Source organism: Bradyrhizobium sp. Leo78, from assembly GCF_059512425.1.
Genome location: NZ_JCAMOT010000003.1, coordinates 57517 through 169579 on the forward strand (window position 1 = coordinate 57517; position 112063 = coordinate 169579).

Consider the following 112063-nt stretch of genomic DNA (forward strand, 5'->3'; position numbering starts at 1 on the left):
GACGTGATCGGCCAGCACGTCGACACCCCGACGCCGCAGATCGTCGCGCAAGAGCGCGGCATCTACGGCACCGGCCATCACCGCGATCTCCGCGAGTTCGCGCCGAAGGCAACGCTGTGCTCCTCGGCCTGGACCTGGGAAAAATTCCTCGGGCCCGAACTGAAGAAGATCGCGGCGGGCAATTGGGAGCCCAATCCCTACGGCGCCTTCCCCGGCATCAAGGATGGCGGCACCGACATCGCCTGCTGCAACAGCGTGGTGCCGAAGGAGGTCGTCGATAAGGTGATGGCCGAGCGCGACGCCATCATCGCCGGCAAGCAGATCTTCGCCGGTCCGATCAAGGACACGGCCGGCACCGTCCGCGTCGCCGAGGGCAAGTCGCTCGACGATGCCGGCTTCTGGAAGATGGACTGGTTCGTCCCTGGTGTCATCACTCAGAAATAGGCGAGCATAGCTTCTGATGAATGCGGCCCTGCAACTTGCCGGGATCAGGAAATCCTTTGACGGGGCTCTGGCTCTCGATGGTGCGTCCTTCGAGAGCCGCTCCGGCGAGGTCCATGCCCTGCTCGGCGAAAACGGCGCCGGCAAATCGTCGCTGATGAACGTCGCCGCCGGTCTCTACGCGCCGGATGCCGGATCGATCTCCATCAATGGTGCACCGATCTCGCTGAGCGGACCCGCTTCGGCCCGCTCTCACGGGATCGGCATGGTGCACCAACACTTCAAGCTGGTCAGACCTTTCACCGTGGCCGAGAACGTGCTGCTCGCCAATCCGAAGGCCCATTTTGCTTCCGGCCTGCGCGACATCCGCGACGCCATCAAGAAGCAGGTCGATGCGCTCAAATTCTCCATCGATCCCGATCGCCGCATCGACACCATGACGGTGGCCGAGCAGCAGCAGGCCGAGATCGTCAAGGTGCTGGTCGGCGGCGCCAGGATCCTGATCCTCGACGAGCCGACCGCGGTGCTGACCGACGCCGAAGCTATCGGCCTGCTCGAGATCGTGCAGCGGCTGGCGCGATCCGGCACCGCGGTCGTGCTGGTGACGCACAAGCTGCAGGACGTGAAGCGCTACGCCGATGTCGTGACCATCATGCGCGGCGGCAAGACAGTCGCGACCCTCGATCCGCGCCATTCGACCGCGGAAGAATTGACCGAACTCACGGTGGGCCAGACCTCGGCGCTCCCGGAGCGAACGCCGCACCAGGGTGGTCCGACCCGGCTCAATGTCGGCGCCCTCACCTATACGCGCGCCGACGGCCGCACCATGCTGAACAACACGAGCTTCTATGTCCGCGCCGGCGAGATCTACGGCATCGCCGGCGTCAGCGGCAACGGCCAGGCCGAGCTTGCGGAAGCGCTGATCGGCGCGATCGAGCCCTCCTTGGGCGAGATCTGGGTCGATGGCGCCGGCGACATCAGCCGTGCCGGCCAGGCCAAGCGGCGCGAAGCTGCGATCGCCGCGATCCCCGCCGACCGCTATGCCTATGCGCTCGCCGGCAGCCTGCCGATCCAGGACAATCTCGCGGTGGCGCAGATCCGCTCCGGGCGCTACGGCAGCGTTGTCAGGCTCGATCGTGCCGCGATGCGCCGCGACGCCATCGCGGCGGTGAAGGACTACGATGTGCAGGGCGTGCGCAGCGTCAAGCAGAAGGCCTCGCTGCTGTCCGGCGGAAATGCGCAGAAGCTCGTTATCGCCCGCGAATTCAGCCGCGAGCCTGATGTCGTGGTCGCGCACAGCCCGAGCCGCGGGCTCGATGCGCGCGCCTGTGCCGCTGTGCACCAGCGCCTGATCGCGGCGCGCGAACGCGGCGCCGCCATCGTGCTGATCAGTGAGGACCTCGACGAGATATTAAGCCTCTCCGACCGCATCGGAGTGATGACCCGCGGCGCGATCGTCGCCGAATTCGAACGCCCTGCGGACCGCCAGGCGATTGGCCGGGCCATGGTCGACCATGCATGACATCTTGCGCCGAGCCGAACCATTGACCCCCGCACCCCCGCGCGGCCTCGGCCGCCTCACGCTCGACGTGCGCCAGAACCTGCCGGCATGGAAACAGGCGGTGTTCGTGGGATCATCGCTGATCCTCGGCCTTGCGATCTCGGTCGCGATCCTCGCGGTGGCCGGCATCCCGCCGCTGACGCTCGCGAGCGAACTTGCCGGCGTGCTCACGGCGGAGAACCTGCGCGGCGTCCTGATCCAGGCTGCGCCGCTGATCCTGGTCGGCTTAGGGGCCAGCCTCGCCTTCCGCATCGGCTTCTGGAATCTCGGCATTGAAGGCCAGATGATCTTCGGCGGCATCTTTGCCGCCGCGATCTCGATCTATGACATCGGCCCGCCCGCCACGCGACTGCTCCTGATGGGAATGGCTGCAGCGCTCGGCGGCGCGCTCTGGGTGCTGCTGGTCGTGTTCCTCAAGCTGCGCTTCCGGGTCAACGAGATCATCGCGACGCTGCTGCTCAATTACGTGGCGATGTACTTCCTGTTCCACCTGCTCTACGGCGCCTGGCAGGACTCCAAAACCGCGTTTCCACAATCGACCCCGTTCCGTCCCTTCGAGCGGCTGACCGATATCGGTTATGGCGTCAACAGCGGATTATTGATCGCGATCGCGGGCGTGCTCGCGGCCGGCTGGATGATCCATCTCAGCCGCATCGGCTTCTACACCCGCTTCATCAGCGCCAATCCGAAAATGGCGAAAGTCGTCGGCGTTCCCGTACAGACGGCGACGATCTGGATCATCGCGATCTCCGGCGCCTGCTCAGGTCTTGCCGGCTTCGTCAATGTCGCCAGCCAGGAAGGCCGGCTCACGCAATCCTTCGCCAACGGCTACGTGTTCTCCGGCGTGCTGATCGCGTTCCTCTCGCGCAACGATCCGATCGTGGTCGCTGTCGTTGGCTTCCTGATCGCGGTGCTCTTCATCACCGGCCAGACGCTGCAGGTATTCTACCAGATCCCCTTCACCATGGTGCAGATGATCGAGGCGATCATCGTCATGGCGGTCGCGTCGTCGGAATTCCTGATCCGCCACCGCATCCGCTGGATACGTTGAGAGGACCACTGTGATTGATTTCCTCATCAACTGGCTGGCCAACGCTCCCGTCACGGCGGTCCCCTACGCGCTTGCGGCGCTCGGCCTGATCATCGCCGAGCGTTCCGGCGTATTGAACCTCACCGCGGAGGGCTTGATGCTGGTCGGCGCGCTCGCCGGCGCCGGCACCTGCCTCATGCTCGGCGGCTATCCGGCGGTGGCGCTGGTTGCCGCGATGGTGGCGGCGAGCGTGGTCTCGCTGCTGTTCGCGGTGCTGGTGGTGGTGCTGCGCATCAACCAGGTGATCGCGGGCCTGTCAGTCGTGTTCTTCTGCCAGGGCTTTACAGGCCTCGTCGGCACGCTGGCGAAATGGCAGAACAAGCAACTGACGGGGCTGGCTCCGCTGAAGATCTGGCCGCTCTCGGAAATCCCCGGCATCGGGCGGATATTGTTCCAGCAGGATCCGATCGTCTATCTCACCATCCTCATCTTCTTCGCCGTCAACTTCCTCTTGTTCCGTACCATGCTGGGCTTGCGGATTCGTTCCGTCGGCGAGAACCCGGGCGCTGCGGACGCTGCCGGCGTCAACGTCACGCTGCATCGGATCTTTGCGATCGTCGCCGGCTCCTCACTGATTGGCCTCGCCGGCGGCTACATCTCGGTCGTCAGCGTCAAGCTGTGGGTGACCGGGATGACCGGCGGCCGCGGCTGGATCGCGGTGGCGCTGGTCGTGTTCGCGCGCTGGGCGCCGTGGCCCGCACTCGCCGGCGCGCTCCTGTTCGGCTGCATCGAGGCACTGATCCCGCAGATCGCAGCGGCCGGCATCCGCGTTCCGCAGTATCTGATGCTGATGACGCCGTATCTAGCGACCATCGCCGTCATGATCTGGGTCGGCACCAAGGATTCCGGCATCACGCAGGAGCCCGGCGCGCTGGGCCAGCCACACGTGCGCGAGGAGCGGCGGTGACGTGTGGCGCTGTCCGGGGCTTCATCCTTCGAGACGGTCGCTGCGCGACATCCTCAGGATGAGGTCTGAGACCCTCATGGTGAGGAGGCGCGCAAGCGCCGTCTCGAACCATGAGGCCACAGGCCGAGCCGCTACTTAGTGCCCCGCCTGCTCCAGGGCGTATGAGATCATGTTCGGCGACAGCGGCACCTGGTGGAATTTCAGCGCGCCGAACGGCCGCAGCGCATCTTCGACGCCTGATGCGACGACAGCGCCGACCGCGATGCAGCCGGCCTCGCCGACGCCCTTGACGCCGAGCGGATTCAGCGGCGTCGGCGTCTCCAGGTGCAGGATCGAGACATTGGGAATCTCGGTCGCGTAAGGCACCAGGAAATCCATCAGGCTGGCATTGGCGAGATTGCCGTCGGCCTGGTAGTCGAGATGTTCATAGAGCGCACCGCCGATCCCCTGCGCGATGCCGCCGAGCACCTGCCCCTCCACGATCATCGGATTGATCATGTTGCCGCAATCGTGGATGCAGACGTACTTCCTGATCTTCACGGTGCACAGGCCCGGGTCGACCTCGATGATCGCGCCGTGCACGCCATAGGCCCAGGTGGATTGGGATGGACTGTAATAGTCGGTGGCCTCCAGTCCCGGCGCCTGGCCGTCCGCGAGCGGCGGCCCGTCATGCTTGCTCGCCGGCGCGAACTGCGTTGCCGCCTGCGCCGCCTTGTTGAAGGCGTAACGCAGCGGATTGCTCGCGGTCGCGATCGCCGCCAGCGGCGCAAAGCGGTTCGAGCCTTTCACCCAGGCCGCAGAATCGCGCAGCTCGATCTGGTCGGGGTCGACGTCGAGCATGTTGGCAGCGGCTTCGATCACCTTCTTGCGCACGGTGAGCGCGGTCTTGTGGATCGCGTTGCCGCTGACAACGGCGGCGCGGCTGGCAAAGGTCGCCACGCCCCAGTCGAACGCCTTGGTGTCGCCCTCGACCACGATAACGTCCTGCGGACTGACGCCGAGCTGATCGGCGACGATCTGCGCGAACACCGTGTCGTGCCCCTGCCCCTGCGTGCTGAGGCCGGTGTTGACGTAGACCTTGCCGGTGATCGGGTGGATCTTGACGTGGCCTCCCTCGTAAGGACCGAGCCCCGTGCCCTCGACGTAGCAGGCGAGCCCGAGCCCGAGATAACGTCCCTCGGCGCGCGCCTTCGCCTGCTCGGCGGCGAAACTTTCCGTGCCAAGCTCGGCTGCGGCCATCGCCAGCGCCTTGCCATACTGGCCGCTGTCGAGCGTCACCTTGAGCCCGTCGGCGAACAGCAGCCCCTCGCGCTCATAGGGAAATTCCTTCTCGGCGATCAAGTTGCGGCGGCGGATCTCGAAACGGTCGAGCCCGAGTTCCTCGGCGAGCTGATCCATCGCGCGCTCGATCGCAAAGCACGCCTGCGGCCGGCCGCAGCCGCGATAGGGCGTCACCTGCACCGTCGGCGTATAGACCGCCTTGAACTCCACGAAGATGTTGGGGATGCGGTACGGCCCCGCGATCGAGGTGGAGGCGACCTGCGCCACCGCGATGCCATAGGGAATGAAGGCGCCGGTGTCGTGCAGGAAGAAATCGCGCAGGCCGATCACTTCACCGGTCCTGAGCGCGGCGAGCTCGATCGTGTGGATCTGCGTCCGCTCCTGCGAGGAACCCAGGAAGTTCTCGCGGCGATCCTCGATATATTTCACGGGGCGCCCGAGCCGCATCGCCGCCATCGGCACCAGGAGTTCGTCCGGATAGAACAGCAGCACCTTCTGCCCGAAGCCGCCGCCGACGTCAGGCGCGATGACGCGGACCTTGTCCTCATCGAGCTCGAACACGGATGCAAGCCCGCCGCGCACCGAGATCGGCGCCTGTGTGCCGTCCCACACTGTGAGTTCACCGGATACCGCATCCCAGCGCGCCGCGACCGCGCGGCACTCCATCGGGGCCGCCGTCGAGCGATCGACTTGCACGGTGATCTTGGTAGTGTGCTCGGCACGGGCAAAGGCGTCGTCCGGATTGCCGCTGATCTGGATGAAATGCGCCGCCAGATTGTTCGGCACGTCGGCATGCACAAGCGGCGTGTCGTCGGTCAGCGCCTTCGCCAGGTCCATCTCGACTGGCAGTGGTTCGTACTCGACCTCGATCAGTGCTGCAGCATCTTCGGCGGTATAGCGATCGACGGCGACCACCATTGCCACGGTCTGCCCGACATAGTGGACATCGCCGCGCGCTAGCGGACGCTGGGTCTTCGGATTCTTCATCGAAGGATGCGGAATCAATAGCGGCATCTCGACATCGAGAGTGCCGATATCGTCGCTGGTATAGATAGCCGCGACGCCCGGATGGCACTTCGCTGCCGATGCGTCGATGGAGACGATCCGCGCCCGCGCATGCGGGCTGCGCAGGAAAGCGACGTGCAGCGCGTCCGGCAGCGGAATGTCGTCGACGAAGGCCCCCTCGCCCCGCAGCAGCTTGGGATCGATGTTGCGCTCGACGCGCGCTCCGAACTGGCGTGTCGACATCAGGCCCGTCCGAGCAGCTCAGCGGCACGGCGCACCGCGGCGATGATGTTGAGATAGCCAGTGCAACGGCAGAGATTGCCCGAGAGCAAATCCCTGATGCCTTCGTCGGTGAGATCAAGCTTTCCCGGCTCCTCGAAGCGGGCGACGATGTTCATCACCATGCCGGGCGTGCAATAGCCGCATTGCAGGCCATGGCACTCCTTGAACGCCTGCTGCACCGGATGCAGCGTGCCGTCAGCCGATGCGACCGACTCGATGGTGCGGATATCGTAACCATTCGCCTGCACCGCCAACGTCAGGCAGGAGCGGCCGGCCCTGCCGTTAAGGAGCACCGTGCAGCAGCCGCAGACGCCGTGCTCACAGCCGACATGGGTGCCGGTCAGCCTCAGCTCGTGCCGCAGGAAGTCGCTCAGCAGCAAGCGGACGCTGACGCTGCGGCTGACGGCCTCGCCGTTGACCGTCATCGACACGTCGACCTTGGCATCGGCGGAGCGGTCCGGAATCGCGGCCTTCATCGTTCGCGCCATCAGGCGGTCTCCATCTGCGTGGCACGTTGCGCTGCCGTCGTCACGATCCTGCGGATCAGCGTGCCGAGCGCCCTGCGGCGATAGGTTTGGGACACATGTATCTCGTCGGGCTGTGTCACGGCCGCACCGGAGGCCGCCACCGCGGCGTCGAGATCGGACGCACCGAGCGCGGTGCCTGTGAGGATATTCTCCGCCTCCTTCAAGCGCACTGGCGTATCCGCGATGCCGCACGCCGCAAGCTGCACGCGCGACGCATGGCCGCGATCGTCAAGCGACAGAACGCAGCCGACGCCGGCAATTGCGTAGTCGCCGTGACGCCGGGTCACCTCGTCGAAGGCCCATCCGGCGCCTTTCGGCAGCACCGGAAAGCGCGCCTCGGTGATGATCTCGTCCCGCTCTCGCGCAGTGGTGAGGAACGACTGAAAGAAATCCTCGGCCGCAATCTTGCGCCACCCCGACGGCCCCTGCGCGATCACGGAGCCGCCGAGCAGCACCAGCAGCATCGGCATTTCGGCGGAGGGATCGGCGTGGCAAAGACTGCCAACCACCGTGCCGCGGTTGCGGATCGGCACATGGGCAACATGCTGCATGACCTCAGCGACCAGCGGATTGACGCGCGCGACGCCCGCATCGAGTTCGAATTCGCGGTGACGGGTCATCGCCTTCACGACGATGATGTCGGTGCCGACTTCGATGCCGCGCAGATCAGCCACATGCTGGATGTCCACCAGCGTGGACGGATTGGCAGCGCGAAAGTTCATCGCGGGCAACAATGTCTGCCCGCCGGCGAGCACGACCGCATCGGGATCGCCGGCCAGAATGCTGATTACCTCTTCGATTGATGCTGGCGCCTGATAGCCAAAGATGGAGGGCTTCATCTGATCTCTTCAGCTCGCCAAAACCGCAGTCAGGATAGGTGGCGCGAGAATGCTGTCAACGAAGTGAAATGAGCACCATTTGCCCACAAATGAAGCATCGATCTGCCCGCCGCGATTGAAGCGCGGTCGCAACGTCCGTCATAGCGTGCGGGCGTGCGCGGCGACCGCCTTCATAAATAGTGCAACGAGCTCATCCGGCTGCGAGAGCTGCGGCGCGTGGTCGCTGTCGAGGCCGTAGACTTCGAGGCATGGCGACAATTCCTGCATCTTCCGCTGCAGCGGCAGGTGCACTGAGCGATCCTCGCGCGCCTCGATATAGACGCGCGGCACAGTGCCGAAGCGATCGGCCGACAGCTTCAGTTGCGAGCGGCGGCCGCCTTCAGGCTGCGGCGTCAGGCGACGCGCCGCAGCCTCGGCCAACGCGCGATCCGCCTTCTGGTAGAACACCTCGACTGCGGAGGCCGGATCGATACGTGACAGCAGGCCCGCCTCGTCGTAGGTGACACGCGCATGCGCGCCGCGCATCCACGGCTCCAGATAGCGCTCGTAGAACTGCAGCACGGACATCCCGTCAGGCAGCATGAATGCGCAGAGGAAGATCGCGAGCGCGATCCGTTCGGGGCGCAGCTCGCAGGCCTGCGCGGCCGCTGTGCCGCCCATGCTGTGGCCGACCATGATGATCGGACCTTTGGTCCTGTCGATGATGTCGACAACATGCGCGGCGTAGCGCTCGAGATTGACCTGTTCGGGCGGCAGCGGATTGTGGCCGTTGCCCGGCAGGTCAACGGCAATAGCCTCGTGACCGAGCGCCTTCAGGCGCGGAACGATGGTCTCCCAGGCCCAGGCGCCCTGCCAGGCGCCGTGGATCAGGATGAAGGTGTAGCGCGGGGATGGAGCGGTCATGGCGGCGACGGACTACTTGTAGGTCCGCTTGTACATCGCGCGCATATGCTCCTCGACCGTGATCGGCGGGTATTTCGGCTGCTCGCCGGGTGCAAGGCAGGTCGGAATGCATTCGACCTTGTGCGCGTAGTTGCCGGTGTAGAAGAACGGCACCGAATAGCGCTCCCGGCCAGACACGTTGACGACACGATGCAGCGTCGAGCGGTATTTGTCGTTGGTCCAGCGCGCGATCATGTCGCCGAGATTGACGACATAGGTGCCGGGCACCGGGTCGGCGTGGATCCAGCCGCCGGTGGCCTGGTCCCAGACCTGCAGGCCGCCGATATCGCCCTGGCGCAACAGCGTCAGCCCGCCGAAATCGGTGTGCGCGCCGGCGCCCTTCTGATCCGGATTGCCGCCAGCAGGCTGCGGCGGATAGTGCAACAGCCGCACAGTCGCCATCGCGTCAGTGCAATAGCCTTTGAAATAATTCTCAGGAAGATTGAGCGACAGCGCGATGCCACCCATCATCCGGGCCGACAGATCCAGCATCACGTTGAGATAGGCTTCCATCACCGGCTTGAAGTTCGGCCGCGACGATGGCCACTGGTTGGCGCCATGATTGAACATGCCGGCGAGCACGCGCGGATCATCAGGCGCATGCTCAGGCCCGACATAATAGCCCTCCTTCAGATCGGGCGGCGCACCGGGCTCCAACGTCTGGCCCTGCAGCGGCTCGTAACCGCGATTGGCCTTCGAGCGTGACTTGTCAACCTCGGCCTTTGTCTCGGGCGATAGATCGAAGAACGCAGCAGCCTCGGCGAAGACATCGGCGACGAGCTTTTCGTCGACGCCATGGTTCGAGATGTAGAAAAAGCCGTTGTACAGACAGGCGGCGCGCAGCTTGGCGGCAACCGCTTTGCGATCCGACAGGTTTGGCGACGATAAGCCGGAGATATCGATCACCGGCAGACTGGACTGCGAAACCCGTGCCGCTTCGAGCATGTTGGTTACCCTCCTTCGCGCGGCCGCCTCACGACCATGAAGCGCTTCCCTCGTCCGCTTCTAGGTAGCGCGGCGAGCGCGATCATGCGCGCTGAAAGTTTCGGCAAAAATTGGCGTTTTCGGCTCAAAAAAGCATCCGAAGGCGAATCGGATCACACGGCAGAGATGCAACGGAGCCCTTCATATTCGCACGTGAGGGCCGACTGATCTTGTGATGACCGCAGGGGCGGAATCTTGTAGTGGGAGTTAACGCTTCGCTGGCTCTCTGTCGTCGCGAGCGGGAAGTCCCCGGGAACCGTTCGGCAGCACGGCCGTTGTGTTTCCAACCAAACAAGAAAAGGAGCAAGCCGTGAACATGCGTAGGATTTTCTTGATGGCCGCCGCCACAGCGCTGACGATATCGGCATCCCTACCTGTTCGAGCCGCGCCCATGACGCCGTCCCCCGTGGCACAAGAGTCTTCGGTACAGCAGGTGCAATACCGTCGCTACCATGGTGGTCCCGGATACCGCCACTACGGTTACCGCGGCGGGTATGGACATGGACATGGACGTGGATACGGAACCGGCGCCGCAGTGCTTGGCGGACTCGCCGCCGGCGCCATCATCGGCGGTGCCATTGCATCCAGCCAGGCACAAGCGGCAAATGCACAAGCTTACTGCGCGCAGCGCTTCCGCTCCTATGATCCCGCCTCAGGCACCTATCTCGGCACCGACGGCTACCGTCATCCCTGCCCGTAACGAGTCCTAGCCGAGCGCAAGCGTCATTCCGGGATGCGTGCGCAGCACGCAGCCCGGTATCTCCCTGCCTATGACGGAAAGTCGGCCGGCTTCACCTCCAGCCGATCGGCGTGCAGGGTCCAGTCACGAACCCGGTGTATCTCGCAGAATTTCTGCTTGGCGACGTCTACTGCTTGCGCGTCGTCGGGCACGTCGAGATCCACCGTGCATTGGCAGACATCGCCGACCTGGCCGTTCTCGCCAAGCACATTTTTGTAGAATCGGGCAATGAAGCGCGCCATCCGCGTAGCTCCTCTTTTCCTCTGCTAGCTGAGCCAGCCCGCGAGGCCCCGCGTTGATCTCGCGCAAGCCGAATAGGCGATGAGCCGATTTGAAATTGCAACGCAGATCCCCAGCTTAGCGCGGAACCATCGGACGCGGTCTTCCATGCCCAAACTTTCTGCAACAGCGCCAAAGCGCGATGTGATTTTCGGAAAATTGCGTTGGATCAGGACGGTTTCCGATCCGCTCGGGTGGAACGCAGCAGCCCCTCCTTCGCTTCCTCATCCGCCAACAGCTTGAGAACGACGTCGCGCTCCGCCTCGCTGATGTGCGGATCGTTCAGCTTCTTCTTGAACAGCGCGAGATTCTGATTGTGAATGAATTTCTCCACGGGACCAACCTCCATCCGCGGAATTCGAGCATCACAACAATTGTTGCGTCTTACCGCATGGAGGTCTGAGAGACCAGACGATTTCGAGCGACGCTTAGCCACACTGCATCACATGCACATCACTCCTCGAATGCTGGCGAGGCCGGCGCATCAGGGGAATCGCGTTCGACCGGCTCATTCTCGCCGAGCGGCTCATCGCGCTCGACATCAACCTGATCCTGATCGATCAAGCCGGGCGCTTCATCGGCCTGATCAGCCGGTTCGGCGCCCCGCTTCCGAGGAACAGCGGACATCATTGTCTCCCGCAGAGACGCGTGAGAACACGTTATGCATCAAGATCAGCGGGCATCGCCCGCGGATCATCCAACCAGATGCCTTTCGATTTCGCCGACAGGATGCTTGGTGAGATCCTTGTCAAACTCGGCCAGGATATGCCGTTTCACGTCAGCATGAAAGGCAACTCGAAGCTCTGCCAGGGTTCGCGGCGGGGCCACGACGACGAGGGCCTTTGCCTTGCCGCTGCGGATGACCTGCTCGACGGCGGCCGCCACCTGTCGCGCGAACCGATGCTCTTCGAGATCATGCCAGTCTACCGGCTCGACCGTACTTCGCTGCCCCGAACCGGGCTTCCTCGTGCGTCCGGGCCGCTCGCTGCCCTGATCATGGGTCGAGGAATTTTGCCGCTCAAAGACCTGCTCGGTCTTCAGATTGGGGAATTTCTCATCGCCTTCGTTGCGGAGGAACAGCGCTTTCCGCCCGTCGCCCACGAATACGATGGCGTCATGCGGAATCTTGAGTTTAGCCATGATGAACCTCCGGTACCTGTCTTCAATCTGCCGAACGGCGCGGAACGAGGCCGTAGCCGCGCACAATTCAACAACGACGACAGGCTATCTCGGAGCTTTTCTCCGCCGTTTGTTCTGGATCAAACCATCCGGATAGATCGCGCGCCATAGGACGGTGCCGGCCGTGGAGGCATTGCGCTTCCGGGGGGCCAAAACCTTGCGCTAGATCAAATCGTCCGATTCCAGATCTTCGACAAAGAGCGGATGAGACATTTCATCTTCGTCTGCCCCAATACCCATCTCAACGTTCAGCACAGCCTGGACGAGGATGATAATACCGATCAGAACGAATTCACGGCGGTAAGCTGCCCTGCCTGCACGCGACTGCATTTTCTCAGCCGCAAGTCCGGCCAACTGCTGGGCGCGGATTCAACCCCGAAAAGCTAGCCCTCATTCTAAGGATGCGAGCGCCGCACGGAATTGTTCAGGCTGCGGGCAGATGTGTTAGATACTCATAGACAGCGCGAAGGTCTTCATCTTCCATCCTGCCGATCGGCTGCCACGGCATCCGATTGCCGAGGGTATGTCCGTTCGGATCGACACCAGTGCGCATGGTGGCGACGAATTCCTGGAATTTCCACCCCTTGACGACATTGAGATCGGGCCCTAGCGGGGCGAGCTGGCCGGGTTTGCCACCGGTCAGATCTTTGCCATGGCATTCGCGGCAGTCCTGATACGAAATGAGATATTCGCCGTATCGAGACGTGGGGCCTTTTGGTGGCGCGGTCACATGGTCTGTTGAGACGGGCTTGCCTGCTGGCAGCATGCCAGCGCCCAACATCGCGATGCCCAGCATCGTGAGACGATCGGCCGGATTTCTCGTCTTTTCTCCTGCAGCAGGCAGACTGCGGAGATAGGCAATCACCGCTTTGGTGTCCTCGTCGCTCAGCTTTCCGGCGTTGGTGTAGGACATGATGACCAGCCAATACCCTTCGGGATCGACCCCGTTGCGAATGGCGCGGAAAATATCGCCGTCCGACCACCGGCTTAATTGCCCGACCGGCGTGAGGTTGGCGGCTATAAACGAACCGATCGGCAACGAGATATCCTTACCGAGATCCGCGCCGCCGGTGAGCGTGTCGGTCCTTGTATGGCAGCCGCTGCAAAAGCTGTCCGCGATCGTCTGGCCGCGCCGGATTTGCTCCGCGGTCCCTGCAACCTTCACGTCCACGCTTGGCGCGCTGCGCGCGTGCAGCTTGAATAGCCCGATGGTCAGCAGCACGCTGATCGAGAAAGCAATGACGGAAGCCAAAGCCGCCAAACCTGCTCCGCCCCATTTGACAATTGGTTTCTTCGATCGCCAGTTACGAATACCTGAGCATGCCAGCAATCCCGCTATGACGATCAACGCCGCGGGCTCGAGCCATTCGAACATTCTGTATTGCCCCCAAATCAATGCGTTCGACGATGAAATGTCGACCGCTGCAGACGCTATGGGGCGCGCGATACGAAATAATTTCGAGACCGGCCTATCGTGTTACAGGCGTAACGTGCACGGCATCGCTGCTGAGCCAGCGCCTCCCGTTGCGTCGCACCTATGCCGCGATCAAAGCTTGCGCGATATCCGCGATCAGATCGGAAGGGTGCTCGATGCCAACAGACAACCGGATCGTGGAGTCGAGCACGCCTATCCTTTGACGGATGTCGGACGGGACGCCCGAGTGCGTCATGGTAGCGGGATGGCTGGCAAGCGACTCGGTGCCGCCCAGGCTCACTGCCAGTTTCAGGATTTTTAGCGCATTCAGGAATTTGAAAGCAGCCGTCTGGCCGCCGACAATATCGAATGAGAACGTGGAGCCTGCTCCGCTGCATTGCCTCGCGAACAGACGGCCGGCCGCGGAATCCTCGGCGTGGTGGGCAAGATAATGGACGCGCTCCACTTTGGGATGATCGCGCAGATAATCCGCCACAAGGTGCGCATTTCTGTCAGCCTTTTCCATCCGCAGGCTCAGGGTTTCGAGCGACCGGCTGATCATCCAGCAGGAATGGGGATCCAGTTGGGTGCCGATGGCGCCTCGCAACGCCCTGATGTCCTTCATCAGGGCCTTTGAGCCGAGCGCAGCACCGGCGATCAGGTCGGAATGGCCTCCGACATATTTGGTCAGCGAGTACAGGGAGAGATCAGCACCATGCTCGATCGGCCGCTGAAACAACGGCCCGAGCAGCGTATTGTCGCATGCGACGATCGGCGTGTGGCCCTGGACCTCGCCGATCAGCTCGGCGATACGGCGGATCATCGCGATATCGACCAGGCCATTGGTGGGATTTGCCGGGGTTTCGATGAAGATCATCGTCACTCGGCCCCTGCGCATGGCGTCCTCCGTCGCGTGCCTGACCGCGGCCTCATCGAGGCCATCGGCGAAGCCCACGGCACCGATGGAGAGCTTCGCAAGCGTGTTCGCAAACAGCGTTTCCGTCCCGCCATACAGCGGTTGGGAATGCAGGATCACATCGCCAGGGCGTGCGAAGGCCAGGATCGTCGTCGAAATCGCCGCCATGCCGGACGAGAACAGCGCGCAGTTCTCGGTGCGCTCGTAGACAGCGAGCCTGTCCTCCACGATCTCGCTGTTGGGATGGTTGAACCGCGAGTAGACCAGGCCCGCGCCCATCCCCTCCGGCGGTTCGCGCCGGCCCGCGACGAAATCGAAGAAGTCCTTGCCGTCTTCCGCCGTCTTGAAGACGAAGGTCGAGGTCAGGAAGACCGGGGGTTTGACGGCTCCCTCCGACAATTGCGGATCATAGCCGTAGTTCAGCATCAGCGTTTCCGGGTGCAGGGTGTGGTTGCCAATGCGCGTCTTCGTCGGTTTCACCATGGCTCGCTCCTTTGGGGGAACACCTTACCCGGCGCCTGTCTACGGCGGTATGAAAGTCTCCTATGGCTATAACGCCAGAATGGCCAGATCGAGCCCGTCGATGCGGGCATAATTCGGCGGATGGCACAATCGCAAGCCATCCGCCCTCGTTCTGATCGTCAGAACTCAGCGAGCCGTGAATCCGCCATCGATCGGAAGCGCAACGCCGGTCACGAACGAAGCTTCATCAGATGCCAGCCAAAGCGCCGCATGCGCGACTTCCTCCGCCTTGCAGAGCCGTCCCATCGGCACGGACGCGAGCAGGCGCGCCTGATTGGCGGCGGCCTCGGCAGGATCACCCGAACGCCCCGTGAATCCAGTCTTCATGGGCGTATCTGCAAGCCCGGGGCAAACGACGTTGACGCGCACATTGTCCGCGGCAAAGCGTTGCGCCAACGACTTGGTCAGCCCGACCACCGCGAATTTCGCCGCTGAATAGACCGGGCTGAACATCGAGCCGACCAGTCCCGAGACGGATGCCGTGAAGATCAGCGATCCACCGCCCCGCTTGCGCATATGCCCGATCACTTCGCCCGCCGCCAAGGTGGCGGACGTGACGTTGAGCGCCATCGCGGCTTCATAGGCTGCTAGATCGAGATTCTCCACGCCGGCCGGGCCGGGAATTCCGGCATGAGCCCACATCACGTCGATGCCGCCCAATAGCGCCGCCGCATCGTTCACCGACCGTCGCGTTTCTTCCGGCCGTGACAGATCCGCCTGAAGCGTTTCGATGGTGTAGCCCTTGGCACGCATGTCCGCGGAGAGCTGTGCCAGCGCATCGCGGTTGATATCGACGGCGACGACCTTGGCCCCTTCCCTCAGGAAGACCTCGACACCGGCACGTCCCATCCCGGATGCGGCGGCCGTTACCACCGCGAGCTTGTTTGCCAAACGCATGATCGTCTTCTCTTCTTGTTGGATTTAACGAGAGGTGCTGTGCTTGATTTTAGTTGGCATAGGCGTTCGGAAAACGCCCGGTCGTGCTGACCACCGTGGTGCGGGTTTCGAGATAGGAATCGAGCGCTTCGATACCGTTCTCTCGGCCCCACCCGCTGCCCTTGAAACCGCCATAAGGCGTCGACCAGCGAATGAAGCGATAGGTGTTCACCCACACCATGCCGGCGCGAATCCGGCTGGAGACGCGATGGCCGCGTCCGATGTCCTGGGTCCAGAGGCCGGCCGTCAGTCCGTATGCCGTGTCGTTCGCGATCGCGATCGCCTGCTCCTCATCGTCGAACGGAATCAGCGCGGCCACGGGGCCAAAAATCTCCTCGCGCGCGATACGCATCGCGTTGGAGACGTTGGCAAAGACGGTAGGCTGGACGAAGTAGCCGTCGCCATGCACGCCGCCGCTCAGCCGACCTCCGCCGGTCACCAGTTCAGCGCCGTCGGCCCGTCCGATATCGATATAGGACAGTGTCTTGGCGAGTTGCTCCTCGTGCGCCTGGGGGCCCATATGCGTGGCTTCATCCAGCGGAGGACCGACCCGCACCTGAGCCGCGCGGCGCGCAAATTCTGCGACGACCTGATCGTAGATCGGCCTCTGAACCAGGACCCGTGAGCCGAGCGCACAGCTCTGTCCGCACAGCGTCCATGCGGAATTGGTGGCCGCGTTCAGCGCCTGTTCGAGATCGGCGTCGGCGAAAATGATATGGGGCGACTTGCCGCCAAGCTCGAAGGTGAAGCGCTTCATCGTGTCCGCGCCGGCGCGCAGGATAACCTTCGCCGTCGCCCCCTCGCCGGTGAATGCGATCTTGTCGACGCCCGGATGGGTGACGAGCCGCTCACCAGCGCCATCCTTCCCATATCCGGGAACGATGTTGACTACCCCAGGCGGAAACCCGGCTTCGTCAAACAATTTTCCGAGTTCAAGCGAGGTGACCGGCGTCTGCTCTGCCGGCTTCAACACGACAGTGCAACCTGCCGCGAGTGCCGGACCGAGCTTCCATGCCGCAGCCATGAGCGGCACGTTCCATGGCGTAATCGCGCCGACCATGCCGACCGGCACGCGGGTCGTAAATGCTTGCACGCTGTCGTCGAATGGAATGGTGCGGCCGGCATGCTTGTCCGCCAATGATGCCCACCAGTGATAGCCATAGGTGTGGCCGCCAATATCGGCACGTGACTCCCGCAGCGCGCGGCCGGAATCCGTTGTTTCCAGAACCGCAAGATCAGCGGCGCGCTTCGCATAGAGGTCAGCGAACTTGCGCAGCAGTGCGGCGCGCTCGTGCCCGGGCATGCGCCCCCAAGGACCGTTCAGTGCTTGTCGCGCCGCCGCGACGGCGCGGTCGATATCACCGGGGCCGCCGAAGGCGACGCGAGCCCAGGGGCGTCCCGTAGATGGATCGATGCTTTCGAGAAAACCGCCGTCTTCAGGCGCGCCCCACGAGCCGCCAATATAGAGATGATCGTAGCGGGTGAGACGATCGGATTTCAGCACGGATTGATCCTCCACAGGTCAACGCAAAATCTCGGAGCAGCCCCGCCATGCGGCTCGCCGCAAGGCAGGCGCGGCTCTCTCTTGAATTTCCGGCTCGCTCGCGTTCGACCGAGCCGGACACTCACTTCACAAGGGGGCAACCGCCGTCCTTGAGCGGACGGAATGCCGCTTCGGCAGGAATGGTCGACACGATCTTGTAGTAGTCGTAGGGCTTCTTCGATTCGCCGGGCGTCTTGACCTGGATCAGCATCATGTCGTGAAGAACGCGACCGTCCTCGCGCAACGACGTCTTTCCGAACAGAGGATCGTCAAACGTGCCCAGCTCGCGCATCGCCTTGACGACGGCGGCGCCATCACGCGGCGATCCCACCTTTGCGACGGCGGTCAGATAGGCCAGCGTCGCGGAATATGCTCCAGCCTGGTTCATCGACGGATAGCGCCCGTTGTTCCGAGCCGCGAAGCGCTCGCCAAAGCTCCTCGTCTTGTCGTTCAGGTCCCAATAGAACGCGGTGGTCAGTTGGAGGCCTTGCGCCGTCTTCAGGCCAAGCGAGTGAATGTCCGAGATGAACAGCAGCATCCCTGCGAGCTTCTGCCCGCCCTCAATGATGCCGAATTCGGAGGCCTGCTTGATCGCCTTGATCGTATCGCCACCGGCATTGGCGAGCGCGATGATCTCGGCGCGCGACGCCTGCGCCTGAAGCAGGAAGGACGCGAAGTCGTTCGAATCAGTCGGGTGCTTGACGCTGCCGACGACCTTGCCACCGTTCGCGTTGACGACGGCGCTCGCATCGCGCTCCAGCGAATGCCCGAGGGCAAAGTCGGCCGTGACGAAGAACCAGGTCTTGCCGCCGGCCTTGGTGATGGCATCGGCGGTACCGTGCGACAACGCCCAGGTATCGTAGGTCCAGTGCACCGAATTCGGCGTGCAGGACTTGCCAGTCAGATCCGACGTGCCCGATGCGGTGAACAGCGCGACTTTGTTCAACTCCTGAACGAGGGGTGCGACGGCCAGCGAGATCGCGCTCGTCGGCAGGTCAACGACCGCATCGACATTCTCCGTGTCGAACCATTTGCGGGCGATGCCGCGCGCCACGTCCGGCTTGTTCAGTGCGTCGCCGCTGACAACCTCGATCTTGAACTTCTCCGAACCCGGCAGCTTGTTGAAATCCTCGACCGCCATCTTGGTCGCTTCGGCGGCCCCCATGCCCCCGATGTCCGAGAAGATGCCGGACATGTCGGCGAGCACGCCGAGCTTGACACTGGTCTGAGCTAAGGCGGCCGAGGCGGTCACCATGCAAACCGACGCCACCGCCGATGAAAGCAAATTCCTGAATGCAGCCATGAAAGGTCCTCCCCCGTGGGCTTTCGCTGATGGTGGCAGCCCCCAGCCTTCAACGAAATTCTTGATTGTGAATTCACAAGACACGTATATGAATTTCAAGTCAAGGCGTTTCGATCCGACCTCTGAGCCGAAGTCCACAGGACGCGCTGGCTCAAATTCCGGGACGAGCTTCCGGCTGAGCGGATGATGCTATGACCGTGGAGTCGCCAATCAGCGGCTGAGTAAGCGGGAGTTGTTGTTCGACGTGACGGAGCAACCAACCTTCGCGGAGAAAGATGCGGGTTTCGTATGTTGGTCAGGCAGGCTGCTAACGTTCTCGAGCTGCTGGAGTACTTTGCGCGCCGCAAACGACCGGCGACGCTGGCCGAGATCTCGGACGATCTGGGCTGGCCGCGCTCCAGCACCTTCAATCTTGTCGGCACGATTGTCGACAAGGGATGGCTCTACGAGACGCGAGCGCGAAGCGGCTACTATCCAAGCCCGCGCTGGCTGACGCTGGCGCGCGCCGTTGCGGACGCGGCGCCGCTTCCAGAAGTCGCCTATGCACTCGTGGCAGAAATTGCCAAGGAGACCGGAGAGACCACGGCGATCGCGGCCCTAGCGGGCACCTCTGCGATCTTCCTGCATGTCGAGGAATCCGGGCATTCGGTGCGCTACTTCGCTCAAGTGGGCGACCGGGTGCCGGTGTATGCAAGCTCGGTGGGAAGGGCCATCCTGGCGCAGCATTCTCCCGAAGAACGGCGGGCCATCTATCGCAAGATCAAGTTCGAGCCGTTTTCCGAAACCACGCCCGTGAGCGCCGACGCGGTGGAGGCTGAACTCGAGATCGCGGCCAAGCGCGGGTACCACCAGAGTTCGTCGGAGTACATTCCCGATCTGGCAGGCGTCGCGCTTTCCCTTCGGCTCAGTTCACGACAGCTCTCGATCGTCGTTGCCGGACCGACGTCTCGGTGCCTGGAACGAAGAGCACTGACGGCGGCAACGATGCAGCAAGCATTGCGCCGCTTCGCGTCCGAGCTGGAAAGCAATTGAGATTTACGGCCAAGGCTCAGTTCGTCCTGGCTTCGAGCGCCTCGCGTTCTCGCTTCACCTGGTCCTCGCTGACCGGCGCGGCCTTGCCCCAGTGGTTGCGGACATAGCTGGCGACAGCCGCGACCTGCACGTCGTTAAGCTGCCAGCCGAATGCCGGCATTACAGGGCCGGTCGGTTCGCGATCCGTCGCCACGCTCTGCGCGCCCTGCAGAATCACCCGCAACACTGTCGTGGGATCGCCCGTGTTGACGGTTGCGGCTTGCGAGAGATTCGGGATCAGGTTCGGAACTCCGGTGCCATCCGACTTATGGCATGCTGAACAGAGATCCTGATAGATCGCGCCGCCGGCCGCGAGCACTTTCTGGTCAGCAGACGAGTTGTCCGCCACGGGCTTTGGCCCGGTCACGTCCTTCAGGTAGGTCGCCATGGCCTTGACGTCCTCGTCGCTCAGCCTCGACGTCGAGAGGTCTACGACCTCGCCCATCAATCCCGCAGCCGCCGCAAAACGGTTATGGCCGGTCTTCAGATATTGCGCGAGATCTTCGACGGACCAGGTTGCAAGCGGCCCCTCCCCGCTGGTGATATCCGGCGCGACCCAGCCCTGCAGCGTGTAGCCCTGCAATAGCGCCGTTGTCTTGTCACCACCCAACCAGGTCTTGGGCGTGTGGCAGGCGCCGCAATGCCCTGGTCCCTGCACGAGATAGGCGCCTCGATTCCGTTCCTTAGATTTCGAGGCATCCTCGCGAAACTCTCCCGGCGTGAAGTAGAGCTTGTCCCAGGCCATCATCGCCGTCCGGATATTCAAGGGGAATGGCAGCTTGTTGGAGACAACTGCGTTGTGAACGGGAGCGACGGTCGAGAGATAAGCGCGGATGTCCTTGACGTCCTCGCGCGACATCCGCGTGAAATACGGAAACGGCATGGCCGGATAGAGCCGCTTGCCGTCCCGGCGTATCCCTCGGCGTACCGCCGCGTCGAACTCCTCGTCGCTCCACGCGCCGATCCCGGTGTCCCGATCAGGCGTGATGTTTGGGGAAACCAGCACGCCGAACGGCGTCTCGATCGCTCGCCCACCGCTGAAGGGACGATCGCTTCCCGGGACCGTGTGGCAGCTTCCGCAGTCGGCGGCATTGAGGAGGTAGCGGCCGCGCTCCACCGCTGCGAAATCCTGCAAGCTCGCGCTTGTGGCCGCGGACCCGCCAACGACGAGCGCGATGCTCGCAAGCGCGAACTGCAGCTCTCTAGCCATCGATCAACTGTCCCGGTTTCTTGAGATATTTTCCGCGGATCGCATCTGCTGCCCAGTAAGTCAGCGCCGCGACCGTGTCCGTCGGATTGTAGCCGGCGTTTTGCGGAAAGGCGCTCGCGCCCAGCACGAACAGGTTCGGCACGTCCCAGCTCTGCAAATAGCGGTTCAGCGCGCTGGTGCCGGGATCGGTGCCCATAATCGCACCGCCACACAGATGCGTCGTCTGGTACTTGGTGATGTCATAGGGTGCCTTACGATATTCCTTCTGGACCTGCCGCGCGCCCATTGCCTGGAAGATTTCGGCGAACTTGTCGGTCAAGAACTTGTTCTGCTTGATCTCGTTGTCGTGGAAATCCATGGTGATCCGCGCCAGCGGTCGGCCGAAGCGATCCTTGTAGGTCGGATCGAGATCGACATAAACGTCGCGATAGCTGTACATGCTGCCATGCACGCCGGTTCCAGGCTTGAGCGCGCTGAGATAGTTCTCCTTCACTGCCTTCTTCCATTGCGCGCCCCATCGCGGCGTTCCCGGCGGCACCGGAGTGGTCTCGATCGGCCGACCGTTGGTCTGCACCTGCCCCATATAGCCGCCGCCGACGAAGCCATGCGGCCCGTGATCGAAATTGTCGCCGTTGAACTCGTCGATGCACATTCCGATCGCGCCGGAGGCGATGAAAGGACTGAAGATGAATTTGGCAGGGTCGAAGAAGCTGACGACGTCGGAGATCGTCTGGTGCGTGAAGTTGCGGCCGATCACGCCGGTGTTGGCTGCCGGATCGTAAGGCTTGCCGATCCCGGACAAGAGAAGCAGCTGCACGTTGAAGATGGTGTAGGCCGATAGCACCACAAGATCGGCCGGCTGCTCCCATTCATTGCCGGTGGTATCGACAAAGGTGACGCCGGTTGCGCGTTTGCCCGAACCGTCAAGGCTTATCCGCGTCACCTCGCTGTTGTCGCGCGCCGAAAAATTCGGCTTACGCATCAGCGCGGGCAGGATCGTGGTCTGCGGGGAGGCTTTCGAATAGTTGCCGCAGCCGAACCATTCGCAGAAACCGCAATACGTGCAGGGACCAAGCCGCACGCCGAGCGGGTTCTGATAGGGGCGCGACATGTTACCCGATGGCTGTGGGAATGGCTTGTAACCGAGGTCGCGGGCGGCCTTGGCAAACAGCGTGTAGCTGAACGGTTGGTCTTGCGGCGGATTTGGATAGGGCCTCGAGCGCGGCCCTTCGAAAGGATTGCCGCCGTCGATGATCTTGCCTTTGATGTTGCCGGCCTGGCCTGACGTGCCGCAGAGATACTCGAACCGGTCGTAATACGGCTCGAGCTCGTCATAGGTCACACCCCAGTCCTGGATCGTCATGTCTTCGGGCAGGAAGCTCGCGCCATAGCGTTCCGTCAGATGCGTGCGCAATACGAAATCCGACGGAAGGAAACGCCAGGTCTCCGCGTTCCAGTGCACGCCTCCGCCGCCGACCCCGTTGGGCGGCATGAACGCACCCCAGCTGCGGATCGGCAGCGCCGTTTGATTCATCTTGTTGCGGAAAGTGAACGTGGTCTGGTCGGGACGAAGAAAGAGCTCGTGTCGAATCCGGAACCGCAGTTCATCCGCTGCATAGCCCGGCGGAAAGTCGGTGGCGGTGTTGCGCCAGGGTCCGCGCTCGATCGCGACCACATCGAGGCCGGCATCGGCAAGCTCGTAGGCCATGATCGACCCGGTCCAACCGAGGCCTACGATCACGACATCCTTTGGCGGCAGTTTGCGGGCCATTGTTCGGCGCTCACGATTTTGCAGGGGTCCAGTCGGCGCGGCCAGCGATACTCACGGGCGGGTACGGATAACGCTCGTTGTGCCGCATCACCCAGTCGCGATAGTCGTAACGGATGCCCGGAAAGCCGATCATCTTCCATCCGACCATGTCGCGGTTGCCGCCGTGGATCGGATCGGCGAAAAAACCTTCCGGTACGTCCTTCAATAGCGCATCGAAGAATCCCTGCGCGTCGACGCCGTCGAATTTTGCAACGCCCGCCTCGATCTTCTTCAGCAGTTCATCCTGCTCGTTGGTGTTCAATTCGGCAAAAGCCCTGCCGCCGTGGTTCGATCGGCAGAAGGCGTCGAGCCCGGCCAGCCCCTTGCGATAGAGCTGCGCGTGCGAAAGCTCCGATTGCTGGCCCTGCTCCTTGATGCCCTTCACATGCGGGCCGAGCGTGTACAATCCCTCGTTCGATCCATAGGGCCCCTTGAGTTGCCGATCGATGAAGACGGCACAGCCGGCATCCTTTCCGCCTGGCGTTTCCGGATCTGGCGGAATGATCCGATCGACGATTGCTTCCATCGCGCGGGCCTCGTCGGCGGTGAAGAATTGCCAGGGTCCTGGCCGCTCGATCTCCGGCGCCGAGTTCGGAAATGGCGCCCAAGGCACATGATCGCGGATGACGGTCGCGCGTGTCAGCGATGTGGTGCCGACAAGCCAGGCTGCGAGTGAAAATAAAAACGATCGGCGTCGCATGGGAGGTCCCATCGAGCTACCTCGGCCAACGTCGGCGCCGTTCGCCGGTTCCTATTACGGGCTCATTCTTTGGTAGGAACGTCGCTCCCGCCGCGGCGTTACGCCGGAAAACACCGAAAGGAGCACGCGGTGACACGCACGCTATGTCTTGCCATCACGATCGCGATCCTTGGTGCCGCTCCGGCGATGAGCCAGACCAAGGAGCAGCAGGCTCGGGAATCGACCGGTATGGCAAACTCCCAAAAGCAGCTCGGCGGGCTGAAGAAGGACCGAGAGATCAGCCATCAGATCTTCCGTGCGCAGACGCGGCATCATTATCATGCGATGGCCCGGCATACCTGATGTTTACCTGAGGTGACCATCCACGAGCAATACGCTGAAAATGCGACTTGCTCAGCGTCACCAAGGATAGGCTGTGACATGCCGGAGCGTTCGTTCGCCGTGAGCGCATCGAGTGAAGCTGGTTATCACCGCGATCCATTGAACTTCGTCAGCCGCCAGCGCACGAGATCGTCGGCGCCCGGGCCGGCCTGCGGCCGTACATCCCGCAGGCGGACAACTTCACCTGATTTTTCGTCGACAAGAGCAAGCTTGACCGCCCGCCCGCTGCTCTGATTGATGAATTTCAGCGGCGGACCTTTGTCGCCAGCGATCTGCCATTTGTCGCCGACCTGCGCGAGTGCCTGGATCACGAGAATAATGTCCGCTCCCTTTCGCGTCAGAACGTACTCATAGCGGTCGGGCCCGGTCTGATACAGCCGCCGCTCAATCAGCTCATTCTCCTCGAGATGCTTGAGACGATCGGACAGTGTGGCGTGGGTGACGCCGGTCGACTTGCGCAGGTCATCGTAGCGGCGCAGCCCAAGACCGAGGTCCCGCAGGATCAGCATTGCCCAGCGGTCGCCGACGGCGTCCAGAACGCCGGCAATCGAGCACACCATTCCCTCGAAACTCTTCGAGCGCATTCGTCATACCCCCTCGCAAATCGCTCTAATAATTAGAGTAATTTCGACGTGCGCACAACCCTTGCAAATCTCTTGCTTTCTAATCACTCTTATTATTAGAGTTGTCCATCTCGTTAGAATTCTTGGATCGGAAGGAAACAGCATGGCAGATCTCCGCGATCTCGTCCTCGATGCCCATGGCGCGGCGCAATGGAAACGGTTTCGCGGCATTGAGGGCGACATGTCGATCGTTGGTTCGCTCTGGGCCGGAAAAGGCTGGCCTGAAGTGCTGAAAGACGTTCGCGTCACGGTCGATATCCCCGGCCAGAAGCTCAGCTACGAGCCATTCACCGCCGACGGCCTGCGCAGCTTCTATCGGCCCGATCTGGTTGCAATCGATACTGTCGAGGGCAAACGCCTGAGAGAGCGGAGCAGTCCGCGCGCTTCTTTTGCCGACCACACCCCAGCCACCCCATGGGACGATCTGCACCTCGCCTATTTCAGCGGCTATGCGATGTGGAACTATCTCAACACGCCCTTCATGTTCGCATTGCCGGGCTTTTCGACCGAGGAGATCGAGCCTTGGAACGAGAGCGGAGAGACGTGGCGCCGGCTCAAAGTGACCTTCCCCAGCTCAGTTGCGACACACTGTCCCGAACAAGTCTTCTATGTCCGCGCCGATGGGCTCATTTCGAGGCTCGATTATTTCGCTGATGTGATCGGCGGCGTTCCGACCGCCCACTACGTGTCCGACTATCGCGACTTCGACGGCATCAAGATCCCGGCCAAGCGTCGAGCCTATCGCCGCAATGCAGACGGCACTCCCATGACAAACGGGATCGGCGTCGCCATCGACATCGCCGCCGTCAGGTTCTTCTAACGAGATACGCGGTCGCCGGACCGCAACGGGAGGATATATGGCCGAAGCGGAAAAACGTCACACGGTGACGATCGAGATCAACGGCATCCGCCGTACGCTCGAGGTCGAAAGCCGCAAGCTGCTGGTCCACTTGATCAGGGACGATCTCGGCCTGACTGGCACGCATATCGGCTGCGACACCTCGCAATGCGGCGCCTGCACCGTCGAGATCGATGGACAGGCGACAAAATCATGCACCGTGCTCGCCGTGATGGCCGACGGCGCCTCGATCACGACGATCGAGGGCGTGTCGCCAGCGGGATCGACCCTCGATCCGGTGCAGACGGCCTTCCATGAGCATCACGCGCTGCAGTGCGGCTTCTGCACGCCCGGAATGATCATGAGCGTGCGCCAGTTGCTGCGCGCTCATCCCGATCCAAGTGAAGATGACATCCGCCACGGCATAGCCGGCAACATCTGCCGCTGCACCGGCTATCACAACATCGTCCGCGCCGTTGAGTCCCTCGTTGCAAAAGGCTGATCGCCATGAACGCAACCGTGCTCCCCTACATCGGCCAGCCGCTGAAGCGCCGCGAGGATTTCAAATTCCTCACCGGCAAGGGCCGCTATGTCGACGATATCAGGCTGCCCGGCATGCTCCATATGGCGATCGCGCGATCGCCGTATGCGCATGCCATCATCAAGAACGTCGACCTTGGCGCGGCCAAGGCAGCGCCGGGCGTTCGCCTTGCCCTCTCCGGTCAGGATCTTCCGGGCAAGATCGGTCCGATTGTTCCGAACTGGGTCATGCCCGGGACCAAGGTGCCGTTTCGCCCGGTTGTCGCCGTCGATCGCGTGCGTTTCGTCGGTGAATGCGTCGCGCTGGTGGTGGCGGAGACGCAAGCGCAAGCCTATGACGCCGTCGGCCTGATCGACGTCGATTATCAGGTGCTGCCTGCGGTCATCGACGAAGAAGCCGCGATCGCCGCCGACGCGCCGCAGCTTCATGACAACGTGCCCGGCAACATCACGACCGTGTACAAGGTGCGCGGCGGGGACTATGCCACGGCCGTCCGCGGAGCCGATCAGGTTCTCAAGCTGCGCCTCGTCAACAACCGCCTGATTCCGACCTGCATGGAAACGCGCAGCGTGGTCGCCGCGCCCGAGCCCGACGGCACATTGACGGTGTACATGCCAAGCCAGGTCCCGCACATGCATCGGCGCTGGATCGCCGAGACCGTCGGCATTCCGGAACACCTATTGCGCGTCGTCGCGCCAGATATCGGCGGCGGCTTTGGTGCCAAGATGCATCTTTATCCGGAGGAGCTGCTCTGTCCGCATCTCGCGCGCGAACTCGGCGTACCAGTGAAATGGTGGGAAAGCCGTTCCGAGAGCCATCAATCGACCAACCACGGCCGCGCCCACACCGAAAATATCGAGGTGGCGATCAAGAATGACGGCATCATTCTCGGACTGAAGGTCGAAACGCTCGGGAATGTCGGAGCCTATCTCTCCAGCATGGCGAGCGGTGGGCCGACTGTTAACACCGTCAATTTCGGCACCGGCAATTATAGAATCGCGAACTACGAGGCGACCTCGCGCGTCGTCGTCACCAACACAGTGCCCGTCGATGCCTATCGTGGCTATGGCCGGCCGGAAGGCGCCTATATCGCCGAGCGCGCCATCGACGCCGTGGCGCGTCATCTGAACCTGGATCAGGTCGAGATCAGGCGGAAGAATTTCATTCAGCTCGCCGATTTTCCCTACCGGCCCTATGGAGGCATGGCCGTGATCTACGATAGCGGCAATTATCAGGGCCTTCTCGACAAGGCACTCGCCGCTTTCAACTACGACGCTCGCCGGAACGAACGCGACACCTTGCGCCGCAACGGCATCTACCGCGGCATCGGCGTTGCCGCGTACACGCATATGTGTGGCATGGCGCCGTCGCGGCGTCTTGCGCTGATCGGATTCGATCGCGGCGGCTGGGAGAGCGCGCGGGTTGCGATCGATTCCAGCGGCCGCGCCACGGTGTATTCGGGTTCGATGAGCCAGGGCCATGGCCATGTCACCTCGCTGTCGCAGATCGCCGCCGACGTGCTGCAAATTCCGATCGAGAGCATCGACGTGATCCAGGGCGATACGCGCCAGGTGCAGGCTGGCCACGGCACCTTCAACTCCCGTTCGATGGCGGTCGGCGGATCGAGCCTGCATGTCTGCTCGCAGCGCATCGTTGCAAAAGCAAAGAAGATCGCGGCGGGCATGCTGGAGGTCGACGAGAAGGACATCGCCTATGCCGCGGGCCAGTTCAGCGTGCCCGGCACCGACATCGCACCTCTGGCCTTCGGCAAGGTCGCGCGCATGGCCTATGTCGGGCACAAGCTCCCCGATGGGGTCACACCTGGCCTCGACGAAACCGTCTTCTACGATCCGACCGGAATGAGCGCGCCGTCCGGCGTCCATCTGGCCTATGTCGAGGTCGATCCCGAGACCGGGATCGTTGACATCATCGACTATGTCGCGGTCGATGACGTCGGCACGTTGATCAATCCGCTGCTGGCGGCGGGCCAGATCCACGGTGGCGTCGTGCAGGGCATTGCCCAGGCACTCTATGAAGAGGTCAGCTACGATCCTGACAGCGGACAGCTCCTGACCGGCTCGCTGCTCGACTACGCCGTGCCGCGTGCCGAGCATGTGCCCAGCATCACCTCGCTGTTCCAGGAGACCCCCTCCCCGACCAATCCGATCGGCGTCAAGGGCATCGGCGAAAGCGGCTCGATTGCGGCGCCGCCCTGCATGGTTCACGCCGTGCTCGACGCGTTGTCGCCCTTCGGCATCAGCCACCTCGATATGCCGCTGACGCCGCCGCGCATCTGGGCGGCGGTCCAGAGCGCGCGCAACGGAGCGAGCCAATGATCCCTGCGCCCTTCGACTATGTTCGCGCGGGCTCGCTCGCCGAGGCGATCGATCTCCTGCGCCGTGATCCAGACGGCACGAAGCTGGTCGCCGGAGGCCACACACTGATCCCGACGCTGAAGCTTCGGCTGGCCTCGCCAGCGCTGCTCGTCGATATCCGCGGCGTCGCGGAAATGAAAGGAATCCTGGTCGGCGAGGACACCATCAGCATTGGCGCGCTGACGACACATGCCGAACTGCTTGCATCCAACGCGCTACACCAGGTGCTTCCGATCTTCCGTCAGGCGGCCAATTTGATTGCCGATCCGCAGGTGCGCAACCGCGGCACTATTGGTGGATCACTCGCCAATGCCGATCCCGCAGCCGATTGGCCGGCCATCGTGATCGCGCTGAAGGCGGAACTGGAGGTCGCAAGCGCCAGCGGATCAAGACGCGTAGCGGCGAATGACTTTTTTGTCGATATCTTCTCCACGGCGCTGGAGCCCGACGAGGTGCTGGTCGCCATCCATATTCCGCGCCCGGCGGCGGATACGCGCTTCAGCTATCGGAAAATCCGGCATCCTGCGAGCGGCTATGCCGTCGTCGGTGCGGCTGCCGGCGTGCGCGTCAACGTCGGCGTCGCCGCAGACGTCTCGATCGGCGTCACCGGCGCGGCGGGGCACGCATTTGCGGGAGATGTCGCGGCAAAATTCCTGGCTGGCAAGGCATTGTCCCAAGGAAATATCGAAGAGGCCGCGAGGCTCCAGAGCGCAGCGACCGAGTGCCTGTCGGACCGCTACGCGTCGGCCGAGTATCGCGCCAGCCTGGTCAGAACGGAAATAACGCGCGCGCTACTTGCTCTTGCTGCGTGAGGCGCGTTGGGGCGATTCGGTCGTCTTCCCGGCCGAGGCCGCGCCGCCGAACCGCTTGCGGTTGAACGGCACGGCGCCGGCTCCCGGGACCACCTCGATGTCTTCGAGACGCAGCGGCTTGCCGCCGGCCGTCCGCAGTTCCGGATACTCGATCGGATGTCCGGCGCGGCGCTCACGAAAAACCACCTGCGGCCCCTCCGGCTCTGCGAGCCAGCTGTCCCCCCATTTCTTGAGTGCAAGATAGGCGGGGAAAAAGTCGCGCCCTTTGTCGGTCAAAACATATTCGTATCGGCCGGCGTGCTCGGGCAACGGCACACGGGCCATCACGCCTGCCTCGACAAGTTTCTTCAGCCGACTGCTCAGGATATTGGGCGCCACTCCGACATAGTACTCGAATTCGTCGAACCGCTTCACGCCATAATAGGCCTCTCGCAGGATCAGGATCGTCCAGCGGTCGCCGACGATTTCCATGGCTCGCGCCATGGAACATTCCTTGTTTGCAAGACGGCTTTGCTTGACGCCGGACATAGCTCTCTTCAGCTCCGAACTCGAGCCCGTACCATATTGGGGCGAGTTCGCGGATGTCCAGCCTCAGCGTAGCTTGCCTGTTTCCGGTGGATCAGGCCGCCTGACCGGGCTCGGTCTGCGGCTTGACGGCGGTCTCAGGCTCAAGTGCGCGCCGATGTGTCACCAGTACGCCGGCTTCGCTCAAGCGCTTCAATTCAGCTTCGCTGACGCCGAGTTCGCCGAACACCGCGGCATTATGCTCACCCTGAAAGGCCGGAGTGCCGATCGGCGTCAGCTCTTCAGCCGAAAAGCGCCAGGGACGTCCTGGCAGGCGATACTGGCCACCGCTGCGGTCGGAGACGTATTGCACGGCTCCCCAATAGTCGCTCCATTCCGATGCCGTCAGTTCCTTGATCGAGCGGATCTCGCCCATCGCGATCTTGGCTTCATCGAACTGGGCGTCCAGGGTCGCCATATCCGGGAAGGTCAGTATCCACGACTGGATGATCTGGTGGAGCGCGCCGAAATTCAGCCGGCGCGCGGCCGCGCTGGAGAATCGCGGATCGTCCATCAGGTCCGCTCGGCGCATCGCGCGCAACCACGACGGAAAGGTCCGGCTGCCGACAATGCTGGTCGCAACCGTGAAGTGCTCACCTTGCGGCCCGGTAAAGAACGAGCAGTCGGTGGCACCAAGCACGGCGGGTTCGGCGCCGATATCATCGTCGGAAAGATCGACATGCGCCCGTTCGTTGACCGCGAGCAGCGTCGCCGCCATCGCGACATCGATGTACTGGCCGCGCCCGGACTTCTGGCGGCTGTTGAGCGCTGCCAGGATAGCGATGACAGCCTGCAGTCCGGCATAAACATCCGCGTGCGACAGGCTGTCGGTACGTGGCTCACTCAGCGCACTCCCATAATGACGAACGCTGTTCTCGGTGAAACCTGCCTCGGCCTGCACCGTCGGCGCGTATGCCATCCGACTCCGCCACGGTCCTCCCTGGCCATAGCCGGTGATCGAGGCATAGATCAATCGCGGATTTCGTTTTGAGAGGGTCTCATAGTCGAGACCGAAGAAACCCAGCGTGCCCGCACGGAAATTCTCGACAACGACATCGGCCGTGTCGCAGAGCTTCAGCGCCAGCTCATAGGCACCGGGCACATTGAGATTGATGCTGACATTGCGCTTGCCGGCATTCTGCTGTGCGTAGTAGCCCGACATGCCGTCGGTCGACGGAAACGCGAAGCGCGAGACATCCGGGCTTGGCGGCTCGATCTTGATGACCTCGGCGCCAAGATCCTGCAACGTCCGTGCGCATAACGGGCCGGCGAGCACACGGGAGAAGTCGACAACACGGATTCCGCTTAAAGGGCCGCTCATGTCAGCGCCCCGCGAATTTTGCGAGGCCCGGGCCATTCTTGCGGAATGACGCGAGACCGGTCTTCAAGTCTTCCGAGGTCCAGATCGGCGCCTGCACCCTCGCCATCGCCTCATCGGCAGCAGCGACACCTTCATTGACCGCGATGTACGCGAGTTGCTTGGTGGCCGCATGCGCCACGGTCGGACCCTGCGCGAATTCTTCCGCAAGCGTCATCGTGGTCTGCTCCAGCGACTCCTCCGGAACCGTCAGATTGATCAGCCCCCACTTCTCCAGCGTCGGCGCGTCGTAGCGCCGCGCCAGCATCGACATCTCCTTGGCGCGCTGAGCTCCGATACGCTGCACCTGCCGCTGGATTCCACCGAGCAAGGGATGCAGCCCGAGCGTCGCCTCGACCGATCCGATCTTTGCCGAAGAGGCGGCGATGATGTAGTCGCAGGAGAGCGCAAGCTCGAGTCCGCCGCCAAGGCAGACGCCGTGAACGCTGGCGATCAGCGGAATTGGCAACAACTCCATGAAACGCAGGAATTCGACGCCGTTGAGCCGCCTGTTTTCGCTGGCCTGATCAGCGGTACCCGCGGCGACCCGCTTGTCGAAGATATCCAGATCCGCGCCGGCAGAGAAATGGCGCAGTCCGCTGCGGATCACGATAGCGCGGCTGCCGACCTTCTGGGCCGCCTCCACCTGCTCGACAAGCGCATTGATGAGCTTTGGGCCGAGCAGGTTGTACGGCCGATAAACCATGGTCAAAACGGAGATGTTGCCGCGCTCTTCGCGCGTCACGAGCACGTCCTCGGACAAAATTGCCTCCTGTGTGTCGGCGCTGCTTCGCAATGGCCGTATTCTCGTTTCGGAGAACACTACATCATGACTTGCATTTTGCAAGTCACGAGTCGTTGTCCGATGACGGCCTTGGCGCGCGGGCAAGGCGGGCCGCGCTGGTCTGACCCGTGATGCCAGCCAGCTATTTCGCCGCCAGCCTGCCCGGCACCTGCTCCGCCGCCACGCCGAGGCGCCAGAGTTACGGGCTCCGTCTGCACGACATGCCGCGGAACAATATCGCCTCCCCTGCGGACGCAGCACGTTCTCCGCGAACGGATGGAGAAGAAAGTCGCCATTACGGATGGCAAGCGTCAATGGGACGCCGCCTAGTTTGGCATTGAATTCAATAGCGCCGCTATTCCAAATCCCAAACAGATCAGCACCAGACGCGCATCGAGCGACTGCGCGAAGTTGCGGCGATCGTGTCGACGTTCATTGCCGTAGGTCGCCCCTGCGACATAGACGAGCGCCACAAGGAACACCAAAACGGCGAGCGCAACGGTTGCGATCATGATATTTTTGCTCGACCTCTATGACATTTCGCTAGAGGCCGTTTAAGAACATTCCAACTCGCCGTCTTGTCAGGAAAGCCCTGACGTGTCAGCGGGCCACGCTGCGGATACGCGTCCAAAATCCTTCGCCAACGCATCAAGTTTCCGTGCAGAATTCAAATGGCCGGCGTGCGCGGCGGCCGATTTCACTTGTTGCAACTATTCTTCCCCGGCTTGTGACAGGCTTTTCCTGACATTCCTGAGACGGTCGTCACTCTATTATGACCCACGCAAATGCTGGACGTCGCTCCGCATCGAAACTGCCAAGGGTCTTTCCGAGTAACTTCGGTCCCACAACGCAATTGTCACGAACTCTGGTCGGCCTGTTAATCGCAATAGGTACGGTGCCTTCCATAAAGTTCGCACCATTCGCCGCCGAGCTGGCGCGAACGTAGTTGCCAACCTGGTACGCTAGGCCCGTGCCGACGCCATTGAACGTCTTGGAGCCCGTGCCGATCGCCAGTGACGTCGTCGACGAGCCGCCGTAGCCGGCGCCTTGCGGGCCGGTGCTGCCGGTGTCACCCTTCGCCGCGAGCACCTGCCAATAGGTCGCGTTCGGCGGTGTCTGGTTAGTACTCGGCGCGAGCGCGACGTAGGACGAGCCCGCCAGCGAAACGACGTCGCCAATCTGATAGGCGGTCGCCGCGCTCCATGGACCAGTGACGCGAAACCCCTTGTATACCCCCTGAAACACCCAAACGCCGCCGGTCTTCAGCCAGAATTTATAGGCGCCGGGCTGGATTGCGTACTGGTTCTCCTCGCCGAGCGACGGATCGGGTCCGGTCTCGGTCGGCGGCACAATGACCGGAATTCCATTCGTGTTAAGTGCTGCGACGAGCTTGTTGACGTTGGCCATCGCCTGCCCGCCGGCGAAGCGCAGCGGCGAGCGCTGGATGATCTTGTAAGCCGTCCCGGCCGGCACATCGTCATAGGGCCAAGGGTCGATTGCGATCTGGCTAAGATCAAGCACGTCCTGGACGATCACGGTGTGACCCGCCACCACGATATCATCGCCTGGCCGCGCATTGGCACTCGACAAGATCCCACCGCTAACGACCATGACGGTATCGCCGTTCGCGACGGAGACGGTGCCGGTGGAATAGCTCGGAAAGGCGATCATGCGGGTTTTCCATTGATGGCGTGGAGCTCGGCCGGTGTCGCCGCGGCATCGATCTGGATCATGATCTTCTGCCGCTCTAGCTCGCGCGCGGCGAACGTATCGGGCTTAGCCAGGATGATCGCGGCGAGGTCAGCCACGGTGATCCCGCGGAGGTCCGCTTCCGGCTTCAGTCGCGCATCCAGCGTCCGCGCCCATAGGCGCTTTTGCGCGTGCGCCTGCTCGATGTGGGATTGAGCGGTCGCGTTGAAATTGGCGTTCACGGCCGCTTTCTTCGCCTCGCGGAGGCGGGCCATGGGGTCTATGTTGACGATGGTCGGCATCAGAATTGCGCCCGGATATCGAGCTTGAAGGTCTGGAACGGCCACCGGTCGAAACAGACCGTGTAGGTCATCTCGACCGGAATCGCGACACTCATCTCGGTGCCGTCCATGACGTCCTGGTGCAGCAGCTCGTTCGCGCCGAAGATGCGATACTGCGCATCCGCTGGAATGCCGGAGATGAGTGCATAGTCATCGCCATTCGACGGCTTGATCACGGTTCTATCGACGGTGATCGGCATGATCGGACGTTGCCTCAATCGCTTCCGGCGCACGTACCAAAGATCGGGAGGAACGAGCCCGGGACGATTGAGCTTGACAAAGTTCTGTTTCAGCTCATCGCGCGCGACCACTTCCCATTGCGCCAGCTCTTCCGGGCTTCCGTAGAACTTGTTGGCTTGCGTGATCTTCCCGGTCTCTGGATCGTGGGTGACGTAAAGCATGTGCCCCTAATTCACGTTCTTGAAGATGCAGAAGTTCACATAGATCGGACTGCCCGCGACGTCCGATTGTCCCGGCGGGACAACCAAGCCCGCATAGAAATTTGCGGGGCAGAAATACGATCCGCACACGCCGCCGCCGCCGCCCGTTCCGATACCGCCTGATGTACTTGTCCCAAACCAAGGCGTTCGCACGCTGGCAGTGCTGTCGTTGATGTTGCGGATGGCGAGGATGAAGATTGGCGATTTCCCGGCGGGCGGCGTGAACAGAAACGTTGGGGGCCCTTCGTTGATGTTCTTTCCGCCAGAGTATTCGCTGAACCAGATACCCGGAACCAGCGTGTAAGCTGCCAGGAACAGCCGCAACGGAGGCTGATTGCCATTGAAGATGCAATTGTTGAACTGCGCAGCCTCAGCATTGACGCCAGCAACCGAGACCATCAGCGGCGAAGATGCAGTGCTGTCGATGACGACGCGTCGTGCCATTTCAGGTAATCGCCTGGTTGTAGACCTGATAAACGGTCGGCAAGCTGCACTGCACCGTGATCGAAGCGCCGTTGCCGTTGATGATGCAGTTGGACGATGAAGCACCCGGTCCAGGCGATGGTCTGAATGGCCCGGGACCAAGCGTGTGACTTCCGGGGATCCCGACAGCCTCAGCGAAGGACGGGGCGCCCCCGAAGGCGTCGATGACCGAAGAAAAGCTCTGCATGCCAAATCGCTACATGGAGTAGCGATTACTGTCAACACAGCATGTAGCGAATTCGACGCTACGCTGTGTAGCATGGGCAGGGAAGAGAAATTACGCCAGGAGCAAGGGGCTCGGCTGAAAGCGGCGCGCCGCGCGGCCGGCTATCGATCAGCTGCGGCCGCCGCGAGCGAAAATGGTTGGCCGGAGAGCACTTACCGCGCCCACGAAGGCGGTTCGCGGACAATCGGGCAGGACGATGCTGAGCGCTATGCCGCCCGGTTCCGGGCTCTTGGCGCGAGCGTTACAGGCCAGCAGATCCTTTACGGCGCTGGCGAGATGCCACCACAGCCAGCCGCGGAAGCTGAGCGGGATCGGAGGGCAGCGCGCCCACTGCCCGTCGATCCAATCCGGCAGCTCGGCGCTTATACCCTTCCCGTCCTTGGCGTCAGCCTTGGCGGGCGGGACGACGATCGCGGACCAGACTTCTGGATGAACGGCGAGACCGTCGCGCACGTCGCGCGGCCGCGGAAGCTTGAGGGGCGTGGGAACGCATTCGGCCTTTACGTCGACGGCTCGAGCATGGAGCCGCGGTATTTTGCTGGGGATCTTATCGTGGTGGAGAAAGTGCCGCCGGCGCCGGGAGACGACGTGATCATAGAACTGAAGCCGCCAAGGGGCGATGACGATTCCGATAATCCTAGCTTTTTGAAGCGCCTTGTGGCGCGGCGCGGGTCGTTCATCACCGTCGAACAGTTCAACCCACCAAAGCAACTCGATTTCGACGTCAAGGAGATCAAGAACTTATTTCGGGTGATTCCGCTTAAGGAATTGATGGGTTAAGGCACCTGCAGATGAGCGGCGATGGGCTTCTCGAATTTTTTAAGACGATCGGCTCTATCGCTGGAATCTTGACTGCCAGCTTTTTAGTCTGGGATAGGCTCATCAAGCATTTCCCTGTTGCGGTCATTGTCGCGCAACCGCTCATCGAGCGTGGCCAGAGCATTGGCCACTTTCTCCTGCTTAAGAATGTCAGCGATCGACCAATTCTCGTTTCGTGGAGCAATGGCGACAAAACACGGCTTCGAATCGCAAAAGACGACTCAATCCACGGGATTGTTGTAAGTTTAGTCCGCGGCGAGACAGTCATCTGCCTCGACCCCAATAGCGGTGTGCGATTGCCCGTGTTGAAGCCCAGCAACTACGACGAGATTGCGCCTGACAACACGCTGGAACTCAAATTGAAATGGAAGTTTGCTCAGCCCCGCATTTGGAAAGCCGAGCGCCGGCTGCCAATTTACATCCGCAAACAAGATTTCGATGACCTAGTTGAGGGATATATCGCGCCCAGCTCGTGAGCACGCGAGATTCGAAGGCGCTGGCACTTTCCAGCGCATCCGAACGGCGATTGTCGACCGAGAGTTCTCACTGAAACTCCGCCGGCACTTCCCCGTACCGCGCCAGCACCATCGGCGGCTCGAACTCGCCGAATTCCGACTCTCCGGTGACGGAGAAGACCACAACGCCGTCAGCTTGCCCAGCGGCCCGCTCTCCCCTCGCCCGCGCCTGGTCGGGCCCCTTGCAGCGCTCTGGCTGCTTCGCAATCAGCCGCCTGCCCTGCCGCTTGAACGTCTGAACGAAATGCTCCGTGACGGACATAGACGCGCTCCACCGTGATGTTTCGGCCGGTCCCACCACGGGCCCGGCAGACCGAACAGAACAGCCGGGGCCAGTGTTCAGAGGCTAGATCAGAACGGCGCGAACGACCGCAGTCGACACAACAGATCCGAACCAGCCCCATTCCGAACGCCCCGAGTGTTCTTGTTATGTTCTAACAATGCAATCTCGGCGTTAGCGAGTCGAGTCGAATCAGAATGTAGCGCCCAAAAATAATCGCTACATGGTGTATTGAGCAATATCGCTACATGGTGTAGCGTACCTCCATCAGATTTTGGAGGGCGTCATGTCCGACCTCGTTGAAGCTTTCATTGATTTCGTTTCGATCAGCGCTTTTTGCATTGCCGTGTTCATTTTCGCTGCGCTGTCGCTGGGTGGCCTCTGATGACCAGCCTCACCCACTCCGAAAAGTTCGACATCGCGCTCGGGATGGTTCAGGTCGAGCTGCGCGCCGCGGCGACCGAGTTCAAGTCGGCCAAGCGGGACACGCGATCGGCTATCACCTATCGGTCTTGGCATGCAGCGAGCCTCGTCTGCGTGCTTCTGGTGAAGCACCAGGACAAGCCGGCCTCGATCGAGTGTTCGCGGGACGGCGCCGAGCGGCCGCGCATCTACGTCCCGATAAAGCAGAGCACCATCTTACCGGAGAGCGCCGGTGAATTCGTCCTGATGCTGCTTCCGAAATGGCTCGCTGTGCGCGCCGAACTTATGGGCATCACGCCGGACCTGAGCCCGGATCGGGCCTGGACCTCAGCCGACATCGACCAATGGGACACCCTTCGCCGGCTGCGATTGCGGATCAACACGAAGATTTACTTCGCGCGCCGCCGCCCGACGTCAAACATCAGCCGGAGCGACGCAGCATGAATAAGCACGTCACTACGGTGGTCCCGTTCCGCCGTCCGCTGGAATCCATTAGCCGCGCCGAGATCGTTAATTGCATGGCGGCTCATCTGGTCGCGGCGATCCTTCACGACGGGCTGGACACGTCTTCCGACGTCGACGTGATCGAATGCCTACTCAACACGCCGGAGCGGTTTCAATCCCGCGTCGTTCTCAATCACTTCGACGACGCGCTGGCCGAGGCGAAGCAAATCCTGATCGCGAAAGAAATGGGGGACGCGTGATGGATCAGTCCGTCGTGGCAATCTTATCGGTATGCGCGTTCGCGATCTTTGCTGCCGGTTACTTGATCGGCTTCACGGAATGGAAGAGCCGTCGGCGCGAACCCGTCGACCTCCATTCCTATGGGAATGACATCGAGCAGCGTGCGCGGAGATTCCAGTAATGCGCGCACGTCGCAGAATACTCGTCGCCGACCTGTTGTGCGGTGCTGGAGGCTCGTCGACCGGATGCGCGCGAGCGCTCGCCGAGCTCGGCGTCGAGATGGATCTCGTCTGCGTCAACCACTGGCCGACTGCGATCGAGACGCACCAGAAAAACCATCCAGAGGCACGGCACTACGTGCAGGACATCGCGACCGTGCGCCCGCACATCATCGTGCCGGAAGGATATCTCGATCTGCTGATGGCCTCGCCGACGTGCACGCATCATTCCGTCGCGCGCGGCGGAAAACCGACCTCCGACCAGCAGCGCTCGGATCCGTGGCACATCATTACCTGGCTGACCGAGCTACGCGTCAAGCGGATCATCATCGAGAACGTCTGGGAGTTCATCTCCTGGGGGCCGGTCGACCATCGCACGGGCCGGCCGGTGCGCTCACGAAAGGGCGAATATTTCCGCGCCTGGATCGATACCATCAAGCGGCTCGGCTTCCAGCCGGAATGGCGCAAACTCAATTCGGCCAACTATGGCGACGCAACGACACGCCAGCGCTTCATCCTAAAGGCGAGGAACGACCGCAAGATCGTCGGTTGGGCGCCGCTGACGCACACCAGGCGCGCCGACAACTTGCTCCTATTCGCCGGCATGAAGCCATGGCGCCCGGCGCGCGAGATCATCGACTGGTCGATTAAGGGCAAATCGATCTTCAACCGAAAGAAGCCGCTCGCCAAGAAAACGCTGGCGCGCATCTATGCCGGTGCCGAGAAGTTCGGTTGGCCCGAACCGTTCCTTGTCGTCCTGCGCAACCACATGGCTGGGCAGACCGTCGATCAGCCGCTGCCGACGATCGCGGCGAACGGGACCCATATTGGGCTGGCCGAACCGATCATCCTCTCGGCACAGAACAGCGGCAATCCTCGCTCCGCCGGAGAGCCGCTCCCGACGATCACCACGGGCGGCGCAGGCGTTGAGGCGCGCCCTGGCTGCGCACGGCCGATCCTCGTCGAGCCATTTATCCTCAATCGCCATGGTGACGGATACGCCGAAACCCGGGCGCACTCGATCGAGGAGCCGGCACCAACTGCCAACTGTGATGGGGGCGGCTACTTGGTCGCGCCTTTCGTGCTCTCCCGTCACGCTGGCGGCGCGCCGCGGTCGGTGGACGAGCCAACGCCGACGCAGGTGGCGAAGCAAAGCCACGTGCTGATCTCTCCGTATTATGGCTCCGGCTCCGGAGAGACATGCCAGAGCGCGGAGGAGCCGCTGCCGACTGTGACGTCAAAGGGGCGGTTCGGCATGGTGGTGCCTGTCACCCACACGCAGGGCGGCAACAGTGCGCGCGATATCGCCGAACCGCTCCCGACCCTGACGACTGCAAAGGGCGGCGAGTTCGCCATGGTCGTTCCCGTGACGCATGACGGCGGGATCGACAGGTCGTTGGACCCATCTACCGAGCCACTACCGACAGTGACCGGAGCCAACCGCGGAGAACTGGCCTTCATCACCGCGCAATTCGGTGAGCGAGAGGGCCAGTCGCCGCGCGCGCATGGCATCGACCAGCCGGTTCCGGCTATCTGTGCGACCGGCCACATGAACCTGGTCGAGGCCACGCCGCAATACGACATCCTCTTCCGGATGCTCGAGCCGCACGAGCTGGCCGCAGCCATGGGATTCGACGGCGACGATCAGCAATATGAATTCGTCGGCACCAAGACCGAGAAAATCAAGCAGATCGGCAACGCCGTCTCCGTCTCAATGATGAAGGCGGAGGTCAAAGCGATCATGGCGGATGCGGCCCAGATGGTGCAGCCCGTCGTCGAAACACGCGCGCGAGGCGCTCAATGAGCGATCTCCGCCAGCGCCACCCCAGGCAGCGAGACGAGGCGCACCTGCGCTACGTGCGCGCGCAGCCGTGCTGCATTGGATACTGCAACCGACCTGCCGAAGCCGCACATATCCGCATGGCTTGCCTCGCGATCGGCAAGCCGAGCACGGGAATGGGCGAGAAGCCAGACGACAAATGGACGGTGCCACTCTGCCACTATCATCATCAGTCCGGTGCGCTGGCGCAGCACAAGATCGGCGAGGAACGCTTCTGGCGCGAGGTTCATGGGATCAATCCCTTTGCGCTCGCCGCGAAGCTCTGGGCCGAATCCGGCGGCGCCGCTCGCGAGCTGATGCCGGCGCGACCTCCGCGCGCGAAGTCGACCAAGCCGCGAAAGCCAAAAGAGAAGCGACGCAAGATCGTGGCCGCGCGCCGGACGATCGCGGGAAAGCGCTTCAACGGCGATCCGATCCCGAGCCGGTTGGTGGCGCCATGAAGGATTGGCTTCTCGGCGCTGTGCTCGGCTGCGCGATCTTCTACGGGGCGCTTCACGTTCTCGCCTGGTTCGCGCCGCCTCCGATTTGCGTGCCAGTTTCTGGCGGCTGTTCGACCAGCAAGGGGAATTAATATGATGAAGGAAGAAGCAGCGTCCTCGCCGGGTCGCCGTCCTCCGCTCGATGTTCGAATCCATGACAGCAGCATCGACATTTGGCAGGACGATGCCAACGACCCGACCTTTCGTGATGAGATCTACGCGCCCCTCTTGAAGTCCATGAGGAGGAAAGGCTGGGAAGTAAAGGCTGACCCTGAAACGCTCAAACGCTATCGGTCTCTGAGCCCGAATTATCGACTGGCAAAGCGCGGAAATCTTCGAGCCTCGATCAGGCTTTCCGGCCGCGTCGTCGAGGTCAATTTCTGGGCGGAGACGTGGCCGCTCGATAACCCAAACGGCCGGCGTTATGACTTCGACAAGATGGCGCGCATGCATCACCTCGACCGCCTTCGCGTCGAGCTCGAATTCAAGCGCATCATCCGTTGGCTTGAGACGCTGGCGCCGATCAAGGTGTCGCGGTCGGACGATCGCGATATGCCCGCGATGCAGCGCATCGAAAAGCGCTATGCCGAAAGCTGGCATACCGACAAGGCTCTCGGCCGGCCGCACTGGCATTACGACTACAACCGAAAGGCCAAGGGCGGTGCCCTCCTGGACCACGGTCAGACCGTCTGGCTCGCTGACGACAAGGGTCGGATCATCCGCGGCACCGCCTACTACAACATCAACAACATGTGGTGGGTTATTGCCGGAGGGAAGCTGCTCAATGAAAGCAGCCATTCGCTCTATGTCGCGCCGCCTGCCGATCTCCGTAGCAGGCAGAACGAGCGCGTGCGCCGGAGCCGGCTTGAGCGGGAACTGTCCATCGCCGTTGAGCGCATGGACTTCCAGCGCGCTCAGTTGCTCAAGCACATCTTGTTCGGCGCCGAGCAAACATTCCTGATCTGGGCGCGCAACAAGCAAGCTTATTACCGCTCGCAATACTCCGGCTATACGACCGACCGCATCAACGCGGGAAAATACACCCGCGGCGAAGCCGAAGCCGAATGCCGGCGAGTCCCCCATGAACTTGAGATGGTTTGCCCAGATGGGAGCCACGTCTCCTTTAAGCGGAGGGTGGCATGAGCGCGCTGCTCATCGCTCTGGCTCTCCTCTGGGTCTACCTCACGGCTAGCTTAGCGGCCTCTGCATTCATCTTCCTCGCATACCGCGGCACCAAGGATCAAATCGCGTTCTCGATCATCGCGTTCGTGGCCTGGCCTGGATACGTGATCGAATGCATTCGTAATCCGGTGCGGTCATGAAGAAGGATCATCTCAAGGAAATGGCGCACGCGCACACAAATCTGACCGTGTTCGCCGGCGTCGTTTCGCTGCTCGAAGGCGGCCATCTTTACGGCTCTACTAGCGACCGTACCGCGCAACGCATCATTGATCTCTGCAAAGCAGAGCAGCAGCGGTGCCTCGAGCGATACGACCAAGCTTTGGCGGCATACCGTTCAAAGGTGCAGCCATGAGCGTTTGGCCCACCGGAAACCGACGCAGCACGCTACTCGGACCGTCGAGCGGAAAGAAGTCGCGATGGTTCGATTATGCGCTGATCCCGGTAATTTTCCTGTTTGGGTTCGTTGCAGTGGTGGCGATGGATTTGGGCGGACTATGGGAGCGGGTGTTGGCGTTCCTTGGATACAAAATGACGAAGGGGCTCGGAAAGTGATTGATTATCAGGATTTGGCCAATCGTATTGAGCGCGGCGATATCAAGGCTCTTTCGATCAAGCAGCCCTACCACCGCTGGTTACGCGCGCATGAAGCTCTCGCCAACTGTCGCTGATTACCCCCGCGAACCGCGCCCACACCACATCTACGAAGGCTAACCGGCAATGAAGATCTTGAATCACATCTTCGGAAAGAAGATGCCCAACTCCACCGCGATTGCGTCTGAGATCGCTCGCGCCGAAAGCGAGATCACCGAACACCGCGCGAAAATCGAAAGCGCGCTTTCCAGTATTGCCACGCTTGACGACGCTTCACACGTCAAGATGGAAGAAAGTGTCGCCGCGCTGCGCCGGGCCGTTGCACGTCTCGACGCGCGTATCACTGCCCTACATGTGGAACACGCCACGGCGTTCGCGTCCGAAGCGGAAGCCGAAAAGCAGGCTGAGGCCGAACATTTCCGGCAGCGTGCGGAAGCGGCCCGCAACGCGGTCGAGATCGAGGCGGCCGAACTTCTCAGCGCGTACAACAAACACGCCGCTGCGATTGGTGACATCATCGCACGGCTGAACGAAATCAACGCCGAGGCGCAAAGCTGCAATGAAACTGGACGTCACATTCCGGGCTTCGAGCCGGTGCGCAGCACCGATGCTGCACATCGGAAGCACCCCGACCGGCAGGCAAGTGAACGGCGAGAGAAGCGGCTGTGCTGGGTCTTTAGGTACCCTGCTAGCCCGTCCGACACGGAACGGGTGAAGTATCAAGTGGAGGCCGCACGCGAAACGGTAATCGAAGCGACTATCAATCCTGACACGGGCAAAGCAATCGCCGTTACGCCGGAGCGCTATAACTATTTTGGCCGCGAGCTTATCATCAAGCCGGGGCTCGAAGAGCGCGAGATTGTTGTCGAGCGGACTAGCTTTAGACCGGGCCGTGTTGAAGCCAGCCTTAGCAATTGCGTCCTCCCGCCCGGATTTGTCGGCGGTGACGATCATTGGCCGCGTGAGTGATACTCGCAGGGCGCTCGGCACCGCTCTCCCGAAAGAGTTCGAGTTGGGTCAATTCTGGATGTCGGCTCCGAGCGCCGCAACGTCTGCTAAGGAGGCTGTGTCAAAACGCAAAAAGTCGAAGCGTGACGAAAATGTTCTTCCCATATCGACCTGAGATTCTGCTTGCGAATTTGTGCGCACGTAGATCGACGAAATGCTTGTTCTATCGCAGTTGAACGTCTTCGCGTTTTCGCACAGCCAAGACCAGAAGTGGACATTCAATCAATAAACCAGAATGCTTTAGCGCCAGACACCTCCATACGCTGGGTATGAACGCTTAGCATTTCGATAATGCTCGCATTGCAACATCTCCGGATACGTTAGCTTACTGCAAAAGCTGGCGGAGTTCTTGATCGATCAACGTCCACGGCGCATTCAAGTTGACTGTCCGGACGGAGATGGTCTTCCCAAGTATGATGTAATCCTCACGAAGGTCGCGATCGACGCGCGGATATATCAATATTCCGTGGGGTTGCAGCCCGTCGGCCTTTGCATTCATGAGATAACTCAGAATCTGATACAGGTTGGCATTGTGGAGCTTTTCGACATCGTAGTGGCTGCTTAGGGTATTGGTGTAAAATTTTGCGTCGATAATCTTGTATTCTCCGCCGCGTCGTGCAGAGATATCCGTGCGCATCCGCGGCAGATAGCGCAATTCAGGATCTGTCGCGCTACGCGCATCCCACTTGATATCTTCCCGCACCACTGACCATTGCGGGCATTCGCGGGTAATGAAATTGAATAGAAACGATTCAAACAATCTTGCCATTGCCGCATCGTCGCGCGCGAAGTCGCGGAACTTACGATCACCATTTGCCTCATCGACCAACCACGAATTGTGAACAAACTCGCAGACATCGAGCAAGAACCCATAATATGCCCGGTTGGAAGAAACCTGCACCTTTCGAAACAACGCGCTGGTTAAGTCAATCTCTTTGATATCTCTTAGTGACCTTACCACTGCACGCATATGGGACCGGAGCTCGCGATCGAGCTCTCCAAACCTCAATAACTGCTTCACCGTTGTATTTAAGATGCGATTGGCTGTCGTATTCAGACTTACCTCGTCGAACACACAGACGGCTTGCCCCTGAACAAACGAGTTCTTTCGCAGACTACCGCCAAAATCGATACGGCCGCGAATGCCCGAAACCGTCTCATGCTGGACGTCGAAACATTTCTCAAGCCCGCGTCGCGCTAAATGATCGATACCCTTGTAAAGAACGGCGGCGAACAAATCTGCGAGCTTTGTCGTCGGAAGACTGCTCATATCCGCGATGGCCGCTTGCTCGAGCCGGTTCCAAGCGTAGCACAGTAGGTAATAGACGTTTTGAATGGGGATGCTGTTGGCCATGAGCTATTTTTTTAGCAAACGTTGATGCCACTCCTCCGCATTCGTGCCTTCGAACCAGTACTCGCGAAGTAGCGGCACAATCTTGTGCTCGATGCGGTGATTGTAAGCGTCTTCGGCCGCGTCCTCGCCCGGCAGATCACAAAAATCGCTATGGCCGATCATGCAGCCGCGCCCCAGATCGCGATCATCCGCAATTGCCTTGTTGAGGGCACCGAACACTTCCCGCATGTGGTCAACTAAAGCCTCCGGGATTTTGCTAGCTATCATGAAGTCGTAGAATTGCTTAGTGTCGAACCCGGGTTCGATATCAAAAAACTCGAAACGACGGCGCAAAGCGTAGTCAACTAGCGCCAACGAGCGATCGGCGGTGTTCATAAGCCCTAAGATGTGGATATTGCTGGGAATGAAAAAGCGCTCATCGTCATCGGTTGAGTAAGCAAGCTCGACGGCGAACTCTTTTTTACGTTTGTCACGCTCGATGAGCATAAACAGCTCGCCGAACACCTTGCTCAAGTTGGCTCGGTTGATTTCATCGATAATAAAGACGTAAGGCCGGCTGATATCCGCCGCCGCACGGCGACAAAAGCGCAGGAAAACGCCATCCTTTCGTAGGAACCCACCTTTACCGTCTGGCCTATAACCTTGGACAAAATCTTCGTATGCGTATGATGCATGAAATTGGACAAACTGGACTCGTTCTGGATCAACGACGCCCAAGAATGCGTCAGCTAACCGCCGAGCGATGAATGTCTTGCCTACTCCCGGCGGGCCTTGAAGAACCACATTCTTGTTAAGCCTTAGACTTGCTAGAAAATTCTCAAAGTCCTCCTGTTCGACAAAAATGTCTCTGAGGGCCGCTTCAACGGAAACGCTCTCCTTCGGTGCGTCAGCAGCTAAGTTTGAACTCGGGGCGATCGCATCAATGTAGAGCTGTATCATCGCATCCAAGTGAGCGGTCAGAGTCTCGACATCAAGTTCGTCCGGCACCGTAAACGCCACATCGACGAACGAGTCGCCATAGCGGTCGGCTTCTCGACTGTGTTTCTCCTTCAAGAATGAACCTACGGTCTGCTTCTGAACAACTTTCGCCCAACGTTGCTGCGGCGAATGCGTCTCACTCACCCCATATGCCAAAATTAGGACCTTGGCTTCGCGATAGTAAAGAAGGACCGGGTAGATTCCTTCGCTAACTTTCTGGCCGGCGCCTAGAAACGCGATCCACGGCACTCTCGAGAACACCCCTTGACCGAAGCTGACCTTGATTTGCAGCCCGCGATATTCCTTCGGATAGTCACTCGTTCGAAGGCTTTCGCCGGCGTCTGCTTGCACTAAGAATTTTTCAATGAGAGTGCCGACCAGGTCCTTCTGAACGATCGAGAAGCCAAGCTCGCGAAGTATTGCGAAAGCAGCAGTGTCCTCGCCACCAGCGAAATCAGATCGCGGTACTACCGATCCGGTAAGCTTTTCGAGCGCGTACGATAGGACCAGCTTGGGCGGATAACGCTTCTCGCCGATAACAAGGTCATAGGTCGATGACCTGGCTCCCGAAGGAACCCCTTCGGTATCAATCCTTGAGATGGCTTCGAGGACGTGCTCCGGGGTGAGTCCCGCCGCTAAAGATATTACATCTTTCTGCCAACGCTCTTTAAGCGGGCTGCAATAATAGTCGAGATCGGCTGTGTTTAGCTCTTTTTCAAGAGCTGTTCGGATAGCACGCAAGTGTCGATCGAGTTCATTGGCCGGCATTTTCGCCACTTGCGCGCGTGGAATGTTTCCAAACCGGTCGGCAATTGTTGTGCGATCACCAGCCGAAAAGATCCTCTCAAAGTCGTCAGGAAACAACAAAAAGACAAGCATATGACGAAACTGCCGCGCCTGCGCGTCAGCGACGTTCTGTAGCCACGATACGAACTTCCAAGGGTCTTGCAGCAGTTGTGTCTGCTCGTCCGATGAAAGCGATCGAAACTGCAAAAGAAAATTGATGCAGAAGGTCAGTTCGCGCGGCCGATGATTATTGAACCCGGGGCCGGCACTGCCAATCCCCGACAAAACTTCGTCAGAAACCAGCGGGCTACTTTCCGGCCACGCTACCCCTGACCAATCCCAAATCTGCTGGATGCGCGAGCGCTTGGTGCGCGCCGAAAGGTTGCTCGGGCTCAACAACAGCAGCCACATGACTTCCGCGGCTAGCATTTTGACCTGAGGGCTGCTGCTGGCCAACTGATCCTTCAACTTGTTGAGGAACGATCGATCCGTTTCGTCCGGGTTGAGGGTGAAAACCTCGTTCAAGGTTTCGATATTTTGCGTCGCCCACACCTTCTCGGAGGAGAACATTGACTCCTGGCTCAGCAGGGCATGGTCGCGCCACTGTGCAGCGGCGCGAAGCACAGCGCTGATGTCCTTTTCACAAGCAAACCGGCTCACATCGCCCTCATTCGAAAGTTAAAACTGCTGTTACTGACGCAATCTGAGGTATAAACATAAACCGGTCTCCGTCGAGCCGCAAAATTAACGACATCCCGAAACGCGACGTTCGTTCCGCGCCAATCACTGACTGCTGCACCTTCACAATTGCGCGCCCTGGTCTAGACCTCGCGCCGAAACCACTCCAACTCACGCTCGAAGAACGAGATATGCGCGTCTACAGTCCGCTTTCGATCGGAGTCGGCGGGCTGCCATGATCGCGATAGCGTGAGGGGCGACCGCTGCCAGCCCCAACAAGGCGCTACTAATCAGCAGCGATCCATGCGGAATTGCGGTCACCAATCACGGTCCCTTTGAGCTCGATCTGACATCCGCGCGAACTCGTGCAGCGCCCGATGGTCTGCTCTCTGGTTTCCCTGGACGCCTGCCCGAGCAAAACTCCGACAGGGTTGTAATCCTGCTGGTTCTGCAGCAGCGCCGCGGTATTGTTGTCGACGAGGATCATTAGACCGCTGACAGCGACTTTCTGACCGTGAAGAGCACGCGCGTCAATTTTCAGTTCTCGGATTGAGATGGGCTTGTAGCCGGCGCTGGCCAACGAGGCTACGTGCTGCGCTTCCCTCTGACTTCTTAGCTTGGCATCTTCAACCATGAGACGCGCCTCGACAAAGCCTGCGGTTTCCCTCCTTCGATCAGCGCCGTAAGTCCCTAATACAGACGAAGACGCACTCCACATCGCGAAGGATGCCGGCAAATCGGGCTGCTTGGTCATACCACAGAACCCAGCGATACGAAGGATCGTGGCGAGATCCTCATCGCTGAGATCGATCGCCTTTTTCGAACGGTAGACCTGTTGCCTGCCCGTGTCGGACAGAATTGAATTGGAGGTATCGCACGAAGAAAACTGACTCTTGAGCTTTTCGAAGAATGGCTGGTTTGTCTTCTCGTGAGTTTGAATAACCGCAAGTGTACAAAGACGCTTCGCAGCACGCGCTTCTGCTCCATTTGCGCCTTCGCTTTGAATCACATTTGAGCTGCAGAGCTCATAGACATTCTTTGCGACTTCGTCCTCGAGGCCCACGAGACTCGGCCGCTTTCCGATCCTGAGAGACACATTAATGTCGCGTGCGTCTCTCACCACAGTAAGCATTAGCTCGGAGCCGATTGCCTTCGACGTCACGATGCCTACAACGTCAGCTGGCGAAGAGACCTGCTTTCCGTCAACTTCTATGATCACGTCCCCACGCTGAAGCTGAGCGGCAGACGCCGGGCTGCCGCCATCGATACTGACGATCCATGGCCCTCGGGTTAGAGCGGGGACATTGAAAGACACGAATTGGCGAGGGTCGTAAAGTCCTGCCCCAATGTATGGGGAAGGCTTTTCGCCTTGCTTCAGCGCTGCAATCTCGCGCTCTTGCTTTTCACCGAGGAACGTTTGGTATTTAGCGTTTTCGTCGGCTTTCGCCTTGGGATTCACTCGACCGTAACCGCCCATGGGTGGCAGAGGCTGTCCCGGTCGCGATTGAAGAAGCTCGAGCGACTGCGCCACCGCATCTGCATTCGACGAGAAAACAAGGAGCACCGCAAACGCGGCAGAACCAACGAAACGGCGTCGCATTATACTTTCCTGCTTTTTTGCACGTTATGCGCGAGTCTTTGCAGGAAGCAAAGATAGAAGCGAACGTATCGCTACCACTTTAGTCTCTACTCCAATTCCACCGCGCGACATGACGCTGCGCGGCGAGCGGCGCCATCAATTGTTTTCATAGAAGATCATTTTTTTAGTTTACACTTCTCGACGAGAGCCGCGCTCGGTGAAGCGGTATTGGGCCCGCAGCGATTCGCGGGATGGCCGCAAGAGGCACTCCAGAAGAAACTGCGCTCGTTCTCGGCGGGTTTGTCGATTCATGGATAGACCGTCTTGCGAGCCCGTGAGCGAGGCGGTATTTACGTAGTGACGCGGGGGTTGTACTCGACTATTTATCTACCGCCGGTTCTCGATTTCATCTAGACGCGATAAGCCGTCGCGATGTAGCTCATTACTGCTTTACGCATTGGGGAACGTGATGAAAAATCATAAGAACATTCTGTCGCTCGGCGCTGCTCTTGCTTCTCTCACCACCGTTGCTATGCCGACCGCCGAAGCGGCACCGGCAGCTAGGTCTGATGCAGAAACCTTGGGTCAAAACGACCATAGCGCGACGGCAAAGCTCACGCCCAATGCTTTTGTGCGAGCGGGCGAAGAGCTGCTTGGCTTTGTGACAACCACGCAGTCGGATGGAACGATCGTTGTGGCCGGACACTCGTCGCACGCCTCCCATGCGTCTCATGCGTCCCATGCCTCTAGCCGGTACTAACGCAAGCGCACCTACCGTAAGCGTAACAGTCGATTTCGACTCGAGCGTCCAAACTTTGGGGGCGCTCGAGGCGGCTATTTATCGCTTAGTTGGGATAGCGACGTGTCAAATTGAACGAGATGCGGATCGATTTGTCTGCCATCTCGCGTCAAAATCGACTTCGCGCTTACCGTTGACCGGCCTCGAACTCAAAGAGCGTTTTCTTGAAATCGTCTCCGATGAGAATTTGAGATTGCGCGTTGCGGAGAGGACCGATGGCATGCGGAACGTGATTCTCGCCCTCGCCTTCGGCTCCCTCGCCTCATCTCAAGGCAGCTAATCTACGGATTCGATATGGCCAAGTTTCTACCGCCTGAGGCGTTCAGTGCCCCAGGCGACGCGTTGTCGTTGCTGCCATTCAATTTCGAACGAATGGGCTCCAATGAATACCTAGTCGCGAACTTGGTCGGAGACTTTGTTCGATTGACTCAGACTGAGCTCAACAAGCTAGTTGATTTGCAGCTCCAACCTGGAGATGGACTTTATGAGCGTGCTTATGCCGCTCATTTGGTCACTCGCGAAGGCCAGCAATCTCAACGGCAGCTACTAGCTCTACGACTTCGCAGTCGAATGTCATTCTTACGTCAAGTCACGCCCCTGCATATCTTCGTGGTCACCCTTCGCTGCGAACACTCTTGCCCCTATTGCCAAGTCTCTCGGCAAAGCACAGATCGCTCCCGGTTCGACATGACCGAGGAGATCGCCCAGCGCGCCCTCGATGTTGCTTTTCAAAGCCATTCTCCACGCATAAAGATCGAGTTCCAAGGCGGTGAACCGCTTCTAAATTTTCCGCTGATCAAAACGATCGTTTCGGCGGCGAGGGACCGATCCATCGCAGCAAAAAAAGCCGTGGATTTTGTCATCGCCTCGAACCTTGCACTCCTAAACGACGAGATTCTTGCTTTTTGCAAACAGAACGACGTGCTCATTTCGACCTCACTGGATGGTCCTGCAGACTTGCACAACAGAAATCGTCCAAGACCGGGCGGTAATAGCCACGACCTTGCCGTCAACGGACTAAGGCGCGCCAAAGAGGTGCTTGGTTCCGACCGGGTCGGAGCGTTAATGACCACGACCGAAGCGAGCTTGGATCGTGTCGACGAGATAATCGATGAGTACCTGCAACTCGACTTGGACGGCATCTTCCTCAGGCCGCTCTCGCCTTTCGGCTTCGCCATCAAAACGAAGCAGTATGATCGATATGATATAGAGAAATGGCTCGCGTTCTACGAGCGGGGCCTACGTCGAATTATCGAAATCAATCGCTCCGGCAGACCGTTTAGAGAGTTCTATGCCGCACTCATCCTCTCCAGGATGATGTCAGATCGACCAATCGGCTATGTCGACCTTCGCAGTCCCGCAGGGATCGGTATCGGCGCACTCGTCTACAATTATGACGGCAGCGTTTTTGCTTCAGACGAAGGCCGTATGCTCGCTGAAACAGGTGACAATACATTTCGTCTCGGTCATGTCGACAACGACGACTATAGCTCCTTAATCATGTCGGATCGACTCATTGAGGCAATTTCTTCGTCGCTAACTCAATGTGCTCCGGAATGCTCAAGCTGTGTATTCGAGCCCCATTGTGGCGCTGATCCGGTTTATCACCACGCCACGCAGGGTGATGCGCTCGGCATCAAGCCCCTTTCCGCATTTTGCGCGAGACAAAAGGGCGTTATGCGCCTGCTTCTTGAGATATTAGAGACACCGTCGGATGCAGCAATTCTGCGGAGTTGGGCTACGTGATCAAGCTACAATTATCCGGTATGGCCCTTGATTGTCATGGTCTAGATCCATGCCGCGAACGCTCCGTGGTAAGGCTCAACCGACCAGACCAATCAGGTACGGAAAACCCCTTCGATTTCGCGCTCATTCGAACGATCGAAGAGTTCTATCGCGCGAGGTCACTCAATTGGCGATCGATGCTTGGAGTTGGCGATGGATTAGCGCCGATCCTTGCAGAAGGATCGGAACGATCGATAGTCCTGCCAAGTCAATTCGATTACCTGGCCGACGGGGATGTTATCGGCTTTCAGCACGCTTCCAAGCGCGTTCGTTCGCTTTACCGACATGGTTCGAAGCATAACTCGTTCTTGGTCACAGAGAGATGCAACAACTACTGCCTAATGTGTTCACAGCCACCAAAGGACGTGGACGACAATTGGATCTTGGACGAAATATCGGAAAGTTTGCCGCTCCTCGACAAGGGTCTGCCGTCCCTTACATTTACGGGCGGCGAACCGTTGACCAACTGGCGCAGATTTGTAGAGATCATCGCCGAATGCCGCAACCAGTTGCCGAACACCGCGATTCAAGTGCTGACAAACGGCAGAGCATTCTCAGAATCTCAGATCGTCGGTGCTTGGAGTGCAGCTCAGCACCCAAACTTGATTGCGGCAATACCGGTCTATTCGGCCGTCGATCACATTCACGATCATGTCGTACAAGCAAGAGGAGCCTTTGACGAGACGATCCTCGGCATTCTTAAGCTGAAGGATCGTCGTCAACGCGTTGAAATCAGGATCGTCCTGCATGCGCTAACCGCCCCTACTATCGCACAGACTTGCCGTTGGTTGTCTCGCAATTTTCCGTTCGTTGACCACGTGGCAATAATGGGGATGGAGAATACCGGTTTTGCGCTCGCAAATGATGCGTTGTTGTGGATTGACCCCGAGGATTACAGGACCGAGCTGACTGAAGCGGTCGAGCTTCTCAGCGCCGCGCGTGTCAACGTGTCGATATACAATCTGCCGCGTTGCACTCTCGATCCAGCCGTATGGCCCTTCGCGGTCCAGTCCATTTCCGACTGGAAGAACGGATACGTCGAAGAATGCAAATCGTGCTCGGAGCGTGCGCGATGCAGCGGCTTTTTCACATCGGGACGTACGCGCTTCAGTCGCGGCGTCCGCCCCATCGCCTGACCCTGCGCCTCCAATGAAATTGGGTAAATCGGTCGTCTGGGCTTACGAGCAGACTTTGCAATCACCACAAAATCTTGTCATAAAAGGGGGAAACTACCCAATCACTCATCCTGAGGGTGATTCTACGAGATATACGATGTCCAGCGTCCCGGCCTACCAAGTAGCGATCTCATTTGCCGGGGAACAGCGGAGCTACGCTTCTCAATTGACTAGGCATCTGCAAGCTCGCGGAGTTCAGGTTTTTTACGACGAACTCTATCTCGCCGACCTTTGGGGGAAGGATCTATCTGAGGAACTCCACCGCATCTACTCGAAAGATGCCAGCTATGTAATCATGCTTGTGTCCGAGGCGTATTGCGCCAAGCAATGGACACGCCACGAACGGCGAGCTGCGCTTGAAAAGGCGATATCGATTCGCTCTGAATATATTCTGCCGATCAGGTTTGACGACGCGTGGCCCGAGGGGATGTCAAAGAACATCCATTATCTACCGGCGGCAAACTTCAACGAGGCGCAGGTAGCGAACCTCTTATGCAAGAAATTACTGATTCCAGAGCCAGGAAAGGCATCAAAAGTACCTCCCCCGCAACTGACTTCTGTTATTGGAACCGTCGAGTTTGATCATTCAAGTCATGACGGCCACTACGTGATCGGGCGTGGAGACAGCGCATTCGAGATTAAGTGGCAAGGTGGCATAAGAAACGGCATCCGTGCCTACAATGATCCCCCTACCATCAACGGCATCGCCGTCGCATATGGCGCAAAATCAATAGACGAGATCAAAGACGCATCTAGCTACGATTTTACATCGCGAACCCGAGATGTTCAGATCGGAGAGTATCTCATCGCCAGAAACACTTCGGGCTTGTACGTCGTCATAAAGATCGAAGCAGCAAAGCATCGCTATTTCGGAGACGACCAGGACTATCTAAAGTTTTTCTATGTCATCGCGGATGACGGGTCGACGGATTTCAGCGACTACGCTGTGTTCGAATGATGCCGGTGCTTCCGGCCGAGCGACCGGGCCGAGTAGTCGGAACATGATCCATGCATACCGGACGGCAGATGGAAATCAACGAGAAGAAACGACAGCGGCACTCTTGATCGCCGTCGGCGCGCTCATCGGGGGCGATACGAACATGGGCTTCCGGCAAGCGCACGCCAACCACGGCCAGAGCTTCTTCAGCTCGGACGCCCAATCACCAAGTTGACTAAGCTGGTCGTTTTGTACAACCAGCGCGGCCCTATACCGTCTTTTTGCCGGATTGTCCGCCAACCACTTACAGACCACGTCCCTCGCCTCCCGACTACCGGTTGAACAGGCATTTTGGCCGACCTACCCTGTCCTCTCTCCCCCGCTGAGCTACCTTGATTCGAATGAGGCCGTTCTATGCCGGATTACCTGTTTTCGACCCACAGCCTGAGCGACTACGTTCACCAGAAGGGTCGCGATGCCAGCAACTCCGTGGCCAGCATGGACCCGGAGGACATTCTTCAGAAGCCCGCCGAAGATCTTGCCGACATCGTCGAAGCGCATCATCGCGTTGATATCCCTGTCCTTCGCCGGGACCAAGAGGTTCTGAGCGAGCCTCAGGAAATCATGCAGCAAGTCAACGACTACGGCCGCAGCATCAACGTGCCTGCGCTGCAAATTTACCTAACCGTGCCCTTCGAGGGTAACGGCATGTTCTTCGAGTATCAGCCAAATTCATATATTTCTATGCCGCCGAGCGCGCGGGTAAACGCTGGCAACAAACTGGTGCTGACAGTCACCGGTAGGAACCTGGACGGGCCCCAAGTCCGCAGTATGCTTGAGCAGACACTGGCAGACATCGAGCGCTATCTTGGCTGGCAACGCGACCTCGCAAAGCCGCATAATGACAATCTTAGGAAGAACATCCTCCGGGATATTGAAGCTCGAAAGAAGAGGCTCCTCGACGCAAGGAACATGGCAGCCTCGATCGGGCTAAATATGAAACCCGTGCTCCCCGTTCCAACGAGCCACAAAGCACCGCAGATCCAGCGCAAGCCCGTGCCAGCCTCCCTGTCAAACGGCAGGCGGAAAGCGTTCGTTTCCGAGCCGGAGCTGATTGAGGATGATTATCAGCATATCCTTCAGATCATTGAGTCCATGGCCAAGGTCATGGAGCGCAGCCCTGATGCTTTCGTGAACCTGGACGAAGAAAGCCTTCGCCAGCACTTCCTGGTGCCGCTTAACGGCCACTACCGCGGCGACGGGACAGCAGAGGCTTTCAACAGTGAGGGTAAGACGGATATTCTCATTCGCGTGGAAGACCGAAACGTCTTCATTGCGGAGTGCAAATTCTGGGGCGGCACGAAAGTCGCCCATGACGCCATCGACCAGCTTCTCGGCTATCTCACTTGGAGGGACACGAAGGCTTGCCTGATGATGTTTAGCAAGCTGAAGGACTTCACCTACATGCTAGGAGAACTCTGGAAGAGCATCGAGAGCCACCCGAACTTCATGAGGGAAGACCGCAAGGAAGGTGAGACGCGGCGACGTTACATCTTTCGGAGCAAAAACGACCCGGATCGCCTGCTAGTCTTGACCGTGCTTGCATTCAACATTCCCAAGGCTTGAGCAGGGATGCAGCGCGGCGCGCGCCTCGAAGAACGCCCAAGCTCAATTCTGGCGCGAGCAGCGCGCACCAAATCACGCGGTTGATGAGTTACTGATCATCTATGTATTTCATTTGCTCGCTTTCCGTTTTTTTCAGCAAGCCTGCCACCCGGATGACATGGTCGCGGTCATACATGATGGCGCCGTACATCATCTGCTGCTTACACTGCCGCAGATGAAACTTCTGCGCTCTCGGCGTCGAAATAGCCAATGAGACGCATTGCTTTTGCGAGGAGCATCTGACCAGACGCAATAGCCTTGAGCTTCGTGTTCGCCGCGCGATCATCCTGACGCTTTGCCATGCTCAGAGCGCGCTTCGACAGCTTCGCTTGAAGATCATGTCCAACTTGGCGCCCTCGCGGCCTGCACACCCCCGCACGACAGACTGATACAGCGCTGGCTGTCGTGTGGTGCACCCTTGAACACTAGCCTTGCCCCCTTCGCCTCGAATCGAAGCAGTGTGGGCTCTTAATAACGGGGGCGCCAACTTGGCAATCGGAGCCAGCGGCAACCTCGCCTTTCGTCGGGTGATCTAGCACCGGCATAAGTGGGGCTTGGAGTGGGGCTCAGGAGCATTCGAAAAATCTCGTGCGCGGGCGGCATCTGATTTTCTTACCTAAGCCATTGAAATTATTGGTGGGGGAGGCAGGACTCGAACCTGCGAAGCCATGAGGCGGCTGATTTACAGTCAGCTCCCTTTGCCACTCGGGACACTCCCCCGTCCCAACAGCGTCGGACGCCACCCGCCCAACGTGGCGGCGGACAGGTCAATCGGTGACGCTGGTGACCGCGGGACCCGTCGGGGTGCGCGGCCGGCGCGTTTATGAGCGAAGGGAGGTAGCAAAGTCAACCAAGGCAAGCCGTTAATCGGCATCCTTTTGCCGGCAAAATTGCCATTGTCCGGAACCCGTGACACAACGCCCCTGATGAGCGATCGTGACCGCAAGCCCCCATTCCGCCGCGGCGGGGCTAAACCATTCGAAAAAGGACGAAAATCGGCCGGGCGGCCGGTTTGGCGCAGCCGCGATTCGGACGCCGACGGGCCGGTGATTCTCTACGGCTGGCATACAGTTTCGCTGGCGCTTGCCAATCCGGAGCGCCGGATCCGCAAGCTGTTCGTAACCGAGAATGCGGCGAAGCGGCTGGCGGACGAACGGATCGACACCCGGGTGCCCCCGGAGATCGTCCGCCCCAGCACCATCGACCAGCGGCTGGGACCGGATGCGGTCCATCAGGGGCTGCTGGTGGAAGCCGATCCCCTGCCCTCGCCCGATATCGATACGCTCGAGCCCGAGGGCATCGTGCTGGTGCTCGACCAGATCACCGACCCGCACAATGTCGGCGCCATTCTGCGCTCGGCCGCGGCCTTCGCGGTGAAGGCGATCGTCACCACCGCCCGCCATAGCCCCGAGGCGACCGGCGTGCTCGCGAAATCGGCCTCCGGCGCGCTGGAGCTGGTGCCGCTGGTCACCGTGCAGAACCTCGCCCGCGCGCTGACCGCATTGAACGAGCGCGGCTTCCTGACCGTCGGTCTCGACAGCCAAGGGAGCGAGGATCTCAGCCAGGTCGCGCTACGGCAGCCGCTCGCGCTGGTGCTCGGTGCCGAGGGCAAGGGATTGAGACAGCTGACGCGGGAGACCTGCAGCGTGGTGGCGCGGCTCGACATGCCCGGCGAGATCAAGAGCCTCAACGTCTCGAACGCCGCGGTGCTCGCGCTCTATATCGGCGCAAGCCGGCTTGGCCTGATGTAGAGCGTCTTCGAGCGAAGTAGCTCGAGGCAAATGAAAGCGCCCGCTCGCACGAGGCGAACGGGCGCCAATTTCAAGAGCGCCTATCAGATCAGTAGTAGCGGCGCAGCACGCGCTGACCGTGGTAATACTGCGAGTGGCCGTAGCGATAGTGCGAACGATAGTAGCGCGGACGCAACGGACGATAGTACGAGACTCCGCTCTCGCGATAAGTCGGAACCGGCGCCCAGTTACCCGGGCCGGTATAGGTCGGCCCCTGGTTGACATAGTAGTATTGCTGCTCCGGATCCGGGAGCCGCTGGGTGACCCAGCCATAACCAGCGCCACAGCCGCCGCAGCCGGAAGTGTAGTTGTAGCTCACGACCGGTGCGGAATAGACCGGCGCAGCGTAGACCGGCGGCGCGCAGGGGCTGGCATAATAGCCATAAGAGCCGCACGGCGAGCACGAGCCGTACCCGCACGCCATTGCGGGTGCCGCGGCCATGACCGCGACTGCCGCGACCATTCCTGAAATTATCTTACGCATTACGCCACTCTCCTGTTGGTGTGTTCTTGTTGGCTCATCTCTTTGTTTGAGCATGATCTTTTCGGAAAACCGGTTTCCACTTTTCCGGATCATGCTCTAGCGCGGAATTCTCGGCGGCCGGCGGCGATGGTCGCGTGGGGACTGGTCATACTGCGGCGCATAGATGATGGGCGGCGCATCGACCGGCGGATTGGACTGCGCCGGCAGCGGCATCGACTGCGCGGACCAGGATTGGTGATAGCTTTCGGCCGGCTTGGGCAGGCGCCGGTTCGACGGCGGCTCGATCTCCAGTCGCCCATAGCCCGGCATGTGGCCGAGGCTCGGATAATAATGGCCGACATTTGGCTCGGGATCGATGTAGCGGCCGCCATAGATGGTTGGCTGCACGTGGACGTTCTTGCCGAGACCCCATTCGCCTTCGATCACGGCATAGGAAGCGTCGATGCCGTTGATGATGATCGGCACGCCCCGGCGATAGGGAACGACGATATCGAAGCCGCCGCCGGAGCCGCCACCGGCAAAGGCCGTTGACGTCATCGCCAAAAGAATCCCCGCTGTAATGCCAACGCGCATTGGTTGCCTTCCTGTCTCGTTCAGCAACCTAATCGAATGCGCGCAGCCAAAGGTTAAAGCGACAGGCCAAACTGCCGGTAAGCCTAACGCGTGAGCATGCCGGCTCGCTCAATTGCGGGCGATCGTGATCAGCATTTGTTAACGCCGTATACGCGGCCGCTTACACCAGCAGTGTTTCGACGATGGTGTTGATACCGATCGCGATGGTCACGAGCCCGACCGCGCCTTGCAGGCCGCGATTGGCCCAGGTGAGCCAGCGCGCGGAGGCCGCGATCGGCACTGCAATCACCGTGGACAGCGCGCCCATGCCGATCATCGAGCCAATTCCGAACAGCGCGACATAGCCCAGTCCGACGATCGGGCTTGCGGCCTGCGACACCGCAAGCATCAGCAGCGCCGCAGAGCCGGCCATGCCGTGCATCAGGCCGACCAGCAGCGTGCGCCAGCGAAAGCCGTGCGCGTGGACATGCGTCGCGGCACGATGCGACGTCGTCTCGCCGGCATGGCTGTGGGCGTGGAAATGCACCGTACCGTCGCTGTGGCCATGGCGGTGGAAATGGACGCGGTCGCGCCACAGCACGTGGACGCCGAGCCCGACCAGCATGATGCCGACGGCCCCTTCGATCGGCTGCGCCACTGTCTCCGGGATCGCGTGTCCGAGCAGGATGGCGGCACCCGCGAAGCAGAACAGCGTCAGCGTGTGGCCGAGTCCCCAGGTCAGCCCGTGCCTGACGATGTCGCCGACATGGGTCCGGCGCGCGGCGATGCTGGAGACGGCGGCGATATGGTCGGGCTCGAGCGCGTGCTGCATGCCCAACAGAAAACCAAGACCCAGGATTCCAAACATTCCGCCCCGTCCGCTCGATGCCCCTATTTGACACGAAGTGGCAGCCCTTGTCAGGCCACTCCTTCCACAATCGGCGGCGCATCAACGTCCGCGAGTACCACTCTCTTGATGCCCTTGATGCGATCACTTCGGTTTGAAATCGTGTGAACAGGATCGTTGGAACAGGCCCGCCGCGCGGCCGCTTGGTGTCGGTTGCGACTTCAAGGAGAGCTCACCATGAGACCACTCGCTATCGTCGGTACCGCCGCGCTGCTCGCTTCCGCCCTGGCCGCTCCCGCCGGGGCGCAACAGGTGATCTACAATCCCGGCTATTGCGCTCAGTTCTATCCGAACGCCAATTGCCAGAACCAAGGACCGGGAAATCCCTATACCGGCAGCTACCAGCAGCGTCGCGCCGCCGCCTATCAGTACAACAATGGCTGGAACAACAGCTACGCCCGCTGGGACGATCGCGGCAGCTTCTGGCCGGGCAACGTGGCCGCCGGGGTTGTCGGAGGCGCCGTCGGCACGGCGGCGGCGGTCGCCACTGCGCCATTTGCCGGTTTCGATAACGGCTACCGAGGCGGCTACTACACCCAGAGCTACGCCGAGCGTAACGGCCTCGTCTGCACGCCCGGCACCTGGTTCCGCGGCGAGGATGGCCGCCGCCACCCCTGCCAGTAACCCAATCGACCAGTTGGGGAAAAGGTGGCCGCCCGGCCGCCTTTTTCCTGCACAGGTCTCGCCTGGCTGCCCTCAGGTTCTGGCCCTCCGCTCCCAAGTCTGATATGCGAGCGACCGAAATCGGCCGGCTTAGCTCAGCGGTAGAGCAGCGGTTTTGTAAACCGAAGGTCGGGGGTTCAATCCCCTCAGCCGGCACCATCCGCTTCATCAAAGCGCCGTGTTTTGCGCCAAGATCGTTTCAATTATTTCCGTTGTCGGAGCGCGTATTTCAGCCGAACAGGATTTTAAGAATGGCTTATTTCATCTACGCCCGCGACGGCACCGGGCAGATCATCCTAAGACGCGAGAGCGAGGATGCCGCGCTGAAGAAGGCGCACGAACTCAAGGAGATGGGCTGGTTCGACGTCGAGATTCGACAGGACAAGAAGCCTGCCGCTGCCTGATGAACCTTTGCGGTTGGTGCCGGACATACGTTCGAGGTGCCCACATGTCCGACACGCAGCACTACCGGTTTCAATCCGAGCAGGCGAAGCGGCTGGCCTATCAGGTCGTCGATGCAGACGTTCGCGAAAAACTGCTCGAAATGGCCGATGAATATGACCGCTACGCCGACCTGATCGAAGCAAAGGCCGCCGAACGGCCGGCCGAGACGACCGCAACACCACTTCCCGCGAGCTAGGTGGGCCACAAACATTTGATACGTGATGAAGCGGACCCCCGCCCGCTCTGGCGGCGTCGCCGTGGACCGGGTACATCATCCGCACAATGGCGCATCACGAAACGGCTTATCGGCCCGATATCGACGGGCTGAGAGCAATCTCCATTCTGCTGGTCGTCGGTTATCATGCCCAGCCTTGGCTGGTGCCGGGCGGCTTCATCGGCGTTGACGTCTTCTTCGTCATCTCCGGCTTCCTGATCACGCGGATCATCCTGACGAGGGTCGATGCCGGCACCTTCTCGTTCGCCGATTTCTATGCGCGGCGCGTTCGCCGTATTTTTCCAGCCCTCGTCATCGTGCTCACCGCGACCTATCTGGTCGGATGGTTCGCGCTGCTGCCCGATCAATTCACCCTGCTTGGCGAGAACATTGCTGCCGGCGTTGCCTTTGCGGCCAATCTGTTCCAGCTCAGGCAGACCGGGTATTTCGCACCTGCCGCCGCGGACAATCCGCTGCTGCATCTGTGGTCGTTGGGCGTCGAAGAGCAGTTCTATATCTTCTGGCCGCCGCTGATCCTTCTTCTCTCCGCAACCGCAATCCGCGGCCGATGGATCGCGGTCATCGCGCTGGCGTCGTTTGCGTTCAGCCTGAGCATCTTCTTCGGCTACGAGACCGTCGCGTTCTACTCACCGCTCACACGCGCCTGGGAGTTGCTCGCGGGTGGACTTCTTGCCCACCTGGTGCTCGTACGGAAGAGCGTTAGCTGGGACAAGCGGATCGGCGAGTATCTTGCTCTGTTGGGCCTTGCCGCGATCCTTGGCCCGGCGCTGCTGTTGGATCGCGCCAGCGCATTCCCAGGCCTCTACGCCCTGCTGCCGGTGCTCGGCGCGGTACTCCTGATCGCCACGCCAAATTCGGCGGTGAACAAGATGCTGCTGTCGAACCGGCCAATGGTATGGATCGGCCTGATCAGCTATCCGCTCTATCTCTGGCACTGGCCGGTCCTGTCCTATCTCGGCATTCTGCGCAACGGCGTGCCGAACGTGATGGAGATCTGGGCGGCGGTCGCCGTCTCCGTGATTCTTTCCTGGCTGACATTCCGCTTTGTCGAAATTCCGCTTCGCCACTACGACCGGGCAGTCAAGAGACTAGCGCTCGGTCTCGCGCTCGTCGGCCTTGCCGGTATCGTGACCATCGCCGCGGCCGGATTCGATTTTCGTTTTCCTGTGGAGGTGCAGGCGATCGCGCGGACCCAGGCGAAGGACAATGCGGGATTTAGCGACAGGTGTTTCCTGGAAGCGCCGGGCGCTGAATTCAACGCAGACTGCATCGAGCAGGGAACGCTGCCGCTCGTATTTTTGTGGGGAGATTCGACCGCGGCCGCGCTCTATCCGGGCTTGAAGGAAGCAGAGGCTGCGAGCGGATCGTTCCGCCTGGCGAGGTTCAGCGCGCCGGGCTGCGCGCCGATCCTGGATTCGGGCGCGAACGCACGCTGCGACGAAGTCCATCGCACCGCCTTCGGCCTACTTCAGTCCGCGCATCCGGACGTCGTGCTGCTCCATGCGATGTGGGGCACGAACAACGATCTCGGCAAGCTGCACGAAACGATCGCGCGGCTGCGCGCCAGCAAGGTCCGGCGCATCGTCATCCTGGGTCCACTGCCGGTCTGGAAGCGAACGCTTCCCCATACGCTCGTCAATCACTACCGGATTTGGCACGAGATTCCGGAGCGGATCGCGGTGGGCGTATCAGGCTTGGACAACGATCAGCGGATGGAGGCTTTCAGCAAAGCCGAAGGGATCGAGTATATCTCTGCCTGGCATACGCTATGCAGTGCTGCGGGCTGTCTGACGGGGATCGGGACCGATGCGAACCAGGTGCTGATAACCGATATCGTGCACCTCTCCGACGCCGGCTCGAAGTTTCTCATCAGAGCGATCGGCAAGGAATTGCTGCCGTCTCCACCGCGCCCGTGAGGACTTGCCATCACCCCGTTATGGTAAACGATCTCTTCCGATTGACGCGGTGTTACTCTTTTGTCACCTCGGTGGAAATTGGGACTGCCATAACTTGGGATGCTTGATTCCGAAGGCAACCTTTGCTGCAGTCGAGTAAGGCCGAGGTGTGCCATGAAATGGATGAAGGAACGCGATCTCCTGATCGCTCAGACAATGGCGTTCGTGCAATCGGTGACCGGCAAGAAGCCCGACGCCAAGTTGTTGTCGCCGGCCACCGAGACGACCGTCCGCGCGACCATAACCACCGCCGTGGTTAACGTTGAAGCCGTGCTCGCCGAACCTCCGCCGCTCCCGATCGCCGTCCCGCCCAACCCGGCTCAGACGGTGCCTGCTCAGACAATGCACCCTGAGGCAAGACCGTCTCAGGCGAAGCCCCCTCAGATCGCGGGTCTCGACCTCCCCGCCGATTTCCAGTCCGAAATCCGTGCCCGGGTGGCAAGCTTCCGCGCGCACCAGGAGCGGTTTACCCGGGAGCGCGAGGAATACTGCCGTGCCACCATGGCCAAGGTCCGCGCCACCCTGAGCGAGGGCACCTAGCCGCCTCGCTCCGCCGAATAGAATAATCCCCCCGGCTGTCCCGCCAGGTCTTGGCGGTCAGAGCCAGGCCCATACCAGCAGCATATTGGCCACAGAGGCAACCAACAGCGCCGCGGTGAGCGTGACATGCACGCGTTCGCTGGATGTGTGCAGAACCGTTGTCATGCCCGGAGCATCCGGCGATTCTAGCACCGGAGTCTTGCGGATTCTTTTTTGGGGGATTCATCACTTATTAGGGACTCAAGACGGGGTGACGGACGCCCTCACCTGGGCGTGAAACAAGACGGTTGGCGGTGCTGAAACCCGGGGGCGGGGTTGGCGTTGACTGCCTTTGCGGAGCCACGAGCTAAGAATGCCGTACGCGCTGTTTTCCAACGATGCCAAGCTGAGCAAGGCCTATCCGACCGAGGCGGATGTCTGGAAGGTCGCCCGGAAGAGCGGCCTGGTCGTCGATGTCGCCACGGACGAGGACAAGGCCGCCCCGCGTCCGGTCCTGGACAATGATTACGAGATCAGGCCCTGCCAGGCGGAGCCGAACGAAGACCCCGCCAAGAACAAGGCCGATGCCGAACGCGAGGCGCGGAGCGAGCCGCAGCTCTCGCCGCCCGAGCCGCCGCAGGAAAAAGCCTTACGGCGTCGCGCTCACCAGTGAGGCCTGCTCCGAGGCCAGCGTCACGCACGCCTTACGCCGGTGCAGTCCCCTGATCGCGCCGGTGACCTTGAGCACCTTGCCGACCCCGCAGGCCGGATCCTGGACAAAGGCGACCTCATAGGGCGCGAGAATCAGCGGTTCGGATTTCAGCACGGTCTGGGCAAGGCATGGCGATATCGCCGCAGAAAAAATCAACGCTAACGCAAAAGCACGCATGTTCGTGTGTCCACCTGGCCCGGCGGCCGGCATAATAAACCATCGACCGTGAAAGTTCTGTGCACCGCAAAAAATATTTTCCGCGGCGCCGGTAGCCCTGCAGCAAAAGGGCCGGCGGAAAGCCGGCCCTCGCCCCCCGCGGAAACCCGCGGTCAGTATTTGGAAGCGACCGGCCCGCCCCAGCCGAAGCGGTAGTTCACGCCGACCTTGACCGTATGCTCGTCGTCCCGGAAGCGGGAGCCGACGATCTCGGCCGGACCGGAGGTGAAGGTCGTGTGGCCGAAATTGTAATACTGGTACTCGGCCTTGGCCGACCAGTTCGGCGCGAACATGTATTCGAGGCCTGCGCCAACCGTGTAGCCGTCCTTGCGGTTGCCGTCGGTCGTGAAGGGCTGAGGCACGCCAGCGAAGGCGACGCCGATATTGCTATTCTCACGCCAGGCGTAGCCGCCCTTGGCGTAGAGCAGCGCCGGACCCCAGGTGTAGCCGAGCCGGCCGGTCACCGAGCCGAGCTGGTCGGTATTGCCCGTCACCACCGTTCCAGCGGGGAACACGAAGCCATTATTGCTGTTGCCCGGCAGCCAGCTGTATTGCGCCTCGACGCCCACCACCCAGTTCGGCGCGAATTGATAGTCAAAACCGCCCTGCACGCCGCCCAGGAAGCGCGCGTCGCTGCCGAGCAGATTGTTGCCGTCGGTGAAGCCGCCGCCGATATGGCCGCCGATATAGAAACCGGTCCAATTGTAAACCAACGCCGGCGCCGTATAGGCCGGCGGTGCCTTGGTATAGGGCCGTGCCGGCATGTCAGCCGCGAAAGCGGGGCCGGCGAATGCGGCCAGGGCGACTGCGCCAAGCAAAAACTTCTTCATGGTACTTCCCCGTTCACTCCACGACGCGACATCAAACCAAACAACGTGACTTCAATTAGGTTGCTTTGGGGCACCGCCAGAGCATCACGTGTTCGTCACAGTGACAGCGCCGCAACACCCGCTGGTTCCATTGCATGGAAGAATTTTCCCTCCGGTTAATCCGGAGCCGGCCACCAGAACGGATGTCGGATCTGACTAAGCAGAGGTTCACCCCTCGCCGAAAAGTGATCCCATCCCGGTAACCCTGCGGCCACCGAGCCGCCGCTACCGCGACATCTTCTCCAGCTCGGGAAATGGCGCGTAGGTAGCGCTGGCGCAAGGCTCGGTGGCATTTTCCATCATGCGGTCGAGCCGGCCATCGACGTACACGATCGCGCGCTCCCGCGTCGGCCGATAGGCGCCGTCCGAGTCGCGGGCGCTGAAGCGCAGGCAGGTGACGTAGCGCTGCCGCCCACCGACCGTCCGCTGCACCGGCTCAGCCATGGCCGCGTCCCGTACGCCGGTGGGGTCGTTGAGATAGGTGTGCATGAACGCCAGGGTCTCGGCGCGGTAATTCTTCGGATACGGCTGGTCGGCGACACCGCGGTCATCGGTGAAGCTGATCGACCTGTTGTCGTCGCTGCTGAATGCGGAGCACGCCCCGAGCGCGATCGGCAACAGCAGGATTGCCGTAAGTCTTGCTGTCTTCGCCAAGTTCCTTTCGCCCCAAAGTCGACTGCATCGGTCCCGGCAGTTTCTTAGACCGGCCAGCGGCGAAAGGGAATTCGCATCTCGGCGTCGCCTCAATGCACCATCCCACGGCCATTGGGGATGCAATGGCCGTGGGTGGGCCTGATATCCGCCGGCGCGGTGGGGCAATGTGGATCAAAACCGCGGCGGACGGACCAGTCGTGGAAGTCAGGATTCAGCCGCGCTTGGCGGGCCGCACGATAGGCTTGACCGCGACCTTCGGCGTGACATGCGTCTTGATCACACCGATGTGCTTGTGGTGGCCATGATGGCGGACGTAGCGCTGGTGCTTATGATGATGGCGCACCATCTTGGCGTTGGCATGCAGCGCCTTCGACTTAGTCAGTTCGGACTTGATCACCGGCGCCTGGGTCGTCTTGCCATAGTTGCCGGCAAACGCGGGCGCCGCCATCACGGAAACTGCAAGCAGCGCCGCGGAAATGGTCTTGAGCATGGTTGTCTCTCCTCTTCCAGGGATCGCTGAGACTTCCGGTCGGATGGCCGGGCTCGCCGATCAGTGAGGACGACCTTAAGTCGGCGGCGCTGAACCCACGCTGAAACGCGCGGACGGAATTCGTTCATCTCCATGACATCCTGTTCATGTCGCGATTGCGATAAGTCCTGACCGCGTCATGTCTGCGAGGCGTGAGTTTCAAAATGGCGTGCCGAAGCGGGAATGTTTCCGAGCACTGGGTGTTCAAGGAAACGGGCCGCGGTATAGGATCACCGGGCTGACCATCAGGAGAGAGGCATGCAGAAATTCGCGATCAGGCTGTTGACGCTCGCCATGTTGTCGCTGACGCTTGCGGCAGCGCCCGTCGTTACCGCGGTCTATGCCGCGCCGGATAACGATCCGCCCCCGCCGCCGCCCAAGGGCAAGAAGAAGTCGGAGATTCGTCCGAACGTCGAACAGGCCGCCTTCGAGAATGGCTATCACGCCGCCTATGCCACGATCTACGACCGCCACGATTATGCCAACGCGATCGAGCAATTGAAGGCGCTGCACCGCGACGACACCGCCGCTGTCGCCAACCTGATCGGTTATTCCTATCGCAAGCTCGGCGACTACAAGCTGTCGCAGGTCTGGTACGAGCGCGCGCTGAAGGCCGATCCGAACCACGTCAAGACCTGGCAGTATTACGGTCTGTGGCAGGTCGAACAGGGCAACCGCGACCAGGCACAGTATCATCTCAACCGCATCGCCCAGCTTGCAGGCACCAACAGCGAGGAATACCGCTCGCTCGCCGCCGCGCTGGAGAAGCCGCCCGGCACCGGGCTGGTGTATTGAGGCGATAGTTGCCGTGTGACGGGCAACGGCGCACGCGCCGTGCCCTTCAGTTTCTGTCGCGCTTCACACCGGTGTCGTCCCTGCCGGGGCATCGCGCAGCGATGAGCCCGGAATCCATCGAGCCGCGGGTGCAGGTGGAGAAATGGATTCCGGGCTGGCGCTGCGCGCGCCCCGGAATGACGACGGTGGGGCTTGTGACGAAACAGCTTCGCCAAAAATAAACGCCACCGAGCGCAATGAGTATTGCTTGGTGGCGTTGGTCGTCACTGGGCCCTGAAATCCCCAGCACTGAATTGGTCAGTGCCGCACGTCATCAGGTTCAATCACGACTCTCAAAAACGTGAATTTTGCATCAGCAAAATGATGCGCGTCATACGACAGAAGCGCTGCCCGATCACGCGAGACGGCAACTTCAAGTAAGCTGCAAAATATTGTCACGTCCCTTGCGCGATGAATGCGACGACCCTCATCCCGAGGAGCCGCGCAAGCGGCGTCTCGAGGGATGGCGCGGGTGAGATCGGGGCCTCATGGTTCGAGACGCGCGAAGACGCGCTCGTCACCATGAGGGTCTCCTAGAAAGCACGCTGTTTGAATACGCAGGCGAAGAACGTCAATCGCTCTCGCCTACTTCATCACCGCTTCGACCTCGCCTCTGAACGCCTGGCGTGAGGTGTCGCGGGAATAGAACATGTGGCCGCCGGGATAGACGACGAGTTTGACACGGTCCGGGCTCGCAAAGGCCGGCAGTTGGTCGAGCGCCATCGCCGAGCCGAAGTAAGGAGTCGCGAGATCGAACAGGCCGTGGCCGACCAGGAGCTTCAGCTTCGGATCGAGCGCGAGAATCTGCCGGAGCTGTGAGACCGACTCGGCCGGGTTTGTCCCGCGGCCGAAATCCCAGGAGCCGGCGACGCTGCCGTTGAGAAGATGATAGGATCCGTCCGGCTGCCAGTTCAGCCTGCCCCTGGTGAGGTCGACAACCGCGCTCGTCAGCGGCGCAATCAGCGGATCGCCGGACGGATCGCCGAAGCGGGATACGCTCGAATCCGGATTGGGATCGAAGCCTTCGACTGACGCGTCGTAGCGGCCGGTCACTTTGCCGTTGCGGCGATCGAATTCCCTGCGGAATTCGGAGATATCGAAACGCCCCGCGAGGCGGCGGCTTACCGCCGGATCGATATCGGTCAGGGCCGCCACCCTGTTGGCGAGCCGTGTCGTGGCCTCGCTGTCGGCCTGCCCCTTGACAAGGTCGACCAGGAAATCGCCGCGCGCGTATTGTTCGACATCGGCGACGTCGCTGCGCGTCACCGGGCCCTTCCTCTGCCGCGCGACTGCCGCCATGCTCGGAAGGCTCGCGACATATTGCAGCAGGCTCGTGCCCTGGAATTCACGGAAATCGAGCAGCGGCGAGAGCAGGATCAATCCCTTCACGCCGACGCCCTGCTCGGTCTGCAGGTTACGCACGATCTTCGGTCCGCGGATGCCGCCATAGCTTTCGCCCACGACATATTTCGGCGACAGCAGCCGCTCGTGCTTCTCGAGCCAGCGGCGGATCACCAGCGCGATCGCATTGACATCGCCGTCGACGGAGAAGAAGCGCTTGCGCACGTCGTCCCCGGTCGCGACAAAACGGCTATAGCCGGTGCCGACGGGATCGATGAAGACGAGGTCGGTGAAGTCGAGCCAGGTTTCCGCATTCGGCACCAGTTCGGGCGACGCCGACGACACCGCTCCCTCGCCGCCCAGCGCAATCCGCCACGGTCCGGCGCTGCCGAGCTGCAGCCAGGCCGACGATGCGCCCGGCCCGCCGTTGAACAGGAAGGTGACCGGGCGATTCGTCCGATCGGTGCCGTCGAGCTGATAGGAGGTATAGGCAATATCGGCCTGCGGCTCGCCCTTCTGGTCGAACAGGCGGATCGAGCCGGCGGTGGCCGTGAACTCCAAGCTACGTCCGGGCAGCGCCAGCGTCTGCTTGGTCGTGGAGTCAGGCGGCAAGCGGTGCTGCTCGGACGCCGACGGTGGATTGGCTGCCGCACTGCGGTCTGCACCGCCCTTACGACCCGCCGGTGCCTGCGTCGTCGGCGAATCTGACTGTGATGACGGTTTGGGGGTGTCGCCCGCGTCCTGCGCCCACGCGCCGCTCACGACTGAAAATGCGAGCAGCGCGACCATCATGCGCGTGCGCGCGTTGCGCTGTGTTCCGACCCAGCTTGCCATGTCCCAGTTCCTTCGTAGCCCGGGTGCAGCCAAGCGAAACCCGGGACATCTGCGTCAAGATAGACAGCGCCCCCGGGTTACGCTGGCGCTCCACCCGGGCTACGACGCGAATTGCGGCGTCCATCGGGGATGCAGCTACACAACGGGAGGAATTGTGTGGAAATCACAATCGCGCCAGCCGGTTTGCACCGCGATGAATGCGACAGGCCTGCGACAATACGCGCCGATCAGGTTGTCCGCGGCGACAATTGAGTGATATCCGTCACATCCACAAGGTTGCCAACCCAACCATTCGATCCACAGAACCAAAACGGCGCCACCGCGACTAACGAAATTGTATCTTCGAGGGGGTTCCCGAAATGAAACGAGCGATTGCCATTTGTGTCGGCCTGCTTGCGCTGGCTTCGCCGGCGGCGGCCGAGTCACCGGTGGCCGTCGTCGAGGACGTGCAAGGCAAGGTCACCGGCGCCGAGTTCATGGATTATGTAGCCCCCAAGACCGTAATCAAGATCGGGGACGGTGGTTCGATCGTGCTGAGCTATATGACCTCTTGCCGGCGCGAAGCGATCTCCGGGATCGGCACGGTGATCGTCGGCACCGACGAGAGCGTCGTGCATCTCGCTGACCTCAAGGCCGAAAAAACCGATTGCGATTCCAACCAGACGCACGCCACGACGCAGGCGACCAGCGCGGTCGCCGCCACCGTGTTGCGCAGCGTCGATGCGAACAAGACCTCGTTGCCGCAGCCGCAGCTCACCCTCTACGGCGCTTCGCCATTCGTGGAGGCAAGAGGACGCGGCACGCTGATCGTGAGGCGCCTGGACATCCCCGGTGAGCGTCAGCAGGTTGATCTCGGCGGCACCCAGCTCAAGGGCAGGTTCTTCGATTTCGCCCGCGAGAACGGTGCATTGGTCCCGGGCGGCCTCTACGCCGCCACTTTCAAGTCGTCGCAAATCGTCTTCCGCGTCGACCCGCAAGCCAAGCCCGGCCCCACGCCGATCGTCGGCCGCCTGCTGCGGATGAATTAGCTCGTGATGAAACTGCCCTGGGGCCACTGCTGGCGCTTCTCCCTCTCCCCGTTCTTACGGAGCCGAGACGAGCGAAGCTCGCTCTGTGAGGGTTGGGGTGAGGGGCTCTCTCCACGGACACGGTGACAGACGTGTTCGCCGAGATTCCCCCTCACCCGAAATTCAAGCGGAGCCTGTCATCGGGCGGCGCTTCGCGCCGACCCGTTGGCTTGAACTTCGACCTCTCCCCGCACGCCGACCGAGGTGAAGTCGAACACGCCTCACTGTTCGAGAGAAAATCTTCCCGCGCCAGCCAGGATCAGCGACCTTGAGCATCGGGCGCACCGCGCACGAGGTGATCACGATCGCCGCGATCGCGCTCGTCTGCGCCGCCATTTCTATCTCGCCCGCACTCGAGCCGATCCGCGGCCTCTCGCTCGACATCCTGACCGCGCTGCGCTGGAGGATATTCCAGAGCGCATCCGACCCCACCGCTTCCCCCACAGTTGTCGTCGCGATCGACGAGGAAAGCTATCGCGCGGCGCCGTTCAAGGGATCGCCCACGCTGACCTGGACCGGCGAGATCGGCCGCGTGCTCGGCGCGATCATCGATGGCGGTGCCAAGGTCGTCGGCTTCGACCTGGTGATCCCGACCTCGATCGAGCTGTCGCAAATTCCGTTCGGCGACGGCGTGCTGGGCGAAAAGGTGCGCGGCTTCGATCGCGACTTCCTGCGCGCCCTCGCCTCCGCCTCCACATCCGGCAAGGTCGTGCTCGGCGAGATCCTGCGCGGGGATCAGCCGATCCTCCCCTCCCCCGGACAGCGCGTTGCCGTCCGCCAGCAGCAGAACATCCGTCCGCTCAATGTCCACACCGACAGCGACGACACGGTGCGGCGGGTGCCGTTGACCTTTGTCGTCGGCGACGCAAGGGTTTCCGGCATGGCGCTCGAACTGGCATCGCGTGCGCTTGGTGCGACGGCCGACAGCGACGCCAGTGGCAACGTGACGCTCGCCGGTTACCGGATTCCGAGCCCGGTGCCGAACACGATGACGCTGAACTTTGCCGGCGGCGCGGACGACATCCCGACCTTTTCCTTCGCCGACCTGCGCGCCTGCGCGGCCAAGGGCGGGAAGGATTATTTCCGGCGTTGGTTCGACGGCAAGATCGTCCTAATCGGCACCGTGCTCGACATCGAAGACCGCCAGGCGACATCCAAACGATTTGCCACCGCAGGCGACGGGAGGCGCCCTCTCCCGCGCTGCGCGCCCGACGCCAGTCCGCCGGACGTTCCGGGCGTCGCGCGCAGCACCATCGCGGGCGTGTATATCCACGCCACCGCCGTCAACAACCTGATCACCCGCAACGCGGCGCGCGAGCCCGGCCTCCTGCCGACGTTCCTGATCGCCTTCTTGTTTGCCGCGCTGGCCGCAACGGCGGCGCGCCTATTCAGGCCATTCACCGCCGTCCTCTGCTGCGCAGCGGCGAGCGCGCTCGGGCTCGTCGGCGCCACGTTCGCCTTCACCCACGCACTGGCGCTTCCGCTGGTCGAGCCTTTCGCGGCAGGCACGGCTGCGCTCGCGGCGATGGTCGGCCTTCGCTTCGCCGTCACCGATCGCGACCGCCGGCTGTTGCAGAAGAGCTTTGCGCTCTATCTCGCCCCACACGTCATCAACGGCATGCTGTCGTCGAAGAAATTGCCCGAGCTCGGCGGCGAAGCGCGCGAGGTCACCGTGTTCTTCTCCGACCTCGCGGGCTTCTCCGCGATCGCGGAAAACATGCCGCCAGACCGGCTGATGTCGCTGATGAACGAATATCTTTCTGATATGACCGATGTCATCGAGGCCAATGGTGGCTATGTCGACAAATATATCGGCGATTCCATCGTCGCGGTGTTCGGCGCGCCCGCCGACGATCCTGACCATGCTGCGAACGCGGCGCGCGCGGCGCTCGACTGCTGCACACGACTTGCAGAGCTCAACGCCACCTCGCCGGCCTTCCGCGACCATCCGCTCGCGCAGCGCATCGGCATCAATTCCGGCGAGGCGCTGGTCGGCAATTTCGGATCGCGGCGGCGCTTCAATTATTCCGTGATGAGCGATGCGGTGAACCTCGCCTCGCGCCTCGAAGGCGCCAACAAGTTCTACGGCACCACCATCATCGCCTCGGACGCGACGGTGGCGCTCGCAGGCAGCGGCTTTGCCTGGCGCGAGCTCGACGAAGTCCGCGTCAAAGGACGGAATCAAGCGCTGAAGATCTACGAGCTGGTGGCGCGGGCGGACGCGCTGTCGGAAGCGCAGCAGGCGCTGATCAAGACTTACGGCGAAGGACTCGCGCATTGGCGCGCCGGCGAATTCCACCTCGCCACGGAGGCTTTCGGCCGCTCGGCCGCGACCGACAAGCCGGCCGCATTGTTTCGCGAGCGCGCCGAACAGATGGCCGCGCAGCCGCCGGGCGGGGACTGGGAGCCGATCCGCACGCTGCAGGAGAAGTGAGGCACATAGCCCGGGTGGAGCGAAGCGTAACCCGGGACCCCTGGTAAACGCGGATGCAGAAGTCCCGGGTTGCGCTGCGCTCCACCCGGGCTACGAGGCCCGATCATTGCGGAATTGTGTCGGGCGGCCCTGCCGAGCCATTTTGTGACCCCGAAATGCCGGTCTTCTGATCTCGACAAGCGCGGCCAAGCTGTATAGACGGGCGCGGCGCGGAACGGCGCGCAACCAGAGCCGAGCTTGTCGTGCCATGACCAGTCCCGAGCGATACGAGAAGATCGCCTTCGTTGCCAGCAGCGGCACCGAGGCGCAGGCGGCGCTGGCGCAACTGACCGCGCTCTACGGCAATTGCGACGCCGCGGACGCCGACGTCGTGGTCGCACTCGGCGGCGACGGCTTGATGCTGCAGACGCTGCACGCCAACATGCGTTCGGGGAAACCGATCTACGGCATGCATCGCGGCACCGTCGGCTTCCTGATGAACGAGTACGCGACCCACAACTTACGCGAACGGCTGGCGGCCTCGCGGGAATCTTTGATCAGCCCCCTGCTGATGCGCGCCACCGACATTCACGGCGCGGTGCATCTGCATCACGCCATCAACGAGGTCGCGCTGTTCCGCCAGACCTATCAGGCCGCGCGCCTGCGCATCCTGATCGACGAGCACGAGCGGATGCCTGAATTGATCGCCGACGGCATCCTGGTCGCCACCCCCGCCGGCTCGACCGCCTATAACCTTTCGGTGCAGGGCCCGATCATCCCGATCAACGCCGCCCTGCTCGCGCTGACCCCGATCAGCGCCTTCCGCCCGCGGCGCTGGCGCGGCGCGCTGTTGCCGAATTCGGCGTTCGTCGTGATCGAGGTGCTCGAAGGCACAAAGCGCCCGGTGGCGGCGGTCGCCGACCATGACGAAGTGCGCGACGTCAGCCGCGTCGAGGTCTTGACCGACAAGACCATCTCGATACGCATGCTGTTCGATCCCGGCCACAGCCTGGAAGAGCGCATCCTGCGCGAGCAGTTCGGGTACTGATCCTCCCCCTCCTCGCAACCTTTCCTTAACCGCCACAGCGATATGGTTAACGTCGGGTAATGCCGTTTGGGCCGGGCGGGACATGTATCGCATCGATTTCAACAAGCTGCGGTTTCTGATCTGCGATGACAATCCGCATATGCGCCGCATCCTGCGGACGCTGTTGCATTCGTTCGGCGCGCGCGAAGTCTACGAGGCGGAAGACGGCGCCACCGCGCTGGAAATGTATACCCACTACGTCCCGGACATCGTCATCACCGACTGGTCGATGCCGATTTTCGACGGGCTCGAACTCGCACAGATGATCCGGCAGCCGGAATCCAACGCCAATCCCTACGCGCCGATCATCATGCTGACCGCGCATTCGGAGAAGCGCCGCGTCACGGTGGCGCGCGATGCCGGCGTCACCGAATTCCTGGCCAAGCCGATCTCGGCCAAGGGACTTTACCAGCGCATCCTCAATGTCGTTGCCAACCCCCGCCCCTTCATCAAGACCAAGACCTATTTCGGCCCGGACCGCCGCCGCAACACCAGCAACACCTATATCGGGCCCGAGCGCCGCGTCGGCGGCGAGATGGAAGTGATGCAACAGCCGTCGCTGCTCGAGAAGGCACGTTCGGCGATCTAGGCGGCGAGGAGATCATCATGGCGAAAGAGAAACCGGGCGCGGTCGAGATCAAGACCTTCGCCACGCATCATGTGATCACGCAACCCAATCCGCTGCGCGGAGTCTTGCGCCGCATCCCCCCCGACATCGATCATGACGACCCCGTTGCGCGCGCCGAGCAGGCGCTTGCGGATCTCTCCGGCGAATTCAAGCAGTGGATGACAATCGAGGCCGACCGGCTGTCGGCCGCGCACGCCATTGTGCTGCGCCACGGCTTCTCGCACGAAACGCGCGAAGAGCTGTTCCGCGCCGCTCATGACATCAAGGGCGACGCCGCGACCTTCGGCTTTCCCTCCGCCGGCGCCGCCGCCGAAAGCCTGTGCCGCATCATCGAGCACGCCCCCGATCTCGACCAGGTGCCGGCGGAGCTGATCACCCACCACATCAACGCGATCCAGGCGATCGTGCGCGAGCGCACCAAGCTCGACACCGCCGTGATGGCAAGCGCGCTCAGCAGGCAGCTCCGCGGCATCGCCGATGAATTCCTGCTCAAGGTCAACCACGACCGCCCAGAACATCTCGAAGCCATCCTCGCGCCGAGCATCGCACCGGCGGAGTAATGGAGCCTGCGTAGGGTGGGCAAAGCGCAGCGTGCCCACCATCGTGAGCGGAATGGTGGGCACGTCGCTGCGCTCCTTTGCCCACCCTACGCAGCTCGTCGCTATCCCCCGTCATTCCGGGATGCGCCGCCAGGCGCAGGCCCGGAATCCATTGGGCTGCATGCGCAGGCGGCGAAATGGATTCCGGGTTCGATGCTGTCGCATCGCCCCGGAATGACGACGTGTGTTGCGGCGGCGGTTTTTCCTACGCCGCGATCAAATCGTGCTCGAGCGGTGCGAGCGCTTCTTCCGCGACCAGCTCTTCGCAGAAGACGCGTGCTTCCTCGCGCGCGGATTCGGTGGCGAAGCGGCGGAGCAGGATCAACAGCGGTTCGGCGGCCTGCCGATCGGTCTCGCAATGGGTCAGCACGCGCTCGACCATCCGTCGGCGCAGCCTGACCGCGCCGTCGATGCTGTCGACATAGCCGGCTTCGTGGCTTGCCTCGAGCGCGGCACGGAAGGCGGCAAAGGTAGATTCCGGCAGGCCGGCGCGGATCAATAGCGCGTCGAGACTCGCGGCGCCGCGGTCATGCAACAGCGCGGCGATGCGCGCCTCCGGCAGGTCGGAGAGTTCGGCGAGGGCTGCGCGGAACAGCTCGATATTGCCCGAGAGCAGCGCACGCAGGATCAGACCGGCGGTCAGTTGGCAGGTCGCGCGCAGATGCGCGACGAGGCCGCGCATCTCCTCGCCGCGCGAGCGCGCGGCGATGTGAACGGTCGAGCGCTCGCGCGCTTCGCTGGCGATACGATCAGCCCGATCGGCGGGGAGCCAGTTGCGGGCGACCACGAATTGCGCCAGCGTCTCCGACAGCTTTGCCACCAGCGCCATGCGGGTCGCGGCCGGCAGGCCTTCCAGCACCAGCATCGCCTCCCGGATCGCGGCAAGATGGCCGTGCCGTTCGACGATGCGGTCCCATGAGAACGGTGCGAGTTCCGCATTCGCGTTCTCGATCAATTCGAGCGCTGCGGCGGCACAGCCGACTTCGGCAATCGCCGCACCGACGGATGCAGGCAGATTGATCCGCCGCGCGATCGCGCATTGCATCTCGTTGTTGCCGGTCGCGACAATGTCGACGAGATCGGCATCGATCAGGAGTGGCGAATGTTCCAGCACCGGCAACGCAATTGCGGGCTGGTCGACCGCGAGCGCCTGCACGATGGCCGCCGGCGCCTCGGCGCTGCGCGCGAACACCTCGGCCATCGCCTGCCGCACCAGCGGCGAGGGATCGTCGAGCAGCATCAGCAGCGCGCCCTCGGCAGCGATGCGGTCGTCCTCGGAAAGGTCTGAAATCAACCACGCCCGCGCCAATGCCCGGGTGGCCTCGGCCCGCTCCCCTGCCGGAGCGGTCCTGATCCAATTGATGAACTGCCGAACGATCATGGCCCTTCCGGCTTACGCAACGAGACGACACGGTGATGCAGTGCCAACGTAACCAAAGATAAACCATGACGCTTAACAAAGCGTTCACCATAACTCTTTGGGTTTATTGACGTTTCGTTAATGATGAGCGCCTGCCTCCAAGTACACCGACCTCATCCTGAGGAGCCTGCACGGCAGGCGTCGCGAAGGATGGGCCGCGGGCGAGATCGGGGCCTCATGGTTCGAGACGCGCGTGCCGCGCTCCTCACCATGAGGGGCAACCACCTGTCGGAGCGTCAGCCCGAGAACGTGCCGTTGCGGTCGCTGAAAAGGTCGAGGCGGCCGGGAGGCCGCACTTCGGGAGTCTGGCCGGAGAGCGAGGCGACCTGTGACGAGCGACCCCATAGCTCCTGCACAGTCGGCGAGATCGGCTCGGCGCGGTCGCCGGCCTGGAACAGCGAGCGGAACATCGGATCGCCCGGAGCGGATGCCGTCTGCGAGCCGGCCACAGGCGACACCGCGCGGGAATCCGGGAAGCCTGAGAGGTAGGCGGCGTTGTCGATTGCCGGCGCGGGCGCAGCGCTCGCGATCTCGCCGCCGGCCGCGGCAAAAGCAGTGCGGGTCGCGCTGGAATTAGCAGCGCCGGCATAGCGCGCGTTCAGCACCGAATAGACTTCCGACACGCTGCGGGCGCGTCCTGAACCGTCATAGAAGATCGAACTGTTGGCGGCGGCCGCCTTCGGGAACATCTGCGCGGCACTGGCGTTCGGATTGCCCTCGGCACTCGAGATCAGTTTCGCTGCGCCGCCGACGCCCATGAAATGCGCCATGTAGAGTTCGGCATCGGTCGGGCGACGGCCGATGCTGCCGGTGAGCTTGAAGCTGTTGGACTGCGTCAGCACGCCGGCCATTGCCGACGCCGCATCCGGGTCGTCGCGCAATCGCATGATCGCGGCCCGCGCCTGCGGATCGCTGACCGAATAGCTGCCGTCAGAATTCTTCGTGATGGCATCGGCATATTTGCCGTAGCCGAGCTTATCCCCCGCCTCCTTCACCGTGCCGAGCCAGGTCTGGTCGATGAACTGAAACAGCCCGCGCGCGGATGAGGTCGACGCGGAAGCCCGCGGGTTGAAGTTGGATTCCATCTTGGCGGTCGTGAGCAGGTATTGGAAGCTCGTGCCGGTGGTGGACGCGGCCTGCTTGATCGAACCCGCGATCTTCGCGCGCGTCGGGTCGACACCTGCCGCCGTCCCGGCGTTGAATGTATCGATCGCCATCGATTGATGCCCCGCTCCTCGCGAAACGCTCGCGTGGGCTTCATGAACGCCGGTAATCGGCGCAGCTCCCTTCAATACCCTGCGGCAGTTATGGTTAATGGGAAGTTAAGGAGGTGGAGCCTTACGGCTGCGCCTCGTAATACCGCGCGACCTGATCGATCTCTTCCGCGGTCATCTGGCGGGCGATATTGCGCATCTGCTCGCTGATGTCGTTGCGGCGGGTGCCCGATGCGAAGGCCTGCAACTGCGACTTGATATAGACGGCGGACTGGCCGCCGAGCCAGGGGCTGCCGGCCTTGATGTCGATTTCGCCGTGGCAGGAGCCGCAGGGCGGGATGTTGCGCATCGGCGCGCCCGTCACCACGATCGCAGGCGGCGGCAGGTTCGGATTGACCTGACTGGAAGGCACACGCGGCAGATAGGCGTAATAGAGCGCGACGTCGCGCATGTCCTGGTCGGTCATATTGGCCGCGAACGGGCTCATGACGACGTTGACCCGCGCCCCGGTCTTGAAGTCGTTCAACTCCTTGTACGTCACCGCGGCGTACTGCCCGGCGAGGTTCGGCGAGTTGGCGTCGCTGACGCCCTGCGGCCCATGGCAGATCGCGCAGCGCTGCGCGAGCGTCGCGCCACGGCCGATCGACACCTGATCCTGCCGTGTCAGCATTTCCGGAGTGACCACGACATTCGACGTCTTGAACGCAGGCGGGACCGCCGCGGCGGGTCTCGGCAGGTTCGGCACGCCGGCTGCGCTGCAGATCGCATCCCAGATGCCGGCAAGCTTCAGATTGGGCTGCAGCAGCGGCAGCCAGATCAATCCCACGACCGCGGACAGCACCGCGATGGCGGCGGTGACGCCGACGCTGATGCTGAACCAGGGGTTACGCGGCGAATAAAGCTCCTCCTCGCTCATCTGCTGGCTCCGACATAAACGGCAGGCACGCTGGTATTCTTCACGGCCATCAGTTGGCCGATCGGATAGCCGTAATTGACGACCGTCAGCCCGATCATGAGCGCCAGCCACAAGCCAAAACTGTTGAGCGCAACCGGAATGCGCACAGGCATGTGCAAGGGGATGGCAAAGCGATAGGCGCCCGCCTCGCCCCTCGGCGCGAACTGGCCGCGGATCAGCACGATCAGGAACAGGATACCTGACGTCAGCAGGATCAATCCTCCGAACGCCGACATCGTCACCGAGAGGGCCTGCGGCGCGATCGCGGGATTGGCGTAGTCATAGAACGCCATGCGACGCGGCATGCCGAGGATGCCGACATAGTGCCACGGGAACGTTGTGACGATCATGCCGATGAACCAAAGCCAGAGCTGGGTGCGCATCATCCCGTAACTATCCAGCGTGCGGCCGGTCAAATGCGGCCACAGGTCATAGGCGATCGCGAAATACATGATGACGATGGCGCCGCCGAAGATCAGATGGAAGTGGCCGGTGATCCATTGCGTGTTGTGGATGCTGGTGTTGAGCTGATAGCTCATGTTGATGAGCCCGCCGGCGCCGCCGAAGCCAAGCATCACGAGCGACAGCGCGGTCGCGAGCATGATCGGATTCTTCCACGGCAGCGCGCCGATCCAGCCGAACGCGCCCCTGCCCCCGCGCAGCCGGCTCGCGATCTCCGCAGACGCGCAGATCGTGAATACCGTGAGCAGCGTCGGCAGCGCGACGAGACCGGTGAACACCGATTGCATGAACTTGAAGCCGGCGCCGACCTGCGGATCGGCAAACAAATGATGCACGCCGATCGGCATCGCGACCACGACGAACATGATGAAGGCAACCCGCCCCATCGCGTCGCTGTAGAGCCGGCCGCCGATCGCGCGCGGGAAGATGGTGTAATATGCGATGTAGGTCGGGATCAGCCAGAAATAGACGATGGCGTGCAATGTCCAGGAAAAGAATACGCGCGCCAGTCCAGCATCGATGGTGGTGCTGAGCCCAAGCGCGGTTGGAATGATCTGGAAAATCAGCTCGACCGCGGCGCCGACCGCGGTCCAGGCCCAGAGATAGGAGCCGGCGACATTGGCGAACATCGCGAGCGGCACCGGCTTGTCGCGATTGTCGCGCTTCCAGACCGCGAGATTGATCGACATCAGCGCGACCCAGATCCATGAGCCGACCACGACCAGGACCACGCCGATGTAATAGAAGGGATTGCCGATCATCGGCGGATAGAAGGTGTAGAGCACGGAGGCGAGTCCGAGCGAGACTGGGATCATCGCCATCACGCTGCCGATCGCGACCAGCGCGATGCCGGCCCAGGCCCAGCGCCGCCCGATCAGCGGCCGCTCCAGCGCCGCTTCGCTGATGGCGTAGCCAAAGCCCATCGCGATCAGGGTCGGGAACACATAGCCCATCACCGTGCCGTGCGCGGTGACCGAGCGATAATAGAATTCCGGATTGAAGTGCCAGGCGTTCAGCGGGCTGCGCACGAACATCTGCCAGGCGCCGAGCACCAGCGCCGCGCCGAAGACGATGAAGGCGAGCCAGAAATGCGCCAGGATCAGCCGCTTGTTAATCAACACAGGTGAGCCTCCGTTTGCTCGCCGCCATGTTGCGGAACGTAGCCTGGTCGACCACCTTGACCTTGCCCCACATGCCCTGATGGCCGATGCCGCAGAATTCCTGGCACGGCATCATGTGTTCGCCCGGCGTCTTGAAGCTGATCGGCAGATCCGAAACATAGCCCGGCACCAGCATGATGTTGATGTTGGTGCCCTCGATCAGGAAGCCGTGCACGACGTCGGCGCTGGTGGCGCGAACGGTGATCGGCGTTTCCGCCGGTACCACGAGACATTGCGGGGTGAATGAATATTGCTGCCCGATCGCGCGCACCGTGACGGACCCGTCGGCCTCCAGCGCGCTGCCGAGGTTGCTTTCGACGAATTCGCCGGAAAGATGCAAGGTCGTGGGATCGGCGGTCTCGACGCGCCCCTGCGGCATCGTCGTGTGGTAAATGCCGAAGAAGGCGGCCAAGCCGACGAGCACGCCGATGATCACGATCGACAACGTTGCCCAGCGCCGCTCGATGCGCGCGGCAACCGCCTCGCCGAGGCCATGCGCGCCGTGACTATGATCGGTCTCGCTGGTCACGATCAGGCGCTCCGCGGCAGGAAGACGAAGAGATAGAAGGCAAACCATAAAGCGACGACGATCCCGGTCGCGATGCCCGCCACCGCAATCGCGCCGCCGGGACCTGCGCGCACGATCGCGTCCACCGCCTCGTCATCGGAATGCTGCGCCCGCCCTTGCGAGGATGAATCCGTCATGGCGCACCCCTTCTCCAGATCATGCTCTACTTCAGCGTAGCCGTGCGCAATTCGTTGGCCTGCCGCGCCGATACCGGCGCACCGCGATTGCCCCAGGATGTCCTGATGTAAGTGACGACGGCGGCGACCTCATCGTCGGAGAGGCGCTGCGCGAAGGGCGGCATGCCATAGGGCATCGGGTTGCCCGCGGTGCCCGGCGGATAGCCGCCATTGAGCACCATGCGGATGGCATTCACCGCCGAGGCCATCTGGATCGACTGATTGCCGGCGAGCGGCGGATAATGCGGAGGCATGCCGAGGCCGGTCGCGCCGTGGCAGGTTGCGCAATCGCGGTCGTAGATCTGCTTGCCGAGCGAGAGCAGAAGGCTGCTCTCTGCAGTTGGCAACGCCGGCGGCGGCTTGTCCGGCGAGGTGCCCTGCGCGAGGCCCTTCAGGTAGACCGCCATCGCGCGGATGTCCTCGTCGTTGAGATATTGCAGGCTGTTGTAGACGACTTCCGCCATCGGCCCGTAGACCGCGCCGCGCGCAGAGACGCCGGTGCGCAGATAGTCGACGATTTCCTGGATGCTCCACTCGCCCAGCCCCGCTTCCTTGTTCGAGGTGAGCGACGGCGCGTACCAGTACTGCATCGGAATCAGGCCGCCCTCGAACGCCTGCGATTCCGAGCTGCCGCCGAGCGCGTTGATCGCGGTGTGGCACATGCCGCAATGGCCGAGACCTTCGACCAGATAGGCGCCCCTGTTCCATTCCGCCGACTTGGTCGGATCGGGCTTGAACTCGCCTTCGTTGAAGAACAGCGTGCGCCAGCCGATGATCAGAGAGCGATTGTTGAAGGGAAAGGTCAATTCGTGCGGCTTGTTGACCTGCTTCACCGGCGGGACCGAACGCAAATAGGCGTAGATCGCATCGGAGTCCTCGCGCGTCACCTTGGTATAGGAGCCGAACGGCATCGCGGGATAGACGAGACCGCCGTCCGGGAAGCGGCCATCATGCATCATCCGGTAGAACTGGTCCGAGGTCCAGGTGCCGATGCCGGTCTGCGGATCGGGCGTGATGTTGGAGGTGTAGAGCGTGCCGAACGGCGTCTTCATCGGCAGCCCGCCGGCAAAGGTCTTGCCTTCGCGCGCGGTATGGCAGGCGATGCAGTCGCCGGCGCGGGCGAGATACTCACCCTTCTTGAGCAGCTCGGCATTGGCGGGCGGGTTCTGCTGTGCAGTTGCCGGTGTCATGCCGGCGAAGCACAGCGCCAGAAGGAGAATCAGCTTGGTCGAGAGGCGTTGCATCGGCGAGCTCCCTTCAACGCGGCTCGCTGCCGCATGCAAGCGGCATCGGCAGACTGCCTTGCGGCGCGAACGACGGGTCTGCCGGCGCCGGACGCGATGAGAGATAGGCGGCGACCGCCTTCACATCGTCTTCGGTGAGAAGGCTTGCGACGATCTGCATGCAATCCGGGGCCGCCGCGGTGCGCGTGCCGTAGCGCCAGCCGCCGAGCTGGGCGCTGATATAGCTTGCGCGCAAGCCGAGCAGGCCGGGAATCGCGGGCTCCATGCCGCCGAAGCTCGGGCCGTGGCAGCTTGCGCATGGCGGAATGCCGCGCTGCGCATCGCCGTTCTTCACGATCGATTCGCCGCGCGCGAGTATAGCGTCACTGACGGTCGGGATCGCAGGCTCCGGAAATGGCGGCCGCAGCGATGCGAAATAGTCGGCCATCTTCTTCAGGTAGTCGTCGGGCAGGAATTCCAGCAGATAGTTCATCGGCGGATATTTGCGCCGGCCGTCCCTGAACGCGACGAGCTGATTATAAAGATAGCCTGCGGGCTTACCGGCAAGACGCGGGAAATAGACGTCGCTCGTCCCCTCGCCTTGCGCGCCATGGCAGGACGCGCAGGCCAGCACGCGGGCCGCCATGGTGTCGGGCGCCCGCTCCGGCGTCTGCGCCTGCGCGGGAAGGAATGGCAGCGCGAAAAAGACAAGACACAATCGGAGTAGAGAAAAACGACGCGCCACCGTTGTAACCCCATCTCGACGACGAGTGGGAATTTTTGCACATCATTTTGACGGTGGCAACGCAGCTCGCGCGCTGCATCGCGCCATGTGCGCAACGATGAGAATTATTGAGTCTATTTGCGATAGACTTTGTATGGATCGACCAAGCGTTCGGCGTCGATGAATGACAATCGTGTGTCGCCATCTTCACCCTTGACGGCGCGATAGAAGCACGAACGGCGGCCGGTGTGGCAGGCCGCACCGATCTGCTCGACGCGAATCCATACAGCGTCCTGGTCACAATCCATACGCATCTCGATCACGCGCTGGGTGTGGCCGGAGCTTTCGCCCTTGCGCCACAGCGCATTGCGCGAGCGGCTGAAATACCAGGCTTCGCCGGTCGCAATGGTCTTGCGCAGCGCTTCGTCGTTCATATGCGCGACCATCAGCACGTCGCCATTGGCGGCGTCGGTCGCGACACAGGTCACGAGACCTGACGCGTCGAATTTGGGCTGGAATGCCAGCCCTTCCTCGCGGTCGTGATCATGTGCTGACACGGGATAAGCCTCGCAATGTTGTGCGAGGCTACCGGGTCGGTCCTCGCACCAGGGACAGGAAACGCTGCTGCTCCGCCGGATTGTCGCGGAACATGCCGGTGAAGCGGCTGGTGAAGGTCGACGCGCCATGTTTGGCGACCCCGCGCACCGACATGCAGGTATGCTCCGCCTCGATCAGGACGGCAACGCCGCGGGGCTTGAGGACCTCGTCGATCGCAGCCGCGATCTGGGCGGTGAGATGCTCCTGCGTCTGCAGCCGGCGGGCAAAGATGTCGGTGAGCCGGGCGAGCTTGGACAGGCCCACCACCCGCTCGACCGGCGTATAGGCAATATGTGCCTTGCCGTAGAACGGCATCATGTGGTGCTCGCACTGCGAGGTGAACTCGATGTCGCGGACCAGCACGAAATCGTCATAACCGGCAGTCTCGCCAAAGGTGCGGTCGAGCACCTCGGCCGGGCACTGGTGATAGCCCTGGTAAAGCTCGTCAAAAGCCTCGACGACGCGGCGTGGGGTGTCGAGCAGCCCCTCGCGATCCGGATCCTCGCCGATATAGCTCAGCAGCGTCAGAACCGCCTGCTCGGCTTCAGCACGCGACGGGCGCGGCTGGTCGGCACGGACGGCGGCGGCAAGGAATTCGGACGGATCGAGCTCGGCCGGCCGGGTTTCGATCTTTTTGGACTCGTTGCTCTTGGCAGGGCGGATCGATTTGATTGCAGCGTCCATTCGACGTCTCTCCGTTCGACCGGTCCCTTCTCGGACCGGGTGTGTCACCGGGCAGACGGCGCGGCCTGGTGCCGCCGGACGCCTGGAGTCCCTTCATCCTAACACCGGCAGCATAGCATTGGCTTCTGAACTGGCCCGCGCCGATGGCATGGCCGGACTGTATTTCGGCCGATACGGTTCATATATAGGACCATAGAACCCAGCCGCCAAGGGTGCCTTACCCCTCTGCCCACGAGCTCTATTCGCATGCTGAATGACATCTACAACAAGCGGATCATCGAACTGGCCGGGAATATTCCGCGCCTCGGACGCCTTCCCGACCCCGATGCCAGCGCCACCGCGCATTCGAAACTCTGCGGCTCGACCGTGAAGGTCGACCTCAAGATGGACGGCCCCGTCGTCACCGACTTCGCCCATGACGTCAAAGCCTGCGCACTGGGGCAGGCCTCCTCCTCGATCATGGCAAGGCATGTCGTGGGCTCGACCGCCGATGAACTGCGCGAATTGCGCGAGACCGTGCGCAAGATGCTCAAGGAAAACGGCAAGCCCCCGGAAGACGGCAAATGGGCCGAGATCGCCCTGCTCGAGCCGGTGCGCGACTACAAGGCCCGCCACGCCTCCACCATGCTGACATTTGATGCCGTGGTTGATGCCATCGGCCAGATCGAGGCGAAGGCCAAGCAGCCGGCGTAAGGGCAGAACGTCGAGGGACTACTTCCCTTCTCCCCTTGTGGGAGAAGGTGGCGCGCATGAAATGCGCGACGGATGAGGGGTTGCCTCCCAAGGGTGTTCGTGGAGAGAGACCCCTCACCCCAATGAGTTAGTTGCCGACACGGGAGTAGCCCTCTCCCACAAGGGGAGAGGGCGCATCAAGCAGCATCGCGAGGCGTGGCGCGTCCGATACCGTCGTCTCAACGGCTTTAGGTTCATTTCCCCGGCTGGGCCGGGGGCGGCGTGGCGGAGCCGCCGGTGGGAGCCAGGGCTTCCGCGGTCTTGGTTGATATCGACTTCGCGGGCTGCGCCGTCGTCTCGCCCTCAGCCGCGCTGGTGGCGAAACGGTCTTGGTTCGGCTTGGTTTTCGCATCCGCGACCGGCACGGTGGCCGCATTATCCTGCGGCGGCAGCACGTCGGCGACCTCTTCGGTGGTGACGAGATTGGTCAGCCGCAACTCGTCGCGCGACAGCTCGTGCAATTCTTCCCAGGGCGGAACGCTCAGCGCCAGCGACAACAGGTCGCCTGCGCCGCCCATGTCGAAAGTGTACTTCGCGAGTCGGCCGATATCGCGCTCCACGATCATCATGTCCTGCGCGGTGTAGTTCGCGGCACGCGCGTCATCGGCGCGGTCGCCCATCCAGATCTGATGAACGCGGACATGCGCGCTTTCCGGCACGTAACGGGTCGTACCTGATAACAGCAGGAACACGCACATCGACTCGCAATAGGCTTCCGGCCTGACGCTGGCGCGCTGGCCCTTTGAGGTCTGGTTGATGACCGTCGTGCCGACGGTGGTCAATGCGCCCAGGCCACGGAAGCGGCGGCCGAGCGTGATGGCGTCGTTGACCGAGCCGCCGCTGGAATCGAGCACGATGGTGGCGCCGCCGAGCTGGCGGCCGCGGGCGAACTCCTCGAAGTCGCGCGGGCTGTCGGCGGTGATGATGCCGACGGCGGATACCCACCCCCTGCAGTTGGGCTCGCAAGCCACCCAACTGAATCGCATCGGCGTCTTGCGTTCTTCCAGACTGGCGCCAGCGCGGGCCGAATTGCCCAGCGTCGTGACCGAGCCAGGCAGTGTGATGCAAAAGGCGGCGGCGCCGAGAAGTGCCAGACCGCGAAGACGAAGCGACGTCACGAGCCTCAATTTGGTTCCTTCCCCCTGGCCCTATGGGTGAGCAGTGGCAGCGGCCCCATCGCAACGTGACATGATGGTGTCATCGAAGCGTTATCAAAACGGTAACCGTACTGACCTGTCTCGTCCATAGGACCTTTGCTGCAGCGCCGCCCGTGCGGTGCAATAGTTGCGAACTGTGGCGTAAATATCTGCAAGAACTAAGTTCCTTGCTTGGGAACCCGCGCAAGACGACATAAGTTTGCGGTATGACGCCCATGGAACATCGAACATCACATCAATTTCGATGCACAGACTGTGCCAGCGCCGCCCAGCGGCTGCCGCGCAATCTCGGCCGCGCGCTGATCTGGATCTACCGGCATACGCTGTCGCCACTGGTTGGCTACAACTGTCGGCATCTGCCGACCTGCTCAGTCTATGGCGATGAGGCGATCGAGCGCTTCGGCTTGTGGGCAGGTGGTTGGATGACGCTGGCGCGCCTATTGCGCTGCCATCCCTTCGGCACATCGGGCATCGACAACGTGCCGGAGCGGGCGCCGCCCGGCGCGCGATGGTATCTGCCCTGGCGCTACGGCCGCTGGCGCGGCGTCAACTCGCCGTAGACCAGAGAGATCGCCCTCTCCGCCGGTGCTTTCAAGTTATGCATGCATCGCTGGCGTGCGGGAACTGTGGCGGCAGTGCGGCATTGACTTCTTGCGTCCGCAGGGAGGACACCAACAATGCGCTGGAAAATCAGCCGCCACGGTCATGACCCCCGCCAGATAGATTTACTGGCGATCATCGCACTACTCATTTTGATCGTTTCCGCTTACCTCTATTTCACCCACAAGCCGAACATGGCTAACAACAGCGCCTTCATCGTGCCGAGCCAGAGCGTGCACTGGTGATGCAATGCGACATGGGTGAATTAGAGCGGCTCACGCAGCCTCGAGCGCCTTGGCAGCTTCGCCTTCGTACACGGGTGTTGCTATTCCGGCCTGCCGGGCTTTGATCTGCAGGGCGAGGATGCGCGAGTAAAACCGCCCCATCCCAACTCCGGCACTGTGAAACCACAGTCCTTTCTGTCGCGTGGGCTTCCACATGTTTCGCAGCTCACCCTCCCAAGGGCTGGGATCGCGGCGGGTGCCTGAACCAAAGCCCCACAGCGGGCCGACCTTCCTTGCAGTCTCCGGCGTCAGGATGGATTCGAACGAGCTGCGCTCGTAGCCGGTTGCGTAGAAGATCATGTCCGCGGGAATTTCGCTCCCGTCGCTAAGAACAACGCTTTCTTGGCGAAGCGCCGCGATGCCAACGCCACTCCTCAGCTTTATGCTGCCGTTCGCGACCAGCTCTGACGCACCGACATCGATGTAGTAGCCACCGGGATCGCGCAGGACCTGCGGAAACACGCCGCTCTCGTCCTCACCGAAGCTCAATCGAAAGCCGACGCTCTCCAATCGCCGGTAGAACGCCGCGTCCTTCTCCCTTACGTGCTTCACCAGCTTCTGGTGCATGCCCACCAGGACGCGCAAGGGCGTCGCGGCGAACAACAGGTCCGCAAGGTCGATCGTTATGCCCTGCGCCTTCGGCTCACTGCCGTAGAGCCTGGCAAATCCTTCGAGCAACGTCTCCAGCCTCATCACGATGGTCGGACCGCGCTGAATCATCGTGACGTCGGCGCCATCAGCGAAAAGACCCGCAGCAATATCGTGCGCTGTGGTGCCTGATCCCACCACGACGCACCGGCAGTTCCTGTGATGAGGGTTGCTGCGATACGAGCTTGCATGTTGTTGCGGTCCCTTGAACCGCTCCCTTCCGGGCACCTCCGGGATCTTCGGAGTCCCGAATAATCCGGTGGCGAGCACAAGCTGCTCCGGGTTGAGCTCGATCGCGCTGTCGCGGCGTTTGACCCGTAGGCGCCATTTCCCGCGCGCATTATCGTAGTCGGCCCCTACGCACTCTGCCCCGGTCATCACGTGGACCTGCATCACCGACTGATAAGCATCCAGCCAATCGGCGAAGCGTTCCTTCGAAGGATGCAGCGGCCAGCCGTCGGGGTAGGAGAACCCCGGCATCTGATCAAAGTATGAAGGAGAGTGCAGCGACAACGAATCGTGGCGATTTCGCCAGGTATCGGACGGTCGCTCGCGGCGATCGATAATCAGCGTAGGTACGCCCAGCTTTCGGAGCTGCACGCCCAATCCAAGCCCGCAGTGCCCGGCTCCAACAATCACGCAGTACGGCTGCTTCGCCGAAGCGGCGGTATCGCCGAATCCGGTTTCCTGAAGCGCGTCTCGGCCATGGCTGACATGGTCGAAGCTCGGCGCTTCCTCGAAGCCTTTCAGCTCCGTCATCGACGTGAGCAAGGTCCAGACCTTGCCCTCTCTCATGCGAACGACTGCTTTGCAGCGAGCGACCGTCGTCTCGAACTCGACGATTGCTTCGACGATGCTATCTTCGACACGCACGGGTCTCGTTTGCCGCCACGCCGTCGGTGCCGTACGCGCGAGGCACGCATCCAACATCTGTCGGATTTCGTCATGACCTTCAGCGGTGCGCAGGTTCCAGGTGAACGCGAGCTGGTCGCGCCAGAATGCGTCCGGATGGAACAGAATCAGCAGCGCATCGATGTCCGCAGCCGCTGCAGCGGCGTTAAAGAGGCCCAGCCATTTGTTGAATCGTTCGTCGACGTCGGCAGCGATCATATCGATCCCTCGGAACTTGGGTGACAGATCACGAACCTGACGAGGCGCGGCTACAGATCGATTGCAGGACTCGCGGCGTGAGTTACGATCGCAATATTCACTGGATGTTGAAGCACGACTGGAGTCCGGAGCGTCAAAACGAAGGAGAACTCTAGCGCCCAAACCAGAAGAAACCGCCGGGCTGCGAACTGAAGAATGGCGCCGGCTGCCGGGGCGCCCTGGCACGCGGCGGCGCCGGTTTGGGGGCTGGCGCATCCTGAGCCACCGCATCGGCGGTGCCGAAGCCATCACCCGGCAATTGCACGGCAAGCAGCAGGTTGGTTTCGTGCGTGCGCCAGCGATAGCCGATGCCGAAATCGATCGGCTGCGCGCGGTGGAACAGCTCGGCGTAGGATTCCTGGTAGCGGCCCGGGAATTCGGCGATCGGGCCGGCATAGCGGCCGAACGGGAAGAAGCGCCAGCGGCTGTGGTTGAAGTACACGAGCGGAATCCCGGAATCGTCCTGGATGATGGTGGCACTGTTCTTGAGGATGAAGTCGCGCACAACAGTGAAATTGCCGGCGTGCATGAGATAGGAGGCGCTCTTGATCAGGCTGTTGCCGGGCGCAAGCGTCTCGCAGAATTTCAAAAAGCCGCTCGCCTTGACGCCTGAATTGGAGAGATCGGTCGAGAAGTAATAGAGCGTGCGCTCAACGCCATCATTGCCGGCGAAGGTGATGCGCGCACCACGCACCGCGCCCTTCCCTGCCCCTTCCGTGCCAACGATGCCGTTCTCGTCGAGCCCAACCGGCGCGACGCTCCGGATGGTCTTGCCCGAGCGCGCCAGGAACACATAGAGGATCGGCAAGGTGCCGCTGATCTCGCCCGCATGCAGGTCGACCTTCATCTTCTTGGTGATGAAGAAGGAGAAGCTCAGGACCGAAGATAGCGAGCGCTCGACACTGTAGAGCGCGGCACCCACGTCGCCACGCGACAGTCTTGTCAGGTCCGGCACCGAGCCGGTCGGCTCGAGCGCGCTGAGCACATAGGTCGTCGCGCCGGAATAGAAGGCGTCGGCGTAGATGAAGTCGGGCCCGGAGAACATGTAGAACATGGTCGGCCGCGGGGCGGCGAGATTGGTCTCCGCCCAGGCGCGGATCTTCGACAGCTGGCGCTGCTCGAGCTGCGCAAAGGCCTGGTCGAAGAATCGGGCATGCTGTTGCCAGGCAGGATCCCTGGTCAGCGGAACCAGCGGAGAGTCCGCTGACGGCATCATCCCGGCAAGGAAGCGCGCGGTATCGTCTGCGGTCGCCGTGTCGGCGGCACGCGCCGGCAGCGCCGCGAGCAGAATCGCGAAAGCGAGCGCGACAGCTTTCAATGGCAAGAACATCCTCATTCGCGACCCGATGCTCCGGCGGCCGCCGGGCGCGCCGCCCCTTTGCGGAAAACGGCGTAGATCAAAAGGCCGGAAAGCATGATCAAAGTGCCAAGCGCCGACTGCAGCGGACGGTCGGTCAACAGATAGTACATCATGAAACCGGTCACGAGCAGGAAAACCACAGGGGTGACCGGGTATCCCCAGGCGCGGTAAGGCCTCGGCAGGTCGGGGCGCGTGATGCGCAGCTTGATCACGCCTGCTACCGTGAAGAACGAGCAGAACAGCAGCGCGAACTGGATGAAGTCCAGCACCGCCTCGAAGCTGCGCGTGAACAGCATCAGCGTCGCCACCGCAAGCTGGAACAGAATCGCATAGGCCGGCGCGCCGCTGGCCGAGTGGCGGGCGAAGATCCGCAGCGCCGGGATGTCCTCGCCCATCGTCATCATCACGCGCGGACCGATCCACATCATCGCGCTGATCGAGGAGATCAGCCCGACACAGATCATCGCGCCGACAATGCGGCCGCCGAGCTCGCCGAAGATATAGCTGCCGGAAATGCGGGCGACGTCGATCTGGCCGGCAAGCTGGTCGATTGGCGCGGTGTGGAGGAACACCGCGTTCAGGGCGACGTAGAGCACGAGCACGATCAACGTTCCCGAGAGCATCGCGCGCGGCAAATTGCGCTCCGGCAGGTGCATCTCGCCGATGATGTAGGTCGCCGCGTTCCAGCCGGAGAACGAATACATCACGAACACCAGGCTGATCGCGAACGGTGCGCTGACGATATGGGAAAGATCGACTGAGGTCGGCGCGAACGAGATCGGCTGCGGCGTCGCGATCAAATATCCGGCGACGAGAAACCCGACGATCAGCACCACCTTCAGGATGGTCGCGACCAGCTGGAAGGTCGAGGAATGCTTGACGCCGGTGAGTTGGACGATCGACACCAGCCACACCACGCCGAGCGCCAGCACGAGCGGCGGCGCGTCCGGCAAGACCGACTTGCCGTATTCGCCGAACGCCATGGCGGCGAGCGCGACCGGTGCGGCGAAGCCCACGGTCGCCGACACCCAGCCGGCGACGAATCCGAACGCCGGGTGATAGGCGCGGCTCAGGAAATTGTACTCGCCGCTCGAGCGCGGAAACATCGCACCGAGTTCGCCGTAGGAAAATACGCCGCACAGCGCGACGATGCCACCGACGGTCCACAGCAGGAGGATCGAGAAGCCCGACGGGATGTCCTTGACCTGAAAGCCGAGGCTGGTGAAAACGCCGACGCCCACCATGTCGGCAACCACGATGGCCGTGGCCACGAGGACCGAAACGGTCGAACCGCTGCCGGGGAGCGAACCGGACCATGTCGCGCTGCCCGTGTGTGATGCCGCCATATCGGACCGTACCTTCAGCGCTACGCGCTTCGACGATTCTCATCGTGCAGGCGGAAAACGGCCAATTCAAGCAACGTTAACAAGCACCTAACTCCGGCCAAGGTTTAGGTATCATAATACCAAATTATTGCCTTCAAAGGGCCGACCTTTGTGTAAACACGAGAGACGACCCACAATCGCGACACGATTGGATGGTCTTCTTGCACCTTCCGGATGGGGAATTTTCCGGAAGCTTAACGTCACCTAAACACCGGTGCGCTCAGATTCGGCGTTTGCCGGGAGTTCGGGGTAGCGGGTGGATGATCGGGGCAGCGAACCCAACATTCCAGAAGTGTGATCGCGCGAACCGGCCAATGTCCCCGGCCGCGCGGTCGCGCTGGCCGAGGTCTCCGTGGCGCTGGGTCGCGACCGCCTCGCTGCTTCTACCGCTCGCGACCGTGCTGGCTCAATGCGGCAGAGCGCCCAGCGCCTCGGCGCTGGCGGCGAACACACACGCGGTTGCGAGCGATACGTTTGTGGATCGCTTCCCGGCACCATCGTTCAAGGAACGCTTCCCGACCGAGCAGGAAAGGCTCGTGCAGCGCCAGGCCACCGCGTCGGCGTCGGCATCCGAGCCGCAGCCGCAGCGTCCCGCGCCGGTCCGGACGGCTTCGCTGACACCCACGCTCAATCTGCCGAAGCCGAGCGAGCGCGAAGAGCTGACCACGCTGGTCAGCATGAAATCCTCCGCCTTCCCTTATTTCGGCAACAACCCGCGCTCGGATGCGCCGTTCCTGAATGTCACGGACGGCAGCCGCAAGGGCCATCGCAGCTATTCGGGCCGCGTCTATTGGCAGGACGAGACCTACAATGACAGCCGCGTCCTGATGCACGTGCCCGAGAATTTCGACGTCAGTAAGCCGGGCGTGATCGTGGTGTTCTTCCACGGCAATGGCGCAACCCTCGAGCGCGACGTGCGGGACCGCCAATTGGTGCCGCAGCAGATCTCGGACTCCGGCGTCAACGCGGTGCTGCTGGCGCCGCAGATGGCGGTCGATGCCGCCGATTCCAGCGCCGGAAAATTCTGGCAGCCCGGCGGCTTCAAACGTTTCCTCGACGAATCCACCTCCCACCTCGCCCGCCTCTATGGCGATCCCAAATCGGCGGCTGCCTTCGCCAACATGCCGGTCGTGATCGTCGGCTATAGCGGCGGCTTCCTGCCGACCGCCTGGAGCCTCGAGGTCGGCGGCGCCACCAGCCGCGTGCGCGGCGTGGTGCTGCTGGATGCGGTCTATGGCGAACTCGACAAGTTCGCCTCCTGGATCGAGAACAACCGCAGCGGTTTCTTCGTGAGTTCGTATACCCGCTACACCAAGCGGCATGATCAGGAACTGATGACGATGCTCAGGAACAAGGGGATCCGCGTCCGCGAGAGCATGGACGGGCCGTTGCAGCCCGGCAGCGTCGCGTTCGTCCAGACCTCCGACGGCGTCACCCATCGCGATTACGTCACGCTGGCCTGGACGCAGCACCCGGTGAAAGAAGTGCTGGTGAAGATGGCGGGAGGCGCATCGCTTGCGCGGATCGCAAGCGCTCCGGCATCGGCGAGTCGCTAGAGCGTGATGACTTTTCTTCGAATCGTCATCCCGCTCTAGCTCTTTAGTTTGAGCATGATCTTTTTCGGAAAACCGGTCTCCACTTTTCCGGATCATGCTCAAGTTCATCACTCCGCCGCCGCGTGGCGCGGCCTGGTCAGCAAGATGGTCAGAAGTGCCAGCGCGACGAAAGCCGCGGACACATAGCCTGCGCCGTGCAGCCAGCTATTTGCGAACAGCGCGCCGCCGATCGCGGAGCCGATCGCCTGCCCGATATAGAGCACGGAGGTGTTGAGCGAGACCGAGGCCGATGCAAGCGCCGGCGCCGCCGCAACCAGCCGCACCTGCTGCATCGAATTGGTGGAGGCAAAGCCAAGCCCCCAGATCGCAACCGAGGCGGCCATCAACGCATAGATGCCCGCGCTCAGCGCCCATCCGGCAACGCCGGTCAGCATCAGCGAGGTAAACAGCACCGACGTCCGATACGGCCCCCAGGAATCGACGATGCGGGTTGCGATCATGACGCCGATGAAGCCGCAGACGCCGTAAAGGCCGAAGGCGAGCCCGATGGCGTTGGGGCCGGCCCCAGTCAATCTTGCAAGCAGCGGCCCCATGAAGGTGAAGATGACGAACTGGCCTGACATGTGCAGCGTTGTGATCGCCAGGAGCACGAGCACCATCCGGTTGCGGCCGAGCTCGATCCAGGTCTTCAGATCGACGGGCGCGCCGAGCAATCCGTGCGGCAATCGCCACAACAGCAGCGCGCAGCTCACGCAGCCGATCAGCGCGATGCCGCCATAGGCGGCGCGAAAGCCATAGTGGCTTGCAATAAAAGTGATCAGCGGTAGCCCGACAGCAGCCGCGAGCGACCAGCCGAGGAAAATATAGGCGATGGTCGAGCCGCGCCGCTCGACCGGTACGATCAGCGCCCCGGTGCCGGCCGCTTGCGGCGTATAGAGCGCGCCGATCGCCAGCATGATGAGGCGAATGACCAGAAGGCTCGCGTAGTCAGGCGCCAGGGCGGAGGCAAGATTGGTGACCGTGAGCACCGCGAGCGTGACGCCGAGCAAAGTGCGGCGATCGATGCGGCTGGTCAGCCATGCCGTCAGCGGCGAGCCGATGCACAACACCATCGCACCGAAGGTGATCAAGAGCCCCGCGGCGTGGATCGAGATATCAAGTGCACCGGACAGTTCCGGAAGCATCCCCGCCGGCGCCAGCACGGAGCAGCCGGTGACGATATTTCCCAGCATCAGGGAGGTGGGCGCAAAACGGCGCGTGGCGGGCATCCTTTTCATGCAAATGCATGTAAACCAGGCGGGCGAAGAAGAAAAGGCCAGATGTCAGCGCTGGCCATGAAGTTCGTCGATCGGTCACATTCGCGAACGAACTCGCGGGGCGGTTGCCGGAGCGCCATCGAAACCTCGCAATACCAGCGATTGAAGCGCTCGCGAGCGCGACAATCCGGCCGATTGCCCGCCGATTTCTTGATATTGCCGGATTGCGTCGGCCCAATCGCCTGCTATATCGCTGCTTCAGCTTACCTGCGCTCGTTCGCAGGAGTGAGCCACAGGAGAATGTCATGCCCGACGAGCACAAGTCCGAGTCCGGATTCCAGTACAGCCTCAGCAACCTGAAGCCCGCCCAGCCCGTGGAAAAAGTCACCCTCACCTTCCCTGACGGGGCGAAACGCGAATTCCCCAGGAACACCACCGGGCTCGATATCGCCCAGGGCATCTCGCCCTCGCTGGCCAAACGCACGGTGGCGATGGCGCTGGATGGCGTTCTGTATGACCTCAAAGATCCCATCACTGAGGATGCCAAGATCGAGCTGATCTCGCGTGACGACGCGCGCGCGCTGGAACTGATCCGGCATGATTGCGCCCATGTGCTGGCGGAAGCCGTGCAGTCGCTGTGGCCGGGCACGCAGGTCACGATCGGCCCGGTGATCGAGAACGGCTTCTACTACGACTTCTTCCGCAACGAGCCGTTCACCCCGGAAGATTTTGCCGCCATCGAAAAGAAGATGCGCGAGATCATCGCGCGCGACAAACCCTTCACCAAGGAAGTGTGGTCGCGCGAGAAGACCAAGGAGGTGTTCCGCGACAAGGGCGAGGCGTTCAAGGTCGAGCTGGTCGACGCCATTCCCGGCGACGAGCCGATCAAGATCTATTTCCAGGGAGACTGGTTCGATCTCTGCCGCGGTCCGCACATGACCTCCACGGGGAAGATCGGCAACGCCTTCAAATTGATGAAGGTCGCGGGCGCCTATTGGCGCGGCGATTCCAACAATCCGATGCTGACCCGCATCTACGGCACGGCCTTCGCGAAACAGGACGATCTCGACGCCTACCTCAAGCAGATCGAGGAAGCCGAGAAGCGCGACCATCGCAAGCTCGGCCGCGAGCTCGACCTGTTCCACTTCCAGGAGGAAGGCCCGGGCGTGGTGTTCTGGCACCCCAAGGGCTGGACCATCTTCCAGCAGTTGATCGCCTATATGCGCCGCCGCCTCGCCGGCGACTACCAGGAGGTCAACGCGCCGCAGATCCTCGACAAGGTGCTGTGGGAGACCTCGGGCCATTGGGACTGGTACCGCGAGAACATGTTCGCGGCGCAGTCCGCCGGCGACGAGGCCGAGGACAAGCGCTGGTTCGCGCTGAAGCCGATGAACTGTCCGGGGCATGTGCAGATCTTCAAGCATGGTCTGAAGAGCTATCGCGACCTCCCCTTGCGGCTTGCCGAATTTGGCGTGGTGCATCGCTACGAACCGTCAGGCGCGATGCACGGGTTGATGCGCGTGCGCGGCTTCACGCAGGATGATGCGCATGTGTTCTGCACCGAGGAGCAGCTCGCCGACGAGTGCCTGAAGATCAACGACCTGATCCTCTCGACCTACGGCGATTTCGGCTTCGAGGGCGAACTCACCGTCAAGCTCTCGACGAGGCCGGAAAAGCGCGTCGGCACCGACGCGATGTGGGACCATGCCGAACGCGTGATGGCGACCGTGCTGTCGGAGATCAAGGCCAAGGGCAGCAACCGCATCAAGACCGAGATCAATCCGGGCGAAGGCGCGTTCTACGGGCCGAAGTTCGAATATGTGCTGCGCGACGCCATCGGCCGCGACTGGCAGTGCGGCACGACCCAGGTCGACTTCAACCTGCCGGAGCGGTTCGGCGCGTTCTATATCGACCATGACGGCTCGAAGAAAGCGCCCGTCATGGTTCACCGCGCGATCTGCGGCTCAATGGAACGCTTCATCGGCATCCTGATCGAGCACTATGCCGGCAATTTCCCGCTCTGGCTGGCGCCGGTGCAAGTGGTCGTCACCACCATCACCTCCGAAGCCGACGAATATGCCAAGCAGGTGGTGGCCGAAGCACGGCGCGCCGGTCTGCGGGTGGAGATCGACCTGCGCAACGAGAAGATCAACTACAAGGTCCGCGAGCATTCGCTGGCAAAGATCCCGGCGCTGCTCGTGGTCGGCAAGAAGGAAGCCGAGACCCATTCGGTCTCGGTGCGACGGTTCGGCAGCGAAGGCCAGACGGTGATGCCGACTGCGGACGCCCTCGCCGCACTGGTCGACGAGGCGACGGCGCCCGACATCAAGCGGGCGAAGTCGCTGTCCTGATGCTTTAATCCGTCTAAACTCGCTTCCGGTCGCGGGCGTTCGCCCCTATCTCGTGGCAAGAATGTCCGCGACCCGCCAGTTTAAGGAAAGCAGCAGTGCCCGACGCCATTGAATTGTTGAAGACCCGCCGCTCGGTGAAGCCGCGCGAAATGACAGGCCCCGGCCCCTCGCCGACCGAGCTCGAGACCATCTTGACGATCGGCGCGCGGGTGCCGGACCACGGTAAGCTCGCGCCCTGGCGCTTCATTGTGTTCGAAGGCGAGGCGCGCAACCGCGCCGGCGATGTCATCGCGAGCGTGTTCGCCAAGAAGAACCCGGGCGCGCCGACGGCCGATATCGAGGTTGAGAAGCGGCGGCTCACCGATGCGCCGCTGGTGATCGGCATCGTCAGCTTCACCAAGCCGCATCCGAAGGTGCCGCCGTGGGAGCAGGAACTCTCCGCCGGCGCCAGCGCAATGAACATCCTCACCGCGGCGACCGCGCTCGGCTACGGCGCGTGCTGGCTCACCGGCTGGTTCGTCTTCGACCGCGATGTGCTCGACGGTCTTGGCCTCAGGCCCGACGAGAAGCTCGCAGGGCTGATCCATATCGGCAAGCCGACCAAGCCGAACGAAGACCGCCCGCGGCCGGCGCTGTCGGATATCGTGACGCGGTTCTAGCGCTTCTCCCTCGCCCCGCTCTTGCGGGGAGAGGGTCGGGGTGAGGGGTTGCTCCGCGATCACGGTGACAGATGAGTTGGCGGACACTCCCCCTCACCCGAAATTCAAGCTGTGCTTGAATTTCGACCTCTCCCCGCGCGCGGGGCGAGGTGCACCCGAGCTCGCTTCTTGATCCGAAGAAAAGCCGCGCGCCGGAGACAGCCTCAGAACGACTTCCGCGTGCAGCCCTTTGGCGGCGGCTCGCCTCCGAAACGCGCCGCGGTCCATGCCATGAGTGGCTCCTCGAGTTTTGAGCCCGGCTGCACCATGCCGTGGTCGAGCCCCACGAAGGTCCAATATTCGAGCCGTTGGCCGGCGGCGCAGCGCTCCTCGACATAGCCTGCGGTCGCCGCCGGCGGCACGACGTCATCCTCCGCTCCTTGCGCGATCACCACAGGCGCCGCGATCGGATGGTCGGCGCCATTCTGCGCAAGCCTTGCGGCAAGCGCCGGGTTGCTGCGTGTCGCCAACGCAGGCCCCTCGAACGTTGCGGTGAGCGCCGCCGCCCGCACCGGCTCCTCCTCCGGCAGGAACCCGCACAGGCCCGCAATCTCGCGCGCGGCCGCAAGCGCCTCCGGCCGAACCGCCTGCTCGAAGCTAATGTCTGGATAGAAGCGGCTATAGGACAGCGCGACATACGGCCCGAGCCGCTTGTCGACCCCCTGGTTCATCGCAAAAATGTCCAGCAGATTGGTGCCCGGCGCGATCGCGGCAACGCCCGCGATCTCGATCTCCGGCGCGTAGCGCGGACCGATAATGCCGGTCCACAACGCGGCGTGTCCGCCCTGCGAATACCCCCACACCACAGTGCGCGGATCGAGCGTCAGTTCGGGCATCTGCCGTGCGGCGCGCACCGAGTCAAGCGCGGCGCGCGCCTCGCCCTCGCCGATGAGATAGGGATGCGGGCCGCCCTTCTCGGCAAATGAGTAGTCGGTGGCGACGATCACCCAGCCTGCTCGCACGATCCGATCGAGCACCGGAATCCCCACGGCCGGGGCCGATAGCAGCGACGGCATGCATTTCTGCTGCATTCCGATCGTGCCGTGCTCCCAGGTGATCACGGGGCGCGGGCCCGCGGGCGGATCGATCGGCGCAAACACGGTCGCGACGGCGGTTGCACGCGTGGTGTCGTTTACCGTCGTCGTGTAGAGGATGCGCCAGCGCCGCATGCCGGCCGGCAGCCTGACGTCCCGGAGCGGCTCGCTGCGCAGCAGCGCGCCCGGCGCGTCAGGCACTTGCGCCGGCGGATCATAGAACGCATCGGGCGCCCGCACCGTGACTCCGGCAAACATCTCTTGAGCGGAGGCCTCGAGCGGCGTGCCGACAGCGCGCGCAAGCAGAAGCGGCAGCACGGCGAGCCGGATTACGCGAGCGATGGTCATGGTCATGGCCCGCGCCCAATATCGCCGCGAGCCGACAAATTTGCGGCGGAGACCGCCGCGCGACAAACGGCGTCAGGCCGCCTTCGATGCGCGCCCGGCAAAGCCTGCGAGCAGCGTTGCGATCTCGTCCGCCGGCCGCGCCGCGCTGAACAGGAAGCCCTGCACCTCGTTGCAGCCCTCGGCGCGCAGCCAGTCGAGCTGATCAACCGTCTCCACGCCCTCCGCGGTGGTGGTGATGTTCAGGCTGCGGCCGAGGCCGGAGATCGCGCGCACGATCGCCACGCAATCGGTACGGCGCGCCAGATCCTTGACGAAGGAACGGTCGATCTTGATTTTGTCGAACGGAAAGCTGCGTAAGTAACTCAGGCTGGAATAGCCGGTACCGAAATCATCCATCGAGATACTGACGCCGAGCTCGCGGAGCTGGTGCAGGATCGCCAGATTGGCCTCGGTCTCGGCAAGGAACACGGACTCGGTGATCTCGAGCTCGAGCCGTCGCGGCGACAGGCCGGAATGCGCCAGTGCCGAGATCACCGCCTGCACCAGATTGCGGCTGCGGAACTGCACCGGCGACAGGTTGACCGCGACCTTGATCTCCTCGGGCCATTTCATCGCTTCCGAACAGGCTTCGCGCAGGACCCATTCGCCAAGCTGGACGATCAGGCCGATGTCTTCGGCGACCGGCACGAACTCGGCCGGCGAGATCATGCCCTTTTCCGGATGGCGCCAGCGCAATAGCGATTCGAACCCGCTGATCTTGTCGGCGGCGATGTCGACCAGCGGCTGGTAATGCAGCTCGAATTCACCGTTGGCGAAGGCGTGGCGCAGGTCGCGCTCGAGATCGCGGCGCTTCTGCGCCTGGCGGTCCATCTCGTGCTCGAAGAAACGATGCACGCCGCCGCCGTCCGACTTGGCGCGATAGAGCGCCATGTCCGCATTGCGCATCAATTCCTCCGAGCTGGTGCCGTCGCCCGGCGACAGCGCGATGCCGACGCTCGCGCCGACCACCACTTCGATGCCGTCGATGTCGTAGCACACGCTCAGCGTCCCGATCAGGCGTTCGGCGAAATCGCTCGCCTCGTTCGGTGTGACATCAGAGAGAACGATCGCGAATTCATCGCCGCCGAGCCGCGCGGCCAGATTGTCGCCGGTGATATCGGCCGTGAGCCGCTCGGCAACCTGCTTCAGGAGCCGATCGCCCATCGCATGGCCGAAGGAGTCGTTGACGTTCTTGAACAGGTCGAGATCGACGCACAGCACCGCGACACGCTTGCTCCCCGACTTGCTCCGCAGCAGCGCCTCGCGCAGGCGATCCTGGAAGAAATCGCGGTTCGCCAGATTGGTCAGGCCGTCATGATGGGCCATGTAGGCAATGCGGGCCTCGGCCTTGCGCCGCTCGGTGATATCGACCAGGGCCACGAGGTAGCCGTCGCGGCCGTCGAACGAAACGCGGCGACCGAAGGTCAGCACATGGATCTCGCTGCCATCCGCCTTGATGTGCCGCCAGTCGCGGCTGGAATGGTAGACGTCGCCGATCTCCTGCAGCGCCTTGCTGTGGGAGGCCCATTCGTCCTCCGGCCAGATCTCGCGCAACTTCATGCTCAGGAATTTCTCGCGCGGATAGCCATAATGCTGGACCGCGGCGTCATTCACCCCAAGGAATTCCATGGTGGCGGCGTCGAACACCCACATCGGCATCGGGTTGTTCTCGAACAGCAGGCGGAACGAGACCTCGCGCCGCTTCAGCGCCGTGACATCGGACAAGGTCAGCGACAGCATGTCGCCGAACGCCGTGACGGCGAGCCGCAGGCAGCGGTCCTCGCTCTCGATCTCGAACTGGGTGCCGCTGGTCCTGCGGACGGTCTCGCGCAGCCGCTCGGTCACATCGGCCGCGCCGAGCAGGTTTCCGCCCGCGCTGAGCCTCTGCCACAACAGCTCGTGCTCGGGCCGCTTCAAGAGCTTCGCCGCGCCCTGATTGAGATGGATGATCTGGAAATCGAACGGTTCGCCACGCCGATCGCGAATGGCGGCCAGCGACAGCACGCCTTCATCGGTCGCCGCGAAAATCGTATCGAGCAGATTGTACTGGGCGCCGCGCTCGTTGACGTAGGCCCCGATCAGCGTGCCGCCCCAGCGCGAGCAGGTCGGCAGCGCCAGCACGTCATAGGTGCGGACCAGGCCGTCGCGCACGCAATGCGCCGTGGCAAGATAGGGCCGGTCATTGAGGGCAGCGTTGGCGGCGGCTTCGCCGAGCGCGGTCGCGCAATCCGGCGGCAGCTCGTTCAGCGTCATGTCCCAGCGGTCGTCATTCAGCCATTGCTGGATGTAGCGGCCGGGCTGCGAAACGGCGAGCGCGCCGCCCCTTTCCTTGAGCAGGACGATGTGGTCGGCGAGCCGGCCGAGGCTGCCGAGCATCACGTCCTCATAGCGGGGCAACCTGTCGCCCGGACGCAATGCGGCTTGCCACTTGCGCTTGAGCACCGGGACGTCGCCGAACATTTCTGTGTTGAATTTTCCCGACGACTTCTTCGCCGCACTCATGACGCGCCCCGAACCACCAGATCATGGTCCGACGAAGATCGGATCACGACCTCACTTCACATTCGAGCATGATCACGGCGCAAACGCTCCGCGTTTGTCGCGAGGGAAAACCGGCTTCCCCTGTCCGATTTCATGCTCCAGTCCCCGCCCGCATCCAAATCAGGCTCGCTTAAAGCAATGTAAAGATTGCGCGGGCGACGGGGCGTCGGCGCTATTATGACAGTTCAAAGTCAGATCTTGGTTAGTGCGCGTTAGAGACTATGACAGTCGCTGAAAATTTTACTCGTATCTAGCGCGCGATGACTTCCACCTCGCCGTCGACGCCGTTCACGACGTTGAAGGGCCGTTCGAACACCTTGCCCTCGTTCTTGGCAATGGCGCGGTACTCGCCTTCTGAGAGCACGACGCGGGGGAAGGCGCCGATCGATTCCTTGATGACGTCGCCGCCCGGCGTGATCACCGACCATGCGGTATTCGCCAGCGCCTCGCCACCTTTTTCGCCGACGAGCTTCAGCGTGATGACGGCCGCGCGATGCATGACGGTCGCGTCGGTGAGCTTGCCGGCCTGGACGCGGATGTCGGAACGCACCACCGAATTGGCGTCGCCATAGTTGGAGACGATGTGATAGGTCCCCTCCGGCAACAGCGCGACGTCGCCGGCGGCGACATTGGGGACCAGGGCGCCGCGGTCCGCTCCGTCGAACTGGCTGCCCTTGTAGATCGCAAACGAAATCTGGTTCGGCGGAATCTTGCTGGAGCCGACCCGGCCTTCGATCCGCAGGCCGCCGGCCGGCAGGATGAAGGACTCGCGATCGGTCTCCGACTTCAGGCTCACGGCGCGCACGGCGCTGACCAGGCCGAGCGCCACATGGACCACGTAATTGCCCGGCGGCAACACGATGTTGGGGCTGGCGCCGCGGTCCTCACGGATCAGCTTGAAGGTGCCGTTGTCATCAGGCTTGTCGGCAAAGACCCGCCATACCAGGCCATTGTTGATAACCGGCAGATCCTTGCCATAGCGGGCGGTCAGCGAGAGCACCGCCTGGTTCGCAGTCTGCGTCCCCGGCGGCGGCCCGGCCGGCGGGGCCGTGGTGGTCGAGGGCTGCATGATCGTCGGCTGGGTCAATGGGGCCGGCAGGCTTGGTGCCGATCCCGCCCCGGAAGGCGGCGCGAGGTTAATCGCGGGCCCGGCATCGGGAACCGCGGCCGGCGGTACCGGGGGCGGCCGCTCACCAAACCATTGCGCCGAAACGGCGGTCGGAACCGCTAATTCCAAGGCGAGAACAAGCCAAATCACCGAGCGAAGCAGCACGCCCCGCCCGCATCGTCCGATGCGATCGCCCCAAACAGTCATGGAATGATGCTTTTCAACGAAAACGCGGCAAATTCAAGCCTCCGTAGTCCTGCAGGGTTGCTGTTGTGGAACCCACGCTTCCACCCTGGCCTGGCGGTCGCGCTCAAGTCACAATCCCTCCCTACGCGCTATGCTCCTAGGGCATAAACCATGCATGCGAACGATTCTGGCGGCGCCTCGTCGCGGAGCCTAATCTCGCGTCGGCAGGAGAAGTCAGAGTGTTGGATAGCTGGATGGGCCGGAGCCAGAAGAGCGCCGATGGCTCCGAGAAGCTAGGCCTTGGCGCCCAGCGGCGGCCCGTGATCGGGCTGGCGCTAGGCGGCGGCGCCGCACGCGGCTTTGCCCATATCGGCATCGTCAAGACGCTGATCGCGCACGGCATCATTCCGAATGTCGTGGTCGGCACATCGATCGGTGCCGTGGTCGGCGGCGCCTACGCGGCCGGCCATCTCGATACGCTGGAAGCCTGGGCGCGCAGCCTGCAGCCGCGCAACATCTTCGGCTATCTCGATATCCGCCTGAACGGCTCGGGCCTGATCGGCGGCACCAAGCTTGCCGCCGAGCTCGAAGCCTCGATCGGCCAGACCCAGATCGAGGATCTGCTGGTGAAGTTTGCGAGCGTCGCGACCGAGGTGCGGACCGGCCATGAGATCTGGCTGACCCACGGCCGCGTCGTCGATGCGATGCGCGCCTCCTACGCGCTGCCCGGCATCTTCGCTCCGGTCCTGGTCGGCGACCGCTGGCTGGTCGACGGTGCGCTGGTCAATCCGGTGCCGGTCTCGGCGGCGCGGGCCTTTGGCGCGGAGATCGTGATCGCCGCCAATCTTTCCAGCGACGTCTTCAACCATTCCACGACGATCTATTCGCACGGCCAGCCGACCGAGGTCACCGTCGTGCCCGAAGTCGTTCCGGACCCGGTCCCGCCGAAGCGACGCTTTGGCAAGTTCTTCTCGGCCGAGCGCACCATGAAGCGCGAATTCTTCGGCAGCGGCACGCGGCCCGGCATCTCGACCGTGATGGTGGACGCCTTCAACATCATGCAGGACCGCATCACCCGCGCGCGGCTCGCCGGCGATCCGCCGGACCTCTTGATCTCGCCGCGGGTCGGCAAGATCGGATGGTTCGATTTCCATCGCGCGGATGAGCTGATCGCGCATGGCGTTCGCGCCGCCGAGCGTGCGATCGAGTCGATCCAGGAAGCAATCGACATCCTGGCGCCGCCGGCAGCGACTACGGCTACCGGCGCAATCCCCGACGAGACCAAGGAATAGATTTCAGGCCGTCTTGATGTAGTCGCGCAGCGCTTCCTGCTCGGCTTCGTATTCCTGGACCCGGCGCTTGACGATGTCGCCGATCGAGATCAAGCCGACCACGCGGCCGTCCTCGAGCACGGGCAGATGGCGGAATTTGCCGAGCGTCATCATTTCCATGATGCCGGCAACGGTGTCGGACGGACGGCAACTGACCACCTTGCGCGTCATCACCACACTGACAGGCTCCTCGAGCACGCCGGCGCCGCGCTCGCCGAGCACGCGCACAATGTCGCGCTCCGACAAGATGCCTTCGATGCTGCCTTCCTTCATGACCAGCACGGCGCCGATCTTGCGCTCGCCGAGCGTCTTGATCGCATCGGTCAAGGTCACGTCCGGCGGGACGCTCGTGATCTGATGACCCTTGGAATCGAGAATGGAACGTACCGTCATTGGCGCCTCCTGAATCCCTGCCGCGCCTCGACCAGGAGGCGCGACATCGTTCGCGAGTCTTCAATCAACAGTTCCGCGCAGTTTTCGTTTCCGGCGCGGTGGGCAACAAGCGCGGCCATCATGCAGCGCAAGAGGCGGCAGCTTGCGTCACAACTTTCAATCAATGATGGATGAAATCGCCCTCAGCCGCAAGCGGCTATCAGACGCGGTCCGGTCCGTCAGGCGACAACGCATCTGCAGCATGACGGCGTTCCCGCGGCACCGGATCGAACAACGAGAACAGCACGAGCCCGGCCAGAAACCCGCCGATATGCGCCTGCCAGGCGACGCTGGCGCCGTCGGCTCCGATCGCGATCGAGCCGATCCCGAAGATGAGATTGACGCCGAACCAGACCGCGAGAAAGGCGAGCACGCGACCATCGCGCAGCGCGCGCGACAGCGACAGCGCCGGCACCTTTGCCGCCGCCTCTGCGTCGCCGCGGCTGAAGGAGAGGAAGCTGCCCTTCACGAAGGCAAAGCGGATCGCGGCCGCCATGGTGCCGGAGACGGACGCGGATGCGCCGATCATCGGCGCGATCGCATGCTCATGCGTCAGGAGATGCGCGAGCGCACCGGCAGCCGCCGTGACCGCCATGAACAGATAGAAGCGCAGCGCGCCGAACCGCCGCGCCAGCGCGCTGCCGAACGGCAACAGCCAAAGCACGTTGAAAATGATATGGGTGAGATTGGCGTGCAGCAGCGAATAGGTAACGAAGGTCCAGACCTTGGCGCCCTCGCCGCCGGGGAAGGTGATGTTGAGCAGCGTGGAATCGTAGCGCTTCGGAATGAAGCCGAAGACGTCGATGGTCCAGTTTTCCCACTCCGGCGGCAGCAGCACGCGCAAGTGGATGACCGCGATCAGCGCGATGTAGGCGGTCAGCGCCGGAGGCAAGGTGAGGATCGGCTCGTGCGGACGATCCGGCGGCGCATCTTGCGGAGGTTCAAACTGCGATTCCAAGGGACTGATGACCTTAGCGCGGCGCGGATGGGCGATCATCCCAGATAGGCGGCTTTGGCCGCATTGTGCAAGTGCACAGGTAAGAAAGAATAAGAGCGGGCCCTGAGAATGCTAGCCTACCCCTGAAATCATTCCACGATTCTAGAAAAACCGGCGGCCTTAGCCCCGACCAGCGCTCATCCCGCACGTGATCGTCAAGGGTTGCGGTGGGGTATGAGCCGATCATAGTTTGGGGTACTCTCTCGAATACCTTGATTTCCTGGAGCTGTGATGGCCAGCACTCGCCTAACCGACACCATTCTCGAAACCTCCGCGGCGGCAATCCCCAATCTGGGGGCGTCGAAAGCCGAGATTCAGGCCCACTACGACCGCGAGCCGCGGCTTTACGAGCGGTTTCTCGGGCCCAATCTTGCGTATTCGGCTGGCATTTGGAACGAGCCCGGAAATCGCGACACGCTTGAGGCGGCGCAACTGCGCAAGCTCGATTGGCACATCGATATGTCTGGAGCGGACAGCGCGCAGCGTGTGCTTGACGTCGGGTTCGGCTGGGGCAGCCTCATCAAGCGGCTGATGGTGCGCAGGCCGGACATCGACTATGTCGGCCTGACGCTTGCCGACAACCAGGCCGAGTACGTACGAAGCTACGCCCCGCGGAACTTCGTGACCGAGATTTCGGCCTGGCAGGACTATCAGTCGAATCGCCCGTTTGACGCGATCGTGAGCCTCGAGGCGATGGAGCACTTCGCCGGCAAGGCGGCGGATCGTCAGCAGCGTATCGAGGCCTACAGTCTGTTCTTCGAGTTCTGCGCTCGCACGCTCAGGGTCGGTGGCCGGGCTTCGATCCAGGTCAACGGTTGGGGCAACATCGAGCTCGGCAGCGAGGCCCGCCACATCAGCCAAAGCGGAATCGATGGTTTCTGGCTCGAGGGCAACTTGCCTCACGCCAGTGAGATGCTGCTCGCCAGCGAACGCTGGTTTGACCTCGTGCATCTCGAAGGAAAGCCGCGCGATTACATCTACACGCTGCGAGCCTGGTTAAGGAATCTGCGGAGCCAGGAGGCCGATCTGGTTGCGCTCGTGGGGCGTGAGATGGTGAGCGGTTACATGCACAATCTCAAGACGTGCCTGGATGCCTATCTCGCCGGCGCCGTGACGCTCTATCGCTTGGTGCTCGAGCGCAAGGGATCGGTCGTCGGCTGAGCGGCCCGCGCTGCAACGAGGTGCTGGGCAGGCACACGCACCTTTGTCGCCCAGCCCATGGCCTCGAAACCGCGCAGCGCCCAATAGCCGGGGTCGATCTCGCCCGGGAAGAGCGCGAAGCTTGCTGACCAGGGGAAGGCGTGATGGTTGTTATGCAGCCCCTCGCCGTTCATGGTGAGAGTGTTGACCAGCGCGCTGTTGCGGCTGTCCTCGCGTGTCTCAAAGCGCCGTCGGCCGAAACGATGCGCGATCGAGTTCACCGCCCAGGTGCAATTGAGCTGCCAGAGTGTGCGCAGCGGACCGCCCGCGAAGAAGCCGGCCCAGAATCCATCCATCGTCCCGTACCAGGCGAGACCGATGAAGCCGGGTATGATCCAACTGGCGGCGACCCACAGCCAATACCAACGATCAACCCAGCGAACGACCGGATCGCGGCGTAGATCGCGCACGTAGTCGACGTACACGCAGTAGGCGTCGGACATCACCCATCCAACATGGCCCTGGAAGAAGCCTCGGATGGCGCCGACAATCCCGGCTCCGCGCGGGCGCGGTGAATGCGGGTCGCCGGGCCGGTCGCTGTATCGATGATGCTTGCGATGGATCGAGACCCACCCCAGGATCTGGCCCTGCATGGTCATCGCACCAAGAATTCCGAGCGCCGCCGCGAGCGGCGCACGGGCGACAAAGGCGCGATGGCAGAACAAGCGATGGTAGCCGAGCGTGATGCCGAGGCCGGTGACGAAAGTCACGGACAGCAACAGCAAAGGCTCAAACCAGGTGATGCCGTGGAGCGAGAACCACCATACGCCTGCGATGCTGCCCGTCGCCACCAGGACAAGACTGAGGATCGACAGGACCTGCAGCAGCTCGATGCGCAGAACGGGCCCCCTGGGCGTGCGGCCAATCACAATCGTGGGCGGCCACCGGCGCTCAGCGGCAGGATATATCTCCGATGTGTCCATCATTTGAGTGTTCGCATGAAGCGCGCTCGGTGTCACGCTGCTTTGTGTCGCGCTGTGCTCTCGACGACTTGTCGCAGGTTCCGGGTGCGCTACAGCTTCTTAGAATAACTTCAACTTGACACTTGGCACTTCAAGCCACCGAATCGTTCAATTCCCCACCTTGGCTATCGAAGATGGCAGATTTCGTCCAACGGAACACCCGCCACGTTAGCGTGCCCACACCCAGCTCTCCACAATCTGCGGCTCGTAGATTGTCTAGATCGGCATCTGACCGCACTGCACCGCGTCCTGTTGGTTCTCCAGAACAAACTCGACGGCCTTCGAGATGTCGCTCACAGCTCGTCTTCGTCTCGGAGGTTATAGATCCGCTTGGAACGGCGCTCCAATTCGTCGTACGAACAGACGTGTCGTGGCTGGGTCGTGTGGAGGCACTCACGTTCCCAACCGTGTGTGCGCCTGCCCCCTGAAGCGCCGCACCGACAACGGCGCAGCACCCGCTACATCCGGAACGGGGCGAAGGTCATCTGGGCGTTCCCGAGATCGGTTCCCGCCAAGAAGGCGTTCTGGAAAACGGACCCAGGATCGAAGCCAGAAAGTCAAGGAAAAATCAAGCAGATAACGCCTGCTAAAGGCATTGAGGGCGAGCCCTGAGAAGGCTGCCAGATCGTTGATATTGCTGTGGAATTTGTGGCCAACGGCCACCGAAACCACCAAACCCACCGAACAAAACGAGATTTGGCCAACAGAAAATGCCTGAAATTCACAAAGGTATTGCGTCGGCTGCCCCTTCGACATCGGCAATCCGGCGACCGAGATGGGGTTCAATCTGGGGTGCCTGCCCGGCGTCGGAGAGATCGCCGCCTTGTGCAACACCAACGGCACCGCATGGGCCTGCCACTCGGAGCCAGACAAGGTCTGCTGCGGCCACGCCGCGCGCCGGAACATGCCGCTGCGACACGTGGAGGGCGTTCATGCGGCTGCTAAACCCGCGCCGCAGATCACGGCGCGTATGAGGTCTGCTGTGCCCCCGATAGCAGCGCAATAGCAGACCTCAATAGAAGTCCGAGTTGGGCCACTTTCGGACTCATGCATCGCAGCAAATCGCGCCCTATGATCAGCCCGTCGATGCGAGCGAGCCCGGTTCATTCGGGCAACCCCGCCTTCCGAAGACCCTCCGTCAACAGCCTCGATGTTGTCTGCCCGCGCCGGGCGATCCGTGCGGATATTGTGAAGGCGGGATCGACCTCAAGCAGACGCGCCGCCGCCTCACGCGCCTCAGCATAGCGTCCGAGATGGCCGAAAGCAGCAGCGAGACAGCTGTAAGTTGGCGGATAGGAAGGGTTCTGACGTTGGGCTTTCTTCCCTGCGCCGATCGCCTCGTCAAAGCGACCAAGGCCAATAAAGGCAAGCCCCATCCCAGCCAACGTGGTGTGTAGCAGCGGGTCGACCGGGCTCATACGAATGGCACATTCAAAGCTCCGGACCGCTTCCTCCAGCTGCCCCGCAATAATATAGACCCAGCCTCTGCAGTTCCATGCGTTAAATGAATTTGGGTTGAGCGCAACCGCCCGGTCGGCCATTTCGATTTCAGTTTCACTATCGCCGACCACGAACGCCGAGATTACGGCAGCAAATGCTAGCGTATCTGGATCATCAACGTCGGTGCTCAACGCCATGCGAAGAAGCCGAACTGCTTCCTTCCTCTCGAATTGAGGGTCGACAGCATAACCATAAAGGACGTTTCGCATGCGGCAGATACCTGCCAGCACTGCGACGAAGCCGAACCGAGGGTCTAGCTCTAAAGCGCGATGAGCCAAGCTTATCGCCTCGGCCACCCCTTCGCGGGTCGTTAAGTAAAACTGCTGCAAAGCACGGAGAAAAAGATCATAGGCGGTGAGATTTTCCGGCCGCCGCCGCGCCGCTATTGCAATTTCTGTTTGAAACAATTTCGGCTGGATAGCTGAGACAACCGCGACCGTTACTTCGTCCTGCAGCGCGAAAACGTCAGTCAGGTCGCGCTCGAACCTGTCCGCCCAGATGTGCGCGCCCGTCACCGCGTCAATCAACTGCCCGGTGATGCGGACTTTTCCGGCTGCCTTGCGCACGGAACCCTCAAGGACATAGCGCACGCCAAGCCTGCGTCCGACCTCTTTGATATCGATAGGTCTACCCTTGAAAGTGAAACTCGAATTTCGCGCGATCACGAACAACCATTTAAACCGCGAAAGCGCCGTAGTGATCTCCTCAACCATTCCGTCCGCAAAATATTCCTGCTCGGGATCGCCGCTCAGGTTCTGAAATGGCAGCACGGCGATGGACGGCTTGTCCGGGAGTGGCGGGACCGCACTCAGCCTATCGCTCAGCGCGCAGAACGCTCCCGCGCGTACAGCAAAAGTGCGGACCGGCTTGGAGATGTTCTTGAGCTGCTGTTCGCCCCGGTCCTCGAAGCCAACGTCCAGCTTGCCCTCGACCTCGCTGTACACCTTTTCGGAAATCAGGATGCTGCCCGGATCGGCGATCCCCTCCAGCCGGACCGCAATGTTGATCCCGTCGCCGTAGAGTTCACCGTCCTGCCCAACGATAACGTCACCAAGGTTGAGCCCAACGCGTAACCTGAAGGGACTGCTGCCCGAGGCGAGATGATCCTGTATCTCAACCGCGCATCTCACGGCGGCCAAGGGACTCGCGAACTCGACGAGCGCGCCATCACCCGTTGTCTTGATAAGTCGCCCTTCGTGGCGGGATAGGCTGGGCTCGATCAGTTCTCGCTTGAGCCGCTCGAACTCGGCGTACGTCGCTTCCTCAGCGCGTTGCATCAACGCAGAGTAACCAACCACGTCAGCGGCCAAGATCGCCGCCAGTCGCCTTTGAACCCGCTGCTCGGTCACAGCCCCTCCGCACGACTCGATTAACCACGCCGCTGGGGACAAGGAAGAGCCTAGCACTTTGTTGCGGACCTGTGAGCGGTAAATTCGCAGAGCGCTGTTTGCCCCAAGCGGCATTGCCGGGACCATGTCAGGGGCTCGTTGCGCTGCGAGATTTCGATCCGCTCTATGTCGGCTCGGGGTCATTCGCGTCATTTTTGGCCAGTGGCCCAGATGTCTGCTTCTCCCCTGACAGCGGCTGAATAGCAGACATCCTCCAACCGCTGCATGGGGCCAATAGCGGATACCAAACGTGCTGCCCAGCGAGCCGTCAGCCGAGGCCCTCCACGCCGACCAAACGCGCTGAGCTGCAAGCGTCTCTTATGCTTTTGAGTCCTTGATACGTTGCGCCGTTGTAAAACGCCTCAAATGCCGCGATCGACGGGAATTCCAGCAAGACAATCCTGCGAGGTTCCCAATCTCCTTCGTAGACCTTGTGAGCTCCGCCTCGAGCCAGATATTTGCCTCCGGCCATCTCCAGCGCAGGCTTCACACCCGACATGAATTCCTGGTATTGGTTTGGGTCACGAATATCGACGTCAAAAATCATGTAAGCCGCCATTTGCGGTCTCCCGATCCAGTTGTATCGAACGCCGCTCCCCAGTGAGGCAGCATCGGGGGCTGCATCCACTCGCGTCAAATCAAATGTCCGCAAGGGGTCACGAGCAGTAATGCTCAGACGGATCGCAAGATGTCCGCTTTCGTCAGAACCCTGACATCCACGACTTTGCGAGTACACGACCTAAATGGCATCAATATTTCTTTGGGACATCTTCCACATAGACTTCGCACCTAGCGAGATCGAAAGCCTTCTGGCGCGCCGGCTATTCGCGAGCGCATCAGAAGGGAAAGAGCGATGAAAACTAAATTCTATGGCAAGCGCGGCCGGTCTAGGTCCGCACGCGATCACCGGCGGCACAACAAGGTGAAACGCCAGTTCAAGGCCCGCTGCGCTCGCACCGTCGGCAAATGGGGCTACTGATCCTCGTTCGCATCGTCGCGCCGCACTTCGTCGCGGGCTTTGAGACCGATGGCGTTGTGCGGCGCGCGGCACCGATCATCAAAAAGCTGGTCGGGATGACCGGCGACGAGGCTCGCGCCTTCATTCACTCGAAGGGATGGAAAGCGAGCATCGTCAAGTGAGCACTGGCACGGACTACATATCGATAGCGCTTCGTGATTAGCGCCGGCCGCGTTGTTGATGATTTCGGACCCAAAAAAATTTATGCCCAGCCGGCGAGTTCACACCGAGGAAAAGGCGGCGCTTTGCATCTCTATTTATGATCTATTTATTGCCGACTGGTTGTGGCCAAATAATAGACTCTAGCGGTACGCGAGCGCCAGACTCACGAACCTTCAGCACTAGTTGTTTTGCGTTACAACCCTGTAATGCGCTTTACGCATCCGCCTCACGAAACGGAGCGGAGCGCAATGACAACCCTATTCCCCATCACGATCGAGGTAGAGGAGCCAAAGGTGGGTGCGGTGTTGCGCCTGCTTCACCACACAGAAGGCGTGGCGAGGTTTCACCTCGACTTCGACAAGCTGAAGGCACGCCGCGGCGCTGCCAAGCGAAACGGAAGAGAAGACGAGCGACACGCTCAACCTCGACCACCGCAAAAATCCATCATCATTAGCGCACTGATGGCGGGGCCGCAGAGTATCGACGTGCTTAAACTCGCAATTGAGAGACATGGGCACAGGGCCGGCAACGCCGTCGATACCGCGCTCACCGCTCTGCGCCGTCAAGGCATCATCGCGACGAAGCACACCGGAGGTCGATGGGATACACCGCGCCAGCTTGGCCGGCAGTTCAGCAACTTCATCAGCGCGTTGAAGAAGGAAGGGCTGGTCGGCGAAGGCCTGACGATGCATGGCCTGCGCGTCACCTTTGCCGCGGCAAGGAAGCGCGAGACCGGTGCCACCGACGAGGAAGTGGCGGCAGCGCTCGGTGACCGCGACAAGCGAATGGGTGCCCACTACACGCGGCACGTCGAGAATGAGCTGAAGGTTATCCGCGCGTTCACCGCGAACATGAACAGAACAGGATTTGCCAACAGGGCGGCTCAGGTTTGCCAAAGCGGCGAAAAACCAAGGAAAAACAATCGCCTAAGGAATAAGGGCGGGCCCTGAGAAGGCCCGCCCTCTGCTGCTGTCGGTCTTGTCGCGCCAGAGGGAACGGGAGCACATCCCACCCCTCCCCGCCCGATGACCTGATTGTTCGACGCCACCTGTGTACCAACCCGCTGGCCCCTGGAGAACGGCCGGCAAGAACGGGAATGAGCGGACAGTAGAGGGGCATGCGGGCGGCGCCAAGCTCATAGTTAACTTAACGTTAACGCCGCAAAGCTGCCGGAAAGCTTGCGAAAACGTGGCCGCGGCATGGACGCTGCAAAAGTTCCCCTGCACTACTGAGAATGAATGCGCTTGCGCAAAAACCGGGACAGATGTGTCCCGGCGCGGCGAGCGCGAGGCAAGGTTCTTGAATGAAGCATCCGGGAAGCCGCGAATTCTTCGCTTGTTGGGACAAGACGCGTGGCAACGCGCGCGCCCCCGATCGCTGCGACCTCGATCCCGAGGCCGTTCGCGAGCGGCTCGG

115 protein-coding genes and 2 tRNA genes (2 of these 117 running past the window's edge) are annotated in these 112063 nt (G+C 61.9%); 53 read left to right on the top strand and 64 right to left on the bottom strand.

The features are described from left to right. The 4 genes in view from AC5ZG1_RS04885 to AC5ZG1_RS04900 are tightly spaced (at most 22 nt apart) and all read left to right on the top strand, a layout consistent with a single transcriptional unit that may run on beyond the window. Positions 1-444: the end of a BMP family ABC transporter substrate-binding protein gene (locus tag AC5ZG1_RS04885; RefSeq protein WP_496132119.1), read on the top strand. Its footprint begins 636 nt before the window's first position; only the last 444 of its 1080 coding nucleotides appear in the window; its start codon lies off the left edge, out of view; the stop codon is at positions 442-444. Positions 445-460: 16 nt separating this feature from the next. Next, entirely contained in the window at positions 461-1963 is a 1503-nt protein-coding gene (locus AC5ZG1_RS04890) for an ABC transporter ATP-binding protein (RefSeq protein WP_496132120.1), read from the top strand. Positions 1964-1985: 22 nt separating this feature from the next. Next, positions 1986-3053, top strand: coding sequence for an ABC transporter permease (locus AC5ZG1_RS04895; RefSeq protein ID WP_496132121.1), 1068 nt, complete (start codon positions 1986-1988; stop codon positions 3051-3053). 10 nt (positions 3054-3063) lie between these two features. After that, positions 3064-3999 carry an ABC transporter permease gene (locus tag AC5ZG1_RS04900; protein WP_207231011.1) on the top strand — a complete coding sequence of 312 codons (936 nt, stop codon included), beginning with the start codon at positions 3064-3066 and terminating at the stop codon, positions 3997-3999. Positions 4000-4134: 135 nt separating this feature from the next. On the opposite strand, the gene cutA is transcribed toward AC5ZG1_RS04900, so the two are convergent. The 5 genes from cutA to AC5ZG1_RS04925 all read right to left on the bottom strand — a co-directional run bounded on the left by cutA (position 4135) and on the right by AC5ZG1_RS04925 (position 9820). Continuing rightward, entirely contained in the window at positions 4135-6528 is a 2394-nt protein-coding gene (gene cutA / locus AC5ZG1_RS04905) for an aerobic carbon-monoxide dehydrogenase large subunit (RefSeq protein ID WP_496132122.1), read from the bottom strand. After that, complete coding sequence (locus tag AC5ZG1_RS04910) at positions 6528-7055, bottom strand: (2Fe-2S)-binding protein (RefSeq protein ID WP_496132123.1); 528 nt, start codon at positions 7053-7055, stop codon at positions 6528-6530. Before AC5ZG1_RS04910 ends, cutA begins: the two co-directional genes overlap by 1 nt. After that, the gene (locus AC5ZG1_RS04915) at positions 7055-7933 is read right to left on the bottom strand and encodes an FAD binding domain-containing protein (RefSeq protein WP_496132124.1); all 879 of its coding nucleotides are present in this window, start codon (positions 7931-7933) and stop codon (positions 7055-7057) included. Before AC5ZG1_RS04915 ends, AC5ZG1_RS04910 begins: the two co-directional genes overlap by 1 nt. A 138-nt stretch (positions 7934-8071) precedes the next feature. Beyond that, the gene (locus AC5ZG1_RS04920) at positions 8072-8836 is read right to left on the bottom strand and encodes an alpha/beta fold hydrolase (RefSeq protein WP_496132125.1); all 765 of its coding nucleotides are present in this window, start codon (positions 8834-8836) and stop codon (positions 8072-8074) included. Between the two features lie 12 nt (positions 8837-8848). After that, a complete protein-coding gene (locus AC5ZG1_RS04925) occupies positions 8849-9820 on the bottom strand; it encodes an isopenicillin N synthase family dioxygenase (protein WP_496132126.1) in 972 nt (323 codons plus the stop codon). A 355-nt stretch (positions 9821-10175) separates the two neighbouring features. Here AC5ZG1_RS04925 and AC5ZG1_RS04930 point away from each other — a divergent pair, with 355 nt between their 5' ends. After that, positions 10176-10559 carry a BA14K family protein gene (locus AC5ZG1_RS04930; RefSeq protein ID WP_456671231.1) on the top strand — a complete coding sequence of 128 codons (384 nt, stop codon included), beginning with the start codon at positions 10176-10178 and terminating at the stop codon, positions 10557-10559. Between the two features lie 68 nt (positions 10560-10627). On the opposite strand, the gene AC5ZG1_RS04935 is transcribed toward AC5ZG1_RS04930, so the two are convergent. The 10 genes from AC5ZG1_RS04935 to AC5ZG1_RS04980 form a co-directional block, all read right to left on the bottom strand. After that, a complete protein-coding gene (locus AC5ZG1_RS04935; RefSeq protein WP_456645182.1) occupies positions 10628-10840 on the bottom strand; it encodes a hypothetical protein in 213 nt (70 codons plus the stop codon). 206 nt (positions 10841-11046) lie between these two features. After that, a complete protein-coding gene (locus tag AC5ZG1_RS04940; RefSeq protein ID WP_456645183.1) occupies positions 11047-11211 on the bottom strand; it encodes a hypothetical protein in 165 nt (54 codons plus the stop codon). Between the two features lie 119 nt (positions 11212-11330). Next, complete coding sequence (locus AC5ZG1_RS04945; protein ID WP_155255129.1) at positions 11331-11504, bottom strand: hypothetical protein; 174 nt, start codon at positions 11502-11504, stop codon at positions 11331-11333. A 66-nt stretch (positions 11505-11570) separates the two neighbouring features. Next, positions 11571-12017, bottom strand: a complete 447-nt coding sequence (locus AC5ZG1_RS04950; protein WP_496132127.1) for a baeRF12 domain-containing protein — start codon at positions 12015-12017, stop codon at positions 11571-11573. A 201-nt stretch (positions 12018-12218) separates the two neighbouring features. Next, on the bottom strand, positions 12219-12410 hold the full coding sequence (locus AC5ZG1_RS04955) for a hypothetical protein (RefSeq protein WP_456645184.1): 192 nt from the start codon (positions 12408-12410) through the stop codon (positions 12219-12221). 70 nt (positions 12411-12480) lie between these two features. Beyond that, the gene (locus AC5ZG1_RS04960) at positions 12481-13431 is read right to left on the bottom strand and encodes a c-type cytochrome (RefSeq protein WP_028163301.1); all 951 of its coding nucleotides are present in this window, start codon (positions 13429-13431) and stop codon (positions 12481-12483) included. 160 nt (positions 13432-13591) lie between these two features. Continuing rightward, a complete protein-coding gene (locus AC5ZG1_RS04965) occupies positions 13592-14869 on the bottom strand; it encodes a cystathionine gamma-synthase family protein (protein ID WP_496132128.1) in 1278 nt (425 codons plus the stop codon). Positions 14870-15034: 165 nt separating this feature from the next. Then, positions 15035-15805: an SDR family NAD(P)-dependent oxidoreductase gene (locus AC5ZG1_RS04970; protein ID WP_028163299.1), complete on the bottom strand. Its 771-nt coding sequence runs from the start codon at positions 15803-15805 to the stop codon at positions 15035-15037. A gap of 49 nt (positions 15806-15854) precedes the next feature. Then, complete coding sequence (locus tag AC5ZG1_RS04975; RefSeq protein WP_496132129.1) at positions 15855-17348, bottom strand: aldehyde dehydrogenase; 1494 nt, start codon at positions 17346-17348, stop codon at positions 15855-15857. A 121-nt stretch (positions 17349-17469) separates the two neighbouring features. Continuing rightward, positions 17470-18690 (bottom strand): ABC transporter substrate-binding protein, encoded by a 1221-nt coding sequence (locus AC5ZG1_RS04980; RefSeq protein WP_496132130.1) that lies wholly within the window; start codon positions 18688-18690, stop codon positions 17470-17472. 288 nt (positions 18691-18978) lie between these two features. Here AC5ZG1_RS04980 and AC5ZG1_RS04985 point away from each other — a divergent pair, with 288 nt between their 5' ends. Next, positions 18979-19722 (top strand): IclR family transcriptional regulator, encoded by a 744-nt coding sequence (locus tag AC5ZG1_RS04985; RefSeq protein WP_496132131.1) that lies wholly within the window; start codon positions 18979-18981, stop codon positions 19720-19722. A gap of 16 nt (positions 19723-19738) precedes the next feature. Here AC5ZG1_RS04985 and AC5ZG1_RS04990 read toward each other — a convergent pair whose 3' ends face one another. Genes AC5ZG1_RS04990 through AC5ZG1_RS05000 form a run of 3 tightly spaced genes read right to left on the bottom strand, consistent with a single transcriptional unit; the run spans position 19739 to position 23481 of the window. Beyond that, positions 19739-20971: a c-type cytochrome gene (locus tag AC5ZG1_RS04990; RefSeq protein ID WP_496132132.1), complete on the bottom strand. Its 1233-nt coding sequence runs from the start codon at positions 20969-20971 to the stop codon at positions 19739-19741. Further along, entirely contained in the window at positions 20964-22742 is a 1779-nt protein-coding gene (locus AC5ZG1_RS04995; protein ID WP_496132133.1) for a GMC family oxidoreductase, read from the bottom strand. Before AC5ZG1_RS04995 ends, AC5ZG1_RS04990 begins: the two co-directional genes overlap by 8 nt. 10 nt (positions 22743-22752) lie before the next feature. Further along, positions 22753-23481, bottom strand: coding sequence for a gluconate 2-dehydrogenase subunit 3 family protein (locus tag AC5ZG1_RS05000; protein ID WP_496132134.1), 729 nt, complete (start codon positions 23479-23481; stop codon positions 22753-22755). Positions 23482-23610: 129 nt separating this feature from the next. Between AC5ZG1_RS05000 and AC5ZG1_RS05005 the strand changes: the two genes are divergently transcribed. Then, entirely contained in the window at positions 23611-23823 is a 213-nt protein-coding gene (locus AC5ZG1_RS05005; RefSeq protein WP_456645190.1) for a hypothetical protein, read from the top strand. Positions 23824-23948: 125 nt separating this feature from the next. Here AC5ZG1_RS05005 and AC5ZG1_RS05010 read toward each other — a convergent pair whose 3' ends face one another. Continuing rightward, a complete protein-coding gene (locus AC5ZG1_RS05010) occupies positions 23949-24446 on the bottom strand; it encodes a winged helix-turn-helix transcriptional regulator (RefSeq protein ID WP_130225663.1) in 498 nt (165 codons plus the stop codon). A gap of 142 nt (positions 24447-24588) precedes the next feature. Here AC5ZG1_RS05010 and AC5ZG1_RS05015 point away from each other — a divergent pair, with 142 nt between their 5' ends. From AC5ZG1_RS05015 to AC5ZG1_RS05030, 4 genes are read left to right on the top strand one after another with little or no spacing between them, the layout of a single operon-like run. Next, positions 24589-25305 carry a hypothetical protein gene (locus AC5ZG1_RS05015; protein ID WP_496132135.1) on the top strand — a complete coding sequence of 239 codons (717 nt, stop codon included), beginning with the start codon at positions 24589-24591 and terminating at the stop codon, positions 25303-25305. 37 nt (positions 25306-25342) lie between these two features. Beyond that, the gene (locus AC5ZG1_RS05020) at positions 25343-25825 is read left to right on the top strand and encodes a (2Fe-2S)-binding protein (protein WP_496132136.1); all 483 of its coding nucleotides are present in this window, start codon (positions 25343-25345) and stop codon (positions 25823-25825) included. Between the two features lie 5 nt (positions 25826-25830). After that, positions 25831-28200 (top strand): xanthine dehydrogenase family protein molybdopterin-binding subunit, encoded by a 2370-nt coding sequence (locus AC5ZG1_RS05025; RefSeq protein WP_496132137.1) that lies wholly within the window; start codon positions 25831-25833, stop codon positions 28198-28200. Beyond that, on the top strand, positions 28197-29051 hold the full coding sequence (locus AC5ZG1_RS05030; protein ID WP_496132138.1) for an FAD binding domain-containing protein: 855 nt from the start codon (positions 28197-28199) through the stop codon (positions 29049-29051). Before AC5ZG1_RS05025 ends, AC5ZG1_RS05030 begins: the two co-directional genes overlap by 4 nt. Here AC5ZG1_RS05030 and AC5ZG1_RS05035 read toward each other — a convergent pair. From AC5ZG1_RS05035 to AC5ZG1_RS05070, 8 genes are all read right to left on the bottom strand, one after another. Beyond that, complete coding sequence (locus AC5ZG1_RS05035) at positions 29031-29534, bottom strand: winged helix-turn-helix transcriptional regulator (RefSeq protein ID WP_496132139.1); 504 nt, start codon at positions 29532-29534, stop codon at positions 29031-29033. The two genes, AC5ZG1_RS05030 and AC5ZG1_RS05035, sit on opposite strands and share 21 nt — an antisense overlap. A gap of 136 nt (positions 29535-29670) precedes the next feature. Next, on the bottom strand, positions 29671-30936 hold the full coding sequence (locus AC5ZG1_RS05040; protein WP_028163290.1) for a CaiB/BaiF CoA transferase family protein: 1266 nt from the start codon (positions 30934-30936) through the stop codon (positions 29671-29673). Between the two features lies 1 nt (position 30937). Then, positions 30938-31735, bottom strand: a complete 798-nt coding sequence (locus AC5ZG1_RS05045; RefSeq protein WP_496132140.1) for an enoyl-CoA hydratase/isomerase family protein — start codon at positions 31733-31735, stop codon at positions 30938-30940. Positions 31736-32082: 347 nt separating this feature from the next. Further along, entirely contained in the window at positions 32083-32268 is a 186-nt protein-coding gene (locus AC5ZG1_RS05050) for a hypothetical protein (RefSeq protein ID WP_496132141.1), read from the bottom strand. A gap of 250 nt (positions 32269-32518) precedes the next feature. Continuing rightward, positions 32519-33427 (bottom strand): hypothetical protein, encoded by a 909-nt coding sequence (locus tag AC5ZG1_RS05055; protein WP_496132142.1) that lies wholly within the window; start codon positions 33425-33427, stop codon positions 32519-32521. Beyond that, positions 33424-33747, bottom strand: a complete 324-nt coding sequence (locus AC5ZG1_RS05060) for a hypothetical protein (protein ID WP_496132143.1) — start codon at positions 33745-33747, stop codon at positions 33424-33426. The genes AC5ZG1_RS05055 and AC5ZG1_RS05060 overlap by 4 nt, the downstream gene beginning before the upstream one ends. Then, positions 33747-34187 carry a hypothetical protein gene (locus AC5ZG1_RS05065; RefSeq protein ID WP_496132144.1) on the bottom strand — a complete coding sequence of 147 codons (441 nt, stop codon included), beginning with the start codon at positions 34185-34187 and terminating at the stop codon, positions 33747-33749. Before AC5ZG1_RS05065 ends, AC5ZG1_RS05060 begins: the two co-directional genes overlap by 1 nt. A 6-nt stretch (positions 34188-34193) precedes the next feature. Then, positions 34194-34670, bottom strand: a complete 477-nt coding sequence (locus AC5ZG1_RS05070) for a hypothetical protein (RefSeq protein ID WP_496132145.1) — start codon at positions 34668-34670, stop codon at positions 34194-34196. 298 nt (positions 34671-34968) lie between these two features. Here AC5ZG1_RS05070 and AC5ZG1_RS05075 point away from each other — a divergent pair, with 298 nt between their 5' ends. Next, positions 34969-35715 carry a S24 family peptidase gene (locus tag AC5ZG1_RS05075; protein ID WP_496132146.1) on the top strand — a complete coding sequence of 249 codons (747 nt, stop codon included), beginning with the start codon at positions 34969-34971 and terminating at the stop codon, positions 35713-35715. Between the two features lie 11 nt (positions 35716-35726). Then, entirely contained in the window at positions 35727-36230 is a 504-nt protein-coding gene (locus AC5ZG1_RS05080; protein WP_496132147.1) for a hypothetical protein, read from the top strand. A 67-nt stretch (positions 36231-36297) separates the two neighbouring features. On the opposite strand, the gene AC5ZG1_RS05085 is transcribed toward AC5ZG1_RS05080, so the two are convergent. Further along, positions 36298-36531, bottom strand: coding sequence for a hypothetical protein (locus AC5ZG1_RS05085; RefSeq protein ID WP_496132148.1), 234 nt, complete (start codon positions 36529-36531; stop codon positions 36298-36300). A gap of 402 nt (positions 36532-36933) precedes the next feature. Here AC5ZG1_RS05085 and AC5ZG1_RS05090 point away from each other — a divergent pair, with 402 nt between their 5' ends. The 9 genes from AC5ZG1_RS05090 (at position 36934) to AC5ZG1_RS05130 (ending at position 42935) form a co-directional block, all read left to right on the top strand. Further along, positions 36934-37416 (top strand): hypothetical protein, encoded by a 483-nt coding sequence (locus tag AC5ZG1_RS05090; protein WP_496132149.1) that lies wholly within the window; start codon positions 36934-36936, stop codon positions 37414-37416. Beyond that, entirely contained in the window at positions 37413-37676 is a 264-nt protein-coding gene (locus tag AC5ZG1_RS05095; protein WP_496132150.1) for a hypothetical protein, read from the top strand. Before AC5ZG1_RS05090 ends, AC5ZG1_RS05095 begins: the two co-directional genes overlap by 4 nt. A gap of 160 nt (positions 37677-37836) precedes the next feature. Next, the gene (locus tag AC5ZG1_RS05100) at positions 37837-39678 is read left to right on the top strand and encodes a DNA cytosine methyltransferase (protein ID WP_496132151.1); all 1842 of its coding nucleotides are present in this window, start codon (positions 37837-37839) and stop codon (positions 39676-39678) included. Beyond that, a complete protein-coding gene (locus tag AC5ZG1_RS05105) occupies positions 39675-40154 on the top strand; it encodes a DUF968 domain-containing protein (protein WP_496132152.1) in 480 nt (159 codons plus the stop codon). The genes AC5ZG1_RS05100 and AC5ZG1_RS05105 overlap by 4 nt, the downstream gene beginning before the upstream one ends. Positions 40155-40289: 135 nt before the next feature. After that, positions 40290-41336, top strand: a complete 1047-nt coding sequence (locus AC5ZG1_RS05110; RefSeq protein ID WP_496132153.1) for a hypothetical protein — start codon at positions 40290-40292, stop codon at positions 41334-41336. Continuing rightward, entirely contained in the window at positions 41333-41515 is a 183-nt protein-coding gene (locus tag AC5ZG1_RS05115) for a hypothetical protein (RefSeq protein WP_496132154.1), read from the top strand. Before AC5ZG1_RS05110 ends, AC5ZG1_RS05115 begins: the two co-directional genes overlap by 4 nt. Further along, a complete protein-coding gene (locus AC5ZG1_RS05120; RefSeq protein ID WP_496132155.1) occupies positions 41512-41727 on the top strand; it encodes a hypothetical protein in 216 nt (71 codons plus the stop codon). Before AC5ZG1_RS05115 ends, AC5ZG1_RS05120 begins: the two co-directional genes overlap by 4 nt. Continuing rightward, positions 41724-41927 carry a hypothetical protein gene (locus tag AC5ZG1_RS05125; protein ID WP_496132156.1) on the top strand — a complete coding sequence of 68 codons (204 nt, stop codon included), beginning with the start codon at positions 41724-41726 and terminating at the stop codon, positions 41925-41927. Before AC5ZG1_RS05120 ends, AC5ZG1_RS05125 begins: the two co-directional genes overlap by 4 nt. Before the next feature lie 165 nt (positions 41928-42092). Continuing rightward, positions 42093-42935: a hypothetical protein gene (locus AC5ZG1_RS05130; protein WP_496132157.1), complete on the top strand. Its 843-nt coding sequence runs from the start codon at positions 42093-42095 to the stop codon at positions 42933-42935. 364 nt (positions 42936-43299) lie between these two features. On the opposite strand, the gene AC5ZG1_RS05135 is transcribed toward AC5ZG1_RS05130, so the two are convergent. The 3 genes from AC5ZG1_RS05135 to AC5ZG1_RS05145 form a co-directional block, all read right to left on the bottom strand. Continuing rightward, entirely contained in the window at positions 43300-44328 is a 1029-nt protein-coding gene (locus AC5ZG1_RS05135) for a 5-methylcytosine restriction system specificity protein McrC (RefSeq protein ID WP_496132158.1), read from the bottom strand. Between the two features lie 3 nt (positions 44329-44331). Then, on the bottom strand, positions 44332-46752 hold the full coding sequence (locus AC5ZG1_RS05140; RefSeq protein ID WP_496132159.1) for an MrcB family domain-containing protein: 2421 nt from the start codon (positions 46750-46752) through the stop codon (positions 44332-44334). A gap of 304 nt (positions 46753-47056) precedes the next feature. Next, the gene (locus AC5ZG1_RS05145) at positions 47057-48370 is read right to left on the bottom strand and encodes a S1C family serine protease (RefSeq protein ID WP_496132160.1); all 1314 of its coding nucleotides are present in this window, start codon (positions 48368-48370) and stop codon (positions 47057-47059) included. A 448-nt stretch (positions 48371-48818) separates the two neighbouring features. On the opposite strand from AC5ZG1_RS05145, the gene AC5ZG1_RS05150 reads away from it, so the two are divergent. The 6 genes from AC5ZG1_RS05150 to AC5ZG1_RS05175 all read left to right on the top strand — a co-directional run bounded on the left by AC5ZG1_RS05150 (position 48819) and on the right by AC5ZG1_RS05175 (position 54671). After that, entirely contained in the window at positions 48819-49109 is a 291-nt protein-coding gene (locus tag AC5ZG1_RS05150) for a hypothetical protein (RefSeq protein WP_496132161.1), read from the top strand. Beyond that, positions 49090-49428: an HxsD-related protein gene (locus AC5ZG1_RS05155; RefSeq protein ID WP_496132329.1), complete on the top strand. Its 339-nt coding sequence runs from the start codon at positions 49090-49092 to the stop codon at positions 49426-49428. The genes AC5ZG1_RS05150 and AC5ZG1_RS05155 overlap by 20 nt, the downstream gene beginning before the upstream one ends. A gap of 14 nt (positions 49429-49442) precedes the next feature. Next, complete coding sequence (gene hxsB, locus AC5ZG1_RS05160; RefSeq protein WP_496132162.1) at positions 49443-50894, top strand: His-Xaa-Ser system radical SAM maturase HxsB; 1452 nt, start codon at positions 49443-49445, stop codon at positions 50892-50894. Further along, positions 50891-52069, top strand: coding sequence for a His-Xaa-Ser system radical SAM maturase HxsC (gene hxsC / locus AC5ZG1_RS05165; RefSeq protein WP_496132163.1), 1179 nt, complete (start codon positions 50891-50893; stop codon positions 52067-52069). Before hxsB ends, hxsC begins: the two co-directional genes overlap by 4 nt. Positions 52070-52205: 136 nt before the next feature. Further along, the gene (locus AC5ZG1_RS05170) at positions 52206-53066 is read left to right on the top strand and encodes a TIR domain-containing protein (RefSeq protein ID WP_496132164.1); all 861 of its coding nucleotides are present in this window, start codon (positions 52206-52208) and stop codon (positions 53064-53066) included. A 393-nt stretch (positions 53067-53459) separates the two neighbouring features. Next, positions 53460-54671 (top strand): hypothetical protein, encoded by a 1212-nt coding sequence (locus tag AC5ZG1_RS05175; RefSeq protein ID WP_496132165.1) that lies wholly within the window; start codon positions 53460-53462, stop codon positions 54669-54671. Positions 54672-55344: 673 nt separating this feature from the next. On the opposite strand, the gene AC5ZG1_RS05180 is transcribed toward AC5ZG1_RS05175, so the two are convergent. Further along, positions 55345-55430 (bottom strand) — tRNA-Tyr (locus tag AC5ZG1_RS05180). A 206-nt stretch (positions 55431-55636) separates the two neighbouring features. Between AC5ZG1_RS05180 and rlmB the strand changes: the two genes are divergently transcribed. Then, complete coding sequence (gene rlmB, locus AC5ZG1_RS05185) at positions 55637-56461, top strand: 23S rRNA (guanosine(2251)-2'-O)-methyltransferase RlmB (protein WP_456644642.1); 825 nt, start codon at positions 55637-55639, stop codon at positions 56459-56461. Between the two features lie 88 nt (positions 56462-56549). Here rlmB and AC5ZG1_RS05190 read toward each other — a convergent pair whose 3' ends face one another. The 3 genes from AC5ZG1_RS05190 to AC5ZG1_RS05200 all read right to left on the bottom strand — a co-directional run bounded on the left by AC5ZG1_RS05190 (position 56550) and on the right by AC5ZG1_RS05200 (position 58404). After that, on the bottom strand, positions 56550-56984 hold the full coding sequence (locus AC5ZG1_RS05190; protein ID WP_496132166.1) for a hypothetical protein: 435 nt from the start codon (positions 56982-56984) through the stop codon (positions 56550-56552). A 96-nt stretch (positions 56985-57080) separates the two neighbouring features. After that, positions 57081-57557 (bottom strand): hypothetical protein, encoded by a 477-nt coding sequence (locus AC5ZG1_RS05195; RefSeq protein ID WP_496132167.1) that lies wholly within the window; start codon positions 57555-57557, stop codon positions 57081-57083. Positions 57558-57717: 160 nt separating this feature from the next. Continuing rightward, positions 57718-58404, bottom strand: a complete 687-nt coding sequence (locus AC5ZG1_RS05200; RefSeq protein ID WP_496132168.1) for an urease accessory protein — start codon at positions 58402-58404, stop codon at positions 57718-57720. Positions 58405-58620: 216 nt separating this feature from the next. Between AC5ZG1_RS05200 and AC5ZG1_RS05205 the strand changes: the two genes are divergently transcribed. From AC5ZG1_RS05205 to AC5ZG1_RS05235, 7 genes are all read left to right on the top strand, one after another. After that, a complete protein-coding gene (locus tag AC5ZG1_RS05205) occupies positions 58621-59067 on the top strand; it encodes a hypothetical protein (protein ID WP_496132169.1) in 447 nt (148 codons plus the stop codon). A 123-nt stretch (positions 59068-59190) separates the two neighbouring features. Beyond that, positions 59191-59265, top strand: a tRNA-Thr gene (locus AC5ZG1_RS05210). A 92-nt stretch (positions 59266-59357) separates the two neighbouring features. After that, a complete protein-coding gene (locus tag AC5ZG1_RS05215) occupies positions 59358-59510 on the top strand; it encodes a hypothetical protein (protein ID WP_165435568.1) in 153 nt (50 codons plus the stop codon). 44 nt (positions 59511-59554) lie between these two features. After that, positions 59555-59746, top strand: coding sequence for a hypothetical protein (locus AC5ZG1_RS05220; RefSeq protein WP_130229855.1), 192 nt, complete (start codon positions 59555-59557; stop codon positions 59744-59746). A gap of 86 nt (positions 59747-59832) precedes the next feature. Then, positions 59833-61701 (top strand): acyltransferase family protein, encoded by a 1869-nt coding sequence (locus AC5ZG1_RS05225; protein WP_496132170.1) that lies wholly within the window; start codon positions 59833-59835, stop codon positions 61699-61701. Positions 61702-61854: 153 nt separating this feature from the next. Continuing rightward, positions 61855-62280, top strand: a complete 426-nt coding sequence (locus AC5ZG1_RS05230; RefSeq protein ID WP_496132171.1) for a hypothetical protein — start codon at positions 61855-61857, stop codon at positions 62278-62280. Positions 62281-62632: 352 nt separating this feature from the next. Next, entirely contained in the window at positions 62633-62932 is a 300-nt protein-coding gene (locus AC5ZG1_RS05235) for a hypothetical protein (RefSeq protein ID WP_051396658.1), read from the top strand. On the opposite strand, the gene AC5ZG1_RS05240 is transcribed toward AC5ZG1_RS05235, so the two are convergent. From AC5ZG1_RS05240 to AC5ZG1_RS05255, 4 genes are all read right to left on the bottom strand, one after another. Then, complete coding sequence (locus AC5ZG1_RS05240) at positions 62909-63148, bottom strand: hypothetical protein (RefSeq protein WP_028163280.1); 240 nt, start codon at positions 63146-63148, stop codon at positions 62909-62911. The genes AC5ZG1_RS05235 and AC5ZG1_RS05240 overlap by 24 nt on opposite strands. Positions 63149-63300: 152 nt before the next feature. After that, positions 63301-64017 (bottom strand): outer membrane protein, encoded by a 717-nt coding sequence (locus tag AC5ZG1_RS05245; protein WP_208827245.1) that lies wholly within the window; start codon positions 64015-64017, stop codon positions 63301-63303. Positions 64018-64281: 264 nt separating this feature from the next. After that, positions 64282-64710: a hypothetical protein gene (locus tag AC5ZG1_RS05250; protein WP_028163278.1), complete on the bottom strand. Its 429-nt coding sequence runs from the start codon at positions 64708-64710 to the stop codon at positions 64282-64284. Between the two features lie 211 nt (positions 64711-64921). Continuing rightward, positions 64922-65200 (bottom strand): His-rich protein BRANT, encoded by a 279-nt coding sequence (locus AC5ZG1_RS05255; RefSeq protein WP_196237249.1) that lies wholly within the window; start codon positions 65198-65200, stop codon positions 64922-64924. 297 nt (positions 65201-65497) lie between these two features. On the opposite strand from AC5ZG1_RS05255, the gene AC5ZG1_RS05260 reads away from it, so the two are divergent. Next, positions 65498-66034, top strand: coding sequence for a tetratricopeptide repeat protein (locus AC5ZG1_RS05260; protein WP_456644650.1), 537 nt, complete (start codon positions 65498-65500; stop codon positions 66032-66034). A gap of 624 nt (positions 66035-66658) precedes the next feature. Here the strand turns inward: AC5ZG1_RS05260 and AC5ZG1_RS05265 are convergent. Beyond that, the gene (locus AC5ZG1_RS05265; protein ID WP_496132172.1) at positions 66659-68248 is read right to left on the bottom strand and encodes a S10 family peptidase; all 1590 of its coding nucleotides are present in this window, start codon (positions 68246-68248) and stop codon (positions 66659-66661) included. Between the two features lie 359 nt (positions 68249-68607). On the opposite strand from AC5ZG1_RS05265, the gene AC5ZG1_RS05270 reads away from it, so the two are divergent. The 5 genes from AC5ZG1_RS05270 to AC5ZG1_RS05290 all read left to right on the top strand — a co-directional run bounded on the left by AC5ZG1_RS05270 (position 68608) and on the right by AC5ZG1_RS05290 (position 74003). Continuing rightward, positions 68608-69276, top strand: coding sequence for a hypothetical protein (locus AC5ZG1_RS05270; RefSeq protein ID WP_496132173.1), 669 nt, complete (start codon positions 68608-68610; stop codon positions 69274-69276). 307 nt (positions 69277-69583) lie between these two features. Then, complete coding sequence (locus AC5ZG1_RS05275; RefSeq protein WP_496132174.1) at positions 69584-71749, top strand: CHASE2 domain-containing protein; 2166 nt, start codon at positions 69584-69586, stop codon at positions 71747-71749. A 247-nt stretch (positions 71750-71996) separates the two neighbouring features. After that, the gene (locus tag AC5ZG1_RS05280; protein WP_028163273.1) at positions 71997-72776 is read left to right on the top strand and encodes an NAD kinase; all 780 of its coding nucleotides are present in this window, start codon (positions 71997-71999) and stop codon (positions 72774-72776) included. A gap of 82 nt (positions 72777-72858) precedes the next feature. After that, positions 72859-73404 carry a response regulator gene (locus tag AC5ZG1_RS05285; protein ID WP_496132175.1) on the top strand — a complete coding sequence of 182 codons (546 nt, stop codon included), beginning with the start codon at positions 72859-72861 and terminating at the stop codon, positions 73402-73404. A gap of 17 nt (positions 73405-73421) precedes the next feature. Further along, entirely contained in the window at positions 73422-74003 is a 582-nt protein-coding gene (locus AC5ZG1_RS05290) for an Hpt domain-containing protein (protein ID WP_456644654.1), read from the top strand. Positions 74004-74247: 244 nt separating this feature from the next. Here AC5ZG1_RS05290 and AC5ZG1_RS05295 read toward each other — a convergent pair whose 3' ends face one another. The 10 genes from AC5ZG1_RS05295 to folE all read right to left on the bottom strand — a co-directional run bounded on the left by AC5ZG1_RS05295 (position 74248) and on the right by folE (position 83225). Then, positions 74248-75423, bottom strand: coding sequence for a DUF2336 domain-containing protein (locus tag AC5ZG1_RS05295; protein ID WP_456644655.1), 1176 nt, complete (start codon positions 75421-75423; stop codon positions 74248-74250). Between the two features lie 275 nt (positions 75424-75698). Then, complete coding sequence (locus AC5ZG1_RS05300; RefSeq protein WP_496132176.1) at positions 75699-76679, bottom strand: transglycosylase SLT domain-containing protein; 981 nt, start codon at positions 76677-76679, stop codon at positions 75699-75701. A 121-nt stretch (positions 76680-76800) separates the two neighbouring features. Next, positions 76801-77592: a c-type cytochrome gene (locus tag AC5ZG1_RS05305; protein ID WP_130228214.1), complete on the bottom strand. Its 792-nt coding sequence runs from the start codon at positions 77590-77592 to the stop codon at positions 76801-76803. Next, positions 77589-79214, bottom strand: coding sequence for a b(o/a)3-type cytochrome-c oxidase subunit 1 (locus AC5ZG1_RS05310; RefSeq protein WP_496132177.1), 1626 nt, complete (start codon positions 79212-79214; stop codon positions 77589-77591). The genes AC5ZG1_RS05305 and AC5ZG1_RS05310 overlap by 4 nt, the downstream gene beginning before the upstream one ends. Next, on the bottom strand, positions 79204-79782 hold the full coding sequence (locus AC5ZG1_RS05315) for a cupredoxin domain-containing protein (RefSeq protein ID WP_456644658.1): 579 nt from the start codon (positions 79780-79782) through the stop codon (positions 79204-79206). Before AC5ZG1_RS05315 ends, AC5ZG1_RS05310 begins: the two co-directional genes overlap by 11 nt. Before the next feature lie 2 nt (positions 79783-79784). Beyond that, a complete protein-coding gene (locus tag AC5ZG1_RS05320) occupies positions 79785-79958 on the bottom strand; it encodes a hypothetical protein (RefSeq protein ID WP_496132178.1) in 174 nt (57 codons plus the stop codon). A 26-nt stretch (positions 79959-79984) separates the two neighbouring features. Continuing rightward, positions 79985-81241 carry a c-type cytochrome gene (locus tag AC5ZG1_RS05325; protein ID WP_496132179.1) on the bottom strand — a complete coding sequence of 419 codons (1257 nt, stop codon included), beginning with the start codon at positions 81239-81241 and terminating at the stop codon, positions 79985-79987. A gap of 13 nt (positions 81242-81254) precedes the next feature. Continuing rightward, positions 81255-81866 (bottom strand): c-type cytochrome, encoded by a 612-nt coding sequence (locus AC5ZG1_RS05330; RefSeq protein WP_130228221.1) that lies wholly within the window; start codon positions 81864-81866, stop codon positions 81255-81257. Between the two features lie 212 nt (positions 81867-82078). After that, positions 82079-82501, bottom strand: a complete 423-nt coding sequence (gene hisI, locus AC5ZG1_RS05335) for a phosphoribosyl-AMP cyclohydrolase (protein WP_496132180.1) — start codon at positions 82499-82501, stop codon at positions 82079-82081. A 28-nt stretch (positions 82502-82529) separates the two neighbouring features. Beyond that, positions 82530-83225, bottom strand: coding sequence for a GTP cyclohydrolase I FolE (gene folE / locus AC5ZG1_RS05340; RefSeq protein ID WP_496132181.1), 696 nt, complete (start codon positions 83223-83225; stop codon positions 82530-82532). A 246-nt stretch (positions 83226-83471) separates the two neighbouring features. Here folE and AC5ZG1_RS05345 point away from each other — a divergent pair, with 246 nt between their 5' ends. Beyond that, positions 83472-83918 (top strand): iron-sulfur cluster assembly scaffold protein, encoded by a 447-nt coding sequence (locus tag AC5ZG1_RS05345; protein WP_130228209.1) that lies wholly within the window; start codon positions 83472-83474, stop codon positions 83916-83918. Positions 83919-84151: 233 nt separating this feature from the next. On the opposite strand, the gene AC5ZG1_RS05350 is transcribed toward AC5ZG1_RS05345, so the two are convergent. Then, positions 84152-85084 carry a COG3904 family protein gene (locus tag AC5ZG1_RS05350; RefSeq protein ID WP_496132182.1) on the bottom strand — a complete coding sequence of 311 codons (933 nt, stop codon included), beginning with the start codon at positions 85082-85084 and terminating at the stop codon, positions 84152-84154. 245 nt (positions 85085-85329) lie between these two features. Between AC5ZG1_RS05350 and yidD the strand changes: the two genes are divergently transcribed. Together yidD and AC5ZG1_RS05360 are read left to right on the top strand one after the other, a co-directional pair. Then, on the top strand, positions 85330-85674 hold the full coding sequence (gene yidD / locus AC5ZG1_RS05355) for a membrane protein insertion efficiency factor YidD (protein ID WP_130228207.1): 345 nt from the start codon (positions 85330-85332) through the stop codon (positions 85672-85674). Positions 85675-85791: 117 nt separating this feature from the next. Beyond that, entirely contained in the window at positions 85792-85959 is a 168-nt protein-coding gene (locus tag AC5ZG1_RS05360) for a hypothetical protein (protein ID WP_165435402.1), read from the top strand. A gap of 30 nt (positions 85960-85989) precedes the next feature. Here the strand turns inward: AC5ZG1_RS05360 and AC5ZG1_RS05365 are convergent, their stop codons facing one another. From AC5ZG1_RS05365 to AC5ZG1_RS05375, 3 genes are all read right to left on the bottom strand, one after another. Then, positions 85990-87756: a flavin-containing monooxygenase gene (locus AC5ZG1_RS05365; RefSeq protein WP_130228206.1), complete on the bottom strand. Its 1767-nt coding sequence runs from the start codon at positions 87754-87756 to the stop codon at positions 85990-85992. Between the two features lie 151 nt (positions 87757-87907). After that, positions 87908-89125 carry a hypothetical protein gene (locus AC5ZG1_RS05370; protein ID WP_456644680.1) on the bottom strand — a complete coding sequence of 406 codons (1218 nt, stop codon included), beginning with the start codon at positions 89123-89125 and terminating at the stop codon, positions 87908-87910. A 2-nt stretch (positions 89126-89127) separates the two neighbouring features. Then, the gene (locus tag AC5ZG1_RS05375) at positions 89128-90501 is read right to left on the bottom strand and encodes an APC family permease (protein ID WP_496132183.1); all 1374 of its coding nucleotides are present in this window, start codon (positions 90499-90501) and stop codon (positions 89128-89130) included. Between the two features lie 299 nt (positions 90502-90800). Between AC5ZG1_RS05375 and AC5ZG1_RS05380 the strand changes: the two genes are divergently transcribed. Beyond that, on the top strand, positions 90801-92096 hold the full coding sequence (locus AC5ZG1_RS05380; RefSeq protein ID WP_496132184.1) for an alpha/beta hydrolase: 1296 nt from the start codon (positions 90801-90803) through the stop codon (positions 92094-92096). A 107-nt stretch (positions 92097-92203) separates the two neighbouring features. On the opposite strand, the gene AC5ZG1_RS05385 is transcribed toward AC5ZG1_RS05380, so the two are convergent. Then, positions 92204-93373: an MFS transporter gene (locus AC5ZG1_RS05385; RefSeq protein ID WP_496132185.1), complete on the bottom strand. Its 1170-nt coding sequence runs from the start codon at positions 93371-93373 to the stop codon at positions 92204-92206. A gap of 284 nt (positions 93374-93657) precedes the next feature. On the opposite strand from AC5ZG1_RS05385, the gene thrS reads away from it, so the two are divergent. Further along, positions 93658-95703: a threonine--tRNA ligase gene (gene thrS / locus AC5ZG1_RS05390; RefSeq protein ID WP_496132186.1), complete on the top strand. Its 2046-nt coding sequence runs from the start codon at positions 93658-93660 to the stop codon at positions 95701-95703. Between the two features lie 95 nt (positions 95704-95798). After that, positions 95799-96362 (top strand): nitroreductase family protein, encoded by a 564-nt coding sequence (locus AC5ZG1_RS05395; RefSeq protein ID WP_496132187.1) that lies wholly within the window; start codon positions 95799-95801, stop codon positions 96360-96362. Positions 96363-96565: 203 nt separating this feature from the next. Here AC5ZG1_RS05395 and AC5ZG1_RS05400 read toward each other — a convergent pair whose 3' ends face one another. The 3 genes from AC5ZG1_RS05400 to AC5ZG1_RS05410 form a co-directional block, all read right to left on the bottom strand. After that, complete coding sequence (locus AC5ZG1_RS05400; RefSeq protein ID WP_496132188.1) at positions 96566-97789, bottom strand: lipase family protein; 1224 nt, start codon at positions 97787-97789, stop codon at positions 96566-96568. A gap of 66 nt (positions 97790-97855) precedes the next feature. Then, positions 97856-100324: a putative bifunctional diguanylate cyclase/phosphodiesterase gene (locus tag AC5ZG1_RS05405; RefSeq protein ID WP_496132189.1), complete on the bottom strand. Its 2469-nt coding sequence runs from the start codon at positions 100322-100324 to the stop codon at positions 97856-97858. A gap of 289 nt (positions 100325-100613) precedes the next feature. After that, positions 100614-101678, bottom strand: a complete 1065-nt coding sequence (locus AC5ZG1_RS05410; protein ID WP_496132190.1) for an RgsD C-terminal domain-containing protein — start codon at positions 101676-101678, stop codon at positions 100614-100616. A gap of 218 nt (positions 101679-101896) precedes the next feature. Here AC5ZG1_RS05410 and AC5ZG1_RS05415 point away from each other — a divergent pair, with 218 nt between their 5' ends. After that, complete coding sequence (locus AC5ZG1_RS05415; RefSeq protein ID WP_496132191.1) at positions 101897-102949, top strand: patatin-like phospholipase family protein; 1053 nt, start codon at positions 101897-101899, stop codon at positions 102947-102949. A gap of 3 nt (positions 102950-102952) precedes the next feature. Here the strand turns inward: AC5ZG1_RS05415 and AC5ZG1_RS05420 are convergent, their stop codons facing one another. Further along, positions 102953-103381 carry a CBS domain-containing protein gene (locus AC5ZG1_RS05420; RefSeq protein WP_456644673.1) on the bottom strand — a complete coding sequence of 143 codons (429 nt, stop codon included), beginning with the start codon at positions 103379-103381 and terminating at the stop codon, positions 102953-102955. 199 nt (positions 103382-103580) lie between these two features. Then, on the bottom strand, positions 103581-104378 hold the full coding sequence (locus AC5ZG1_RS05425; RefSeq protein WP_409334819.1) for a rhomboid family intramembrane serine protease: 798 nt from the start codon (positions 104376-104378) through the stop codon (positions 103581-103583). Between the two features lie 270 nt (positions 104379-104648). On the opposite strand from AC5ZG1_RS05425, the gene AC5ZG1_RS05430 reads away from it, so the two are divergent. Next, a complete protein-coding gene (locus AC5ZG1_RS05430; RefSeq protein ID WP_496132192.1) occupies positions 104649-105578 on the top strand; it encodes a class I SAM-dependent methyltransferase in 930 nt (309 codons plus the stop codon). Here AC5ZG1_RS05430 and AC5ZG1_RS05435 read toward each other — a convergent pair. The 4 genes from AC5ZG1_RS05435 to AC5ZG1_RS05450 form a co-directional block, all read right to left on the bottom strand. Beyond that, positions 105536-106543 (bottom strand): acyl-CoA desaturase, encoded by a 1008-nt coding sequence (locus tag AC5ZG1_RS05435; RefSeq protein WP_496132193.1) that lies wholly within the window; start codon positions 106541-106543, stop codon positions 105536-105538. The genes AC5ZG1_RS05430 and AC5ZG1_RS05435 overlap by 43 nt on opposite strands. A gap of 429 nt (positions 106544-106972) precedes the next feature. Continuing rightward, a complete protein-coding gene (locus tag AC5ZG1_RS05440; protein WP_496132194.1) occupies positions 106973-107485 on the bottom strand; it encodes a hypothetical protein in 513 nt (170 codons plus the stop codon). 197 nt (positions 107486-107682) lie between these two features. Next, positions 107683-109428, bottom strand: a complete 1746-nt coding sequence (locus tag AC5ZG1_RS05445) for a tetratricopeptide repeat protein (protein WP_496132195.1) — start codon at positions 109426-109428, stop codon at positions 107683-107685. Positions 109429-109735: 307 nt separating this feature from the next. Beyond that, the gene (locus AC5ZG1_RS05450; RefSeq protein ID WP_456645524.1) at positions 109736-110026 is read right to left on the bottom strand and encodes a DUF1330 domain-containing protein; all 291 of its coding nucleotides are present in this window, start codon (positions 110024-110026) and stop codon (positions 109736-109738) included. Positions 110027-110433: 407 nt separating this feature from the next. Here AC5ZG1_RS05450 and AC5ZG1_RS05455 point away from each other — a divergent pair, with 407 nt between their 5' ends. The 3 genes from AC5ZG1_RS05455 to AC5ZG1_RS05465 all read left to right on the top strand — a co-directional run. Beyond that, entirely contained in the window at positions 110434-110607 is a 174-nt protein-coding gene (locus AC5ZG1_RS05455) for a hypothetical protein (RefSeq protein WP_456645525.1), read from the top strand. Between the two features lie 288 nt (positions 110608-110895). After that, the gene (locus AC5ZG1_RS05460) at positions 110896-111597 is read left to right on the top strand and encodes a site-specific integrase (RefSeq protein ID WP_456645526.1); all 702 of its coding nucleotides are present in this window, start codon (positions 110896-110898) and stop codon (positions 111595-111597) included. Positions 111598-111950: 353 nt separating this feature from the next. After that, positions 111951-112063 carry the beginning of a PAS domain-containing protein gene (locus AC5ZG1_RS05465; RefSeq protein WP_456645527.1) on the top strand. Its footprint extends 442 nt past the window's final position, so the window shows 113 of its 555 coding nt (coding positions 1-113); the start codon lies at positions 111951-111953; the stop codon falls past the right edge of the window.

Coding starts and splice junctions, on each gene's coding strand:
- AC5ZG1_RS04990 (WP_496132132.1), bottom strand. CDS start 20,971: ATGGCTAGAGAGCTGCAGTTCGCGCTTGCGAGCATCGCGCTCGTCGTT.
- AC5ZG1_RS05385 (WP_496132185.1), bottom strand. CDS start 93,373: ATGAAAAGGATGCCCGCCACGCGCCGTTTTGCGCCCACCTCCCTGATG.
- AC5ZG1_RS05175 (WP_496132165.1), top strand. CDS start 53,460: ATGCCGGATTACCTGTTTTCGACCCACAGCCTGAGCGACTACGTTCAC.
- AC5ZG1_RS05000 (WP_496132134.1), bottom strand. CDS start 23,481: ATGCGACGCCGATCGTTTTTATTTTCACTCGCAGCCTGGCTTGTCGGC.
- AC5ZG1_RS05400 (WP_496132188.1), bottom strand. CDS start 97,789: ATGACCATGACCATCGCTCGCGTAATCCGGCTCGCCGTGCTGCCGCTT.
- AC5ZG1_RS04970 (WP_028163299.1), bottom strand. CDS start 15,805: ATGCGTTTGGCAAACAAGCTCGCGGTGGTAACGGCCGCCGCATCCGGG.
- AC5ZG1_RS05170 (WP_496132164.1), top strand. CDS start 52,206: ATGTCCAGCGTCCCGGCCTACCAAGTAGCGATCTCATTTGCCGGGGAA.
- AC5ZG1_RS05075 (WP_496132146.1), top strand. CDS start 34,969: ATGGGCAGGGAAGAGAAATTACGCCAGGAGCAAGGGGCTCGGCTGAAA.
- AC5ZG1_RS05235 (WP_051396658.1), top strand. CDS start 62,633: ATGCCGTACGCGCTGTTTTCCAACGATGCCAAGCTGAGCAAGGCCTAT.
- AC5ZG1_RS04980 (WP_496132130.1), bottom strand. CDS start 18,690: ATGGCTGCATTCAGGAATTTGCTTTCATCGGCGGTGGCGTCGGTTTGC.
- AC5ZG1_RS05380 (WP_496132184.1), top strand. CDS start 90,801: ATGATCGGGGCAGCGAACCCAACATTCCAGAAGTGTGATCGCGCGAAC.
- AC5ZG1_RS04915 (WP_496132124.1), bottom strand. CDS start 7,933: ATGAAGCCCTCCATCTTTGGCTATCAGGCGCCAGCATCAATCGAAGAG.
- AC5ZG1_RS05360 (WP_165435402.1), top strand. CDS start 85,792: ATGCGCTGGAAAATCAGCCGCCACGGTCATGACCCCCGCCAGATAGAT.
- AC5ZG1_RS05300 (WP_496132176.1), bottom strand. CDS start 76,679: ATGGCGATCGATACATTCAACGCCGGGACGGCGGCAGGTGTCGACCCG.
- AC5ZG1_RS05290 (WP_456644654.1), top strand. CDS start 73,422: ATGGCGAAAGAGAAACCGGGCGCGGTCGAGATCAAGACCTTCGCCACG.
- AC5ZG1_RS05055 (WP_496132142.1), bottom strand. CDS start 33,427: ATGATCGCCTTTCCGAGCTATTCCACCGGCACCGTCTCCGTCGCGAAC.
- AC5ZG1_RS05125 (WP_496132156.1), top strand. CDS start 41,724: ATGAGCGTTTGGCCCACCGGAAACCGACGCAGCACGCTACTCGGACCG.
- AC5ZG1_RS05260 (WP_456644650.1), top strand. CDS start 65,498: ATGCAGAAATTCGCGATCAGGCTGTTGACGCTCGCCATGTTGTCGCTG.
- AC5ZG1_RS05365 (WP_130228206.1), bottom strand. CDS start 87,756: ATGATCGCTGCCGACGTCGACGAACGATTCAACAAATGGCTGGGCCTC.
- AC5ZG1_RS05135 (WP_496132158.1), bottom strand. CDS start 44,328: ATGGCCAACAGCATCCCCATTCAAAACGTCTATTACCTACTGTGCTAC.
- AC5ZG1_RS05460 (WP_456645526.1), top strand. CDS start 110,896: ATGACAACCCTATTCCCCATCACGATCGAGGTAGAGGAGCCAAAGGTG.
- AC5ZG1_RS05285 (WP_496132175.1), top strand. CDS start 72,859: ATGTATCGCATCGATTTCAACAAGCTGCGGTTTCTGATCTGCGATGAC.
- AC5ZG1_RS05215 (WP_165435568.1), top strand. CDS start 59,358: ATGGCTTATTTCATCTACGCCCGCGACGGCACCGGGCAGATCATCCTA.
- AC5ZG1_RS05025 (WP_496132137.1), top strand. CDS start 25,831: ATGAACGCAACCGTGCTCCCCTACATCGGCCAGCCGCTGAAGCGCCGC.
- thrS (WP_496132186.1), top strand. CDS start 93,658: ATGCCCGACGAGCACAAGTCCGAGTCCGGATTCCAGTACAGCCTCAGC.
- AC5ZG1_RS05020 (WP_496132136.1), top strand. CDS start 25,343: ATGGCCGAAGCGGAAAAACGTCACACGGTGACGATCGAGATCAACGGC.
- AC5ZG1_RS05455 (WP_456645525.1), top strand. CDS start 110,434: ATGGGGCTACTGATCCTCGTTCGCATCGTCGCGCCGCACTTCGTCGCG.
- AC5ZG1_RS05100 (WP_496132151.1), top strand. CDS start 37,837: ATGCGCGCACGTCGCAGAATACTCGTCGCCGACCTGTTGTGCGGTGCT.
- AC5ZG1_RS05115 (WP_496132154.1), top strand. CDS start 41,333: ATGAGCGCGCTGCTCATCGCTCTGGCTCTCCTCTGGGTCTACCTCACG.
- AC5ZG1_RS04965 (WP_496132128.1), bottom strand. CDS start 14,869: ATGGTGAAACCGACGAAGACGCGCATTGGCAACCACACCCTGCACCCG.
- AC5ZG1_RS04935 (WP_456645182.1), bottom strand. CDS start 10,840: ATGGCGCGCTTCATTGCCCGATTCTACAAAAATGTGCTTGGCGAGAAC.
- AC5ZG1_RS05095 (WP_496132150.1), top strand. CDS start 37,413: ATGAATAAGCACGTCACTACGGTGGTCCCGTTCCGCCGTCCGCTGGAA.
- AC5ZG1_RS04910 (WP_496132123.1), bottom strand. CDS start 7,055: ATGGCGCGAACGATGAAGGCCGCGATTCCGGACCGCTCCGCCGATGCC.
- AC5ZG1_RS05325 (WP_496132179.1), bottom strand. CDS start 81,241: ATGCAACGCCTCTCGACCAAGCTGATTCTCCTTCTGGCGCTGTGCTTC.
- AC5ZG1_RS05015 (WP_496132135.1), top strand. CDS start 24,589: ATGGCAGATCTCCGCGATCTCGTCCTCGATGCCCATGGCGCGGCGCAA.
- AC5ZG1_RS04945 (WP_155255129.1), bottom strand. CDS start 11,504: ATGTCCGCTGTTCCTCGGAAGCGGGGCGCCGAACCGGCTGATCAGGCC.
- hxsB (WP_496132162.1), top strand. CDS start 49,443: ATGGCCAAGTTTCTACCGCCTGAGGCGTTCAGTGCCCCAGGCGACGCG.
- AC5ZG1_RS05145 (WP_496132160.1), bottom strand. CDS start 48,370: ATGCGACGCCGTTTCGTTGGTTCTGCCGCGTTTGCGGTGCTCCTTGTT.
- AC5ZG1_RS05220 (WP_130229855.1), top strand. CDS start 59,555: ATGTCCGACACGCAGCACTACCGGTTTCAATCCGAGCAGGCGAAGCGG.
- AC5ZG1_RS04930 (WP_456671231.1), top strand. CDS start 10,176: ATGCGTAGGATTTTCTTGATGGCCGCCGCCACAGCGCTGACGATATCG.
- AC5ZG1_RS05040 (WP_028163290.1), bottom strand. CDS start 30,936: ATGAGCGGCCCTTTAAGCGGAATCCGTGTTGTCGACTTCTCCCGTGTG.
- AC5ZG1_RS05245 (WP_208827245.1), bottom strand. CDS start 64,017: ATGAAGAAGTTTTTGCTTGGCGCAGTCGCCCTGGCCGCATTCGCCGGC.
- AC5ZG1_RS05105 (WP_496132152.1), top strand. CDS start 39,675: ATGAGCGATCTCCGCCAGCGCCACCCCAGGCAGCGAGACGAGGCGCAC.
- AC5ZG1_RS04920 (WP_496132125.1), bottom strand. CDS start 8,836: ATGACCGCTCCATCCCCGCGCTACACCTTCATCCTGATCCACGGCGCC.
- AC5ZG1_RS05320 (WP_496132178.1), bottom strand. CDS start 79,958: ATGACGGATTCATCCTCGCAAGGGCGGGCGCAGCATTCCGATGACGAG.
- AC5ZG1_RS05420 (WP_456644673.1), bottom strand. CDS start 103,381: ATGACGGTACGTTCCATTCTCGATTCCAAGGGTCATCAGATCACGAGC.
- AC5ZG1_RS05120 (WP_496132155.1), top strand. CDS start 41,512: ATGAAGAAGGATCATCTCAAGGAAATGGCGCACGCGCACACAAATCTG.
- AC5ZG1_RS05030 (WP_496132138.1), top strand. CDS start 28,197: ATGATCCCTGCGCCCTTCGACTATGTTCGCGCGGGCTCGCTCGCCGAG.
- AC5ZG1_RS05440 (WP_496132194.1), bottom strand. CDS start 107,485: ATGTTCCGGCGCGCGGCGTGGCCGCAGCAGACCTTGTCTGGCTCCGAG.
- AC5ZG1_RS05255 (WP_196237249.1), bottom strand. CDS start 65,200: ATGCTCAAGACCATTTCCGCGGCGCTGCTTGCAGTTTCCGTGATGGCG.
- rlmB (WP_456644642.1), top strand. CDS start 55,637: ATGAGCGATCGTGACCGCAAGCCCCCATTCCGCCGCGGCGGGGCTAAA.
- AC5ZG1_RS04890 (WP_496132120.1), top strand. CDS start 461: ATGAATGCGGCCCTGCAACTTGCCGGGATCAGGAAATCCTTTGACGGG.
- AC5ZG1_RS05035 (WP_496132139.1), bottom strand. CDS start 29,534: ATGGCGCGAGCCATGGAAATCGTCGGCGACCGCTGGACGATCCTGATC.
- AC5ZG1_RS05240 (WP_028163280.1), bottom strand. CDS start 63,148: ATGCGTGCTTTTGCGTTAGCGTTGATTTTTTCTGCGGCGATATCGCCA.
- AC5ZG1_RS05375 (WP_496132183.1), bottom strand. CDS start 90,501: ATGGCGGCATCACACACGGGCAGCGCGACATGGTCCGGTTCGCTCCCC.
- AC5ZG1_RS05195 (WP_496132167.1), bottom strand. CDS start 57,557: ATGCGCGTTGGCATTACAGCGGGGATTCTTTTGGCGATGACGTCAACG.
- AC5ZG1_RS05435 (WP_496132193.1), bottom strand. CDS start 106,543: ATGATGGACACATCGGAGATATATCCTGCCGCTGAGCGCCGGTGGCCG.
- AC5ZG1_RS05230 (WP_496132171.1), top strand. CDS start 61,855: ATGAAATGGATGAAGGAACGCGATCTCCTGATCGCTCAGACAATGGCG.
- AC5ZG1_RS05060 (WP_496132143.1), bottom strand. CDS start 33,747: ATGCCGACCATCGTCAACATAGACCCCATGGCCCGCCTCCGCGAGGCG.
- yidD (WP_130228207.1), top strand. CDS start 85,330: ATGGAACATCGAACATCACATCAATTTCGATGCACAGACTGTGCCAGC.
- AC5ZG1_RS05370 (WP_456644680.1), bottom strand. CDS start 89,125: ATGTTCTTGCCATTGAAAGCTGTCGCGCTCGCTTTCGCGATTCTGCTC.
- AC5ZG1_RS05070 (WP_496132145.1), bottom strand. CDS start 34,670: ATGGCACGACGCGTCGTCATCGACAGCACTGCATCTTCGCCGCTGATG.
- AC5ZG1_RS05205 (WP_496132169.1), top strand. CDS start 58,621: ATGAGACCACTCGCTATCGTCGGTACCGCCGCGCTGCTCGCTTCCGCC.
- AC5ZG1_RS05430 (WP_496132192.1), top strand. CDS start 104,649: ATGGCCAGCACTCGCCTAACCGACACCATTCTCGAAACCTCCGCGGCG.
- cutA (WP_496132122.1), bottom strand. CDS start 6,528: ATGTCGACACGCCAGTTCGGAGCGCGCGTCGAGCGCAACATCGATCCC.
- AC5ZG1_RS05280 (WP_028163273.1), top strand. CDS start 71,997: ATGACCAGTCCCGAGCGATACGAGAAGATCGCCTTCGTTGCCAGCAGC.
- AC5ZG1_RS05225 (WP_496132170.1), top strand. CDS start 59,833: ATGGCGCATCACGAAACGGCTTATCGGCCCGATATCGACGGGCTGAGA.
- AC5ZG1_RS04925 (WP_496132126.1), bottom strand. CDS start 9,820: ATGCTCGAAGCGGCACGGGTTTCGCAGTCCAGTCTGCCGGTGATCGAT.
- AC5ZG1_RS05050 (WP_496132141.1), bottom strand. CDS start 32,268: ATGATCGCAACCGTTGCGCTCGCCGTTTTGGTGTTCCTTGTGGCGCTC.
- AC5ZG1_RS05200 (WP_496132168.1), bottom strand. CDS start 58,404: ATGTTTGGAATCCTGGGTCTTGGTTTTCTGTTGGGCATGCAGCACGCG.
- AC5ZG1_RS05150 (WP_496132161.1), top strand. CDS start 48,819: ATGAAAAATCATAAGAACATTCTGTCGCTCGGCGCTGCTCTTGCTTCT.
- AC5ZG1_RS05085 (WP_496132148.1), bottom strand. CDS start 36,531: ATGTCCGTCACGGAGCATTTCGTTCAGACGTTCAAGCGGCAGGGCAGG.
- AC5ZG1_RS05330 (WP_130228221.1), bottom strand. CDS start 81,866: ATGGCGGCCCGCGTGCTGGCCTGCGCGTCCTGCCATGGCGCGCAAGGC.
- AC5ZG1_RS05405 (WP_496132189.1), bottom strand. CDS start 100,324: ATGAGTGCGGCGAAGAAGTCGTCGGGAAAATTCAACACAGAAATGTTC.
- AC5ZG1_RS04985 (WP_496132131.1), top strand. CDS start 18,979: ATGTTGGTCAGGCAGGCTGCTAACGTTCTCGAGCTGCTGGAGTACTTT.
- AC5ZG1_RS05110 (WP_496132153.1), top strand. CDS start 40,290: ATGAAGGAAGAAGCAGCGTCCTCGCCGGGTCGCCGTCCTCCGCTCGAT.
- AC5ZG1_RS05080 (WP_496132147.1), top strand. CDS start 35,727: ATGAGCGGCGATGGGCTTCTCGAATTTTTTAAGACGATCGGCTCTATC.
- AC5ZG1_RS04960 (WP_028163301.1), bottom strand. CDS start 13,431: ATGTTCGAATGGCTCGAGCCCGCGGCGTTGATCGTCATAGCGGGATTG.
- AC5ZG1_RS05155 (WP_496132329.1), top strand. CDS start 49,090: ATGCCTCTAGCCGGTACTAACGCAAGCGCACCTACCGTAAGCGTAACA.
- AC5ZG1_RS05270 (WP_496132173.1), top strand. CDS start 68,608: ATGAAACGAGCGATTGCCATTTGTGTCGGCCTGCTTGCGCTGGCTTCG.
- AC5ZG1_RS05190 (WP_496132166.1), bottom strand. CDS start 56,984: ATGCGTAAGATAATTTCAGGAATGGTCGCGGCAGTCGCGGTCATGGCC.
- AC5ZG1_RS05010 (WP_130225663.1), bottom strand. CDS start 24,446: ATGCGCTCGAAGAGTTTCGAGGGAATGGTGTGCTCGATTGCCGGCGTT.
- AC5ZG1_RS05410 (WP_496132190.1), bottom strand. CDS start 101,678: ATGACTGTTTGGGGCGATCGCATCGGACGATGCGGGCGGGGCGTGCTG.
- AC5ZG1_RS05090 (WP_496132149.1), top strand. CDS start 36,934: ATGACCAGCCTCACCCACTCCGAAAAGTTCGACATCGCGCTCGGGATG.
- AC5ZG1_RS05450 (WP_456645524.1), bottom strand. CDS start 110,026: ATGGCGGCTTACATGATTTTTGACGTCGATATTCGTGACCCAAACCAA.
- AC5ZG1_RS05295 (WP_456644655.1), bottom strand. CDS start 75,423: ATGATCGTTCGGCAGTTCATCAATTGGATCAGGACCGCTCCGGCAGGG.
- AC5ZG1_RS05345 (WP_130228209.1), top strand. CDS start 83,472: ATGCTGAATGACATCTACAACAAGCGGATCATCGAACTGGCCGGGAAT.
- AC5ZG1_RS05065 (WP_496132144.1), bottom strand. CDS start 34,187: ATGCTTTACGTCACCCACGATCCAGAGACCGGGAAGATCACGCAAGCC.
- AC5ZG1_RS04995 (WP_496132133.1), bottom strand. CDS start 22,742: ATGGCCCGCAAACTGCCGCCAAAGGATGTCGTGATCGTAGGCCTCGGT.
- AC5ZG1_RS05265 (WP_496132172.1), bottom strand. CDS start 68,248: ATGGCAAGCTGGGTCGGAACACAGCGCAACGCGCGCACGCGCATGATG.
- folE (WP_496132181.1), bottom strand. CDS start 83,225: ATGGACGCTGCAATCAAATCGATCCGCCCTGCCAAGAGCAACGAGTCC.
- AC5ZG1_RS05305 (WP_130228214.1), bottom strand. CDS start 77,592: ATGAGCGAGGAGGAGCTTTATTCGCCGCGTAACCCCTGGTTCAGCATC.
- AC5ZG1_RS05130 (WP_496132157.1), top strand. CDS start 42,093: ATGAAGATCTTGAATCACATCTTCGGAAAGAAGATGCCCAACTCCACC.
- AC5ZG1_RS04950 (WP_496132127.1), bottom strand. CDS start 12,017: ATGGCTAAACTCAAGATTCCGCATGACGCCATCGTATTCGTGGGCGAC.